This is a genomic window from Cyanobacteria bacterium FACHB-DQ100 (assembly GCA_014695195.1).
Lineage (GTDB): Bacteria > Cyanobacteriota > Cyanobacteriia > Leptolyngbyales > Leptolyngbyaceae > Leptolyngbya.
In genome coordinates this window covers 1-115,343 of record JACJNW010000044.1, presented here as the reverse complement: position 1 = coordinate 115,343, position 115,343 = coordinate 1, and the positions used below count along the sequence as shown (strand labels likewise).

At 48.4% G+C, this 115,343-nt stretch carries 100 protein-coding genes; 58 read left to right on the top strand and 42 right to left on the bottom strand.

Features of this window, described 5'->3' with window-relative positions:
• Positions 1 to 47: 47 nt before the first annotated feature.
• The 5 genes from H6F51_25485 (at position 48) to H6F51_25465 (ending at position 4,562) form a co-directional block, all read left to right on the top strand.
• Positions 48 to 461 carry a hypothetical protein gene (locus tag H6F51_25485; GenBank protein ID MBD1825828.1) on the top strand — a complete coding sequence of 138 codons (414 nt, stop codon included), beginning with the start codon at positions 48 to 50 and terminating at the stop codon, positions 459 to 461.
• On the top strand, positions 458 to 2,080 hold the full coding sequence (locus H6F51_25480) for a DUF2079 domain-containing protein (protein ID MBD1825827.1): 1,623 nt from the start codon (positions 458 to 460) through the stop codon (positions 2,078 to 2,080). Before H6F51_25485 ends, H6F51_25480 begins: the two co-directional genes overlap by 4 nt.
• A gap of 101 nt (positions 2,081 to 2,181) precedes the next feature.
• Positions 2,182 to 3,117 (top strand): ornithine carbamoyltransferase, encoded by a 936-nt coding sequence (argF, locus tag H6F51_25475; GenBank protein ID MBD1825826.1) that lies wholly within the window; start codon positions 2,182 to 2,184, stop codon positions 3,115 to 3,117.
• 60 nt (positions 3,118 to 3,177) lie between these two features.
• Positions 3,178 to 3,621: a hypothetical protein gene (locus tag H6F51_25470; GenBank protein ID MBD1825825.1), complete on the top strand. Its 444-nt coding sequence runs from the start codon at positions 3,178 to 3,180 to the stop codon at positions 3,619 to 3,621.
• Positions 3,622 to 4,037: 416 nt separating this feature from the next.
• Entirely contained in the window at positions 4,038 to 4,562 is a 525-nt protein-coding gene (locus tag H6F51_25465; GenBank protein MBD1825824.1) for a vitamin K epoxide reductase family protein, read from the top strand.
• On the opposite strand, the gene H6F51_25460 is transcribed toward H6F51_25465, so the two are convergent.
• Positions 4,553 to 5,731 (bottom strand): peptidoglycan DD-metalloendopeptidase family protein, encoded by a 1,179-nt coding sequence (locus H6F51_25460; GenBank protein MBD1825823.1) that lies wholly within the window; start codon positions 5,729 to 5,731, stop codon positions 4,553 to 4,555. The genes H6F51_25465 and H6F51_25460 overlap by 10 nt on opposite strands.
• Positions 5,732 to 6,163: 432 nt before the next feature.
• Here H6F51_25460 and H6F51_25455 point away from each other — a divergent pair, with 432 nt between their 5' ends.
• Entirely contained in the window at positions 6,164 to 7,228 is a 1,065-nt protein-coding gene (locus tag H6F51_25455) for a cistern family PEP-CTERM protein (protein ID MBD1825822.1), read from the top strand.
• A 61-nt stretch (positions 7,229 to 7,289) separates the two neighbouring features.
• On the opposite strand, the gene H6F51_25450 is transcribed toward H6F51_25455, so the two are convergent.
• Entirely contained in the window at positions 7,290 to 9,713 is a 2,424-nt protein-coding gene (locus H6F51_25450) for a sucrose synthase (protein ID MBD1825821.1), read from the bottom strand.
• Positions 9,714 to 9,855: 142 nt separating this feature from the next.
• Between H6F51_25450 and minC the strand changes: the two genes are divergently transcribed.
• The 5 genes from minC to H6F51_25425 all read left to right on the top strand — a co-directional run bounded on the left by minC (position 9,856) and on the right by H6F51_25425 (position 13,637).
• Positions 9,856 to 10,719: a septum site-determining protein MinC gene (gene minC, locus H6F51_25445; GenBank protein ID MBD1825820.1), complete on the top strand. Its 864-nt coding sequence runs from the start codon at positions 9,856 to 9,858 to the stop codon at positions 10,717 to 10,719.
• A gap of 247 nt (positions 10,720 to 10,966) precedes the next feature.
• Positions 10,967 to 11,770 (top strand): septum site-determining protein MinD, encoded by an 804-nt coding sequence (gene minD / locus H6F51_25440; protein MBD1825819.1) that lies wholly within the window; start codon positions 10,967 to 10,969, stop codon positions 11,768 to 11,770.
• 43 nt (positions 11,771 to 11,813) lie between these two features.
• Positions 11,814 to 12,224, top strand: a complete 411-nt coding sequence (gene minE / locus H6F51_25435; GenBank protein ID MBD1825818.1) for a cell division topological specificity factor MinE — start codon at positions 11,814 to 11,816, stop codon at positions 12,222 to 12,224.
• Entirely contained in the window at positions 12,205 to 13,056 is an 852-nt protein-coding gene (locus tag H6F51_25430) for a shikimate dehydrogenase (protein MBD1825817.1), read from the top strand. Before minE ends, H6F51_25430 begins: the two co-directional genes overlap by 20 nt.
• A gap of 32 nt (positions 13,057 to 13,088) precedes the next feature.
• The gene (locus tag H6F51_25425; GenBank protein MBD1825816.1) at positions 13,089 to 13,637 is read left to right on the top strand and encodes an MOSC domain-containing protein; all 549 of its coding nucleotides are present in this window, start codon (positions 13,089 to 13,091) and stop codon (positions 13,635 to 13,637) included.
• Between the two features lie 8 nt (positions 13,638 to 13,645).
• Here the strand turns inward: H6F51_25425 and H6F51_25420 are convergent, their stop codons facing one another.
• The 3 genes from H6F51_25420 to H6F51_25410 are packed head-to-tail and all read right to left on the bottom strand — an operon-like array spanning position 13,646 to position 17,022.
• Positions 13,646 to 15,094: an insulinase family protein gene (locus H6F51_25420; protein MBD1825815.1), complete on the bottom strand. Its 1,449-nt coding sequence runs from the start codon at positions 15,092 to 15,094 to the stop codon at positions 13,646 to 13,648.
• 34 nt (positions 15,095 to 15,128) lie between these two features.
• Complete coding sequence (locus H6F51_25415; GenBank protein MBD1825814.1) at positions 15,129 to 16,652, bottom strand: insulinase family protein; 1,524 nt, start codon at positions 16,650 to 16,652, stop codon at positions 15,129 to 15,131.
• Between the two features lie 55 nt (positions 16,653 to 16,707).
• On the bottom strand, positions 16,708 to 17,022 hold the full coding sequence (locus H6F51_25410) for a hypothetical protein (protein MBD1825813.1): 315 nt from the start codon (positions 17,020 to 17,022) through the stop codon (positions 16,708 to 16,710).
• 297 nt (positions 17,023 to 17,319) lie between these two features.
• Between H6F51_25410 and H6F51_25405 the strand changes: the two genes are divergently transcribed.
• A complete protein-coding gene (locus tag H6F51_25405; GenBank protein ID MBD1825812.1) occupies positions 17,320 to 17,844 on the top strand; it encodes a photosystem I reaction center subunit XI in 525 nt (174 codons plus the stop codon).
• A 99-nt stretch (positions 17,845 to 17,943) separates the two neighbouring features.
• Here H6F51_25405 and gmk read toward each other — a convergent pair whose 3' ends face one another.
• Both gmk and H6F51_25395 read right to left on the bottom strand, forming a co-directional pair.
• Positions 17,944 to 18,513, bottom strand: coding sequence for a guanylate kinase (gene gmk, locus H6F51_25400; GenBank protein ID MBD1825811.1), 570 nt, complete (start codon positions 18,511 to 18,513; stop codon positions 17,944 to 17,946).
• Between the two features lie 117 nt (positions 18,514 to 18,630).
• Entirely contained in the window at positions 18,631 to 18,894 is a 264-nt protein-coding gene (locus H6F51_25395; GenBank protein MBD1825810.1) for a DUF370 domain-containing protein, read from the bottom strand.
• A gap of 340 nt (positions 18,895 to 19,234) precedes the next feature.
• Here H6F51_25395 and H6F51_25390 point away from each other — a divergent pair, with 340 nt between their 5' ends.
• The 4 genes from H6F51_25390 to rfbB all read left to right on the top strand — a co-directional run bounded on the left by H6F51_25390 (position 19,235) and on the right by rfbB (position 26,314).
• Positions 19,235 to 20,335, top strand: a complete 1,101-nt coding sequence (locus H6F51_25390; protein ID MBD1825809.1) for an EAL domain-containing protein — start codon at positions 19,235 to 19,237, stop codon at positions 20,333 to 20,335.
• Positions 20,336 to 20,833: 498 nt separating this feature from the next.
• On the top strand, positions 20,834 to 24,712 hold the full coding sequence (locus tag H6F51_25385) for a patatin-like protein (GenBank protein ID MBD1825808.1): 3,879 nt from the start codon (positions 20,834 to 20,836) through the stop codon (positions 24,710 to 24,712).
• An 80-nt stretch (positions 24,713 to 24,792) separates the two neighbouring features.
• A complete protein-coding gene (locus tag H6F51_25380) occupies positions 24,793 to 24,951 on the top strand; it encodes a hypothetical protein (protein ID MBD1825807.1) in 159 nt (52 codons plus the stop codon).
• Between the two features lie 268 nt (positions 24,952 to 25,219).
• Positions 25,220 to 26,314: a dTDP-glucose 4,6-dehydratase gene (rfbB, locus tag H6F51_25375; GenBank protein ID MBD1825806.1), complete on the top strand. Its 1,095-nt coding sequence runs from the start codon at positions 25,220 to 25,222 to the stop codon at positions 26,312 to 26,314.
• A 96-nt stretch (positions 26,315 to 26,410) separates the two neighbouring features.
• Here the strand turns inward: rfbB and H6F51_25370 are convergent, their stop codons facing one another.
• The 10 genes from H6F51_25370 to H6F51_25325 all read right to left on the bottom strand — a co-directional run bounded on the left by H6F51_25370 (position 26,411) and on the right by H6F51_25325 (position 36,614).
• Positions 26,411 to 27,436 (bottom strand): pentapeptide repeat-containing protein, encoded by a 1,026-nt coding sequence (locus H6F51_25370; protein MBD1825805.1) that lies wholly within the window; start codon positions 27,434 to 27,436, stop codon positions 26,411 to 26,413.
• Positions 27,437 to 27,682: 246 nt separating this feature from the next.
• Positions 27,683 to 29,065: an SLBB domain-containing protein gene (locus H6F51_25365; protein ID MBD1825804.1), complete on the bottom strand. Its 1,383-nt coding sequence runs from the start codon at positions 29,063 to 29,065 to the stop codon at positions 27,683 to 27,685.
• Positions 29,066 to 29,156: 91 nt separating this feature from the next.
• Entirely contained in the window at positions 29,157 to 30,239 is a 1,083-nt protein-coding gene (locus H6F51_25360) for a glycosyltransferase family 4 protein (GenBank protein ID MBD1825803.1), read from the bottom strand.
• A gap of 5 nt (positions 30,240 to 30,244) precedes the next feature.
• Positions 30,245 to 31,381, bottom strand: a complete 1,137-nt coding sequence (locus H6F51_25355; GenBank protein ID MBD1825802.1) for a glycosyltransferase — start codon at positions 31,379 to 31,381, stop codon at positions 30,245 to 30,247.
• 92 nt (positions 31,382 to 31,473) lie between these two features.
• Positions 31,474 to 32,637 (bottom strand): glycosyltransferase, encoded by a 1,164-nt coding sequence (locus tag H6F51_25350; protein ID MBD1825801.1) that lies wholly within the window; start codon positions 32,635 to 32,637, stop codon positions 31,474 to 31,476.
• A gap of 63 nt (positions 32,638 to 32,700) precedes the next feature.
• Positions 32,701 to 32,898: a DUF2949 domain-containing protein gene (locus tag H6F51_25345; GenBank protein MBD1825800.1), complete on the bottom strand. Its 198-nt coding sequence runs from the start codon at positions 32,896 to 32,898 to the stop codon at positions 32,701 to 32,703.
• A 476-nt stretch (positions 32,899 to 33,374) separates the two neighbouring features.
• Entirely contained in the window at positions 33,375 to 33,908 is a 534-nt protein-coding gene (locus H6F51_25340) for a DUF192 domain-containing protein (GenBank protein MBD1825799.1), read from the bottom strand.
• Positions 33,905 to 34,594, bottom strand: coding sequence for a response regulator transcription factor (locus H6F51_25335; GenBank protein ID MBD1825798.1), 690 nt, complete (start codon positions 34,592 to 34,594; stop codon positions 33,905 to 33,907). The genes H6F51_25340 and H6F51_25335 overlap by 4 nt, the downstream gene beginning before the upstream one ends.
• 81 nt (positions 34,595 to 34,675) lie before the next feature.
• Positions 34,676 to 35,590 (bottom strand): NAD(+) kinase, encoded by a 915-nt coding sequence (locus H6F51_25330; protein ID MBD1825797.1) that lies wholly within the window; start codon positions 35,588 to 35,590, stop codon positions 34,676 to 34,678.
• A 40-nt stretch (positions 35,591 to 35,630) separates the two neighbouring features.
• Entirely contained in the window at positions 35,631 to 36,614 is a 984-nt protein-coding gene (locus H6F51_25325) for an SDR family oxidoreductase (GenBank protein ID MBD1825796.1), read from the bottom strand.
• A 237-nt stretch (positions 36,615 to 36,851) separates the two neighbouring features.
• On the opposite strand from H6F51_25325, the gene H6F51_25320 reads away from it, so the two are divergent.
• Positions 36,852 to 37,235: a helix-turn-helix transcriptional regulator gene (locus H6F51_25320; protein MBD1825795.1), complete on the top strand. Its 384-nt coding sequence runs from the start codon at positions 36,852 to 36,854 to the stop codon at positions 37,233 to 37,235.
• 33 nt (positions 37,236 to 37,268) lie between these two features.
• On the opposite strand, the gene H6F51_25315 is transcribed toward H6F51_25320, so the two are convergent.
• Positions 37,269 to 37,373: a cytochrome B6 gene (locus H6F51_25315; protein MBD1825794.1), complete on the bottom strand. Its 105-nt coding sequence runs from the start codon at positions 37,371 to 37,373 to the stop codon at positions 37,269 to 37,271.
• Positions 37,374 to 37,493: 120 nt separating this feature from the next.
• Between H6F51_25315 and pdxA the strand changes: the two genes are divergently transcribed.
• The gene (gene pdxA / locus H6F51_25310) at positions 37,494 to 38,525 is read left to right on the top strand and encodes a 4-hydroxythreonine-4-phosphate dehydrogenase PdxA (GenBank protein MBD1825793.1); all 1,032 of its coding nucleotides are present in this window, start codon (positions 37,494 to 37,496) and stop codon (positions 38,523 to 38,525) included.
• A 293-nt stretch (positions 38,526 to 38,818) separates the two neighbouring features.
• On the top strand, positions 38,819 to 39,040 hold the full coding sequence (locus H6F51_25305; protein ID MBD1825792.1) for a DUF4327 family protein: 222 nt from the start codon (positions 38,819 to 38,821) through the stop codon (positions 39,038 to 39,040).
• Positions 39,041 to 39,088: 48 nt separating this feature from the next.
• Here H6F51_25305 and H6F51_25300 read toward each other — a convergent pair whose 3' ends face one another.
• Entirely contained in the window at positions 39,089 to 39,934 is an 846-nt protein-coding gene (locus tag H6F51_25300) for a diaminopimelate epimerase (GenBank protein ID MBD1825791.1), read from the bottom strand.
• Positions 39,935 to 40,019: 85 nt separating this feature from the next.
• Here H6F51_25300 and H6F51_25295 point away from each other — a divergent pair, with 85 nt between their 5' ends.
• Complete coding sequence (locus tag H6F51_25295) at positions 40,020 to 40,235, top strand: RNA-binding protein hfq (GenBank protein ID MBD1825790.1); 216 nt, start codon at positions 40,020 to 40,022, stop codon at positions 40,233 to 40,235.
• 42 nt (positions 40,236 to 40,277) lie between these two features.
• On the opposite strand, the gene H6F51_25290 is transcribed toward H6F51_25295, so the two are convergent.
• Positions 40,278 to 41,213 (bottom strand): alpha/beta hydrolase, encoded by a 936-nt coding sequence (locus H6F51_25290; protein MBD1825789.1) that lies wholly within the window; start codon positions 41,211 to 41,213, stop codon positions 40,278 to 40,280.
• A 138-nt stretch (positions 41,214 to 41,351) separates the two neighbouring features.
• Between H6F51_25290 and H6F51_25285 the strand changes: the two genes are divergently transcribed.
• The 7 genes from H6F51_25285 to H6F51_25255 all read left to right on the top strand — a co-directional run bounded on the left by H6F51_25285 (position 41,352) and on the right by H6F51_25255 (position 49,343).
• Positions 41,352 to 42,311 (top strand): 3'(2'),5'-bisphosphate nucleotidase, encoded by a 960-nt coding sequence (locus H6F51_25285; GenBank protein ID MBD1825788.1) that lies wholly within the window; start codon positions 41,352 to 41,354, stop codon positions 42,309 to 42,311.
• 375 nt (positions 42,312 to 42,686) lie between these two features.
• Complete coding sequence (locus H6F51_25280) at positions 42,687 to 43,919, top strand: class I SAM-dependent methyltransferase (GenBank protein MBD1825787.1); 1,233 nt, start codon at positions 42,687 to 42,689, stop codon at positions 43,917 to 43,919.
• A gap of 114 nt (positions 43,920 to 44,033) precedes the next feature.
• Positions 44,034 to 45,179 (top strand): NAD-dependent epimerase/dehydratase family protein, encoded by a 1,146-nt coding sequence (locus H6F51_25275; GenBank protein ID MBD1825786.1) that lies wholly within the window; start codon positions 44,034 to 44,036, stop codon positions 45,177 to 45,179.
• Positions 45,179 to 46,516, top strand: a complete 1,338-nt coding sequence (locus H6F51_25270) for a UDP-glucose/GDP-mannose dehydrogenase family protein (GenBank protein MBD1825785.1) — start codon at positions 45,179 to 45,181, stop codon at positions 46,514 to 46,516. Before H6F51_25275 ends, H6F51_25270 begins: the two co-directional genes overlap by 1 nt.
• Before the next feature lie 3 nt (positions 46,517 to 46,519).
• The gene (locus H6F51_25265; protein MBD1825784.1) at positions 46,520 to 47,836 is read left to right on the top strand and encodes a DUF4910 domain-containing protein; all 1,317 of its coding nucleotides are present in this window, start codon (positions 46,520 to 46,522) and stop codon (positions 47,834 to 47,836) included.
• 42 nt (positions 47,837 to 47,878) lie between these two features.
• A complete protein-coding gene (locus H6F51_25260) occupies positions 47,879 to 48,667 on the top strand; it encodes a glucose-1-phosphate cytidylyltransferase (protein ID MBD1825783.1) in 789 nt (262 codons plus the stop codon).
• Between the two features lie 22 nt (positions 48,668 to 48,689).
• Positions 48,690 to 49,343 carry a PIG-L family deacetylase gene (locus H6F51_25255; protein MBD1825782.1) on the top strand — a complete coding sequence of 218 codons (654 nt, stop codon included), beginning with the start codon at positions 48,690 to 48,692 and terminating at the stop codon, positions 49,341 to 49,343.
• A 59-nt stretch (positions 49,344 to 49,402) separates the two neighbouring features.
• Here the strand turns inward: H6F51_25255 and H6F51_25250 are convergent, their stop codons facing one another.
• A complete protein-coding gene (locus H6F51_25250) occupies positions 49,403 to 51,052 on the bottom strand; it encodes a Ppx/GppA family phosphatase (protein MBD1825781.1) in 1,650 nt (549 codons plus the stop codon).
• Between the two features lie 182 nt (positions 51,053 to 51,234).
• Between H6F51_25250 and H6F51_25245 the strand changes: the two genes are divergently transcribed.
• Entirely contained in the window at positions 51,235 to 52,134 is a 900-nt protein-coding gene (locus tag H6F51_25245; protein MBD1825780.1) for a 4-hydroxybenzoate solanesyltransferase, read from the top strand.
• Here H6F51_25245 and H6F51_25240 read toward each other — a convergent pair.
• The 4 genes from H6F51_25240 to H6F51_25225 all read right to left on the bottom strand — a co-directional run bounded on the left by H6F51_25240 (position 52,131) and on the right by H6F51_25225 (position 55,801).
• Complete coding sequence (locus H6F51_25240; GenBank protein MBD1825779.1) at positions 52,131 to 52,757, bottom strand: hypothetical protein; 627 nt, start codon at positions 52,755 to 52,757, stop codon at positions 52,131 to 52,133. The genes H6F51_25245 and H6F51_25240 overlap by 4 nt on opposite strands.
• Before the next feature lie 112 nt (positions 52,758 to 52,869).
• Positions 52,870 to 53,643, bottom strand: a complete 774-nt coding sequence (locus H6F51_25235) for a hypothetical protein (protein MBD1825778.1) — start codon at positions 53,641 to 53,643, stop codon at positions 52,870 to 52,872.
• 164 nt (positions 53,644 to 53,807) lie between these two features.
• Entirely contained in the window at positions 53,808 to 54,581 is a 774-nt protein-coding gene (locus H6F51_25230) for an RNA polymerase sigma factor SigF (protein MBD1825777.1), read from the bottom strand.
• 392 nt (positions 54,582 to 54,973) lie between these two features.
• A complete protein-coding gene (locus tag H6F51_25225) occupies positions 54,974 to 55,801 on the bottom strand; it encodes a photosystem II manganese-stabilizing polypeptide (GenBank protein ID MBD1825776.1) in 828 nt (275 codons plus the stop codon).
• A 294-nt stretch (positions 55,802 to 56,095) separates the two neighbouring features.
• On the opposite strand from H6F51_25225, the gene H6F51_25220 reads away from it, so the two are divergent.
• On the top strand, positions 56,096 to 56,437 hold the full coding sequence (locus tag H6F51_25220) for a hypothetical protein (protein MBD1825775.1): 342 nt from the start codon (positions 56,096 to 56,098) through the stop codon (positions 56,435 to 56,437).
• A gap of 59 nt (positions 56,438 to 56,496) precedes the next feature.
• On the opposite strand, the gene H6F51_25215 is transcribed toward H6F51_25220, so the two are convergent.
• Positions 56,497 to 56,613 (bottom strand): photosystem II reaction center protein M, encoded by a 117-nt coding sequence (locus H6F51_25215; protein MBD1825774.1) that lies wholly within the window; start codon positions 56,611 to 56,613, stop codon positions 56,497 to 56,499.
• 48 nt (positions 56,614 to 56,661) lie between these two features.
• Entirely contained in the window at positions 56,662 to 57,033 is a 372-nt protein-coding gene (locus tag H6F51_25210) for a (2Fe-2S)-binding protein (protein ID MBD1825773.1), read from the bottom strand.
• Positions 57,034 to 57,394: 361 nt separating this feature from the next.
• Here H6F51_25210 and psbB point away from each other — a divergent pair, with 361 nt between their 5' ends.
• From psbB to H6F51_25170, 8 genes are all read left to right on the top strand, one after another.
• Positions 57,395 to 58,927, top strand: coding sequence for a photosystem II chlorophyll-binding protein CP47 (gene psbB, locus H6F51_25205; protein MBD1825772.1), 1,533 nt, complete (start codon positions 57,395 to 57,397; stop codon positions 58,925 to 58,927).
• A gap of 64 nt (positions 58,928 to 58,991) precedes the next feature.
• On the top strand, positions 58,992 to 59,087 hold the full coding sequence (locus H6F51_25200) for a photosystem II reaction center protein T (protein ID MBD1825771.1): 96 nt from the start codon (positions 58,992 to 58,994) through the stop codon (positions 59,085 to 59,087).
• A gap of 106 nt (positions 59,088 to 59,193) precedes the next feature.
• Positions 59,194 to 59,784, top strand: coding sequence for a GNAT family N-acetyltransferase (locus H6F51_25195; protein ID MBD1825770.1), 591 nt, complete (start codon positions 59,194 to 59,196; stop codon positions 59,782 to 59,784).
• Between the two features lie 225 nt (positions 59,785 to 60,009).
• Complete coding sequence (locus H6F51_25190) at positions 60,010 to 61,581, top strand: bifunctional pantoate--beta-alanine ligase/(d)CMP kinase (GenBank protein ID MBD1825769.1); 1,572 nt, start codon at positions 60,010 to 60,012, stop codon at positions 61,579 to 61,581.
• A 182-nt stretch (positions 61,582 to 61,763) separates the two neighbouring features.
• A complete protein-coding gene (locus H6F51_25185) occupies positions 61,764 to 63,941 on the top strand; it encodes a M48 family metalloprotease (protein MBD1825768.1) in 2,178 nt (725 codons plus the stop codon).
• Positions 63,942 to 64,520: 579 nt separating this feature from the next.
• Entirely contained in the window at positions 64,521 to 64,973 is a 453-nt protein-coding gene (locus H6F51_25180; GenBank protein MBD1825767.1) for an RNA-binding protein, read from the top strand.
• A gap of 79 nt (positions 64,974 to 65,052) precedes the next feature.
• Entirely contained in the window at positions 65,053 to 65,457 is a 405-nt protein-coding gene (locus tag H6F51_25175) for a hypothetical protein (GenBank protein MBD1825766.1), read from the top strand.
• Complete coding sequence (locus H6F51_25170) at positions 65,396 to 66,385, top strand: hypothetical protein (protein MBD1825765.1); 990 nt, start codon at positions 65,396 to 65,398, stop codon at positions 66,383 to 66,385. The genes H6F51_25175 and H6F51_25170 overlap by 62 nt, the downstream gene beginning before the upstream one ends.
• A gap of 101 nt (positions 66,386 to 66,486) precedes the next feature.
• On the opposite strand, the gene H6F51_25165 is transcribed toward H6F51_25170, so the two are convergent.
• From H6F51_25165 to H6F51_25120, 10 genes are all read right to left on the bottom strand, one after another.
• Complete coding sequence (locus tag H6F51_25165; GenBank protein MBD1825764.1) at positions 66,487 to 67,701, bottom strand: PQQ-dependent sugar dehydrogenase; 1,215 nt, start codon at positions 67,699 to 67,701, stop codon at positions 66,487 to 66,489.
• A 53-nt stretch (positions 67,702 to 67,754) separates the two neighbouring features.
• Complete coding sequence (locus H6F51_25160) at positions 67,755 to 70,553, bottom strand: PAS domain-containing protein (protein ID MBD1825763.1); 2,799 nt, start codon at positions 70,551 to 70,553, stop codon at positions 67,755 to 67,757.
• A 74-nt stretch (positions 70,554 to 70,627) separates the two neighbouring features.
• Positions 70,628 to 73,528, bottom strand: a complete 2,901-nt coding sequence (locus H6F51_25155; GenBank protein ID MBD1825762.1) for a PAS domain-containing protein — start codon at positions 73,526 to 73,528, stop codon at positions 70,628 to 70,630.
• A 296-nt stretch (positions 73,529 to 73,824) separates the two neighbouring features.
• Complete coding sequence (locus tag H6F51_25150; protein ID MBD1825761.1) at positions 73,825 to 74,838, bottom strand: aromatic ring-hydroxylating dioxygenase subunit alpha; 1,014 nt, start codon at positions 74,836 to 74,838, stop codon at positions 73,825 to 73,827.
• Positions 74,839 to 74,853: 15 nt separating this feature from the next.
• The gene (locus H6F51_25145) at positions 74,854 to 75,816 is read right to left on the bottom strand and encodes an ABC transporter permease (protein MBD1825760.1); all 963 of its coding nucleotides are present in this window, start codon (positions 75,814 to 75,816) and stop codon (positions 74,854 to 74,856) included.
• A 5-nt stretch (positions 75,817 to 75,821) separates the two neighbouring features.
• A complete protein-coding gene (locus H6F51_25140; GenBank protein MBD1825759.1) occupies positions 75,822 to 76,805 on the bottom strand; it encodes an ABC transporter permease in 984 nt (327 codons plus the stop codon).
• A 47-nt stretch (positions 76,806 to 76,852) separates the two neighbouring features.
• The gene (locus tag H6F51_25135; GenBank protein ID MBD1825758.1) at positions 76,853 to 78,301 is read right to left on the bottom strand and encodes an ABC transporter ATP-binding protein; all 1,449 of its coding nucleotides are present in this window, start codon (positions 78,299 to 78,301) and stop codon (positions 76,853 to 76,855) included.
• A gap of 62 nt (positions 78,302 to 78,363) precedes the next feature.
• A complete protein-coding gene (locus H6F51_25130) occupies positions 78,364 to 79,416 on the bottom strand; it encodes a BMP family protein (GenBank protein ID MBD1825757.1) in 1,053 nt (350 codons plus the stop codon).
• Positions 79,417 to 79,443: 27 nt separating this feature from the next.
• Positions 79,444 to 80,169, bottom strand: a complete 726-nt coding sequence (locus H6F51_25125) for a 4'-phosphopantetheinyl transferase superfamily protein (GenBank protein MBD1825756.1) — start codon at positions 80,167 to 80,169, stop codon at positions 79,444 to 79,446.
• Positions 80,166 to 80,837, bottom strand: coding sequence for a DUF2834 domain-containing protein (locus tag H6F51_25120; GenBank protein MBD1825755.1), 672 nt, complete (start codon positions 80,835 to 80,837; stop codon positions 80,166 to 80,168). The genes H6F51_25125 and H6F51_25120 overlap by 4 nt, the downstream gene beginning before the upstream one ends.
• A 47-nt stretch (positions 80,838 to 80,884) precedes the next feature.
• Between H6F51_25120 and H6F51_25115 the strand changes: the two genes are divergently transcribed.
• Both H6F51_25115 and H6F51_25110 read left to right on the top strand, forming a co-directional pair.
• Complete coding sequence (locus H6F51_25115) at positions 80,885 to 81,211, top strand: divalent-cation tolerance protein CutA (protein ID MBD1825754.1); 327 nt, start codon at positions 80,885 to 80,887, stop codon at positions 81,209 to 81,211.
• Complete coding sequence (locus tag H6F51_25110) at positions 81,208 to 81,690, top strand: N-acetyltransferase (protein MBD1825753.1); 483 nt, start codon at positions 81,208 to 81,210, stop codon at positions 81,688 to 81,690. Before H6F51_25115 ends, H6F51_25110 begins: the two co-directional genes overlap by 4 nt.
• A gap of 371 nt (positions 81,691 to 82,061) precedes the next feature.
• Here the strand turns inward: H6F51_25110 and H6F51_25105 are convergent, their stop codons facing one another.
• A complete protein-coding gene (locus H6F51_25105) occupies positions 82,062 to 82,262 on the bottom strand; it encodes a high light inducible protein (protein ID MBD1825752.1) in 201 nt (66 codons plus the stop codon).
• Between the two features lie 292 nt (positions 82,263 to 82,554).
• Here H6F51_25105 and H6F51_25100 point away from each other — a divergent pair, with 292 nt between their 5' ends.
• Positions 82,555 to 82,854 (top strand): RNA-binding protein, encoded by a 300-nt coding sequence (locus tag H6F51_25100; GenBank protein ID MBD1825751.1) that lies wholly within the window; start codon positions 82,555 to 82,557, stop codon positions 82,852 to 82,854.
• 135 nt (positions 82,855 to 82,989) lie between these two features.
• Complete coding sequence (locus H6F51_25095; protein ID MBD1825750.1) at positions 82,990 to 83,352, top strand: pentapeptide repeat-containing protein; 363 nt, start codon at positions 82,990 to 82,992, stop codon at positions 83,350 to 83,352.
• Between the two features lie 181 nt (positions 83,353 to 83,533).
• On the opposite strand, the gene H6F51_25090 is transcribed toward H6F51_25095, so the two are convergent.
• Positions 83,534 to 83,842: a transposase family protein gene (locus tag H6F51_25090; GenBank protein MBD1825749.1), complete on the bottom strand. Its 309-nt coding sequence runs from the start codon at positions 83,840 to 83,842 to the stop codon at positions 83,534 to 83,536.
• Positions 83,843 to 83,897: 55 nt separating this feature from the next.
• Positions 83,898 to 85,571 (bottom strand): TolC family protein, encoded by a 1,674-nt coding sequence (locus tag H6F51_25085; protein MBD1825748.1) that lies wholly within the window; start codon positions 85,569 to 85,571, stop codon positions 83,898 to 83,900.
• A 362-nt stretch (positions 85,572 to 85,933) separates the two neighbouring features.
• Here H6F51_25085 and H6F51_25080 point away from each other — a divergent pair, with 362 nt between their 5' ends.
• The 13 genes from H6F51_25080 (at position 85,934) to H6F51_25020 (ending at position 103,588) form a co-directional block, all read left to right on the top strand.
• On the top strand, positions 85,934 to 87,373 hold the full coding sequence (locus tag H6F51_25080; protein ID MBD1825747.1) for an NHLP bacteriocin system secretion protein: 1,440 nt from the start codon (positions 85,934 to 85,936) through the stop codon (positions 87,371 to 87,373).
• Between the two features lie 37 nt (positions 87,374 to 87,410).
• Positions 87,411 to 89,567 (top strand): NHLP family bacteriocin export ABC transporter peptidase/permease/ATPase subunit, encoded by a 2,157-nt coding sequence (locus H6F51_25075; protein MBD1825746.1) that lies wholly within the window; start codon positions 87,411 to 87,413, stop codon positions 89,565 to 89,567.
• Positions 89,568 to 89,607: 40 nt separating this feature from the next.
• Positions 89,608 to 92,499: an NHLP bacteriocin export ABC transporter permease/ATPase subunit gene (locus tag H6F51_25070; GenBank protein ID MBD1825745.1), complete on the top strand. Its 2,892-nt coding sequence runs from the start codon at positions 89,608 to 89,610 to the stop codon at positions 92,497 to 92,499.
• Between the two features lie 4 nt (positions 92,500 to 92,503).
• A complete protein-coding gene (locus H6F51_25065; GenBank protein ID MBD1825744.1) occupies positions 92,504 to 93,304 on the top strand; it encodes a helix-turn-helix domain-containing protein in 801 nt (266 codons plus the stop codon).
• 77 nt (positions 93,305 to 93,381) lie between these two features.
• The gene (locus H6F51_25060) at positions 93,382 to 94,044 is read left to right on the top strand and encodes an NHLP leader peptide family natural product precursor (GenBank protein MBD1825743.1); all 663 of its coding nucleotides are present in this window, start codon (positions 93,382 to 93,384) and stop codon (positions 94,042 to 94,044) included.
• Between the two features lie 134 nt (positions 94,045 to 94,178).
• A complete protein-coding gene (locus H6F51_25055) occupies positions 94,179 to 95,372 on the top strand; it encodes a radical SAM family RiPP maturation amino acid epimerase (protein MBD1825742.1) in 1,194 nt (397 codons plus the stop codon).
• Positions 95,373 to 95,378: 6 nt separating this feature from the next.
• Entirely contained in the window at positions 95,379 to 98,693 is a 3,315-nt protein-coding gene (lanM, locus tag H6F51_25050) for a type 2 lantipeptide synthetase LanM (protein MBD1825741.1), read from the top strand.
• On the top strand, positions 98,690 to 99,409 hold the full coding sequence (locus H6F51_25045) for a hypothetical protein (GenBank protein MBD1825740.1): 720 nt from the start codon (positions 98,690 to 98,692) through the stop codon (positions 99,407 to 99,409). Before lanM ends, H6F51_25045 begins: the two co-directional genes overlap by 4 nt.
• A 19-nt stretch (positions 99,410 to 99,428) precedes the next feature.
• Positions 99,429 to 99,974, top strand: a complete 546-nt coding sequence (locus tag H6F51_25040) for an aspartyl/asparaginyl beta-hydroxylase domain-containing protein (protein ID MBD1825739.1) — start codon at positions 99,429 to 99,431, stop codon at positions 99,972 to 99,974.
• Positions 99,975 to 99,982: 8 nt separating this feature from the next.
• The gene (locus H6F51_25035; protein ID MBD1825738.1) at positions 99,983 to 100,864 is read left to right on the top strand and encodes a GNAT family N-acetyltransferase; all 882 of its coding nucleotides are present in this window, start codon (positions 99,983 to 99,985) and stop codon (positions 100,862 to 100,864) included.
• The gene (locus H6F51_25030) at positions 100,861 to 101,637 is read left to right on the top strand and encodes a hypothetical protein (protein MBD1825737.1); all 777 of its coding nucleotides are present in this window, start codon (positions 100,861 to 100,863) and stop codon (positions 101,635 to 101,637) included. The genes H6F51_25035 and H6F51_25030 overlap by 4 nt, the downstream gene beginning before the upstream one ends.
• 5 nt (positions 101,638 to 101,642) lie before the next feature.
• Positions 101,643 to 102,530, top strand: coding sequence for a GNAT family N-acetyltransferase (locus H6F51_25025; protein ID MBD1825736.1), 888 nt, complete (start codon positions 101,643 to 101,645; stop codon positions 102,528 to 102,530).
• Entirely contained in the window at positions 102,527 to 103,588 is a 1,062-nt protein-coding gene (locus H6F51_25020; GenBank protein MBD1825735.1) for a cupin-like domain-containing protein, read from the top strand. The genes H6F51_25025 and H6F51_25020 overlap by 4 nt, the downstream gene beginning before the upstream one ends.
• A 68-nt stretch (positions 103,589 to 103,656) precedes the next feature.
• Here H6F51_25020 and H6F51_25015 read toward each other — a convergent pair whose 3' ends face one another.
• Positions 103,657 to 104,646 carry a cyclic nucleotide-binding domain-containing protein gene (locus tag H6F51_25015; protein MBD1825734.1) on the bottom strand — a complete coding sequence of 330 codons (990 nt, stop codon included), beginning with the start codon at positions 104,644 to 104,646 and terminating at the stop codon, positions 103,657 to 103,659.
• 337 nt (positions 104,647 to 104,983) lie between these two features.
• A complete protein-coding gene (locus H6F51_25010) occupies positions 104,984 to 106,669 on the bottom strand; it encodes a ShlB/FhaC/HecB family hemolysin secretion/activation protein (protein ID MBD1825733.1) in 1,686 nt (561 codons plus the stop codon).
• Between the two features lie 403 nt (positions 106,670 to 107,072).
• On the opposite strand from H6F51_25010, the gene H6F51_25005 reads away from it, so the two are divergent.
• The 4 genes from H6F51_25005 to H6F51_24990 all read left to right on the top strand — a co-directional run bounded on the left by H6F51_25005 (position 107,073) and on the right by H6F51_24990 (position 115,093).
• Positions 107,073 to 110,969 (top strand): CHAT domain-containing protein, encoded by a 3,897-nt coding sequence (locus H6F51_25005; GenBank protein MBD1825732.1) that lies wholly within the window; start codon positions 107,073 to 107,075, stop codon positions 110,967 to 110,969.
• Positions 110,970 to 111,134: 165 nt separating this feature from the next.
• Entirely contained in the window at positions 111,135 to 111,905 is a 771-nt protein-coding gene (locus H6F51_25000) for a DUF928 domain-containing protein (protein MBD1825731.1), read from the top strand.
• Between the two features lie 106 nt (positions 111,906 to 112,011).
• Complete coding sequence (locus H6F51_24995) at positions 112,012 to 112,791, top strand: MBL fold metallo-hydrolase (GenBank protein ID MBD1825730.1); 780 nt, start codon at positions 112,012 to 112,014, stop codon at positions 112,789 to 112,791.
• A gap of 28 nt (positions 112,792 to 112,819) precedes the next feature.
• Complete coding sequence (locus H6F51_24990) at positions 112,820 to 115,093, top strand: adenylate/guanylate cyclase domain-containing protein (GenBank protein MBD1825729.1); 2,274 nt, start codon at positions 112,820 to 112,822, stop codon at positions 115,091 to 115,093.
• Positions 115,094 to 115,343: the final 250 nt, after the last annotated feature.

Below are 115,343 nucleotides of genomic sequence, written 5' to 3'. Positions count from 1 at the left end.
TAAAGCTATGGCACGATGGAAACTGTCGATCGTGCGCCTTCAAAATTATGATTCACGGGTTGTTATGGTTGCCGTTATTGGCAGCATTTATTGGATTAGCGTATGCAGGCTGGAATGAATATCAAACCTTAGAAACCTACCGCCGTTGGGCAGAACCGTTTGGACGAGCGAAATACGATATTTACTCAGTTTTGGGACAAAAAGAAGATACACTAACGGTCGGCAAAGCAACCCGCAAAGCAGTGACCGAAACCGATACTTTTTCATTAGAATCTGTGCAAAATATTCGATTGCTGGTAAACGGTGAAGCCGTTGATCTCAATGCGCCACCCACTAAGGGAAAAACGATCGCACTTGCATTTGATTTGGGCGATCAATCCATCGAAGTGCCCTTTACTCAAGTCAGTTTGGCAGCACGATGGGGCGAAGTATTGACCAAGGACTGGCAGGCGTTGAAATGAGGATTTTGAAGCGAATCGTCCCGGATCGCCATCAAGTAGGATTGCGACGAGCGTTCATGCTTGCGATCGTATTTTTTACGATCGTCCTAGCAATTTCGCTCAACCGTTATTTCTCGTTTTATACCTCTTACGATCAAGGACTTTTCAATCAACTATTTTGGAATAACTTACACGGGCGTTGGTTTCAGAGTTCACTCACGTCTGCAAATTCCATTGCTTCACTCGAAGACGGTGTGACTCCAATTGTATCTTTTATTCATCTAGGGCAGCATTTCGTTCCAGATTTCTTGCTCTGGCTTCCGTTGTATGCCCTCTTTCCTCATCCGATTACATTAATTGTGTTGCAAGTGGGATTGATGACCGTAGGCGGATTGGTGCTATATGCACTAGCACGACAGCGATTATCAGAACAGTTATCAGTCTGGATTACTGCCAGTTATTACACAGCGATTCCCGTCGTGGGTTCAACCGTTGCGAACTTCTACGAACACTGCCAGATTCCATTGTTTACGTTTGGAACACTTCTGGCACTGGAGAAAAAAAACTGGCTTTGGTTTTGGATCTGTGCGGTCTTGGTGCTGGGCGTCCGGGAAGATGCAGGGATTATCCTGTTTGGTATTGGCGTGTATTTGATGCTGAGTCGGCGGTATCCGGGGATTGGCATTGCGCTCTGCATTCTCAGTTTTGGCTATGTCGCGTTCGTGACGAATGTGATTCAACCGCAGTTTTCATCGGATGTTTCACGATTGTATTTAGCCAATCGATTTAGACAGTTTGTAGATACGGATCAGCCCACGACCTTGCAAGTGCTTTGGGGCATGGTCACGCATCCGCTCCGGCTGGCGCAATATTTGCTGCTGCCGATCGATCGCCGCATTAACTATCTTGCGGGCCAGTGGGCGGCGTTAGCGCTTGTGCCTGCGGTATCGGGAGCGGCTTGGATTCTCTCAGCGTTTCCGTTGATTGCGATCTTTGCTCAAACCGGACAGACTGCGCTCTCGGTGACGCTGCGATATGCCGTTGCTGTGGTTCCGGGTGTGTTTTATGGTGCGATTCTGTGGTGGGAGCGCCATCCACACTGGTTTACCGCCAAGTTCCGTCGATGGTGGAAAGTGTGCATTGTGCTATCGCTGTTATTTATGGTGAGCGGAAATCCGCATCGAGCGTTTTCGTTTATGATTCCAGATTCGGTGCGCCCTTGGGTGTTTGTGCCACTGCCGCGCCAATGGGAACACGCAAGCCATATCTATAACGTGATTCGCAATGTTCCAGACAATGTGAGTGTTAGCACGACGACCTATCTTGTGCCGCAGCTTTCGACCCGTCGGATCATCGTCCGCCTTCCAACGTTGGAGATCTATGACGATCGCCGACAAAAGGTTCGGGTCGATTATGCGATCGCAGATCTCTGGCAACTGAAGGAATACAGCAAAGCGTTCAAAGATAGTCAAGCATACCTCGCCAGAACCTTACCGCTACTGGAGAAGCTGGTCAACGAGAATCAGTACGGTGTTCGCCAAGTTGAAGATGGCGTGGTGATGATGGTGCAGGGTCAGCCTTCTGATCCAGCGATGTTGGCGCAATGGCAGAAATTAGTCCTGCAACTGAAACAGGGATAAAGCATTGATTATTTGCTCGATCGGATAGATTTGCTACGCTGGGTAAAACAACGCTCCTTTACGCTTGAGTAGGGAGCGATTTTTATTTTTTGGAGAAGCACATGGGATCACTAAAAGGACGAGATTTATTGAAATTGTCAGATCTCAGCACGGATGAAGTGATGGAACTGTTAGACATCGCCGCGCAGTTAAAATCAGGAAAATTAAACCCGCGTGTGACCGTCAACGGACATCCCCCTGTGCTGGGTTTGTTGTTTTATAAAGCCTCTACTCGAACCCGTGTCAGCTTCTCAAGTGCGATGTATCACTTAGGCGGACAGGTACTCGATTTACCACTGAACGCCACTCAAGTCAGCCGGGGAGAACCGATCGCAGATACCGCCAGAGTCCTCGATCGCTATCTTGATATCCTCGCGATTCGCACCTTCGAGCAATCCGACCTCGAAACCTTTGCAAAAGAAATGGAAATCCCCGTGATTAATGCTCTGACGGATCTAGAGCATCCGTGTCAAATCCTGGCAGATCTCCAAACTATTCAAGAAACCTTTTCGACGCTTTCTGGCTTGACCCTAACCTATGTCGGTGACGGAAACAACGTCGCGCACTCGCTGATGATTGGGTGTGCGCTGGTGGGAATGAATGTCCGAGTTGCAACTCCCAAGGACTACCAACCCTTGAGCGAAATTGTCGAACTGACCGAAAAGATTGCCAATGGTCAATCCGAAGTGCTGTTAACTGAAGATCCGATCGTTGCCGCCAAAGGCGCTCATGTGATTTATACCGATGTGTGGGCAAGCATGGGACAAGAAGATCTCGCAGCCAGTCGAATTCCGATTTTTCAGCCCTATCAGGTAAACGATCAACTGATGAGCTATGCCGACAAAGACGCGATCGTGCTGCACTGTCTCCCGGCGCACCGAGGCGAGGAAATCACCCATGAAGCGATCGAAGGCAAGCAATCGAAAGTCTGGGATCAGGCGGAAAACCGGATGCACGCTCAGAAAGCACTGATGGCAAGCCTACTTGGTGCAGTCTGATCCCCATTCATTCTTAAAATGTCGTAAACTTTTGTTAATAGACATTTCTGCACTGCGATTATGACAAGCTCTCCTGGATTCGGTAAAAAGGTTCACAAAGAAAAGAAAAAGTCTACTGGAACCGACAAACGCGCTCAAGCCTCGAAGCAGTTTGATAATTTCAAATCGCAAGGGTTACCAGAGTATGAAATTTACCTCCGTGTCCAGGGGAAAAAGAAGCTTCAGTGGTTCCCGATCGGCGCGATCGCGGTCAAACGATCGTCTCAAATTGATGCGGCTATTTTTGCGAACGAAGAAGACCTGCTCAAAGGCGCATTCCGATTATTTCCCGCGCTCCGCAAAGAGCGAGATTCGCTGGAATATGGCTATCGGCTAAAAGAATTCAAAGACGAAGAGATTCAATTAGCGGTGCGTCCGGCTCCGGGTGTTGCGAATGCGGTGCAAAGCGCGATCGCATCTGTGGGTGAAAAACTCGGCGGATTGTTCAAGCCTAAATCTGTATAGATTCAAACTGAGTCTACGGTAAAGCGCTCGATCAACTGGATCGGGCGCTTTTTTTATTGTCTTGATCAGATGCCTTCCGATGGTTAGACGACCCCGATTTTGATTGTGAATACCGTTGTGAAATACGAGCATTTACGCTCACCCCGATCGCAATCATTTAGCGTTAGTTTGACGGAGCTTCTTGCTTCGGTTTGAGCGGCTTCTTGCCCCCTAAATTCCCCATAAATGGGGGACTTCGAGACAGGAATTTCAACCTTCAAAGTCCCCCACTTGTGGGGGATTTAGGGAGCTACCCGAAGCCGTAACCGAAGCCAATTTTTGCTGTTGAACTCACGCAATTTATCCCAACCTAACCGCGCCATTGAATCCAATACGTTGATTCAAGGCATTCTTACAAACTAAGGAGAATCTTTGAGATGGAACCGAGAGAACTGAGCCTTGAATTGCGTAGAGGCGACAATCCTGACCTATCCCGCCGTCGATTGATCACTGGACTATCTGTACTCGGTGCAACGATGGCAGAAGCTGTTTCGCTCTATCAAATCGGTGCAGTCAAGGAACTACCAGACTTGCCGCTTCCAGGGATTGATTCTAATAAAGTCGATGCCTCCGATTATGCTTACAGCGTTTTGGATACGCCCGATGGCTTCTTTATGCTGGTGAACTATTCCATCACCGCATTGTTAGCTGGGGCAGGCACCGCCAATCGAGCAAAGGATGCCCCTTGGTTGCCGATCGCAATGTCAGGCAAAACCTTGATGGATTCGATCTTTGCACTACGCTTAGCTCGGATTGAATGGCGTGATAACGAAGCCTTCTGCGCCTACTGTCAAGTCGCGACGCTGTGTTCGATCGCATCGTTCCTGCTCTCGATTCCCGAAGCGAGTCGCGCCTTCCAGTTTCTCATGGGCAAGGGCGACGTGGATATCGCTCAGAGATAGTTCATCGGATCGACAGGTTCTCCATCTTTTCGCACCTCAAAATGCAGGTGAGGGCCTGTCGATAGTCCGGTCGAGCCAGTTGTAGCGATCGCTTTTCCACGTTCTACGGTTTGCCCGTCTGATACATAGAGTTCCTGAGCATGGGCATACATCGTTGTAATTCCGTTTCCGTGATCCAGAATCACCGAGTTTCCATACCCGCCATACCAGCCCGCAAAGATGACTACGCCACGATCGGCAGCTAAGATCGGCGCACCATAATCCGCTCCAAAGTCCAATCCTGCATGAAAGCGCTGATAGCCCAAAATTGGGTGCATTCGATAGCCAAATGGGCTAGTAATCGGGCCTTCACTCGGTAAGTTAAATTGCCCTGTTCCTAAAATCACAATTCCATTTCTGGCGCGTTCTTCGGCAATGCGTCTTTGAATCAATTCTCCAATGCTTTTCGAGTCTTGTTCAAGTTGGGCTTCTGCGGCTTCGAGAGCGCGGCGATTGGTTCTGAGCCGGTCGACGACTTGCTTCTGAGAGTCTGCCTGCTGCTCAAACTCGGACTTTTGCGCCATCAATTGTTGGCTAATTATCACGATGTTGTTCTTTTGCTGTTCAACTTGTTGACGCTGACGATCGACTTTTTCGGCTGCGGTTTGCAGATCGGCTAGAGTTTTGCGATCGTTCTTGTAAATCTGCTTGAGACGAAATCGGCGATCGAGAAAATCATTGAGATTTTCACTTTGCAGCAAAACTGCCCAACCGCTACTCCTCTGCTGGCGTTGCAGAAATCGCAGCCGTGAAACGGTGGCAGATTGTCTCTGCTGATAGCTATTTTCCGCTTTACTCAAATCGGCTTCTAATTTTTTCAGCACTCGATTGGCGTTGCTGAGTTGTGCTTCAGTCGTTTGGATCTGAGCGGTCGTCACTTGGATGTTTCGACGAATGCCTGTGAGATTCTTTTGCGCCGATCGCTCTTGGCGCTGCAATTTTTCGCGTTCTTTCTGGATGTACGATCGCTGCTGGTCGAGTTGCTGCTGCTGCTGCTTGAGTTGGTTAATTTCTGGTGGGGTTTGCGCGGCAAGCGGTAATCCCACGAAAATTAAGGCGATGCAGCATACACCGATCAGGAACGTTCTTATCGGCTTGAGAGCGGTTATAGATTGGACGATCGCCAGCATATCCTCGACCTACGGCATCAGAACAAGCAACCATTATGTCGAGAACCAAAACTTCGGCAATGCTGAAATTACGGGAGCGTTTTGAAGTGCATTCGGGCAAAATGGATCGCTACACTTCTGCAAACCGCCCTCAGTAAAATTCCGGTACTCTTGATACTTGAATCGATCCCCGTATCTCTTCTCAATTCCATTCCTGCCTTCCGCGGAAATACGGAGATACACAAAATAATTTCATCTATTTCTATTTATGTTTACTAACAATCCAGCAAATTCTGTCCTGCTTAATCACAAACTGAATTAGCCTTATACAAAATTCACCGTAATAATACTGACTTAACTGACTCTTTAAAGAGTTTCTTAAGTCCGCAGAAGTATCATGCTCTTCTGGCAGTCCGATGCAATAGCTTATACATATCGTCTAAAACCACGCAGATGTTTAAAAACTTGTCTTTTGCAATTTTGACGCTCTGTTCTGGGGTTGCGAGTTTAGGCTTGTTGCTTGCTGCTGATCCAGCATTCGCAAGAAACGGCAATGGTAACGGTAACGGCAACGGTGCCTCAACTCCCCCAACTCAGACCACACCGCCTACAACTTCCACTCAGACCACAACGTCTACAACTTCCACTCAGACCACAGCACCTACCCAAAGCGCAACTCCAGCCACCAGTTCTTTTGCAGTTGGACTTGCAGATTTGGGTAAAATCTTCCGCGTCAACTTTGACGGCAACGTTGCGACTGAAACAGTGAACGGGATGTCCTCGTTTGCCGACTTCACCTTCAAGGGATTCACATCTCAGGGTGGAAACACGATCGCAACATTCGACGTTTTGCTTGATAACACCACTGGCGGTGATATCTTCTCTCGCGTTTCAGCGCTGGGCTTCAACACCTCAGCAACGCTTACAGGTGCTAGCACCAGTGGTTTGTTTAGCAACGCTCATCTCGACGGCGCTTTCCCGAATCAGTTTGGTAATATCGGAGTTTGCTTCACGAATGGTAATGCCTGTCAAGGTGGAACCAGTGGTGGTGTGAACAACAGCACTTCGCTGCCTGGAACCTTCGATAAGGGCACATTTAGCTTTTCGCTTGCGTTGAGCGGTAATGTGGACACGCTGAGTCTGAGCAATTTTGGCGTTCGCTATCAGAGCATTGATAGCAAATCTCTAGGCTTTAATGGTGAGAGTGGTACAGGTCGCGGAACGTCAGTTACGACTGTAACACCACCAACCACAGTCACCCCCCCACCGCCGACGACTGTGACACCTCCACCACCAACCACGGTCACACCTCCGCCTCCACTGTTTGACAAGCCGATCGACGGAACCCCACCAGGTGATCAACCGACTATGCCCCCAGTCAGCCCACCCACGTCGCCTAAACCTCCTACACCAAAGCCTACGAAAGTCCCAGAACCCGGCACGATCGCAGCTTTGGCTCTCGTGAGTGCGATCGCACTCAAATACCGCAAGCAGCAAGAAGCCGACGCTGAAGCGTAAAACCAAGCAAAAGAGGGTCGAGTTTAATCTCACCCTCTTTTTGGTCTATATTCGCTTTGGTTTATGATCGCTGCATTTGCTCTTGTAGTAATTGCTTTGCTCTAGGCTTGTAGAGCAGGTAAAACAGCGATTCGATATATCTCAGCATATCCTCGCGATTTTCTTGCGATGTGTAGTTCCAGAAGCCGTAGATTTTTGCGAGGGACAGTAATCGAGTCGTGTGAATTTTCCAGGTGTAGGTGCTGAAGACGCGATCGATCCCACGTTGGGAAATTTCGCTCCAGTAGTTTGGATTGAGATCGCACTTCTCCAGAAACTGCAGAACCACGGCTGCAACTTCTTCATGATTGGTCGGATTGATGTAAAACCCGTTCACTTTGTCCTGAATGATTTCAAGCGGGCCACCGAACCGAGTTGCAAACGTGGGTAGACCTGTCACCATCGATTCGAGAATCGTCAATCCAAACGCTTCAAATAAAGCAGGCTGTACGAAGATGCCTTGACGATCGGCAATCACGCGATAGACTTCTCCGGTGTCGCTTTTCGGCAATCGCACACCCAACCAGCGAATTTTGCCTTTGAGATCGTAGCGATTGATGATTTCGTAAAGCTTCTCGATTTCGCTGATTTCCTCGTAATCGCTAGAGTCATCAATCCGAAGCTTACCCGCGACTAGAATCAAATTACAACGCTCTTGCAGGGCTTCGCTCTTACCGTAGGCTTCTGCCAATCCCGTGAGATTTTTAATGCGATCGAGCCGTGCCATTGAAAAGAGTGGGCGTTTAGTGGGGTCGTCGAGCTTGCCGTAAATCAGATCGGGGTCTTCATCAGTAAACAGAAGATTTTCGAGGCGTTCTCGATCGTTCAGCAATCGGTCTTCGGTGCGCGTAAATGGGAAAAAAACGACTTCATTCACACCCGGCGGAACGACGTTAAACTTCGGGCTAAATAACTCAATGCCATTCACAACATGGTACAAATCTGGCATCGTAAATGATTTATAAGATTCATACTGTCCAACGCTTTCTGGAGTTCCGACAATCTCCTGATAGGTGCTGCTGATAATGAAATTTGCCGCGTTCATGGCAATCAAATCTGCGGTAAATTGCAGCGAAAAATGATACTTATCTTCGGATTCTTGCCAGTAAAGGTTACTGAACAAGTATTTTGATTTCTCAAGGGCGTGAGCAATAATGCAATATGTCACTTTCAAGCGTCTTGAAAGCAGGAACGCAACTAAATTTCCGTCTGTATAGTTGCCAATAATTAAATCAGGCCTGCCTTGAAATTCGGCTCGAAGCTCGTGTTCGGCATCGATCGCAAACGTTTCCAAATAAGACCAAATCTCAAATCGAGAGATCCAATTTTGAGTAAGATTCAGATTAAATTCGCGGAACGGAACGCGCAAAACCCAAGCATCTGTTGTACCGTGAATTTTCTCAAGTCGCTGATTGCAAAGCGTCCCATCACTATTTGGAATTAACCGCGTTAACACAATTACTTTTGGACTCACACCCAGCCCACCTAATCCCGCTAGAGTAATATCCTCCTGCAATTGCTTTTCTAAACTTTTGACCTGATCCAGAATGTAAACAACTTGTCCACCTGTATCTGGTCTGCCTAATACGCCTTCTTGCCCAAACCAGCCATGCGGCGAAATAATTGCTACTCTAAAAATCATCGGAATCCGCGATACCAGCGCTTCTAAGGCTTGGTGATCGGGTGAATCAATTAACTGATCCAAAATCTCTAACGTTTCTCTGACTCGCCCTGCTGTGTTTCCCCACCCTGGCTCAAATCCAAGATCTTGTAGGTCAAACTGAAATGTTTCATACGCCTCATTCGGATCACGATCGCTGACTAAATTCAGCGCTTGTTTCACTCGATCGCTCAATTGATTTGGAGATTGAATCCGCTTATTAATTAATAATTGAATCCCGTTATATTGATGTAGCTGCAAAAAATTAAATAGCGGATTTTGTCCCTGCTTTGGATCTTGGAAGAGCTGACTTGATAAATAGCGATTGAGAAAATCTACACCCTTCCCAATATTTTTTGGGTCGCGCAATACAGGTGAATAATCATAAAACGGCGCAAAATCAATCTCGAATACATCCCCTTCTTGCGGATGATAATGATTAACAAAGCGATCGCGCACGTCTAAAAGTTCCTGAATCGTCATCGGCTCGATCGTCAAGTCTTCGAGCAAACGATACGCTTCCTGCCGCGCAATTCTAGGACGAATAATCAGACATAAACTCTCATCTTCTAAAATAATTTCCTGCACATATCGAATTAATTTTCCTAATTGAGACGAATCCTGAAAATTATCTGGCTTTTTGTACTGTTCGCAATACTCATCAAACACCTGCAAAATTTCGTTTCTCAGGAAATAGCGTTTGTCATAAGCTCTCAACACGCTTGCAAACTGCCGCAAACAGGTTTTCTCATCGCTATCTAGAACGGCTTGAATTAGGTCTGACATTTTAACTCCTAATTGTTCTCTGTCAGAAAATCGCCATCACACAATAATGAAAAAACTCAGGCTTTACGTCTGTCGATCGAAACAATGTTGCCAACATCCGAATGTGTGAATATGATCTATCCGTTGCAGCCCCACATTAGGCATGACTTCTGATACCTCTGTTTCGCCAATCTCGAACGACTCTAGCCCCATTTCCCCAGAATCCGTTTCTAGCCCAAATCTCGAACCGGATTTACCAGAACTGCCGCCGCTCGAAACCCCGGACACGCCCAGAATTGCGATCGAAGATCTGCAAGTCCGCCTCAAAACCAAAGACGGTGCGCTGCATTTAATTCTGCCGCCTGAATCTGAATCTGTTTCCAAAGTCGCTTTAGCATGGAGTGAACTCTGGCAGCAGTTCAAACAGCTTTTAGCCGGACGAGAACGCCACTGGCAGCCCAACACTGTTGTGCATCTGATCGCAGACGATCGCCTCCTCGATACCCGCCAGCTCAGCGCGATCGCCCAAGCCCTCGCAGAAGCGCAACTGCAACTCAAATGCGTTCACACCCGTCGCCGTCAAACGGCTGTCGTCGCCGCTACCGCAGGCTACTCCGTTGAGCAAATCACTGCCGCTTCACCGCTGATCGCCAAGCCTGGAACGGCAACCGCGATGGAGGAGCCGCTTTATATTCAAATGACGCTGCGCTCCGGCACGGAAATCCGCCATAACGGAACCGTGATTGTGATGGGTGATCTCAATCCAGGAGGATCGATTATCGCAGAAGGCGATATTCTCGTTTGGGGTCGCCTGCGCGGTGTGGCTCATGCCGGATGCAAAGGCAACTCGAAATGTCTGATCATGGCGCTGCAATTAGAGCCGACCCAGATTCGGATTGCCGATTACGTCGCCCGCGCCCCCGAAACCCCGCCCGCTCAGTATTTCCCAGAAGTAGCGTATGTTTCACCGCAAGGCAATATTCGGATTGCGAGAGCCGCAGATTTTGTGATTCGGAAACAGGACTAAATTAGTCTGAGTCCAAAAATCAGAATTGCTCATGGTGATTTCCAACGTGCGGTAAAGCTTTGTAGAGCCAGCCTTGCGCGACTTGCTGCTTGCGGTATGCTAATCAGCGATCGACCCCAAATTTGAAAGTTTCTCGATCTAGTTCTTAAATCATGCTAGATTCCGAACACTTCAAATTCCGAATTCTGATATCCTATAAAACCTGTAATCGGCATACTCCGTTCCTCTCGAAAGCGGATTTTTATTAATGGCGCGTATCATCGTTATCACTTCGGGTAAAGGTGGAGTCGGAAAGACGACCACTACCGCAAATCTCGGTATGGCATTGGCAAAACGGCGACGTAAAGTTGCTGTGATCGATGCGGATTTCGGATTGAGAAATTTAGATTTATTACTAGGGCTGGAAAATCGCGTGGTGTACACCGCCGTTGAAGTGCTCGCGGGTCAATGTCGATTGGAACAAGCACTGGTGAAAGATAAGCGGTTCCAGAACTTAGTGCTGCTTCCTGCGGCTCAAAATCGCACCAAAGAAGCAGTGACCCCCGATCAAATGCGGCAATTAGTGAATGCTTTGGCGCGAGTGTATGAGTATATTTTGATTGATTGCCCGGCTGGGATCGAGCTTGGATTCCAAAACGCGATCGCGGCTGCACGAGAAGCGATTATCGTCACGACTCCTGAAATTGCGGCGGTTCGAGATGGCGATCGGGTGATCGGACTGCTCGAAGCGAACAACATTAAACGCATCAGTCTGATTGTGAATCGCATTCGACCGAATATGGTGCAGGCGAACGATATGATGTCCGTCGAAGATGTGCAAGAAATTTTGGCGGTGCAATTATTGGGAGTCGTTCCTGACGATGAAAAAGTGATTGTTTCCACGAATAAAGGTGAACCCTTGGTATTATCAGAAACACCTTCAATGGCGGCAACCGCTTTTGATAATATTGTGCGCCGTTTGGAAGGAGAGCGAGTACCCTTAATGAGCTTAGAACCGCCAAATGAAGGATTTTTTGCTCGCTTGTTTGGTCGATTTTCTAAGAAGAATTAACCCGATCGCTGCACGTTTTATTTAACCGTTCGCATCTCTGCTCATGATCACCGAATTTCTAGAACGCTTATTTCCGCGTGGCGCAGATAATAGCCGCAGCGATGTCAAACGACGGCTGAAGCTAGTCCTAGCACACGATCGCGCAGATTTACCGCCCCACCTGGTTGAGGAATTGCGAAAAGAAATTCTAGAAGTGGTGTCGCGTTATGTCGAGCTGGATGAAGGCATGGAGTTTGTGCTGGAAAACCACCAGCGATCGACCGCGTTAATTGCCAATTTACCGATCCGTCGAATTCGCTCGATGCCAGAACCCAGCCCGGAAGAAATGGCAAAGATTGTGCCGGATTTGACGCTGACTGAAGCGACTTTGACCGAAGACCCGCCCAAAGCTCAACCTGATCAATCTGAGCCGTCCGAACCCCCAAAGCCGAAGAATGAATCGAATCACGGGTAAAACAAAGCTGCTGGGTGTGATTGGCGATCCGATCGAACACTCGCTCTCTCCGATCATGCACAATGCTGCGATCTCCGAGATGCAGATCGACTTTGCGTATGTTCCGTTTCGCATTCGCCCAGGAGATCTCAGAACTGCGATCGCTGGATTCGAGGCGATCGATCTGCAAGGATTCAGCGTAACGATTCCTCACAAGCAAGCGATTATGCCGCTCTTGACTGAGATTACCGATGTGGCAAAAGCGATCGGAGCCGTCAATACGGTTTGGAGAACTAATCGCGGCTGGAGCGGCACAAATACCGATATTGTTGGCTTTATTGCACCGTTAAAGCATCGAACTTGGAATCAATCGATCGCGCTGATTCTTGGTAATGGTGGCGCTGCAAGAGCCGTTGTTGCGGGATGCGTAGAGCTAGGATTTGCAGAAATTCACGTCGTTGGACGTAATCCTGACAAGCTTCAAGAGTTTGCACAATCTTGGTCGTTAGATTCTCTATCAGTTCACACCTGGGAGCAGCTTTCTGGACTTCTACCGCAAGCAAACCTGATTGTGAATACCACACCGATCGGAATGTCGCCGCACGTTGATCAATCGCCTCTAACCGAGGAACAAGCAGATCAAATCCGATCGAGCGCGATCGCTTACGACTTAATCTATGTGCCGAATCCGACTCGATTTTTGCAGCAGGCGCAACAGCGAGGAGCAGACGCGATCGACGGATTAGAAATGCTGGTTCAACAAGGTGCGGCGGCTCTAGAAATCTGGACAGGACAAACTGCTCCGGATGATGTCATGCGGCGATCGCTGCGGACTCATTTAGGTTTGAATTAAGAAAGTTTTTACCGTTTGGAGTGAGTCAAGTGGTGCAACTCAGTGGAGCCGTCGTTGCCGTTAGCCGCAGCGCAACTCATAGCTTCAGCAAGCAGAATCAGGAGCGCATTCGGCTTTTGGGCGGTCTTGGGGTTGAGGGTGATGCTCACTTAGGCGAGACGGTCAAACACCGATCGCACGCGGCAAAAAATCCAACCCAGCCGAATTTGCGGCAGGTACATCTCATCCACGCTGAATTGCACGACGAGTTGCAAGCGGCTGGTTTCTCAGTTTCAGCGGGACAAATGGGTGAAAACATTACCACACGCGGAATCGATCTTCTGAATCTGCCGACTGGAACACGGCTACATCTAGGCAACAGTGCGATCGTTGAACTCACAGGTCTACGGAATCCTTGCGCTCAACTCGATCGATTTCAGCCTGGTTTGATGTCAGCAGTGCTCGATCACGATGAACAAGGAAAGCTGATTCGCAAGTCTGGAGTGATGAGTATTGTTGTGGCGGATGGCGAGGTGCGCCCTGGCGATGTGATTCAAGTTGAACTACCACCAGTTCCCCACCAACCGCTTGATCGGGTCTGAACTTGGAACTATTGCAGCTTTGGAATCGTGATATCAATAGGGGTTACAGGCTGCCCCAAGCTCGATAGCGGCGGCTGAATTTCTTTGTCATTGCCGACAACCAAAGTAACAATCTTTTCAGGCTGAAGATATTTCTGAGCGACTCGCTGAACATCGGGAATTGTTGTTGCTTCTACCGCTTTGCGATATTGGAAGATGAAATCTTTGGGATATCCATAGTATTCATATCGCAGCAAACGCGAAAGAGTTTGACCCGGATCTTGGAAGTTGAAGATAAAAGAATTCAACACGGTATCTTTCGCGAATCCTAATTCATCGGCTGAAATCGGCTCTTTGCGAATGCGATCGATCTCATTCATCACCGAGCGAATAAACGGAACGGTTGCATCCGATCTCGTTTCTCCACTAGCAATAAACACACCTGGATAATCAAACTGAGCGCTCCAGCTTGCCCCAACCGAGTAAGCCAATCCTTGGCGCGATCGCACTTCGTTAAACAATCGTCGCCCGAAGCCACTTAATACATCTTCCATCACGCTTAATGCTGGGTAATCCGGGCTGTTTAACTGTCCGCCTAGATGCCCCATTTGTAGATAGCTTTGATTCAGTTGCGGCTGATTGACGAAGAAGATTCCACCTTGTTTTGCTTGGGAAACCGATGGAAGCTGTGATGGGATAGCCTGTTCTGCGGGTTTCCAAGCTCCGAACTTCGATTCGATCGCTGATCGCATTTGCTTCGAGTCAAAATCTCCCACGATTCCGAGCAGCATTTGATCCGGACGGAACGATCGGCTATAAAACTGAATCAAATCATTGCGAGAAATGTTCGTGATCGTCGAATACTCCACAGTACGCGCATAAGGGCTATCGCTGCCGTAAATGAGCTTCTGAAATTCTCGCCCGACAATGCCGTTAGGATCGTCATTCCGTCGAGCAATGCCGCCTTGCAGTTGAACTTTGGCGATTGCTAACTGATCGGGTGCGAATGCAGGCTGCTGGATGACTTCGGCAAACAGATCAAACACTTCCGGTAAATCTTCGGTGAGCGTGTTAAAGCTGGCGCTTCCCGCAGTAGTGGAAATTCCAGTTTCAACCACTGCCGCTCGTTGCTCAAGTAATTGATTCAGTTGATTAGCAGTGCGTTTTTGAGTTCCCCCCGATCGCATCACCGTTCCCGTGAGTTCTGCAAGTCCAACTTGATTTGCAGGCTCGAAGCGATCTCCCGTTTTAACAAGCGCCGTTCCGCTCACTAAAGGCAATTCGTGGTCTTCCATCAGATAAACGATCATGCCGTTCTGAAGCTGAAACCGCGTGTACTCCGGGACTCTAATTTCTGGGGGCGGTGTGAATTTTAGATCGGTATAGTGTTTCGGTGTCTCTGCGATCGCCGGATGTACAAACAACAACACAGCTAGAAACGCCAAAACAAATAGAGTTGAGATTCGGAAAGTTTTCATTTGAGTTAACAACGCATCACATCAATAGAGTGGTTTATCCTTGCGACAAAATTCGTCCAATCGTGCGATTGGAATCGGTAAACGTGGCGTTTGCAACTCGCTGGATATCAGCAGGCGTAATCTTGGCGATCGCGTCAATTTGCTGGAATAAGTTGCGCCAGTTTCCGGTTTTGACTTCGTACTCTAATAGCGACTGAGCCATGCCCATATTGGAATCGAGCGATCGTAATAATCCGGCTCTCGCTTGAGTTTTGACGCGATCGAGTTCTTGCGCCGAAACAGGCTGAGTTTTCAGGCGATCGATTTCGGCTCTCAGAGCAGGCGCGACTTCTTCAATCGATCGACCCGGAGCGGTCAGCGCATAAAACAGCATCAAATTCGGAAACTTATCGCCCGGAAAGCCGTTAATTCCTTGAGCGGCTAATGCGACCTTCTGCTCTTCAACTAACGATCGGTACAGCCGAGAAGTGCGCCCATCGCTCAAAATTGACGCGATCGCTTCATACACAACGTTATCCGGATGATTTAACGCAGGACGGTGGTAGCCTTCTACGTACCAGGGTTGAGATTGTAGCTTCAAACTGACTTCACGCTGCTGGGTTTGTGGCGGCTCAACGGCAACCACTTCCGGCGGCGCGGGCTTCGTTTTGTAGCGACCAAAATAGGTTTGAGCGAGACGCTTCACTTCGGTTGGATTGACATCGCCCACGATCGCGATCGTCAAATTATTCGGGACATAATGCGTGTCGAAGAAGGTCTGCACATCTTGTCGGGTGAGATTGGCTAAATCAGTTGGATAACCAATCACCGGACGGCGATAGGGATGAACCTTAAAGGCAGTACCCGTAAACGCTTCGATCAATTGCCCGATCGGTGAATTCTCCGTCCGCAATCGCCGCTCTTCTAGAATCACCGCTTTCTCTTTGTAGAACTCTCGAAATACCGGATCGAGAAAGCGTTCTGACTCCAACGACATCCAAAGCTCTAATTTGTTAGACGGAAAACTATAGAAATAGCGCGTGGCATCTGCCGAAGTATTGGCATTCAGCCCCACGCCACCTGCTTGCTCCACGATGCGTCCTAATTCATTTTGCCGTCCCAATTTCGTGGCTTCGGCTTCAACGCGATCGAACTCCGCTTGCAAGGTGCGAACATCTTTCTTTTGCTCTCTTGCCGTTTTAATCTGTGCTGCAAGCTGATCTAGCTGGTTTAATAACGGCTTTTCCGCTTGAAAATTCTGTGTGCCGATCCGAGTGGTACCCTTAAACGCTAAATGTTCTAGGAAGTGTGCGACTCCGGTTCTTCCTTCCGGTTCATCCGCTCCACCCACATCTGCATAAGTTACAAACGAAACCACTGGAGCTTGATGACGCTCTAAAACAATAAACTTCAGACCATTTTCTAACTTAAACTCGGTCACGTTTTGGATCACTCGATCCAGATAAGGCTGAATCGACTGTGAAGGCAGCGTCCGCGCTACGCTAATTCCAGGAACGCTACCCCAACCCAACAGAAACACTAAAACAAAGATTACGATCGTCCGACTTATTCTCACCATGTCAACGAACTCTTAAGGCATGTTCTCTAGCATAGGGAGTTTTGTCGGCAATGGCTTATTTCGAGAGCGGCTTGCTCAAGGTCAGCGAGTGAGTCACCGTAAAAATATAGGTATCAAATAGAGCACCGACGACACCGCAGGTACAGCCGATCACGATCGCTCCTTCCCAAGCGCTACCATTTCCAAACGTTTCAAGAAACGACAGGATTTGAGCCGCACAAGCTTGTCCAAAAGGCATCAATCCCGGTACAACGCCAAGCAACAGCAGCAGCGCGATTGTTCCCCCGATCAAGGCGATCGGTGCAAGAAAGCTCAGCAAGCTGGCTAACAAGAGCGATCGTAGATAATTTGGGGTGGGGCTAAACGACATACTTCACCTTTCCATCGCAAATGAATAACAGGCTGGAACTTTCCTAAAGATAGGGGGGATTCCTCAGTTTGGGGCACGATGTTGCAAAATCTTAAATCTTTATAAAGAAACTTGGTTAAGTCGTGGGATGACTTTGTGATTATCTAAGCTCAGGCGTTTAATCGATCGCACCGTTCATAAACTCTTACATTCTTCGAGAACGGGTTATTCAGGTTGTGTCTTGAGAGTGATGAAGCCGCAAAAACGAACCCCCTACAATACGCTTCCAGCACCCTTGTAAAACAGGACATTTCATTTATGCAAATTCTTAGACATCCAGAAGCGACCGATCGTCCTGACGATCCTCGTAATAAAGAGGTTATCTATCCTGCCTTTGATATTCAAAATGGCAACCTCGCAACACCAATTAATGCGTCCCCGCTCGTTCGGACTTATATCAACGCCCTCCCCGCTTATCGCGAAGGTCTCTCCCCGCTGCGCCGTGGATTAGAAGTGGGACTCGCTCATGGCTATTGGATTATTGGCCCTTTTGCAAAATTGGGCCCTCTGCGTGACACCGACTTGGCAAACTTAGCCGGATTGCTCAGCACGATCGGACTCCTGATTATCTCTACGCTGGCAATTTCGCTCTACGGCGCAAGCAATCCGCCGGCACCCATGACCACAATCACCACTCCGAACCCACCCTCGGAACTCAAAACCGGACATGGTTGGAACGAATATGCTGCTGGCTTCTTAGTGGGCGGTGTTGGCGGTGCAGCCTTGGCGTACTTCCTGCTCACCAATCTAGCGCTGTTCAAAAACTTCACAAGCGGACTGTAAAACTGCTACACAGCAAAACGAGTGGGTATCCAAACAGATCGCCCACTCGTTTTGCTGTGTAGTGAAATTAACCGCACACCTCTGCGTGTCGTAATGCGATTAACACACTGCGGCAACTGGCTTAAACAGCGTGCGCTCAATTTCTCCTACCGCACGCTCTAAATCGTCGTTGACCACCTGAAGGTCGAATTCTCCAGCCGCATCAACTTCCTCCCAAGCTCTCTCCAGCCGACGCACGATCGCGGCTTCAGAGTCTTGGCCGCGTCCTCGAATGCGGGATTCGAGTTCCACCATCGAAGGGGGTGCAATGAAAATTTGGAGCGCGCTTGGAAATGACTTGCGGATTTGGCGAGCGCCATCAAGCTCGATTTCCAGAATGACCCACTTGCCTTCGCGAATTTTCTCTTCCACAGTGCGTCGGGGTGTACCGTAGCAATTTCCCGCAAATTCTGCCCATTCTAAAAATTCTCCCTGTGCCACCATTCGCTCAAATTGAGGGCGAGTGGCGTAGTAATAGTTTTTGCCCTCGACTTCTCCAGGACGGGGAGATCGGGTGGTGACGGAGACTGAGAGATAAAGCTGCTCGTGGCGCTGAAGAAGCGATCGAAGCAAGGTTCCTTTGCCGACGCCGCTTGGCCCTGTTAAAACAATGAGTCTACCCTTGCTCATAGCTACGTAATAATTTTGTGCGCTAGTGTTCCCAGTTTTCTGATTCTGTGAGTATAGCTTGCAACTCGACTGAATTAGTTAATAAAAGGGTGAAGGATTGGGATGATTTTTCAAATTCTAGATATCCGTACTGTCTTTGGTGAATAGAAATCGATTAGCAACTGTCTCAGGTTGAATCGCCGAAAGAATAATGTGACCGGAATCCATGACGATGACTGCACGGGTACGTCTCCCATAGGTGGCATCAATGAGCTTTTCGTGTTCGCGGGCATCATGAATAATGCGCTTAATCGGGGCGGATTCTGGAGCGACGATCGCAATCACCCGATGAGCCGAGACGATATTGCCAAATCCAATATTGATCAATCTGATTTCACTCATCGATTGCAAAATTGACGTTGAAATCGATCGTGACATAGATAGCGCCAACGGGAACTTTATAGCTATCAAGATTTAATTCTCAATTCGGGATCTACGGTTGATTTTGCCAAGAGCCTTTATAGTTTTTTGCCTCTAACCTCTCGTAACTCGATTGCAACAAAAGATAGAGTATTGTTTTTTTTTAATTAAGTTTTTGTGCTGATGCAAATTATCAATAGAGATGTTGTAATCTGTTTCATCCCCATATGAGTAGGATTCAATCTACTCCTTTAGAGGTATTTATCCAGTGAGAGAGTGCGGAAACACTAGATTAAATAAAGTAAGTTTGAAAGCTATTCCGATGAGCCAGCCTCTACCAGTCGCTAAAACCTGTGTTTGTCATAATCCTAGAGTTGGCTGCCCCTCCGGTGCAGGACAGCTTTTCATCTGGTTTCCAGTTCCCCACGCCTTGATCAAAGTCATTCCTTTTCTCAAGCAAGCTGCCTTTGACTATGAACTTATGCAAGCACGATCGGGGCTGAGGGTGACTTGCAAAACTGGACAGGTTCAGGAAGTTGCTGCCAAGATTGCTCACCTACTTGCGCCTAGAGAGCTAGGAGAGACGCGGGTTTTGTTTTTACAGGGTATGGCTCAACCCCAACTGCACGACTTTAGCGATATCACCTCACTACAGCACTTTGTTGGACGGAACGAAAGCGACTGGCTGGTCGAGATGCTTACAGCCGAACGGTTTACAACCTATTTTCAACCGATTGTCTCGACTCAGGATACTTCTCAAATTTATGCGTATGAATCTCTCCTGCGGGGTCTAGATGCCGACGGTAATTTAGTGATGCCGGGATTAATCTTAGAGCAAGCCACGAAAGCAAATTTGCTCCCACAACTTGATCGAGTCGCTCGTCTCAGCGCGATCGCTCACGCCAGCCAACATCAATTGAACAGCCACATTTTTATCAACTTCATGCCCACGGCTCTTTATGATCCCGTGTCTTGCTTACGGAGTACCGTAGAAGCGATCGACAGAGCAGGCATTGCTCATGAGCGTATTGTGTTTGAAGTGGTAGAGACAGATACACCGCAAGACCTCAATCATCTCAAAACCGTGCTGAAATACTATCGAGACGCGGGTTTTTTAGTGGCGCTTGATGATTTGGGTGCGGGATATTCGAGCTTAAACCTACTACATCAGTTACGCCCTGACTTTATTAAGTTAGATATGGCGTTGATTCGGAATGTTGATCAAGACCCTTATAAAGCTTCAATCACTGCAAAGCTATTAGAGATTGCTCAGGCGCTCGGTGTGCCAACAATAGCAGAAGGCATTGAATCGATCGCAGAGTTACACTGGTTGCAAAAGCATGGTGCAACTTTTGCACAAGGCTATCTGTTTGCAAAGCCTAGTGCTATCCCTGCAAGCGAAACGCCACGCTACCCACGCTAGTTATTACAAAATGTGGCTTTCGGCGGAAGAGTGCAGCAATTTTAGGTAGAAAGTTAGGTATCCAAACATTGTCTTTGTAGATTCATGGTTTGTAGATTCATGGAGAGATTCTAGTCGCTAGACAAAATCTGTTACCGCTTCAAAGTTAGTCTATGCACCTACTGCTCAAACGCTAATGCAGCCACGCTTAAAACCGCTGCAATGAAGCTGTCTGAGTGCTAAGGTATCTTTGCTTGAGTTAGCTCTTAAGCTTAAAGTTGCTGTCTAGCTACACAAAACAGATGCGATAGAGCGTTAGCCATCAAAGGTTAGCATAACAGGATTGTGGAATCGTCGTTCACTAACGTTTGTTCAAATAAAGCGAAGCGTTGCTCGGCGTACTTGCAACGCTAACCCTGCTTTGAAACTTAGCAAAAGGCAAGCTCAGCGATCGGAACAGTCTTTCAAAGATGACAAGTTCATCTGTAATTCTTTTTAACCTAAAACTGTGTAATTCCTATGTCTTCACATCCACCACTTCTAGAAAAGATCGAATTTCAGCAAGAATTTCGTTTGGGTTTAGTCGTCTATGGCGGTGTGTCTCTGGCAATTTATATGAATGGGGTTTGTCGAGAGTTCTACAATGCAGTGCGAGGTCGAGGTATTTATAAGCTGATCAAAGCATTGACCGACTCTGACATTATTGTGGATGTCGTTTCAGGAACATCAGCCGGAGGCATTAATGGCGTACTGTTGAGCTATGCCTTAACCAACAGCGATCGAGACACTGTTGTTGATTTTAAGAATTTTGCTGATATTTGGCGAGAAGATGGAGACATTAGTAAACTTCTACGAAACCTAAAGCAAAAAGACATAGATTCGCTCTTAGATGGTGAAGAATACTATCAAAATCAATTGGAAGCTGCCTTTCAAAAAGCTTTTGCTCAGAAGCCTCCTGCGGAACCAGGAGAGTGGTTTTCTGAATCTAAAGAACTGGATTTATTTGTTACGGGTACAGATACTTTAGGTAAAGTGTATCAAGCATTCGATAACACGGGCTGCATTATTGAAGTTAAAGATCATCGCGCTGTGTTTCTGCTGAAACATCGCGAGGGACGTAAACACCCCTTTCAACCTTCCCCAGTCACCCATCAAGCCCTTGCTAAGCTCTGCCGAATTACCTCTTGCTTCCCGGTTGCTTTTCCCGTTGTCAGCGTCGAACTGCCTCCTCCCCCCAGCACAAAGACAACTAAAACGAAGCAAGCTGATTGGACAGCCATTCATACAGAAGCAGAAGAAGTATCGAAAATAGATCCAATCGATCAGCGACTTGTGCGCTGGGGAGCATTAGCCGATCGAGCATTACCGGAGAAAAAACCGGAGAAGGAGGGGTATCAACTCCATTTTGTAGATGGGGGTGTACTAGACAATCGCCCGTTTAGCTATACGATCGACCAAATTTATCGACGCACTGCCTATCGTCCTGTCAATCGAAAATTATTTTACATTGATCCCAGTCCTGATCAATTTTTGGGAAGTCTTAAGTTTAATCAAATGAGCAAGCCAAGCATCTGGGAGGCTGCCTTAGATTCGCTTGTTGGTATGCCGCGATATGAGAGCATTGCTAATGATTTAAACGAGATTCAAAATCGCAATGAAAAGGTTCGCCGCTACAAATTTTTGCGCGGTACTGCAGAGAGGAGTGCTGAGAGGGCAGAAGAGCAACAAAAGCCCTCAGAGATGCAACCTCGATCGAGCGGTGAACCTACAGCAGAAGAAGTTTATTTGCGCTGTCGATTGGTGGGTCTGCGCGATCGAATTCTGCCGCTCATGCTTAAAGCTCAACAAGTTGACCGTTCAGACCCCAAGAATGATAGTCCACACAATCAACAAAGATTACTAGAAAAGACAGCCGAATTTATTACACAGTATAGTGCTAACCCAAAAGAGCAAATCGATCGTGATCAGCTCTTGCATGAGTTAGGCTATGAAATTCGAAATCTTGAGGTTGATTATGCTCGAAGAAAGCATTTCTTCCTGTTGGAGAAGCTTTGTCAATGGATGGAAGATCCAGCTTATGAAAGAGCGCATCAAAAGCTGCGGCAGCTAGCTTTTAAGATTAAATCTCAGATGGAACTGCTAATTGTGATTCAAGCAGGACTGGAGGAGATGCTGTCTTTTCCTGCCGTCAGCGATAGGTTTCTCGAAATCATTCGGAATGCTGGAAACCGTGACCAGGCGCGCAAGCCTATCTATGACTACTTGCTGCGACTGCATCGTTTTCTGCTGGATGCTAACTGCCTGCCAGAGTTTGATCCAGAGAGCGATCAAAGGTTTCTCAACACTTCAGAAGTGGATCGCCCTGAGCAAGCTCAACCTTCTGCCAAGACTGCACCTAACTTTTTCAAAACTCTTCCGGGTTCTCTTTTCTCTGGAGCGGAAACAGAGAGTGAGTGGAGTACTGATTTGATTTCATCCCGCATTTCCGGCGTACTCGCTCAACTGAGAAAAAGAAGTTGGGAATTGCTAAGTTCTCCGGATAAACTTGATTCAGCTCACTCTGATTCGATCTGGAACAGCCAGTACAATTTCGATCGGCAGGAAAATCAAAGTTTAAGCATTCTGTTTTTAGTAGAAGAAGCAACAGCGCAACTGATTCAAGAGAGCGACCTTGAAGAACCTGAACGCAAAAGATTATTAAGGCTGTTTAAGTGCTTCAGAAATATCGATCAGTCGGTTTATGCTTATGAGTACCTATCAGGGCTGCAAGCTAAGGAACAGCTTGAGATTTTTCGCATTAGTCCGAACGATGCTCAACTCGGTTTTAGTCGTCGTCTACCCGAAAATAAACTGGCTGGAGATCAACTGAGAGCATTCGGCGGCTTCTTCAAAAAAAATTGGCGATCGAATGATATTCTCTGGGGTCGTTTAGACGGCTTAAATCGAATTGTAGAAGCAACGCTTACACCAGAGTCTCTCATGGCACCAGATTCTCGATCTCGCTTCTCTCATTTTCTGAATCGTCAATGTGATACAAAAGAAGCCAGAGCCGATTACATTGATCAATTAGTGGAGGAAACACTACCGGAGGCAACGCCAACCGAAAAAAAGGAGATTAAGAAAACGCTACAGCAGATGGCTCTTGGTGAAATCCTACAGGATCAGGATGGGACCAATCATCCGCTCAAAGATTTCTGGGAAACGCTCGTTACAGCCGCTCATCGATCGATTCTGAAGTCTGACCTAGGCTGCGTTCTAGAAGATGCGATCGCCGATCAACTTGCTTGGAGTCAACAAGCGATTCCCTCCAAGGCGGGAGATGTAAGCTACCAATGCATCAAAATTCCGAGTTCGTCTGATCCGCAATTAAAAGCCTTGCAAATCATCAACCAACTGCTCGATCAATTGCTTCATTCTAGAACACGTCAAAACATTGCCAGGTACCTATCAAATCAGTCTAAATCACAGTCTCCTAAGGAATGCAAGAAATATTTTGACAGGATACTTAAAGCTAGCTTTCCAGCCTCTGAAGCATCTAATCGCCAAATAGTAACTCAATACCTCCAGGAGTTTATCAAGAGCCCTGATGTCTCGATTCATAGCCTCTATGGCTTCTTAGAGAAGCTTTTAGAGATAGGTAAAGCAGAAATGCAATCAAAAAATGCTTCTCCTACATCGACGACCATCATTGGCTCTATGAATGAGCAGGTGGACAAAGCACTTAAATGTTTGAGGGAATCGATCAAGCCGAAATTCTGTGCAACAGATGGCTATTTGGATCAAGCTGTGACTCCGTTTGCAGTCAAGGAATTAGTTAAGGCTCCGCTTGAGGAACTGCTGAATGACCAGGAGAAACTGGAACATTATTTCCGCAATCAATATCAGGTTGGTGCTGAAAAAGCAGAGGAAAATATTCCACGTATTATTCTTGCAGGGACTTTAGCACGAGTGGGACTGGTTTTACGAAATATCCTAGAATCGCCTCCCGCGGCTCAATATGTGAGAAATAACCCTATTTTCCAAGTTTTGAGTCGATTAATCCAAGCGTTCTACTGGTGGGTGCAAGCGGGTAACCCTAAAACATCCCTAATTCCTGTAAGTTTTCGCTCTTTGGTAGCCTTTCTTTTACCAATTCTTGCGATCGCGGGTGTAGCATTCTTTGTGAGCCAATTACCCGTACAAGTGCTGGTTCTCGGTGTTACCCTTATTCTTTTGCAATTAATCAATCGCTTTACAGGTAGATTCGGTTTACCTCAATGGGCTTCCTGGCTGCTCATAGTAGTCGCTGTGATTTCGCTGATTGCGCTCCCCTATTTCGCCCCTAACGGCGCGATCAATTGGGCAGCTCCCTTTACCTGGCTGCGCGAAAGGCTCCATCTCCTACAAATGCAGGACTAGCATCTATTGCTTCAGGACAAGCAGCAATCCGATAGGCGTACTGTCCAGCTAAACACAGTGCTCACGTCTTCAAGACGATCGTGAGCACTGTGTTTGCAAGCAAAGATGAATTGAACTCGACCCATACGATTAAAGGTTCTGATCGTGGCAAGTATTTTGCATCATTGCTGTTTGCTGATGGAGTTTCAGTCCCGTTGCTGGGATTAAAAGGAATGGGCGATCGCTATGAACTGCGCTAGTTGAACTAGCTTGTGCTGGGCTTTGTCTGAGCGCTACTTATACTTTCTAAACGAGGTTCATCTATCCCCGTTGAAATCGACATTTTCAGTAATTAATTTTTATTCGGGTAGACTGGTCTTACTCAATTGCAAGACCCTCTTACTGAGTGAAGAAAACCGAAGTTACGGGGAATGTCCTCATCAAAACTTGGCTTCTAAAGTACGTGATTCCGTATTGAGATCGGGCGCTTAAATTCGCCTGCGATTCATTTCATAACTTACTCATCGTATGCAAACTCTAGTGACTGGTGGGATGGGCTTTATCGGCTCAAACTACATCTTGAAAGCGCGGCACCAACATTGGAGCAGCATTGTCAACCTGGACAAGTTGACCTACGCAAGTAACCCTCAAACCTTATCGACCCTATCAGAAGATTCGGGCTACAAATTCTATCAAGGTGACATTGGGGATGCCGAACTCGTCAATCAACTGCTGGAGCAGCATCAACCCGATGCCATTCTCAACTTCGCGGCAGAAAGCCATGTGGATCGATCGATTTCCAGCCCAGATGATTTTATTACCACAAACATTGTAGGAACCTTCAAACTCTTAGAGGCAGCTAGAGACTATTGGCAGCGTCTTTCCGCAGACAAACAAGAAAAATTTCGCTTCCTGCACGTCTCAACTGATGAAGTGTATGGATCACTTGGTCTAGATGATTTGCCATTCTGTGAGGACAGCCCCTATGCTCCCAACAGTCCTTATGCCGCCTCAAAAGCTAGTTCAGATCATTTAGTCCGGGCATTTCACCATACCTACGGACTGCCAACACTCACGACCAACTGTTCTAACAACTATGGTTCTCGGCAGTTTCCTGAAAAGCTAATTCCACTAATGATTCTGAACGCGCTAGAGGGTCAAGCGCTTCCCATTTATGGAGATGGTCAAAATATTCGAGATTGGATTTATGTGGAAGATCATTGCGACGCACTCCAACTCGTTCTCCAAAAAGGAAAAGTGGGTGAAACCTACAACATTGGGGGAAATAGCGAACGCAGAAACATCACGGTGGTTGAGCAAATTTGTGCAATTCTTCAAGAGCTAGTCCCTAAACCAGATTTTCATTACACCTCGCTGATTACGTTTGTGAAAGATCGACCGGGGCACGATCGACGATACGCTATTAATAGCAGCAAGATTCTGGCTGAACTCGATTGGCAACCGCAGGAAAGTTTTGAAAGCGGATTACGCAAAACGATCCACTGGTATTTAGAGAACCCAGACTGGATTGAGCAAGTGCGCTCTGGCTCCTACTTGTCCTGGATCAAACAGCACTACGGCACTCCTTTTTCAGCAGATTCGGTGCCTCCGTCACGCTCTTGAACATGAAAGGAATTATTTTGGCGGGTGGTTGACGCTGATTGGATCAGTTCATTAACCCTAAAGTTCTACAAACTATAGGCTGGAGCTTCTGCAACGCTAGGAAGACTGCACTCCGTGAACCTTACCGTTGGGCATGATTGCGCCTTGAAGATTGGCTCCGGTGAGTTTTACCATCACCCGATCTTCAAACCCAACTTTTGCTCCGCGCAAATCTGCCCCGCGTAAATCCGCTCCACTCAAATCTGCGCCAATCAAATTCGCCTCGCGCAAATCTGCCCCACACAAATTCGCTTCTAGCAAGTTCGCCCGAAACAAGTTTGCTTTCTCCAATTTCGCCCCTTCAAGATTTGCCTTGTGCATAAATGTGTCGCTTAGGTCAGCATGAGAGAGATTGGCGCGACTGAGGTTATAGCCAGAAAGATCTTTCTCCTTCAAGTTCTGTCCGCTCAAGTCCTTTCCGGTCATGTCCGGCATTTGAGGGCGTGCCGGAGACTTCGGTGGATGGTGATACTCTGCGCGGTAATGCGACTGACGATAGTAATTTTGCGTATTGTCTGGGGATTTGGGCGGTTCAGCTTTTCGACTCGCATCCGTCGATCGCGTCTGATCCGATCGACCATTCGCGGAATAGTTCGGACGAGGATAAGGTTGGTAGGTTTGGTGACCCGGACGGGGGGTATGTCCGTTTGACGAGTGCCCATTGGACGAATGCCCGTTTGAGTGACCATTCGCTGAATGTCCGTTCGTCGAGTGCCCCTGGGAATGTCCATTGGTCGAATGCCCCTGAGCCTGTCCGGTTTGTCGCCCGTTCGTTTGAGCGTTCGTCGAGTGAGTCGGTGGGCGGTAATAGTAGGACTGGTAGTAGGTTTGCGATGCCGGTTTTGGCTGTGCCGCAGTGGGTTTCGCAGCCGTCCCGTTTTTCAGATGCGATCGCAACATATCCCGCGCATGGTTTAGCTCTTTGATTTTCGCTTCTGCTTTTTGAACCAAACGCGGATTATCCTTGGGGACGCGATCCGGATGCCAAATAAACACAAGATCTTTGTAAGCTTGGTTCACTTCTTCAAGCGAGGCTCCAAGCTCTAATCCTAATAATTGATAGCAGCGTTCTAGCTCGCCCATCTACTTCACCATCCTACGCGATCGACCAAGTACGACTGTGATTACTCACTCATTCATTCTCCTGGAATGAAGTAGAAAGTTTGCTTTGATTCAGTCTACTGGTTTCTTTGGCTTTCTGCCTCAGAATAAAGAGTGATTTAATCTCCTTAACTGAACGATTGGCTTTACAAATCAATAGAATAAGGGAACAAGGCTGCTTCTATGGTAGTCAAGCCTCGTTCCCTTTGGATCGAACTGAGTTGAAATTTAACGGAAAATCCCAAAAATTCCAAGCGCTGGACTCAAGACTTGACCCAAGCCTTCGGTAAAGGTTTGGAATCCGGTCTTGCGAACTACGATCGTATCGCCTGCTTGCAGCGGTGGATTCTTCGCTTGGTCAATGCCTCGTGAAAAATCAATATCAACGCTGCGGCGATCGACCGCTCCATTCGGCTGAAGTCGGATGAACTCAACGCGATCACGCTTCGCACCTCGCGCAAATCCACCTGCCGCAAGTAACGCCTGGTTCATTGTCGTATAGGGCGCAACTTGAACGGCACCGGGTCGCTCGACCTGCCCCACAACGTTAACGGTAATCAGTTCAGGCGAAATGACTCCGCGACCCATAATTGCGGCATCTTCTGGCGTAACTGCCACCGTTGCCATGGGCACGATCACGCGATCGCCTTCTTGGAGGATGAGGTCTTGTTTGGCATCGCCTTCGCGCAGCAGGCTCATCAAATTGACTTTGAGCACTTGCTCAGCTCCATCTGAGACAGTACGGCGCACCTGAATATCGCGAATATTCGCCCGTTGCGTAATGCCGCCTGCTTGCTGGAGCGCTCTGGTTACCGTCGGAGCTTGGAGTCGCTGCCGCGTCGTTGCGGGCTGTCCGGGCGTGACGGTTGCACCCGCATCGGAGACGGCGATCGTTTCACCCCGGACGGTTTGCGGCCCTGGGCGGTTCACCTCACCTGCGATAATCACGCTGATGGGGCGATCGGAACTTGCGCCTAAACTTGAATTTGCCAAGTCGCTTGAAGCCGCGAAATTTAACGCGGTTGCGGCGGGAACGATCACGCTATCACCATCTCGTAGCTGCACATCTTGCGACAAATCGCCCGATCGCAGCAGCTTGCCCAAGTCCACATTAAACGTCTGCATCCCGCTTCCGCCCGGACGGCGACGACTCACCTGAACTTGCTTGAGATCGGCGGATTGCTTGATGCCGCCTGCCATTTGTATCATGCGACTCAAGGTAGGAATGCCCGTGTCGTTTAGGGTGGTCGTATAGGTTCCAGGGCGCGAGACTTCGCCGGAAACGGCAACTTGAATCGGGCGGGCGGCGAGGAGGCTAATGGTAATGACTGGGCGGGTGAGATACTCACTGTAGCGTTTTGCGACAGTCGCAGAGGCTTGGCGCAGCGTCAGTCCTTGCACGGACACGCTCCCGGCAAGCGGGAAGTTAACCGAGCCGTCTGCCATGACTTGATATTCGCCGCTGTATTCTGGTACACCAAAGATGTCAACTCGGAGGCGATCGCCTGAGCCGAGCAAGTAGCCTTCATCGACCCGCACGGCAGCAGGAGCCGATTGAGTCTGGCTGCCTGAACTTTGCGCCAGGGCAGGAGTCGCTTGCGCCAGAGGCATCGCTGTCAATCCAAGTAGTGTCACTATCATCAGCGGGTTAGGCTGAACCTTTCTAACTGCTGAATTCAAATCCATAAATCTTTTAAGTCTCCTAAGCACAAACAGTCCGAGTCATTTCTGCGATCGCAGCCTGGTACACTTCTAGCGTTTCTTGATGCACTCGTTCCACTCGCAGCCAGTCGAGATTCGTCTGGGCGCGGTGTTTCCAAGATTCGAGGTCTTTGCGACATCGAAGCAGCCCTAAGAGTGCTTGGGAGAGCGCTTTCACGTCTCCGGATCGAACGAGTTGACCTGCGTTTCCACCCTCTAGGACTTCGGGAATCCCGTCCACGTTGCTTGCTACGATCGCACATCCCGCTTCTCGCGCCTCAGAGAGTGCCAGTCCAAACGGTTCTTGACGCGAGGCAAGCACGAAGATGTCGGTCGAGAGCAGGTAGCGTTGTGGCTCAGTTTGAAATCCTTCAAAGTGAATCCGCCCTGAGTGAGCGCTTTGCTGAGCTTGCCGCTCAAACGCTGCCCGATGAGGTCCGTTTCCTACTAAATATAGATGGGCGGCTGGAGATTCGTCAGCTACCTGCACAAAGGCTTCAAGTAAGTCGCGAATTCCTTTACGGGGATAGAGTCCAGCAACGGTCGTAATCGCAGGATGCTGAAGTGGTAAGGGTTTGACGTGATCGAGCGGTGGGCGGCGCGGGCTTCCGATCGTGCCGTTGGCGACGATGTGGAGCTTCTGTAAGGGAATGCCGCGATGTTGCATCGATCGTGCAACCGATCGACTGACGGCAATCACTCGATCGGCGATCCCCATCAAAGAGGCGTGGAATTGCCATTCGTTATGCACGGTCGAAACCAAGACATAATCGGAGTTTCCGCGTAATGCCTTTGCGGAAATTACGCCCCTCACCATATGGGTATGTACTACATCGGGTAAAAAAATCTGCGTAATTTCTCGGAAGTCGCGAGCAAATTTAATAACATCCAGAGGCGATCGAGGAATTTTGAGCGTGAAATGCCGGATTCGATATTGCTTCATCAAAGATTCATATTCCCCACCGCTGGATATGATCGCAACTTCCAATCCCGCCTGTGCTTGCCAACAGGCAAGATCGATCGCGGCGTTCACGATGCCGTTACCGACATCCTGAGCGTGATTGAGAACATGAAGAATTCGCATCTTAGCTATAGCAAGCGTTCTATAAGTGCCACATACTGATCGACGATGCGATCTCGCTCGAATAATTGCGATCGACGTTTTAGCGCAGCACGATCGGCTGGAGCCTCTAACAGGGTTAGAATTGCGGTAGTCATGGCGGCTGCGTCACCGACTGGACTTAGCCTACCGTATTTTCCGTAATCTAGAATTTCAGCAGGACCACTAGGGCAATCTGTAGACACAACAGGGACACCACAAGCTAAAGCTTCTGCAACCACATTGCCAAATCCCTCAAACCGCGATGACAGCGCAAATATTGCTGCTCTTGATAAGTAGGCATAGGGATTCTCTGTAAATCCAGGTAGCGCCACCTCTGCATCGAGTCCAAGGGTGTGAATCAAAGCTTCTAGCGACGATCGCTTTTCCCCTTCGCCTAAAATCATCAATCGAGCTGGGCGCTGTTCTCGCACTTTCGCAAACGCTGCAATCAGAGTCGGGAAATCTTTTTGGCTAACCAATCGCCCAATTCCTAAGATCACGGGCGGCTCGCCGGGCTGAAACCAGGGATGCTCTAGCGGTTCTTCGCTTTTTTGAAACACTTCTTCAGTAATTACAGGATTGTAAATCACCTGAATCTGCTCTAACGGGAGGTGTGTCAACTCTGACACGTCTTTCGCGGTTCCCCAGGAAGCGGCAACGATCGCATCGCATTTGGGATAAAGCCATTGCACCATGCGCGATCGCAGTTTGCCGAAGGTTGGTCTTTGATCATCTTTAAACTGTTCTGATAAATATGTTTGAACGCACATTACAAGGCGAGTCGCAACATTTGTGCCCAATCGCGCCCAATACGCCGAACTCAGGATGTCTAAAGCTGAAAATAGAATGGCAGGTTGTGCCTGTTGGAGATAGTGACGGAGGGCGAGCGTTTTAGACAAAATTACAGGAAATCTTGCCTTCAAATCGACTAGCTGAACATCAGGCGGAACGCGATCGAGATAAGCGCCTTTTGCCTCTGCCACAATTAAATTGACTCGCCAACCCCGCTCCGCTAGTCCGACAGCAAGGTACAACATGGCGCGTTCGGCTCCTCCTCCCGCCAAAGCGGGCAGAAAGACGCTGATCAGTGGTTTATCAGTGATCAAAAGTGGGCGAACAGCCATATTTTTAGACGAAGATAAAATCTTAGAGTGAGGTAATTCTAGAGAAAATTCGTCCCCCTGTAGTTTGGAATACAGGTTAGCGCTAATGAAGTTCAGTTAGCTTTCTCGACATAGTTCACTGGAGAGAGCCGATTTTGCAAATGCTGGTGAATTTGAGCATTAGTCTGAGTAAGTTGGAAATTTTGACAAGCTTGCTGTTGAGCAAAAGCAGCAATTTGAGCCGCTTCGGTTGGGAATTTGCGGCAGGATTCGATCGCTCCTGCTAGGGCTTTTGCATCCCCAGATTGAGTCAGCCATCCTGTTACACCCGGATCGATTAGCTCTACTGCCGCACCAGACGCGGCTGCGATCGTCGGTCTACCGCAGAGCATCGACTCCACAATCACCCGTCCGAAAGGTTCAGCTGCGATCGAGGTATGCGCTACGACATCACACAGTTTCATCAGTGGAATCACATCCTCGCGAAACCCCAAAAACTTCACGCGATCGCGCAGTCCTAGCTGCTGAACCTGCTGCTGTAGCTGCTGAACATAGGCTTGCTCTCCGAACAGTGCATCTCCAACAAAGACTGCACTAACGGTTTCGTCACAATATTGCAATGCTTCGATGAGAACGTGCTGTCCTTTCCAGGGCGATAGGCGGCTGAAGTGACCCACGATAAATCGTCCAGTCAAGCCGAGCGACGATCGCAACTCATTCGTCTCTACTTCAACTGCGTAGGCTTCCGGCTCAAATCCGTTGTAAACCACTTCGACTAACGCTGGATTGCCGCCTGCTTCAATAAATGCGGCTCGACTTGCCTTGGAATTTGCGATCACCAATCTGGCTTGATTTGCCATCCATACCGCGATGCGGCGATTAGCGCGGCTGAAGTGATCGGGCGAAAGAATGTCATGCAAATGATAAATCAAGGGTCGGCGGGACAGCGTACTCGCAATCGCGCCGACGACTAACGCTTTCTGTGTATTGGCGTAGATTGCATCGTATTCACGACTCAAGCCTGCAACCCGGTGGATTAACGGAAGCAATTGACCCAGACTCAATAAGCCCGCGATCGCTCCGCTCGACTTGCGAACCGCAATCGCTTTTTCAGCTAAAACCTGGACTGGAATTTTTCGCTGTTCTAATCGCTGCCGAAAGTCCCCATCTTCAAATAGACCGACTAGGCAGGAGTTCTGGTAAGCAGTTGCAATATCAAGCAAGCAGAGTTCTGCACCACCAGATTTGCCCGTCTGGTCTAGAAATAGAAGTTTCACTCCACCAACCCTCAAGCTTTAACCATCAGACCATTAGGGGAAGTTCTTTGATCGTAGAAGAATTTAGCGATCGGAGGATTCTAACCAGCTATAGATTCTGTCAAGCTGTTCTATTGTAACTAATCCATACTGCCAGAGAATCATCGGCAAGGGGCCAGGGTTCTGTTCTCGATATCGTAATGCGAGGGCGATCGAAGACGTTGAAAGTGAAAGCTCTTCCTGGAGAAAGCGAATAAATTTAGAGTGAGTAGCAGACAACATTCGGATAGCACCTCTGGAGCAATAAGGATTAGATTTTGCCCAATAATGGGCAAGTTAGATGGGAGTGGGCTTCATAGCCTACGTTTACCTGCTATAAAGCTAAAACTTGTTGTAACGAAACGAGTAGAGAATGTAAGTCAAAGGATACAAGTCGTTTGAATCCACTCTGGTATCGGCCGAGGAGCGCAACAGCTAGACTAATTCACAATCCGTTCATTCTGTTCTCAAAGCTTGTAGCTTAATGATTGCAGCTAGTTGCGAGACCCCAAGTGTAAAGATTGCCTTTTTAAACCGTCTCTATCTACGGAGTGATTGTGTCGTGTCATAGAACTTCAGAACTATTGTTTTAATGCAACATTTTATGACAAATGTTGATAAACATAGAGTGTAAGCGACGATACAAGTATAGGGGAATTTTTTCCGAAAAAGTTAAGAATTAGAAGCTGAGTCTATTTCCTGAAAAATTATTATTTGTATTATTTAATTGTCTGAATCGTGATGCGATCGCCTGCTTTTAGGTTAAGTTCTGCGGCTCTACCTGCTCTCAGTTCGATTACTTGATCAATTTCTTCAGTGGGAGAACCGTAAGTTGGGCAGGGATTTGCTTGGCAAGGTGGCACGTTTGCAGAGATCGATCGAATAATTCCGTTCCGTAAAAACAGCATATCTAGAGGAATCAGCGTGTTCTTCATCCAAAACTGGGTGGGACGGGGTGGATTGAACGGAAAGAGCATTCCCCGATCGTCTGCCAAGCTTGTACGATACATCAAGCCTGTTGCTTGCTCGTCTGGAGTTCTTGCCACTTCTAACTTGATTACTTGATCTGCAACTTTAAAGGATGCTGAAAGCGGCAGAATTTGACCCATTGATGAGTTGGAAACTATGGGGGCTGTGGGAGAAGGTGCAGGTTTTTCCCCAGTTACAATTCCATCAGGTACCGACGGCATCGTAGAGCAACTGACCAATAGCAATCCCAAACTCGCGCAGATCATTTGATGCGTTGATTTCATGACTCTCTTAAAACGTAACCAACACCGCGTACCGTTTGAATCAGGCGCTTTTCGCCCTCGTCTTCGATCTTTAAGCGGAGGTATCGAATATAAACTTCAATCACATTCGACTCCCCAACAAAATCATATCCCCAGACATTCTCTAGAATTTGCTCTCGTGTCAGCACCTCGCGGGGATGCTCCATCAGGTATTTGAGCAATTCAAACTCCTTCATCGTGAGATCGATCGCTCGACCATTGCGAAACGCCTGACGAGTTGCCAAATCTAGCACCAAGTCCCCGAACCGCAATTGTTCAGAAACCGAAATGTCCGGCTTGAGATACAACCGGACAAGCTTGAGAAATTCCTCACTGCGGTAAGGCTTGAGGAAATAATCATCCGCTCCCGCTTCGATACAGGCAACTCGATCGTCCACCGTATCTCGCGCCATCAGGAGTAACACGGGGGTTCGAGTTCCGGTCGTGCGAAGATCGTGGCAGAACGTCAGACCGGAATCTCCATCTAATAAACGATCAACCACGATGAGAGCCGGATGTTTCTCGATCGCCTGTCGCAATCCAGCACGGGCATCATGGACAACGATCGTGTCATACCCCGATTCTTGCAAATCAATGCTAACGTGATGGGCTAATGCTGGATCAGTTTCGATAATCAGGACACAGGGGGGAGCATCTGCAAGACTCATACTCGACTCGCTTACAATTCACGCCGCCATTTTAACCATAGACGCAGTAATCTGCGAAAGTGCCTCAATTACACAAAGTTGTCAGCATTGTCCAGACGAAGGTTTAGCCACATGCGGTAAGCCCCAGCCTAACTTCTCTCTGAGAACATGAAAAAATTCGGGTGGGCGTAATCGCACAAATCGAGCCGGATACGGCGCTTTTTGCACACAGACTCGATCGTTTGGCAAGACATAGCAGCCCGCATTGCCATCAGCCGTCAACACTAGCCGATTCGGATTAGCGGGGTAAATCGTGACCGGTTCGCTATTGGTAAACACCAGCGCTCGTGAGGCTAATGAGTGCGGACAAATAGGCACTAAAATCATCACCGGAACCCCCGGAACGATCACAGGGCCACCTGCGGATAAAGAATAGGCAGTTGAACCTGTCGGAGTCGAGACGATAATTCCATCCGCAGCAATATCGACGCGGGTATGCCGTCCGACCTCAATCTCAAAATGACACATGCTGGTGAGTGGTTCTCGATAGAGCACCATTTCGTTGAGGCAGAGCGCCTCCCACAGCATGACATCCTCGCGAACAATCTGCACCCGCAGCATTGTGCGTTCTTCGATCTCGTACTCATCTGCCAAGATGGCTTCGATCGCATTTGGCAATTGGTCGAGGAGGATTTCAGTCAAGAAGCCCAAATGACCCGTATTTACGGCGAGCAAAGGAATATGACAAGGGGCAACCTGGCGGAATGCAGAAAGAACGGTGCCATCGCCGCCAAGCACGATCGCAAATTTCATCTCTGCATCAAACCCTGGTGGAACTAATCGATCGATCGGCGTATGGCAGATCGGACTTTCCGGCGAGGCATAGCCCAAAATTCCACCCGCACCGGGTGCAAGTGCCACTTCCCAGCCCAGCGAAATCAGCTTGTCTTTGAGTTGCGTAGCAACCTGACAAGCAATTTCTTTGCCATCGTTGTAGATAATGCCAGCTTTCGGCACAAGCAAAAACCTATCCTAAACAATCAGGAAACATCTAATTCTAAAATCGAGGATACGCTTTCTTGGTGCGTTCTTTCTTTTTCTTGGCTTGCTCTTGGGCATATTCGACTTCCTTGAGCTTCTTCAGGATGCGGCTGAAATACTCCTGCATATAGGATTCCAGCGTTGTCATCTCTTGCGGATTGAGATTCAAGATTTGATAAGTTTCATCCATCGGAGCCACGAGCGGTCTTCCGGTTGCGACCACTTCAGTAAATGCCAGCCGATCGGCAATATTCCAAGTCCACTGGAAGAATTGAGCAATGCGACGGGTGGCTCTAACGACTCCAATCGGCGTTTTTGTCACTCGCGCTTCTTTACCGGAGAGACGTTCACAAAGCTTAATAATTTCGTCGGCGCTCCAAGCTTTTGAACCAACGACGGGAAGAGTTTTGCTGATCGACTCCGGCACTTTGAGGCATTGCACAGCGAATTTGGCAATATCGATCGTGTCCATGTAAGCAGTTGGGGCGGTACTGCCCATGACCCAAACGCCTTGCCCTTCTAGAATTGGGATGGCGTATTGTCCGATTAATCCCTGTAAGAATCCACAAGGGCGCAAAATTGTATAGTCTAATCCTGACTCTGCTAAAAACTTTTCAGTGCAGGTCTTAATTTCCATTAAGGGAACGTTGGGAAATTTTTCAGCATCCAAAATAGAAAGAAAAATATAGCGATCGACCCCTGCTGCTTTCGTCGCTTGAATTAAGTTAACTTTGCCTATCCAGTCGATTTGCCTGATGCTAAGCGAATCGGTTGCGCGAGCCGTTGCAGCATCAATCACTGCTGTCACTCCTTCTAGCGCCGCAGGTAAGGTTTCTGGATAGCACAAGTTCCCGGTGACAAGCTCGGCTCCCCATTCCTTGAGAAAGGCCGCTCTTCTGGGACTACGGACGAGACAGCGTACCTTATATCCCTCATCCAAGGCGCGACGAGTAATCTGTCTTCCCAAGGTACCCGTGGCACCTACAATCAATACGCTCATGAGGAGTTTGTGACAAAATGTTAACTTTTCGATAAATTCTATCAGAAATCTCGCATTGAAAGCACGATAAGGGCGATCGAGTTTTGAGATCCAGAATCGAGCATTCCTTATCGTAGCGTAGGTAAAGGAATGTATCGGTTTTCTTTGAGCGGGTTAAAACTCTCATTTATTCTAGAGAGCTAAGTACGCTACTCTGAAAGTATCTACGATCGTAGCAGGCTACGTTCTCGAATTTCTATGGCAAATCCTAATCTTGTGACACCTGCGGCTGACCAATGCAGTGATCAGCATCCGGTGAACTTAGACCATATTCGCTCTCTGCACCGCGACCTTTTGAGTGTGGAAAAGTCTCAGCGAATGGCAGAATTCTTTAGCTTACTGGGGGATGCCAATCGATTGAGGATTCTCTCAGCGCTATCCATTCAAGAAATTTGCGTCTGTGATCTTGCTGCTGCGGTGAAGATGTCAGAATCTGCGGTTTCGCATCAATTAAGGGCGTTACGATCGATGCGGTTAGTGGGATATCGGAAACAGGGTCGTAATGTCTATTACTCGCTCAAAGATCATCATGTGTTTAATCTTTACCGCGAGGTTGCCGAGCATTTAGATGAAGAAGAGTGAGGGAAACGGCTCCATCACTCTCGCTTCGTGTGATTACTCTTCGCCGCCCTGAAGTCTGAGAAGCAAAAAGCCCAGCGACAACCCAACCAAAATCAGGGTAAACGCCAGGATTGCGGTGTTAAAAATCTCTCCAGCCATTGTGTCAATTCTCCTGTTAAACAGCGATCGAGTTCGGTTGTCGAAGTTCGTTTTTGAAATTTGAAACCGTTCATAAGTATTGTAAAGCAGTTCAGTCACGGGTTTTTCATCACGTTTTCTATGACTCGTTTAATTATTCCAATCGGCGACCCTGCGGGAATCGGTGCAGAAGTTATTCTTAAGGCACTGGCTGATCCGACGATCGCTGAAAGTGCCGATCTTACCATCGTTGGAAATCGCAATTATCTCCATGAAATCCACGATTGCCTCAGTGCCTTATGTTCTGACTTAGCGAACCCAAAAGACCTCAAAATTCTGCACCTTGATAGTCCAGGAACGATCACACTCGGCACAGGGGATGCCTATAGTGGCGAAGCCAGTTTTCGGTGTTTAGAAACCGCAATTGATCGAACCTTGGCGGGTGAGTTTGACGGCATCGTTACGGCTCCGATCGCCAAATCTGCCTGGAAAGCCGCAGGTCACGTTTACCCCGGACAGACCGAATTGCTTGCCGAAAAAGCAGGAGTCGATCGCTACGGCATGATGTTTGTGGCTCGATCTCCTTACACCGATTGGACATTACGTACTCTTTTGGCAACCACGCACATTCCACTGCGGCAGGTTGCGGATGCCCTTACACCGAATGGATTAACGCGCAAATTGGAACTTTTGATCGAATGTCTTGAACACGCATTTGGAATTGCCCAGCCGCGAATTGCGATCGCTGGACTAAATCCCCACAGTGGCGAACAAGGACAACTTGGACGCGAAGAAATCGATTGGATCTTGACTTGGCTGGACGAGATGCGCGATCGATTTCCTCACGTTCAACTGGATGGATTGCTGCCGCCGGATACGATGTGGGTCAAACCGGGGCAGGCTTGGTTTGGGAGCGCTCCGGTGACAGCTCATGATGCGTATCTGGCGCTGTATCACGATCAAGGCTTAATTCCCGTGAAGTTAATGGCGTTCGATCGTGCCGTCAACACGTCGATCGGATTGCCGTTTGTACGAACTTCACCCGATCATGGGACTGCGTTTGATATTGCGGGTAAAGGAATTGCTGATGCAACTAGCATGAAAGCCGCGATCAAACTTGCGGTTGAACTGGTGCAGCGTCGAGCATATTTCACTTCAGCCGAAATAATATAATCTATGAATGATTTTCATAGGTTGTAAGCACTCAGGTCTGGCCGAAAAGCCAGGTTTTCGTTTCAAAGAGCAGATTTAGTGCAGAAGCAAATGTCATAAATTACTGACATTAGTAACAGTTCTTACATTTTTGACTCAGAAATGAGGTAGAAAATAATTCAGTATATCTCACTACAAAGTACGCTGTTTGAAGGAGACAGATAGCGCTAAACTTTGGATATCTTTTTAGTTAGTCCCTATACGCTAGTTAGGTTGATATCTTCGACACCCAGATTTCTCAGGAAGGTAGACCCATGCTTCAGACCGTACAGTATTCGCTTGAAATGATTCAAGACGAAGTACGCCAATTGATCGATCGCGGCGTTATTAGCAAACAACAGCCGATTTACACCCTTTGTAAGCATATTCCAGCTCGTGAGTGGATGCGCTTTGAAGCCGAGTTAGAGCGTTATGATTTTCTGCTGCGCGATCGCATTAGCGATCTAATCTGTCAGGAATGCTGGGATAACGATTAGGAGGAGCGGGGAGAAAATTCATTCAGCCTTCTCCCCACTCTCCGCTCCCTACTGCCGGATTCCAGTAAAGACCTTCTCAGCGCTGCCCGTCATATACAGCCTGTTATCGACTGCCCACTCAATTTGCAAACAACCGCCGGGCAACTCAATCGTGACGCGACGATCGCATTTTTGATTCAGTACAGCCGCAACCAGCGAGGCACAAGCTCCGGTTCCGCAAGCTAAGGTAATTCCGGCTCCGCGCTCCCAGACTCGCATTTTAAGGTAGTCCGATCGCACCACTTCAATAAACTCGGTATTGGTACGCTGCGGGAAAACAGGATGGTTTTCAAACAGGGTGCCAATTTCTTCAAGCCCGATTGCGGCAACATCGTCCACGAATGTAATACAGTGGGGGTTTCCCATACTGACACAAGTGACATTCCAAACTTGCCCTGCCACTTCGAGCGGTTGATTAATTACTTTTTGATCTGGAGCCGCGATCGTCGTCGGAATTTCTCCTGCCAATAAACGCGGTTCTCCCATATCCACCGTAACTTGACCATCGGCTTCAAACTTCGGAGTCATTACCCCTGCTAAAGTGTGAATGCGGTATTGGGGTTGAGATTTTCCGGTTTCTGCAACTTCCAAATCTGCCAGAAACCGTCCCAAACAGCGGATGCCATTTCCACACATCTCTGGCTCTGAACCATCGGAATTAAAGATTCGCATCGTGTAATCGGTGCCATCTTGACCCGGAAGCGCGAAAATCACGCCGTCTGCTCCGATGCCAAAATGTCGATCGCACCACCTTACCGCATCTTCAGGAGTCAGTTTCGGCTGATCGGACGTGCGATTGTCGATCAAAATAAAATCGTTGCCCAGCCCGTGATATTTCGTAAATTCAATCGTCATGATGATCGGTTACAAGAATGTGTAGGATTTGGTGAATTAAGGCACTCTAGTAGGTTAGAACGGTTTCGATCGAGGACTTCCCCCAATGAGTATTGAACTAGATACCGGATTGCCAAGCACTCGTCAGATTCAGACGATTATCCGCGAAGAAAAAGAGATCGAAATGAAACTTTCGACTGGAGATTTGCTCACCGGAAAGGTACGTTGGCAAGACCCCCATTGTATCTGCATCATCGATCACTATGATCAGCCGACAATCGTCTGGAGACAGTCGATCGTGTTTATCAAGCCTAAACTCTAAAAATCACGCCGAGCCAGGGGCAATCCGGCTCCTGGTTTTTGCTTAGAATCTGCGTTTTCGCGATCGATATTTCTCAAGAAACGACAGAATTCCTGCTGCTAACTGCTCCGGATATTCCTCATGCAGCCCAAGCGATCCCGGCATTCGATACACTTGCACCCCAGAGAAATGCGCCAATATCTCAACCTCTTGCCGGGATTTTGGGGGCATCTCTTCACCGATCACCATCATCGCGGGCACCGGAAGCGGCTGAAACCAATTCAACCAATCTTGGCGTGATCGTACTCGATCCAGTCCCCCCGTCACGAATGCAGCAGAGGCAAACCGCGCTCCTTTTTGCTGGGTCGTCTTCCACTTGCGATCGATCAAGTCAGGGGTGATATTTTCCTTCTTTGCGAAAACGTGCCGCCCATACATCCAGCTTAAAAAGCCGCGAGTCGTATTTAAAGAATAAAGAAATTGCCCAATCAGCGGCAATCCAATCAGCCGTTGCAGCAGGCGATACGCCCAACGGTGCTCCCCCATCGCGGTCGGTAAAGGGCCGCGCCAAGTCGGACAGACCAACACAACCCATTCCCAAGGCGGTTGCCGCTGAGCTAACTCCATCACATATCCCGCTGCATGTCCCGCTGCGATCACAACCACAGGCTCGGAAAACATCGTCTGCACAAAACTCCGTAAACAGGTTTCATACAAAGCAGGGGTGTATTGTATTGCAGGACGCGACGAATCGCCAAATCCGATCCAATCGATCGCATACACCTGATATTCGTCTGCCAACTGCTTTGCTAAACCCCGCATTTCCGATCGACTAGACACTGAACTCAGCGCCGGAAGTAATAAGATCGGCTTACCTTCCCCCAGCACTTCGTACACCAGCGTCAGCGGCTTGCCTTTCCAACTCCATTTATGTTCTCGAATCGAGCCGCCAATTCCATCTAGCAGCTCGATCGTAGAAATAGGAGAATCTTGGCTCATGTGAACTTCCTCGGCCTGGGCATCAGTTTTATCCAGTCCCTCATTGTGCAACAAAACCTTATCCTGCAACAAAAAAGGTAGTCTATGGTATCCGCGAACTACGGATTTTACGGTCAGGAATACGGAGCATGACGGCAAATGACATATGAACACGAATCTAACGTTGCGATCGCTGCTGCAAAACAAGCTGCTGTTCTTTGTGAGTCAGTGCGCCGATCAGTGAATTTTGTAAGTCTAGATAAGCCGGATCGCTCTCCGGTAACGATCGCGGATTTTGCGGCTCAAGCAATTATTTGCCACCAACTTCATCAAGCCTTTCCACAAGACTCGATCGTTGCAGAAGAGAGCGCTGCGCTTCTCTACCAATCAGCCTCACAGTTAACAAAGGTGACTGAAGCTGTGCAAGCGTTAATTCCAGATGCAATGCCTGAACAGGTTGCAGCCTGGATTGACTTAGGTCAAGGAAAAGTCGGAGAACGATTTTGGACGCTTGACCCGATCGATGGCACGAAAGGGTTTCTCAGAGGAGATCAGTATGCGATTGCGATCGCGCTAATTGAATCTGGAGAAGTGAAACTGGGCGCGATCGCTTGTCCTGCTTTTGAAGAAGGCTGCATCTTTACAGCAATCCGGGGGCAAGGAGCACAAAGACTTTCACTCCAGACTAGACAGTCACAAGCGCTCAAGGTTTTGAACGATCAAACCTCTTTCCAATTTCGTTTAGCCGAAAGTGTAGAAACGAGTCACGGCGATCCAGAACGGCAGCGATCGATTGCTCAAGCTGTCGGGCTAACTGCACCTTCTTTGCAAATGGACAGTCAAGCCAAATATGGTGCGATCGCTTCGGGTCATGCCGCACTTTATTTACGATTGCCTTGGTCACAAAATCCAGACTATCGCGAAAACATTTGGGATCATGCAGCAGGCGCAATCATTGTAGAAGAAGCAGGGGGGCGCGTCAGTGATATGCACGGTAAACCGTTGAATTTTTCAACCGATGCTCAGTTGATTGAGAATCGTGGCATCGTGGCGAGTCAAGGAGAAATTCATGATGCGGTGTTGGCAGCGATCGCAGCAAATGCCGCAGCAGATATATAGCTCACATTATGATTATGAATTGCTAAGACCAAGAAATAATATGTTGATGAAAGGTGGTTAATCAGTAATATTCAATTTCTCTAAGTATAGAGATCCGATCAATATTTCCGTAAAATTTTCAACCGCCAAACAGCAATTTTTGCATCTCTATTTTGTTTAAGTAAAGATGCTGAGGTTTCGATAAAGATTAGGTGGAAACACTGGAAAATTATGCAGAGATGGTAGAGACTTGTCTCAGCTAACTTTCAGAAGAGACTTGATATGAGCTAGGAGTGATGTCAGTCTCCGATCGTAGCTGTTCTCTAACTAGAAACCTGATTTAAAGCTTGCCGTGCTGTTGTTGTAGCGCCCTAATGCTGTGAGGTGCATGATTTTATGAGTAGTTCAAATTGTCGGTTTTGTGGCTCTGCGCTGCATCACACGTTCGTCGATTTGGGAATGTCACCGCTCTGTCAAACCCATATCACTCCAGAGCAATTAAACGAGATGGAACCCTTCTATCCACTGCATACTTATGTTTGTGACAATTGCTTTCTGGTTCAACTACAAGAGTTTGTCAGCCCCCAAGACATCTTTACTGAGTACGCTTATTTCTCATCCTATGTTGATGCGCTGTTAAAAAATGCCAGCAATTACAGCGATTTAATGGTAGAGCGGTTTGGCTTAAATTCCCAAAGTAAAGTGGTTGAAATCGCCAGCAACGATGGTTATCTCCTGCAATACTTTGTGAAAAAGGGCATCTCAGTGTTGGGAGTTGAGCCTGCGGTGAATGTCTCCCAAGTTGCAAAAGACAAGGGAATTCCGGTTGTTAACAAGTTCTTTGGAGTACAAACTGCAACCGAGCTTGCAGCTGATGGTAAAGCAGATTTGCTGTTGGGTAACAATGTTTTAGCGCACGTTCCCGACATCAATGATTTTGTGGGCGGGATGAAGCTCATGCTGAAGCCCGACGGTGTGATCACGATGGAGTTTCCCCATCTGATGCGCCTGATGGAAGAGAACCAGTTTGATACAATCTACCACGAACATTTCTCGTATCTATCGTTCATGGCAGTGCAGCGCATTTTTGCCCATCACGGTCTGACATTGTTCGATGTGCAGGAGATTCCGATTCACGGTGGATCTCTCCGGATTTACGCTCGACACACCGAAGACAACTCGAAGCCTGTGGGCGATCGCGTCATCGAACTGCTAGAGCGGGAGAAAGCAGCAGGATTTGACAAGCTTGAGACCTATGCTCACTTCACAGAACAAGTCAAAGAAACCAAGCGGAGGCTGCTAGAGTTCCTGATTACGGCAAAGCAAAAAGGGAAAACGATCGCAGGCTACGGTGCGCCCGGAAAAGGCAACACCTTGCTCAACTACTGTGGCATTCGCACCGATTTTCTCGATTACACAGTCGATCGCAATCCTTACAAGCAGAACAAGTTCACTCCTGGAACTCACATTCCTATCTACTCTCCAGAGAAGATTCGAGAAACCAAGCCAGACTATCTGTTGATTCTGCCTTGGAACGTCAAAGACGAGATTATGGAGCAAGTCTCCTACATTCGTGAATGGGGCGGTCAGTTCGTGGTTCCTATCCCTGAAGTTAAAATCTACGCCTAGTCATGGCGCTGCCAGTCTTGTGTTCTCGATGATGTAACTTGCTGCTAATGTTGCGGAGACTGATGTATGAGTGGAATAAGTAGTGTAGGCGCGAGCCTTAATCAAGAGCGATTAATGAGTAATCAAACTAAGATCCAGCCCAAAACTCAACTTCGAGCAAAAGACATCATTGCTGAAGACCTAGACTATATCTGTGGCAACCTTACTGAAGAGTTTGGCACGATGGCAGGCAAAAACTTGCTGATCACAGGCGGTGCGGGTTTTCTAGGCTATTACTTTGTGCAATCGGTTCTGCACTGGAATCAAAAGCACGAGCCAGACCAACAGATTCCTTTGACCGTTTATGACAACTATTCGCGAGGCGTACCTGCTTGGCTAACGGATCTCAAAGATGATCCAACTCTAACGCTGCTCAAGCACGATATGACGCAGCCATTACCCTCGGATATGGGTGATTTTCAATACATTATTCATGCGGCTTCGATCGCATCTCCTACGTTCTACCGTAGAGACCCGATCGGCACAATGGATGCCAATGTGAATGGACTCCGCAACCTGCTGGAATACTTTAAAAATCAACGAGATCAAGGCAAAGAAGTCGGTGGCTTTTTGTTCTTCTCTAGTAGCGAGATCTACGGCGATCCCACACCAGAGAACATTCCCACACCCGAAGACTATCGCGGCAATGTGTCCTGTACTGGGCCTCGCGCCTGCTATGACGAGGCGAAGCGCTACGGTGAAACGCTGTGTGTGAACTTCGCTCAGCAATATAATCTACCGATTAAATCAGCCCGCCCATTTAACAACTACGGCCCTGGATTAAAGATTACCGATCGTCGCTTGCTCCCCGACTTTGCGCGTGACATCTTCAGCGGTCGGGACATTACAATGCTGTCTGATGGTTCACCAAAGCGCACATTCTGCTATTCTGCAGACTCGATCACAGGCTACTACAAGGTCTTAGTCAAAGGTCATGCGGGTGAAGCGTATAACATCGGAATCGAAACGCCTGAGATTTCTGTTGCAGAACTTGCAGAAAAAGTGGTTGCAATCTCCAAAGAATTGTTTGGGTACGAAGGTAAAGTCGTTCGTAAGATTAGTGAAGACAAAGACTATTTGGTAGACAATCCGAATCGTCGCTGTCCGGTGGTTGAAAAAGCTCGAACTCATCTGGGTTACAATCCGACCATTTCGATCGATGAAGGACTTCGACGATCGCTGATCTGGTATCAAGACAACCAAGAAGCGGAGGACGCATAATGCAAGTTTCGATCATTGGAACGGGTTATGTTGGCTTGGTTTCGGGCGTTTGCTTTGCTGAGAAAGGGCATCAAGTGTACTGTGTTGATGTGGATCAATCCAAGGTTGATTTGATTAATCAGGGCATTTCTCCTTTCTATGAGCCTGGACTGAACGAACTGTTAGAGCGCAACATTAACACTCGCCTCAAAGCAACCACTGATTTTCGGCAAGCGATTCTTGAAACGGAGCTTTCTTTGATCGCAGTTGGAACTCCTTTCGACGGCAAAGAAGTTGATCTCACTTACGTAAAGCAAGTCGCACAGCAGATTGGTGAAGCGCTGAAAGAGAAGTCTTCCTATCATTTAGTTGTGGTTAAAAGCACGGTTGTTCCAGGAACGACTGATCAAGTGGTGCTACCAATTCTCGAAGCGGCTTCGGGTAAGAAAGCAGGTGTTGATTTTGGAGTGGGGATGAATCCAGAATTTCTCACCGAAGGAGAAGCGATCGATGACTTTATGTATCCCGATCGCATTGTTCTGGGTGGGATTGATGAGCGCAGCATCGATCAATTAGATGCTCTCTACACCGGATTTGAAGGAGTCGATCGCTTACGCACGAACAATTCAACCGCTGAGATGATCAAGTACACCTCCAACTCATTGTTGGCACTGCTAATTTCATTCTCAAACGAGGTTGGCAATCTCTGTTCTGCGATCGGCAACACTGATATTGTAGAGGTGATGAAGGGTGTACATAACAGTCGCTACTTGACCACGGTACTCCCGAACGGAGAGCGAATTGTTCCACCGATTACCAGCTTTCTCGCCGCAGGTTGCGGATTTGGTGGAAGCTGCCTACCCAAAGATGTTAAGGCTTTGATTGCTCATGGCGAGAAATATCAAAGTCCAATGCCCTTGTTAGACGCTGTTATTCAGATCAATCAGGCGCAACCTCAGCAAGTGATCGCGAGACTCAACAAACATTTCCCGTCACTTGATGGCGTGAAAATTGCAATCTTGGGACTCTCCTTCAGACCCAATACGAATGACATGCGCGAAACGCCAGCAATCCCATTGATCAAGGCACTCAAAGCGCAAAATGCAGCACTCAAAGCTTACGACCCGGTTGCAATTCCCGAAGCTGCAAAACTACTCAAACCAGAGGATGTAGAACTCTGTGATAGCTTACCGTCGGTGCTTGAAGGCGTTGACGCGATCGTGCTAGTCACACGCTGGGATGAATTCCGCGCTGTTCCTGAACTGATTGCTGAATTCGACCCGCAGCCTGTCTTTGTGGATGGTCGTCGGATGTTAGACAAGCACTCGATTCAGCGCTACGAAGGCATTGGGCTTTAAGCAATGAACATTACTGATCTCAAAACAGTTCTCGACTCTCAGGCGATCGGTGAAGATCTCCATCGCTTTGCTGCTGAATTGTACCCCATTTGTCGCAGCATCACAGGCGACGGCTTTCGGGAAACCCTGCGTCAAATCGAACGCTTTATCCCCCTAAAGCGATTTGAAATCCCAACCGGGACACAGGTCTTTGATTGGACAGTTCCACGGGAATGGAATATTCGCGATGCTTATGTGAAAAACTCACGCGGCGATCGCGTCATCGATTTCCAACAGTGCAATCTACATGTGGTTAACTACAGCATTCCAGTGCATCAAACAATGTCATTGGAAGAACTAAAGCCGCATCTGTTCAGCCTGCCCGATCGCCCGGATTGGATTCCCTATCGCACGTCTTACTACAAAGATACCTGGGGGTTCTGCCTCACTCACAAGCAGTTACTTGAACTACCAGAGGATCAGTATGAAGTTTTCATTGATTCGACCCTAGAAGCGGGAAATTTGACTTATGGTGAGTATTATCTACCTGGGGAAATTGAAGATGAAGTTCTGATTTCCTGTCATGTTTGCCATCCGTCCTTGGCAAATGACAATCTATCGGGAATTGCAATCGCCGTCCATCTTGCAAAGTCCCTAAGTGAGATTAGGCATCGCTATTCCTACCGCTTCATCTTCATTCCAGCGACGATCGGATCAATCACCTGGCTCAGTCAAAACGAAGACCAGGTGCAGCGGATCAAACATGGTTTAGTTTTAAGCTGTTTGGGCGATCCGGGTAAGTCAACCTACAAGAAAAGTCGGCGGGGAGATGCAGAAATCGATCGCATTGTCAGTCATGTTTTGAAGCATTCTGAGCAAGACTACAACATGATTGACTTCTTCCCCTACGGCTATGATGAGCGGCAGTTTTGCTCACCCGGGTTTAACTTACCTGTTGGATGCTTGATGCGATCGCCAAATAGTAAGTTCCCTGAATATCACACCTCGGCTGACAACCTCGACTTCATTCGACCTGAATCTCTCACTGATTCTTTTTTGAAATGTTTGAGTGTGTTGAGTGTGTTGGAGCATAACAAGGTCTATCTCAACCAGAATCCGAAGTGTGAACCACAGCTAGGGCGACGAGGATTGTATCGATCGATCGGCGGCGCTTCTGGAACAGGACTGAATGAGCTTGCCCTGTTATGGACATTGAATCTATCTGATGGACAGCATTCATTGTTAGACATTGCAGAGCGATCGGGCTATGAGTTTGACACCATTAGGCAGGTTGCAGAGGCATTGATTGAAACCGAGCTGTTGAAAGAAGTGGCTATCTGACGGGATTGATTTGTAAAAGCAAAAATAGAGAGGGAAATCTGCATGAAAGTTGTTTTGTTTTGTGGCGGTCTAGGCACTCGACTGAGAGACTACTCGGAAAAGATTCCGAAACCCATGGTCAACATTGGGTATCGTCCGATTCTGTGGCACTTGATGAAGTATTACGCTCACTATGGTCACAAAGATTTCATCCTCTGTCTTGGCTACAAAGCGGACTACATCAAAGAGTATTTCCTGAACTATAACGAATGCCTCTCGAATGACTTTGTTCTGTCGGCGGGGGGTAAGCAAGTTCAGATGATCGGCAGCGACATTCACGATTGGAGAATCACCTTCGTTGACACCGGACTCAATTCCAACATCGGACAGCGTCTCAAAGCAGTTGAGAAGTACCTAGAAGGCGAAGAAATGTTTCTGGCGAACTACAGCGACGGTTTAAGTAATCTGCCGCTCGATGACTTTGTTAACCATTTCATGCGCCATGACAAAGTTGCAAGCTTTCTATCAGTAAAGCCGACTCAGACCTTCCATGTGGTTTCAACAGAAGAAGATGGATTGGTAAAAAGCATTGAGCATGTGAACAACGCAGATTTACGAATCAATGGTGGCTTCTTTGCGCTTAAAACTGAGATTTTCAGATATATGCAACCCGGTGAAGAATTGGTGATTGAACCCTTCCAACGCCTGATTGAAAAAGAACAATTGGTCGCCTACAAGTACGATGGCTTCTGGACTTGCATGGACACCTTCCGCGACAAGCAGAATCTTGATGACTTATACACTCAGGGCAATCCACCTTGGGAAGTTTGGAAGACTCGTAAAGTGATGTAGTCATTAATCTGGGAAGATGAAAATGCTGAAACTGATGTTCGATCGCGGCAAAGATGCTGAATACCGTATTCTTTGTCTTGGCGCTCATTGTGATGATATTGAGATCGGCTGTGGAGGAACTATTCTGAAGCTGATCGAAGAGTATCCAAATGCTGTGTTCTACTGGGTTGTGTTTAGCTCTAGTGAGATTCGCTCGAAAGAAGCATTTGCGAGTGCCGATCGATTTCTAGCAGGTGCGAAAGTTGAGAACATTGTGGTGAAAAACTTCCGCAACAGCTTCTTTCCCTATGTGGGAACCGAAATCAAAGACTACTTCAACGAACTCAGCCAAGCATTTTCACCGGATCTAATTCTGACGCACTACAAGCATGATGCTCACCAGGATCATCGGGTCATTTCGGATTTAACCTGGAATAGCTATCGGAATCACCTAGTCCTGGAGTACGAAATTCCGAAATACGATGGCGACATTGGTAATCCAAATTTCTATGTTCCCTTGAGCGAAGCAGTTTGCCAGCGTAAAATTCAAACGCTGATGGAGGTGTTTGAAACTCAAAAACAGCGACAGTGGTTTACTGAAGATACGTTCCAAGCAATCTTACGGTTGCGAGGTATTGAAGCCAATTCCTCCAGTAAGTTTGCGGAAGCGTTTTATAGCCGAAAGTTAGTGTTTTAAACATTCTTGTTTTGAGAGATAGAGGCGATCGTGAGTAAACTCGATCGCCTCTATATAATTTATGCACTCACCTGCAACACAGGCGTAAGCTTCACACCATATTCCGTCTCAAAGCTTCCCTTCTTGCCTGCTAAGCTCCAAAGTTCCAACTCACAAGGATCATCGAAATGCGATGGTTTAACTAACAATCGCATTTCTCTTTGGTCTAAATTGAACTGGCATTGAATGGATTGAATTGCTCCAATTTGACGACGATCGAGCGCCACCGCCAATCGTAACAGTGGATATAACTGCTCGACAACGCGCCGATGTCGCTTACTGGTGAGATTGCGATAAGTTTCGTGACGTTTTTTCGGGCTATTTTTGCGGTGGTAGCGAGCGAGATTCGCGATCGTTTCGATCTCCATCTCTGTAAATCCTAGCAACTCCGCATGGCGAATTAGATAATAAGAATGCTTGTGATGCGAAGAATGCGAGATGTGATGCCCACAGTTATGTAAGATCGCCGCCGCCCAAAGCAGCATTCGCTCCTCATCTCCCCAAAAATGCAGTTTCTCCTGCGTTTGATCAAACAGACTCAGCGCCAATTCTGCGACTCGCTGACTATGCTCTAGGTTGACTTGATATTTCTGAGTTGCTTTGAAGATACTGCGCTCGCGGACAGATCCCTGATAGCGCAAACGATCTTCAATCAGCCCATGCGCGACCATCCAATCGACGATGACTCCTTCTCGTAGCGATCGCTCACAAATGACGATCGATTCTGCTTTCAACTGAGTCATTACTTCCTGCAAAATCATCGCTCCAGGCAGGATAATTTCAGAGCGTCGCTCTGATAATCCTGGAATTGCCAAGCGCTCTGCCAAGGTCATTTTTCGCAAGCGGTTGATCCAATCTTTCAAATCTTTCAGCGATAATTCACAACCATTGAGCGGCACTGGAACCGCGCCAAACTTCTCGCGAGCATTTAACGCCACCAGTGTCTCGATCGTTCCCGATGTCCCCACAAGGCGCGGACGTTCTCCAGGATTGAGATGCGCTTGTAGATCTTCAATCGATCGTTCCAGCATTCCGCGAATATAAGCTTGCAGCCCAGCAAACTCAGTCACACTGATCGGGTCAGTTTTAACCTGCTCAGCCGTAAGCCGAACCGCGCCAACCTTGGTACTACTAAGCGTTCTTGGCTCATGGCCATCGCCCAAAATTAACTCAGTCGAACCGCCGCCGATGTCCACAATCACGTGCGGCTGATTGTTGAAACTCATCGCTGACAGCACACCGAGATAGATTCGCCGCGCTTCCTCGGCTCCGGAGATTAAATTAATCCACAGCCCTAGCTCGTTCTCGATGCGCTGTAAAAATTCTTGTCCATTTGGCGCTTCTCGTACCGCACTGGTCGCCACTGCAATCACCTGCTCAGCGTTCAAGCTCTTCGCAACTTCCTGACAGCGCTTCAGCGCAACAAACGCCCGATCCATCGCTTCGGCTGACAGTTCGCCCGTTTTCTTACAAAAATCGCCCAGACGCACCGTCGCCTTTTCCCGACCTACGATCGTAAAGGTCGGAATGTCTGACTGAATCCGGGCAATTACCATGTGAATTGAATTCGTTCCGACATCAATTGCTGCCAGAACGCGATCGCGATCCGATGGAACTGTAGGCAGTGTCACCGGATTCTCTTGAGGAGGGTTCGAGATGGAATTAACCATGAGCATTAAAGCGTACTGCGACCTAATGTTTCTACGAGCGAGAGCACCGAATATTCAAACCGCGATCAGACAAGTCAAACCATTTCTCAGATTAAGGTTTTATCGCAACTCCTAAGTCAGTCAACCGATTTTTTAGGCAAAAACCACGCTAAGGTCTTTTTATAGACTTGCGATCGAACTTTATGTGGACTCAGCCAAAACCCTCTTCAGAACCAACCTGGCTCACCATTGCACGACTCCTGCGCTGGCACAAACCCGAAGGGCGTTTGATCTTAATGATTCCGGCACTGTGGGCGGTGTTTCTCGCAGGACGAGGAACGCCACCCTGGTTATTAGTAGTCATCATTATTTTAGGCACTTTGGCAACCAGTGCGGCAGGTTGTGTGGCAAATGATCTCTGGGATCGCAATATTGATCCACACGTTGAACGCACCCGCGATCGTCCCTTGGCTTCACGAGCGCTCTCCGTAAAGGTCGGGATCGTCGTCGGCTTGATTTCGCTGCTGTGTGCCGCAGGATTAGCGATATTTCTCAACCCGTTCACATTCTGGCTTTGTGTCGCTGCCGTTCCCGTGATTCTCCTTTATCCTGCTGCTAAGCGAGTGTTTCCTGTGCCGCAACTGGTGTTATCGATCGCGTGGGGCTTTGCCGTTTTGATTAGCTGGAGTGCGGTGAGTTGTAGCGCGACTTCAAACACGGCTTGCCTCACCCAACCGATGTGGTTACTCTGGGGCGCAACGGTGCTTTGGACGTTGGGATTTGATACGGTGTACGCCATGTCCGACCGCGAGGACGATCGCCGCATCGGAGTCAAGTCCAGCGCTTTATTTTTTGGACGGTATGCTCCTTATGCGATCACTGCCTTCTATATAGGAACGGTGGTCATTTTGGCAAAACTGGGAGCCGTGATGCAGTTGAATCTGTGGTATTGGAGCGCATTAGGACTCAGCACGATCGCGTGGGCATGGCAATCGTACAAACTGATCCAACTCTCAATTCCCCATTCATTCTATGCGTTTAGCTTCAAGCAAAATGTTTGGATTGGTTTTCTCTTATTAGCTGGAATGATTGTTGGAAGTTAATCGATCCACTCTGTCCGAACAAAATGAGCGGGGCGACCCCAACCATCTTGAACGACAGAGACTTCGCGCACTCTCAGGTTAAACGGAATTGCAGTGGTAACATACTGCTGCACAAACCGCCCTAATTCCGGTGCAATCTGCGAAGCGGTTGTTGCTGCGACTCCTAAGCCCAATAGCTGCTCGATCGGGTTGCGCGGTAAGAGCAAGTGAATTCCGAGCGCGATCGAGGCGGTGAGCAGCATTCCCACTGAAAGATTTGTCCCACAACGCGGGTGAACCGCCAAGTTCCATTCCCCATGGGTAATGCGCTCTAGCGCTTGATTCACCGATCGTTTAACCTCAACCGTATCCGCCTGACCATATAAATAAAATCCTTCCTCAGTCGATAATCCGCCTAGCCCACTATTATCTGTCCAGTCAGGTGGCGCAATTCGCCGATCGGGCAAACCACTTAAAATCCAGACCGTTGCGTGTTCAAGCGCATGAACCTGCCGCACCATCAGCGTTTCTCGCAGTCCAGGAATAAATCCAATCTGCTGAAGCAACTCCGTATCTTGAGACGCTTGGGGAGTTGGGAGCAACGAACTCAAAAATTGATCCAATTCAGAAACATGTGCAGTCATAACCCAACAACTTCGGAAGCCCGCGCTAGAGAATCAGTGCTTCAACTTTAGCGCTTGTCTCCCGAAGTTGACTGCAAGCTGTTGCAAATTGTAGCGAGTCACTGCTAAATAATTAACCAAACAATCGAACAGTCAGCAAGGCCGCAGTGGGTTGAGTCCCAGAACCCCCAACAGAGCGCGCCACCTCGACACCATTTTGCTCCAGAATCACAATGGGTTCAGATCCGCTATTCATTTCGACCCGCTTGATCAAGACCTGCCCGTTTGCAATGCGCTGTCCCACTTGAACATAGCGACTGGTTGCTTCATTCGGAGCCTGCACGATCACCTGCGGTACACCACCAACGACCACGACACCCGTAATTTGCACTCCCTTTGCTAAGCTCGAATCAGGCAGCGGCGGAAGCGGACGAATCGGCGATTGCGGCTTTGGTTTCGGTAAAGTCACAGTTGGTCGATTCCTTGGCTCGGATTTCACTGGCGGCTGTGGAGTGGGAGTAGATCCCGTTGGCTGTGCTGTAGATGGCGGTGCCACCGGAACCTTGAACGAAACAAGGGGCGGGACACTCGAAAACGGATCTTTCCCGCTACTGATGCCGCGCTGAACTTGTTTCGCTCGCTCTAATGGATCAGTCGATTGCAGTAGACCCGCAATTTTGTTTCCTGATTGTGCACCTTCCAATTTTGCTGCGTCTTTAGCAGGGACGGTTGGCTTGGCAAACGCCTGAGCAGGCGTGGATGGGTTAGCTGCGGGCGAAGGATTAACCGTCGCAGTTTCCTCGCCCGTCGTGCAGCCGCTCAGCCAAAGCGTAAACGCACCCACACAAAGAATCAGCATTCTGCTTGGAAGATTCCCCGTAACTTGCTTTGTGAACCGCTTGCTCATGATCACTCCCAAAATTCGACTTAGAATTAGCCTCGATCACGGTTCACAGCCCAAACTTAAATGACCCGCAATGGAGAACGATTCGTGTGATGACAGTGTGCCCCGATTTCGCTCAAGAGCCGACTCGCAAAAAAAAATTGCGTGAATTTTCGTAGCTTTCTTGCTTAAGCCTCAGTACAAACCATGATGGCTTGTAACTTTTGTAGCCCTTTTTTCACTTGGCGAGAGACGGTGACGGCGCTAATTCCCAGGCGTTCTGCGGTTTCTTTCTGAGTTAAATCGTAGAGAAAAACGAACTCCAAAACTTCACGGGTTCGCTGTTCTAACTGCACCAAGGCTTGCTGAAGCCGAAGGCGGTCTTCCTGAACGAGTTGAAAACTGCGATAACGGGTATCGGGAACCAGATCTCCTAGGGATGCAGTCCCCTCTTCGTCACCGATGGGGGTATCTAGGCTAAGCAGGGCGCGATTTTGACCCGCTAATCGAATTTCCTGCCACTCTTCGATCGCAATATCCAACGCCGCCGCGATTTCAGTATCAGTCGGGGGTCTGCGATGTTGTGCCTGAAATTCTCGAATGATCCAGACCGCTTGGCGTTGCAGCGCTTGCCAACGGCGCGGAATTCGCACCGAGGGGCTTTTGTCGCGCAAATAATGTTGAATCTCGCCCCGGATGTAGGGAATTGCAAACGAGCTAAAAGCGTGTCCTTTCGACATATCAAATCGCTCGATCGCCCGAATTAATCCAATCGATCCAACCTGAAGCAGATCGTCGTAGCTTTCCGTACACTGATTCACCCAATGGTGCGCTTCTTTCCTCACCAGCCCAATATTCAGTTCAACTAGTTGATTGCGGATAGAAGCCGATGCCGACTTCTGATACTCACGGAGCAGTTGTAACGTTTCGTTTCTTAAATCGGTAGAGACAAGATTAGGCATGACGAATTTCAGTGATGAGCTTACGCTTAAGAAGGTGTCAAACCCGATTTTTTGCTGCTTCTGCTGAGAGCTGTGATGGTAGAAATCACACCCAGAATGCGATCGGAGAGATGAGAACAAAAGCTTTAAGCAAGTCGTTGAAACTGCTAGATTTTTGCTCTTCTCTTGGTGACAAATCAAACTTATTTCTTTGATCGAATTGCGTACAACTGCATTTCCACGGAACGTTAGCCCACCGTGATTTGAATCACTTTATGAATAGATTCTGAACAAACGTGAGAATTGGATTTTACAAAATTAAAATACGCAAAAAAATGGGGCAGCTTGCCCCAAGACGTGAATGGCTCTGAAAAAGAGCGCGTTAAATTGGCAATTCCTAGACTAGCGGGAATCTAAGCAGCAGGCGCAACTCGTGCGTAGAACAAGCCGCGAATCTTCACTTCGCTGGCTTCACGGGATCCCATGTCGGTCTCAGATGGCTGTTCACTCTCGAACGTTCCGGCAATCTCGCCAGTTGCGCTGTCGATTTTTGCCACTTGTAGCGAAATTGCACCCTTGTCAAGCTGGAAGCGTTTGACGTTCTCTTTTCTCAACTCTTCTGAGTCTGCTGAAGCTGGAAGCGCAACTGCATTATCGTAACCGGTGGTCAAACCGCGACCTTTCGGGTCGAGGAAGTTAGAAGTCCGGTAAGACGGAACGCGGAAGTTTCCAGTAAAGTCGGTTGAAGTGTTGATCGTGGACGAACCCGGCGCAGTCGTTGCCACCAATCCTTTAATGGTGAACAAGAAGGGAACCCGTTCGCCACCTGGTAGCTGAACAGTAATCGCCTGAAAGTCTAGACCATCTTCTTCTACAAAAGTCAAGCTACCATCTGTGTTTGCCGTCAATGTTCCTGACACCGCATCGATCGACGAGGTGTAGCGGGTCATCACTTTCGCGGGAACAAACTCAGCTTCACGGCGCTTGTTGCCCAACTCTTCTTTGACAAAGTAAGTGGTGGGCTGGAGGCACAATCCGGTGATGCTGTAGGATTTGCCGTTTTCGATCGCGATCGAGCCGCGGGATGTTTCCTCAATTTGGGGGCAGCTATTGGCTAAGCCTGTGCCGCGAATTTGCTCGTAGGTCAATCCTTCCGTACTGGTAGCAGTAGCGTCACTACAAGCCGTTAGAACACTCAGGCAGAATGCCAGCAGTGTCACAATCAATGCGCGATACCTCATGGTCAACCTCAAAGTAATGTAAAAATTCTGTCAGGGTGTTTTGGCACTGCTGTCAGATCTCATCGAGTTTCTATAAATTCTGGTGTGGTTCAATCGAACCTCTCATAGCATTTTACAGATATTCGTAAACATTTTAAGAATCGAAGACGATCGCAGATTGCACGGAAGGAATTACAGTGCTGGGGGCAGCAGTCTCGATCGCCAAAAAGCGGTACGGTATTAATGCCTTTTTCCGGTTATCAGGTTATCAGTAGACGCGCCTGAGGAGCGACCCGTATGGATCACGATGCGATGATGAGAGATTACGCCAAGAGTAAAGCTGATGAGATTACTGCGAGGTCGTTAGAACTTGACGAGCTAGCGCGGACGGTTCGCTCGATCTCGGAGCGTTCAGCCGGAGACGGACTCGCGCTTCTCGCTTTGCTGAGGGTGCTTGAAATCCTCCATCGCGAAATCCGAGAAGGCTTGTTTCAGGAGGCACTGCCTAGTAATCGTCAGGCACTCTATAGTTTATTGAAAGATATTGAAGCGACGGGGGGATGGCCCTATATCAATCGCATGCCGCTTCAAGAGTTTCTGCGAAATCTGATTGTCGAAATTGTCGAAGAGGACACCTGCTCTGAAACCGAAAGATAGGCAAAAAGCGCCAAAGATGCTTAATCTTCAGCGCTTTTTCTGAGTGAAACTGTAAAGTTTTATTGCTCGTCTTTGGGCTGGCGGCTGGCGGTTTGGATATAGAGAATCAGCAGAAACACGCTCGGCACAAGCACAAACAGAATCGACGCAATAAATCCCAAATCATTAACTTGCATAAAGCACGACCCCTTTTAAACTTGGCATCAACACTTTCTAGAATACCACTAAGGCTTGGTCTTAACGCTGACTGCCCCGTTGACTAGGGCTTGACAAGCCAGGCGATAAGAAGCGGGTTTTTTCTTTAATTTGCGCTCCTCGAATGCGGTGCGCGGCGAGAGATTTTCCATACCTTCAATCACTTCGACAATGCAAGTGCCACATTGACCGCTGCCGCCACAGTTCATTAACTTGCCGCCAAAGGTGTAGAGATCGACTTGATTTTCGATCGCTTTAATCCGCAGATTCGCGCCTTGAGCCGCGACCACTTCTTTACCTTCTTTGACAAAATTGATGCTGGCAGACTGGAATGCGGGTTTCGGTGACTCCTGAACGACAGCTTCTTCAACGGGTTGGAGATCGGTGTCTGCTGGTTGCATAGTCTTCCTCTTGAAGAGAATTTGTAGATTGATTGGCACTCAAAATGCTTTCTTTAGTTGTACCTCATTTCATTCAAAAATTAAGAAATATTAATAAGTGAAAAGCAAGAATTGGAAGGAATTTCAGACGATCGCGATTCGCTTGCAATCGCTTCTAACACTGGTTACACTTCTTTATACACTTTCATTTTTTATCAATCCCTTGTCATGGTCGCGATTCAACGTTCTTGTGAACGGCTGGAGCGCAGAAACGGCGGGGTTACGGGATGCCTTGTCTGGTAAAGTTACCAATATTAGGCACTTTAACAAAAGGCTGAAAGAAGCGTTGCAGTAGACGTAATTTAGAGGAGGAGAGTAGTCAATGGGACTACCCTGGTACCGCGTACACACAGTTCTGGTGAATGATCCGGGACGGTTGATTGCGACTCACCTGATGCACACCGCACTGGTAGCAGGTTGGGCAGGATCAATGGCGCTCTATGAGCTTGCCATTTTTGATCCGAGCGATCCAGTTCTGAACCCCATGTGGAGACAAGGTATGTTCGTGCTGCCGTTTATGGCAAGACTCGGCGTAACCTCTTCCTGGGGCGGTTGGAGCATTACGGGTGAAACCGTCACCGATCCAGGCTTCTGGTCGTTTGAGGGCGTTGCGGCTGCCCACATCGTTTTATCGGGCTTGCTGTTCTTGGCAGCTTGCTGGCATTGGGTTTATTGGGATTTGGAGCTTTTCCGCGATCCGCGCACAGGTGAACCTGCGCTCGACTTGCCGAAAATGTTCGGAATTCATTTGTTCTTGTCGGGATTACTTTGTTTTGGTTTCGGTGCGTTCCACTTGACGGGCTTATTTGGTCCCGGAATGTGGGTGTCTGATGCCTATGGTGTAACGGGTCACGTTCAGGCTGTCGCGCCTGAATGGGGTCCGGCTGGATTTAACCCGTTTAATCCGGGTGGAGTTGTGGCGCACCATATTGCAGCGGGCATTGTCGGCATTATTGCAGGCTTATTCCACCTCAGCGTTCGTCCGCCTGAGCGTCTCTATCGCGCTCTAAGAATGGGGAACATCGAAACGGTGTTGTCGAGCAGTATTGCAGCCGTGTTCTTTGCGGCATTTGTGGTTGCAGGAACCATGTGGTACGGCAACGCAACCACTCCGATCGAGCTTTTTGGCCCAACGCGCTATCAGTGGGATAGCAGCTACTTCCGCCAAGAAATCGATCGTCGCGTTCAAAATGCGGTTGCAGATGGCGCAAGTCTGTCTGAAGCTTACAACCAAATTCCTGAAAAACTGGCGTTCTACGATTACGTCGGTAACAGCCCCGCGAAAGGTGGCTTGTTCCGTACCGGTCAGATGAACAAAGGGGATGGAATCGCTCAGACTTGGGTCGGACATCCGGTATTCAAGGATGGCGAAGGTCGTGAATTGTTTGTCCGTCGCTTGCCGAACTTCTTCGAGAACTTCCCTGTGATTCTCCAAGATAGCGATGGCGTGATTCGTGCGGACATTCCGTTCCGTAAGGCTGAGTCGAAGTACAGCTTTGAGCAAGCTGGCGTAACTGTTAGCTTCTATGGCGGTAAGCTGGATGGGCAGACCATCAGCGACCCGGCACAGGTTAAGCGTTATGCGCGTGCTGCTCAGTTAGGCGAACCGTTTGAATTCGATCGTGAAACACTGAACTCGGATGGTGTATTCCGCACCAGCCCGCGTGGATGGTTTACGTTTGGTCATGCTGTGTTTGCGCTGTTGTTCTTCTTCGGTCACATTTGGCACGGATCTCGGACGATCTTCCGGGATGTGTTTGCTGGAGTTGACCCCGATCTGTCGGAAGAACAAGTTGAATGGGGACGTTTTGCGAAAGTGGGTGACAAAACCACTCTTCAGAGAACAGAAGCTTAATTGGCTTCACGGGTCTAGGCGATTCGCTTAGACCCGACACAGCTCTTTATCTTGGGACACCATCATGGAAAGTGTTGCATATATTTTGATTTTGGCTTTGGCGATCGGCGTTCTGTTCTTTGCGATCGCCTTTCGGGAACCACCGAGAATTGGTAAGTAATTTCACGATGACGAGAAGAACCCGCTTCAGACCGAGGCGGGTTCTTTTTTGCGACGGTTTCGGACAAGCTGATTTAGGATGTGAATGTTGGGTTTACTCGGTGCTTGTGAGCGTTTCTTCGCGACAAACAGATTTTTCCAGTCCGACTCGCTATTGCGTTCGGGCGGTACAGCCTTCGGATTTGTATGAGATTGCGGGAGTTTTGGTGGATAGTTTTCCGCTGTATCCGTCGTTTTTACCGTGGCTGGCTCCAGTGATTCGAGTTGGGATTCATGAGGATCTAAGGAGCCGAACGCGATTTCCGGCACCGAATTATGTTTGCTTGGTGGCGATCGATACGAGCGATCAAGCAGAGCGATTGGTTGGAACGGTCGAGATTGGATTACGTGGAACGAATCCTTGGCAGCCGCGTACTAATCAGTATATGTATTTGTCGAATCTGGCGGTACGGGAAGACGCGCGACGGCAAGGAGTGGCGCAGCAGTTGTTATTGGCATGTGAGCCGTATGTCCGAGAGTGGGGCTATCGCAATATTTATTTGCATGTGCTGGAAACGAATGAGGCGGCAAAGCGGCTTTATTTTAAGTTGGGGTATCAGCTAGAAGAGATTCAGCCGAGTTGGGATTGGTTCTTGGGAAAACCGAGACGGATGTTTTTGCGGAAGGAATTGCGATCGCCTGAAGTCAGAGAGCTTTAATTCAGAGATCGGATGCAGGGCCACAATACGCTAGTCGAAATTACCCCACTTCAACTTGAATCTCCAACGAAGGCGTACCAGCGGGAAAGGCGAAAGAAACGAAGCCGAGCGAAAGATTGGATAAGTATTCCGTTTTCGCCTCCGAATTCACTTGGATATACGCAAAAAATTCTGGAGATTCACTAAACTTAGAAAGATCTGTATGAAACAGAGTTAGGAGGGCTTGTGCGCCTGTTTACGACCGTCGCAGGATTGCGGTGCTACTTGAACTTGGCTCAGGGAAAACAACCGATCGCGACGGGTTCCACCGAATCGACGATCGCACGATCAACGATCGGGTTTGTTCCCACGATGGGCGCACTCCACGCTGGACATTTGAGCCTGATTCAACGAGCGCGACAAGAAAATCAAATCGTTGTCGTCAGCATTTTTGTCAATCCGCTGCAGTTTGGAGCAAACGAAGATTTGAGCCGCTACCCCCGCACTTTGGAGCGCGATCGATCGCTGTGTGAAGCGGTTGGGGTTGATGTGATCTTTACGCCTGATGCCGCAGAAATGGGAGTCAGTCCGCCTACTCCGACGAGAGTGCAGCCGTCGATCGAGCTAACTTCTGGGCTGTGTGGGGCGTTTCGTCCTGGGCATTTTGAAGGCGTGGCAACCATTGTGACGAAACTCTTAAATTTGGTGCAGCCCGATCGAGCTTATTTTGGGCAGAAAGATGCTCAGCAACTCGCGGTGATTCAGCAAATGGTGAAAGATTTGAATTTGCCTGTTGAGGTTGTGCCGTGCGCGATCGTGCGGGAATCCAGCGGTTTAGCGCTTTCGTCCCGAAATCAATACTTAACAGATGAAGAAAAAATAAAGGCAACTGCACTTTATCGAGGATTGTCACAAGCTGAAAAACTGTTTCGATCCGGAGAGCGTGTAAGTGCTACCTTAGTTCAGGCAGTGAAACAGGAACTCGAAAAAGTTTCCGAACTGCGACCAGAATATATCGAACTTGTTGATCCGATGACGCTGAAATCTTTAGACTCTGTGACCGATGAGGGTTTGTTAGCGCTGGCTGCGCGTTTGGGTTCGACCCGCCTGATTGACAACTGCGTGCTGCGCGATCGTCGCCCGATGATTGCGATCGATGGTCCTGCGGGAGCGGGAAAATCGACAGTGGCACGGGCAGTAGCGGCTAAGCTGGGCTTGTTTTATCTGGATACGGGCGCGATGTATCGGGCGCTGACTTGGTTTGTGCTGCAATCAGGCTTAGATTTGAACGATGAACCGGCAGTTGCAGAATTGGCGCATCAGTGCGAGATCGATTTTCAAACTGACACGGCAACCCCGATCGTGTTTGTCAACGGCCAAGATGTGACGCAGGCGATTCGGACTCCAGAAGTAACGGCGCATGTTTCGACGATCGCGGCACAGGCGGCGGTGCGGGAAGCGTTAGTGAAGCAGCAGCAGAATTACGGTCGGCGCGGGGGCATCGTGGTTGATGGCCGCGACATCGGAACGCACGTTTTTCCGGATGCAGAAGTAAAAATCTATTTAACTGCTTCGATTCAAGAAAGAGCGCGGCGCAGACAGCACGATCTGAAGACTCTGGGACAGCCAGAGGTGAGTTTGGCAGAGTTAGAAGCCGCAATTTTTGAGCGCGATCGTAAGGACAGCACTCGTGTCATCTCACCGTTGCGGAAGGCGGAGGATGCGATCGAGATTCAATCCGACAATCTGACGGTGGCGGAAGTGCTGCAACGGATTGTCAGTCTATATCAGGAAAAAACGGCACCGGTTTCGATTTGACAATATTATGGGTCGCTGCGGGATTTGGGGTCGTCATAGAGACACGATTAATCGCGTCTCTATGACGACGGATACAACGAGTGGGCGATTTGCCGCATTTGTTTTTTGAATTGGAATTCACACCGACCATTCTTTAAAGATTTCGTTGGGTACTCTAGAAGCGCTGTCGTTCAGGGAACCCTATGTCTTCTTTTTCGGAGTCTGCTTCTTGTCAGAATCAGCTAGAAGCAGGGCTAATGGCGCTTCAAAGCGGGCAGACCGAAAGCGCGATCGTACAACTTAACCGGTGTCTCACCTCTCCCGATCTCAATTCCTCAGATGCTGTCAAAGCCAAAATGGGATTAGTGCAGGCATACGCGCAAAGTGGAGAAATTCAGTCAGCGATCGCACTTTGCCAAGAGCTTCACCAGAGCCACCACGAAAAGGTGCGGGCGTGGGCGACGCAAATGATGACAAAGCTTGCGCCTATTGATCCGGGATTCGTGCCGCTTGATGCCACAGTTCAACCCGTTCGACGCAAACGAGCAACGCCATCTCAGCAAAATGCCGCCACAATTCAAACAGAACCCCTATCAGAGCCAGCTCGACCTGAAACCATCTCAGCTATAACGCCGCACGCCTGGAAAAACGCCGATCGTGCTCAGCGCTGGCATCCCCTTCCTCCGCTCAATCCGATGCGGTTGCGGTGTGCAGAAGTTGGAAGCGCGATCTCGCTCTTTATGACACTGTGCTTGCTCTGGCAAGTAGTAGGTTTCACTTTCTCGCTGCCCCATACAGCAGTGACACGGCTCTTGCGCTGGAGTATTGCTGCTCCTGATCAAACCATTCCGATCCTGCAATTCGGATTGAGCTTGATGCTCCTATTTTTTGCATCTCCGTGGATTTTGGATGCAGTGCTGAAAGGACTGCATGGACTCAAGCCGCTTTCCACGGCCGCGATCGCTCGTCATAGCGTAGAGGCGCATCGCCTGATTCAAAGATTTGCTCAGCAGCAGAAAATTCCCATTCCCAAGCTCGGAATTTTGCCGGCTTCGGTTCCGATCGCGTTTACTTACGGTTGTCTACCTAAATTTGCTCGAATTGTGGTGAGTCAAGGGCTTTTAGATCAGTTAACCGATGAAGAAATTGCAGCAATTTATGCCGGAGAAGTGAGCCATATTGCTCATTGGGATTTTGCTTGGATGTCACTTGTTGCTGTCGTGTTGCAGATTCCTTACTCCATTTATCAATTGAGCGCGATCTCCAGCGATCGGCTCCGAGCCTTGCAGTTAAATCAGGCTTTTGTTTCCAAACTCATTCAAATTGCTGCTGATGTAACAGGGCTAATTTCTGCGATCGCCTATGGATTTTTCTGGGTATTTCGCTGGTCAGGATTATGGCTTTCAAGAGAGCGTATTATCTATAGCGATCGTCAGGCTTGCAGTCTCACAGGCAATCCAAACGGACTAGCACGAACCTTGATTAAATTAACGATCGTGACGACTAAAACAATCAAACACGAAAAGCGAACTTCTTATCTATTAGAGGGTTTTGAGCTGCTTAATCCTGTGAGTTATCGCAGCGCAATTTTATTTGAAGGGCTATTCGATCGAGTCTCTTTATCGACTTTATTTCAGTGGGATTTTGCTAACTGCGATCGTAGTTTATCCCTGTTGGATAGCCCTCATGCTCTCATGGGAACCCGACTGCAAAAACTGATGAATTGCTGTCAGCAATGGCACCTCAAACCTGAACTCGATCTCGAAACCCTCACCCCCACTAACCGTAAGCAACCCTTACTGCAATTCGCACCCCTGTTTGGTGGTTTAGGCGGCATTGCGATCGCAGCATTACTCTGGCTAATTGCTCACGCTCTCTTTGCCATTGGTAACTTCCGCCTCAATTGGTTAGCCAGCGATTACAGCTTGTTTCCAAGTTTTGGGTGCATTGGATTTGGCGTTGGGATGATCATTCGATTTAATCGCTTCTTTCCTGACTCTCAGGACGCACACACTGATCTCGTCCAGCTCCTGACGCAACCCCAGCTCACCCCCCTCGATAGTCCCAGAATTCGACTCGAAGGAACGCTTATCGGGCGCACTGGAGCCAGCAACCGACTTGCTCAAGACCTCCTCCTGCAAACCGAGACCGGATTAATTAAGCTGCACTACTGCTCTCAGCTAGGCGCGATCGGGAATCTACTCTGTTCGCTCCCGCTTGGGCAGCCTGCGATCGTCACTGGATGGCTCCGACGTAGCGCAACTCCCTGGATTGATGTAGACACGATTAGAACGAGATCGTTAATCCGGGCTGGGCATCCCGTCTGGTCGTTACTGGTTGCGATCTCGGCAATTCTATTTGGCATCGCTCAGATTCTGTAAAGAATAGTTGCGTTCTCTCTAGACATAGTGTTACATTTCGTTACAAGGAGTCCAGTCCTGAAGTGGCTCAGTCGGTCGTGCATCGACTTACAGAACTTTCAGTATTCGGTATTTCTCCTCCCAACACAGCAAGCTGAACCAGCCGATCGTAGGATCGGCTGGTTTTTGTCTCACAACGGAAGCAAAATTTTGCAGACTCTAACAATTTTCCAGGCTCTAACAATCGAAATAGCACTCAGGAGGGAAATTGTTCAGGTGGCTCGAATCTGAGAGACGAGCATGATACCTTTAAGAGTGGCGCATATCCTTGGGACACAGTGACCAAGTTGCTTAACCTCAAATCCCGCGATCATCGCCCAGCGACAAGAATCGAACCCTATGGAGATTTTCCGGGTTTGGTTTGAAATCTCCGGAGGAAGGGTCAGCAGTGCGATCGTGCTGCTTCATGTAGTCCTGACGAAAGGTGGCAGAAATGTCTGTATCGTCTAACCTGAGCCAAGAAAACGAAAGGTGTAGCTGAGGGATGTGTGGTAAGCGTCCGTACCATGTATTAGGATCAAAGTCTGGAGGTGTCTCGATATGTCAATTCGTCTATATGTGGGCAATTTGCCCGAAGATTTAAGTCGGCAAGACCTCGAAGCTGCATTTGCGGATGCAGGAGAAGGAGTCTCCGCCAAGCTGATCACCGATCGCAAAACCGGTAAATGCCGCGGTTTTGGCTTCGTCACCGTCAAATCTGATGAATTGGCGGATCAATTCATTGAGAAATACAACGGAGTCAGCATCAAGGACAACGCGATCAAAATTGAAAAAGCGTTGCCTCGATCGAAAGACAAAGCTGATGAACCCGCAGCAGCACCCGTCGCGTCGGCCGGTGGAAAGCGCAAAGGCGGCAACACGAACAACAACAACAAATCGCGCCGCACCACCACTTCTACTGCTGATCCTGACTCGGTTCAACCCGATCCGCGCTGGGCACAAGAACTGGAAAAACTCAAACAAATGCTGGCAACTCAAACGACTAATTCATAGAATTTGCGATTCTCCGCCGCATTTCGGTTTGAGTGACGGGAACCCTAATAACATTGCGTTGTGATAGGGTTTCGTTTGAATGAAGCGTTTGAACAATCAAGCATTTTACATCCTCCAGACTGAGGTTCGACGATGTCTTGGTTCGTGTAAGATTGGGCAAGTTCAGTTTGAGCTTGCCCTTCGTCGTTTGGAGAGATTACGCCTCCGGTCGGGAACACCTGCAACCGAGGCAGAATTACGAGACGCGATCGGCGATTTGATTCCAGATTTTGATTCAAAAATTCTCCGCAAGGCGGCAACAGTAAATCGCCCCTCGTCGCCGCTGTGGATCAGTTTAAAGCTTGGAACGGTTGCGAGCGTTCTTTCAGCGGGTGGAATTTGGCTCGTCAATCGCCCGATTCCGTGGATTCGTTATCCGGTCCATGGAGGCTGCTCCATTTCTGCTTACACCGAGCTACATGGCGATGGATCACAACTACCGTAGGGCGATCGCGCTGGTTGAGCAATCCGATCAATTCGTGAACGAAGCAACCGCGTTTGAAGACTTAGATCTTGGAACACAAAAAGTCAAAGCGGCGCAAAAGCATTTGGACGAACTGCCTGCCTGGTTTTTAGGACATTACCCAGGGAGTTACTGCCGATGGGCTAAATGCTATTGGCGATTCACGATCGATGAGTTCAAATCTGCCCGTGAGCAAGTTGCTCGGCTGGATGCAAAGCTCTTTCAGGAGAAGAACGCTCAAACTCGATTTGAGCAAGCTGAACAGTCATTGGGCGAAGCCATTCGCATCATTCGCGATGGTGCAACCGGAGAAAATCGTAACGCTGCGATCGCGGACTGGCGCTCGGCGATCGATACCCTGAGTCAACTTCCGGGTTCAACCCTCGCCGGACGACTTGCCCGCAATAAATTAAGCGCGGCAGAACGTGACTTTCGCGCCATGGTTGGAACTCAAACAGAGAGCGATCGCAACCGTCGATTAATCGAAGTCGCTCAAATCAGCGCGAACGCTGCAAAACAACAAACGCAAGATGCGCCAATGTCGCTAATCCAACTGGGGCAGGTGCAGGAGAACTGGGAGCGCGCGATCGCCAAATTACAGCAAATTCAGCCCACTGATCCAGATTATGTAGAAGCGAGCCGCAGAATGACCCATTATCAACAGAGTCGCAATGCGATTAAAGAGAGAATTCAGCATGAGGAAGACTCTGTTGTCGCTTACAAATCCGCGCAGCGAATGACTCAGAGCTTGATTTCAAATGCTGATCCAAACCGAGTCGATCGTTCCTACATTCTTGGACAGCTACGCGCCATCCTTGATCGGCTTGATCAAGTGAAACCCAATACAACGGTTTACGAGAAAGCAGCAGAAATGAGGGCTTCGGCTGAAAAACGAATGCTCAACCGGTGAAGATGTGACGTAAAGACGCGATTCATCGCGTCTTTACCCAGTCTGTAGCGAGTATTTAGAGATTTGGTATAAGGAGGTCATACCCATCGAACTTACGTTTTTTAGCTCCCTGGCGGCTCTAGTCGAATTAAGCGCCCGTCTCCTGATCCATCCGTAAGAACATACAGCAATCCATCGGGACTCTGCCGCACATCGCGTACTCGCTGCCCGATCGCAAGCCTCTGCTGCCCTCGCACATTTCCCGTTTCATCAAGATCAATGCGCCGTACATCTTGAGACACCAATCCGCCCGCAAACAGATCACCTTTCCAAGCCGGAATGCGATCGCTCGTATAAAACGCCAATCCCGAAGGAGCCGTTGCCGGAGTCCAAACGACTTTCGGACTCACCATACCGGAGCGCGATCGCGCTGTCGAAATCTCCCCGCCAAAATATTCTCGGCTATAAGTCACAACGGGCCAGCCGTAATTCTTACCTGCTTGCGCTAGATTCAGCTCATCACCGCCCCGCGCCCCATGTTCAGTTGCCCAAACTCGCTGCTTGAGCGGGTCAAACGCCAACCCTTGAATATTGCGATGTCCATAGCTCCAGATCGCTGGATCTGCGGTTTGATTCGTTGCAAAGGGGTTATCACGTGGCGCTGAGCCATCGTCATTTAGCCGCACAATCTTACCGAGGCGACTGCGTAAATTTTGCGCCTGCTTGCGAATCAACTCACCCTCTAGCTGAACGGGCGGATTACCACCATCGCCGATCGCGACCAGCATTGTGCCATCCGGTAGCCAAAGAATCCGCGACCCGAAATGCTGTCCGCCGGATTTCGCTTGCTTCACTTCAAAAATCACGCGCAAATCCCGCAGCGCTTTGCCATCAAACGTGGCTCTCGCTACACGAGTCCGATTTGCGCTCTGAGTTCCATGCGAATAAGTTAAATACACCCAGCGGTTTTGGGCAAATCGGGGATGAATCGAGACATCCAGCAGACCGCCCTGACCTGCTGACATCACTTCTGGAACTCCCGCGATCGGAGTCGAATCTAACACGCCATTTCGCACCAGCCGTAGCCGTCCGGCTTTCTCGGTAATCAGCATCGCGCCATCGGGAAGCCATGCCATACTCCACGGGCGTTCTAATCCTGACACGATCGTTGTTTGCTGAAATCCTTGAGGCGTTTGGGCAGAAGATATCTGAGCAGCATCTGAGGGGCTTTGAGCGGGCGCAACCGTATTCGCGGCAGTTAGGGAGCAAGCGGTCATCGCAAATCCTAGCAAACTGATTCCTGCGCTGCGCCTTAGTTGCTCGGTCGAAAACTTCATAGCCGTATTCCTTATGCGTCGGTAGTCGTTGCTGCCATTCTAGTCTGGGAGTTTTAACTCTGGGAATCGCGAGCAGCGCTTTGCTGAACTAGCTCCAGCACGGCTGCAACGAGCGCTTCTGGCTGGATTGGCTTTGCAAGATGCTGCTGAAATCCAGATTCAAGGGCTTGTTGGCGATCGAACTCCTTCGCATAAGCGGTCAGCGCGATCGCAGGAATTGCAATCTTCGCGGCGCGAACGGCTCGAATGAACTCATAACCCGTCATTTCTGGCATTCCAATATCACTCAGGAGAATGTCAGGTGGAGCTTGCTTAACCAAAATCAACGCTTCAAGGGCTGAGTCAACCGTGATTACGGTCGCGCCGTTTGTTTCTAATAAGAAGGTGAGAAATTCTCGTGTGTCAGCGTTATCATCGACGATCACTGCTCGAATCCCGCCCAAGGGTATATCCACCGTAGGAGGCGTGACAGGTGTAGAAGCAACCGCTTCCTCTGGAACTTGCGGAAGTAATGGCAATTGCACCGTAAACGTTGCGCCTTGATTTTCTCCCTGGCTTTCGGCGGAAATCGTGCCGCTGTGTAATTCCATGATTTGACGAGCGATTGCTAACCCCAATCCTAAGCCGCCAAACTTGCGAGTAATTGAGCCGTCCTCTTGCCGAAAGTGTTCAAACAGATGAGGCAAAAAGTCTGGGCGAATTCCAATTCCTGTATCCGTAATTTGCACCTGAGCCTGATGCTCGATTTGCGTCAGATGAATCGTCACTCTTCCCGCTTCTGGGGTGAATTTCACAGCGTTGGAGAGCAAATTCCAAAACACTTGCTGCAATCGTCCCGCATCCCCAAACACAAAGTAATCTTGGCGATCAGATTGCAAGTCAAAGGTGATTTGTTTGGCTTCGGCGGTGAGTCGAATCGTCTCTGCAGCGGCTTGAATCACTGAGGCAACATTGACAGGGTAGCGGTTGAGGCTGAGCTTACCGCGCATAATGCGAGAAATATCGAGCAGATCATCGATCAGTTGGGTTTGAAGTTTGGCGTTGCGCTCGATCGTATTCAGTGCCTCTGCGGTTCTTGCAGGATCTAAGCGCCCGTTTTGTAACAGTCTAATCCAGCCCAAAATGGGATTCAGGGGCGTTCTTAGTTCGTGAGAGAGAACTGCGAGAAATTCGTCTTTGAGGCGGTTGGCTTGCTCTGCGGCTTCGCGGGCAGCTTGCTCTTGCTGAAATAGGCGTTCTCGTTCGCGCTCGAATTGTACTCGTTCGGTGATGTCATTCGAGATGCCAATTAAGCCAATCACTTCTCCTGTTTCATTGCGATAAGGCGTTTTCGTTCCCAAAAAAGTGCGAATGCCATCGGGAGACTCTTCGACGACTTCGGTTTGTCCGGTGGTCATGATGCGCTGGTCGTTTTCTGAGACGATCTCACCGAGTTCGGGTGGAGAGTAGATTTCAGAGTCGCGATATCCGATCACCTGATCTGCCGTCTTACCTAACGTTTCTAGCGTGGCAGGATTGGCATAGATAATTCGTCCGGCTCGGTCTTTGACAAAAATCGGCGTTGGAGCGGCGGCGTTAATCACATTCAAAATGGCGTTCTTCTGGCGCAGTTCCTTCTCGGTGCGCTTGCGATCGGTGACATCTCTAAACAAAATCGCGACTTTGCGCTTTTCGGGTTCCTCGACGCGAAACGCATAGACATCAAACCAGCGGTTCATTGATTCAGAACCATTTTCAAACCGAACGGGTTCTCCAGTTAGCGCCACTCTGCCATAAATCTCAAACCAATGACTCTCAAGATCAGGAACGAACTCACGTATTGTTTTTCCGACTGCATTCTTGAGTCCGGCTTGTTGCTCAAAGATTGGATTGACTTCGAGAAAGCGATAATCGATCGCTTTGTCAGCGTCGTCGAACAGGAGTTCAATGACGGCAAAACCTTCATCGATCGAGTTAAACAGCGATCGATAGCGTTCTTCGGATTGTCGTAGGGCTTCCTCTGCTTGTTTGCGTTCGGTTTCTCGCTGCTTGAGTGCGGTGATTTCCTGCACCACGACATTTACGCCCAAAACGTGATCGTCCTCGCTTTTAAGGGGGTAAAAGCTCGATAGCCAAGTTCGCAGCACTCCAGGCTGAGCCGGATTCATGCCGCTCACTTCCAGATTAAGAATGGGTTTCTCAGTCTCGATCACTTGTCGGTAGATTGGTTCTAGCTGATCTGCAAGTTCTGGAAGCACCTCGCGCACCGTTCGTCCGAGGTGCTGCTGGATTGGAACGCCATTAATTTCTGCTAATTGTTGATTGATCCGCACATAGCGCAAGTCGGTATCGTTAAAGCATAGTCCTACAGGCGCAGTGGCGTAAATTGCCTCAATTTCGGCGCGTCGGCGCTGAGCCGTTTGCCGCTGCTGAAGCTGAGCGGCTTCTGCTGATTTTTGTGCGGTCACATCTTGAAAGTACACCGCAAGCCCGGAGACGATCGGATAGGCGCGGACTGTAAACCAAGCATTCAAGGGTGGATAAAAAGCCTCCAGGCTCACCGTGATTCGTTCAGCCACAGCCCGCCGGTATTCTTGTCCAAATACACTGTCTTCCGCTTCAGGGAATACTTCCCAAATGCTTTTACCAATGAGGTCTGCTTTTGAGCGATTCAGAACCTGTGTGGCTTGAGAATTGACATAGGTAAAGCGCCATTGTTGGTCAAGCGAGAAGAACGCATCGGAAATGCTTTCGAGAATGTCGAGAATCTGCTGTTGGGGGGGCTGAGACTGACGATCGAGCGAAATTAATCCGAGGCGCTGCCGAATTCGACGAATGATAGCGAAAAAGACAGAGGACGGGCGAATCGTCATAACACAGGCACAAGAGTCGCTCAGTGTAGATATACACCAAAGATAAAGCGGTCTCGTCGCCTTAAAGAAAGATTTTATGAAGCAGGATACAAGCAGGTAGTGATGGCAGTAATCAGTAAAGCTGGATCAAGCGGTTTCGAGAGATGCTGCTGAAATCCTGCCTGATGCGATTTCGCTTGATTGAGTTCTCCTGCGTAAGCAGAAAGCGCGATCGCAGGAAATTGATGCCCACGAGAGCGAATGGCTTTGAGTAGTTGATAGCCATTACAGTCGGGCATTCCAATATCACTTATCAGTAGATCAACAGTCGCTCCTTGCAGAATTTGTAGCGCCACAGTTGCCGATGCTGTACTCAAGACGATCGCGCCCGCTTGCTGCAAAATAAACTGTGCGAGCTCTCGTGCATCCGTTTCATCATCGACCAGTAAGACTCGGACTCCTGCGAGAGAGCCTGAAGTTGGTGAGTTTGGAGCGGTGAACCCTCCGGGGCACGACGCGATCGCAAACGCTGAAGCCAGCGGCAGGCAAACGGTGAAGGTTGCGCCTTGTTCTTCTCCGGGACTTGCGGCTGCGATCGTGCCGCCATGCAGTTCGACCAATTGACGAGCGATCGCCAGCCCCAAGCCTAGCCCTCCAAATCGGCGCGTGGTGGAAGAATCCGCTTGTCGAAATTGCTCAAAAACCTGTGGTAAAAATCCAGGAGCAATGCCCTTCCCGGTATCGATGACCTGGATTTGAGCCTGAGTTACGGTTGCTGTCAGTTCGACTTTGACTCGTCCGTGCGGCGGGGTAAATTTCACCGCATTGGTTAGCAGGTTCCAGACGACTTGCTGTAATCGCCCCGAATCGCCGAGAACTATACCAATCCCATCGAATGCAGTTTTGATCTGAATTGATTTGGCTTCGGCGGCGAGGCGAACGGTTTCGATCGCCGCTTCGAGCACGGTTTTTAGGTTCACGGGCTGAGCATTTAAAGTCAGTTTGCCGCGCAAAATCCGCGAGACATCGAGCAAATCATCGATCAGTTGGGTTTGCAGTTGAGCATTGCGCTCGATCGTGACGAGAGCTTGCCGGGTTCGATCTGCATCGAGTTTTCCGGTTTGCAACAGTTTGCTCCAGCCGAGAATCGGATTCAGCGGGGTTCTGAGTTCGTGAGAGAGGACAGCGAGAAATTCGTCTTTGATGCGGTTTGCGCGTTCGGCTTCTTCTCTGGCAGCTTGTTCTCTCAGTAGAAGCTGTTCGCGTTCGGCTTCGGCAGCTTTGCGATCGTCGATATCCGTATGCGTTCCCAGCATTCGCAGGGGTCGTCCATCGGCATCCCAAGCGACAATTTTGCCGAGCGATAGAATCCACTTCCAATTGCCCGATCGTGTCCGTTGGCGAAATTCAACGCGATAGTCGCTGCGTTGACCAGAGAGATAGTCTTCGTAATTTCGGCTCACGGCTTCCCAATCGTCCGGGTGCAGCCGTTCTCGCCACGCCGCATTCGTTTCGCAGAACGTTTCTAGATCGTAACCAAGCATCTGAGCATATTCGGGAGAGACGATCGTTTCTCCGGTCTGCACGTTCAGATCATACAGACCTTGATTAGCAGCCACCAGCGCCATACGTAGGCGTTCTTCACTTTCACTCAGCTTTGCTTCGGACTGCTTACGGCTGGTGATTTCCTGCACGACTGCATTGATGCCAATACTCTCACCGTTTGAATCACGCAGCAGAAACCAGCTTCCCAGCCAGACGCGCTGCTGTCCGGGTTGCGAGGGAGTTTCGCCGCTAATTTCGAGATTTAACACCGTCTCTCCGGTCGCTAAGAGCTGCTGAAAGATGGATTCTAATTGGTCGGCAATGGCAGGCACAATTTCGCGTATCGATCGACCTAAATGATCTTCCACAGACCGTCCGTCAATTTCCGCCAACTTCGGGTTGAGGCGCACAAAGCGATAGTTAAGATCTAGAACCGCCAAGCCGATCGGAGCCGTGTTGTAAATCGCTTCAATTTCGGCATATTGTTGGCTTAAAAGCAGTTCCGCTCGTTTGCGTTCCACTTCGCGGTGCTTTGCATCGCTGATGTTGCGAAAGAATAGATTGAGACCGTCGATCGAGGGATAAGCATGAATCTCTAACCACATCTCCAGGGGTTCATACAGCACCTCAAAGTGCGCCGGAGTTTGAGTTGCAACCGCTTGACGATAGTTGTGTTCGACAATAGTTCCAGCCGACCAAGACCACATTTCCCAGTGCGTCTTCCCGATCATCTCAGCCGGGGAGAGCGCATTGAGTTTTGCGGTGGCTTGATTCACATAGGTAATGCGCCAATCGTGATCGAGGGACACAAAGCAATCCGTTGTGCTTTCGAGAATGTCGATCGCTCGATTTGCAGCTTTGTTAAAGGCTTGTTCGCGCTGAAGGAGTTCCTCAGCGGTTTGTCTAACTCTTAGGTTCGCTAACGCTGCACTGATAAAGCCAGAGAGATTGGTCAAAATGCGCAGGTCTTCGAGGTCGAAATGACGATCAAGATCATGGGTAACCGTCCAAATAGTGCCAAGGACTTGCTGATCGGCAAACAAAGGAATCAACAGCACTTCAGCCAGTGGACGATCGAGATGACATAGGTCGGAGAAATAGATTTCCGGGCAGGTATACAACTGCGGTTGCCGAGTTCGGACGGTTGTGCCACAGGGACTCAAATCGACGGCGACAGTTTGAGCCTCCCAATGGCTGAGGGTTCCTGAAATCGACACCCATCGAAACATAGTGTCTTCGAGCAGGCTGATTCCAACGGCATCGGCTTGACAGAGTTCGATCGCCAGATGGGTCAGGGTTTTGAGCAGCGATCGAGCATCTCCTGCAAGTTGTTGCGCCAGGATTTGCAGTGCCCGATTTTCTGCTTGAAAATTTGGTGTTCTTGAGGAGCGCTGTGCTAGGCTCTCGGTAATGCGAACGAAGGCTTTACTGATGTCAGGCGAATGCAGCACTTAATTTATCCTGGTCTTCTCGCATCAATAATCGACGAGCGATCGCCTTTAAGGTTAGCAAATTTGATCGCTAAGGAACGGGGACTCAATAAGAGAGCGCTCATGACAAGACTAATTCGTCCTTACCCCCAAGTGAGAGAAGGAGTTAGGGGATGAGGGCAAAGATTCTAGCATGAATAAATCTGCGTTCCTAAGACGCAAGATCACATGTATTTCCCATAGCGCGATTCTCCGTATTTGACTATCTATCGAAAAGGGCATTACTGTCTTGTATCTGTGGATAGATTTAACTCAAATTAGCGCACGGTTCCATAAGTGACACCGCTCTGTTTCAACCACTTGCGGTACGCCAAAGAAGCACGATCGCTCGGCAGATGAAATTCCATCTGCGGATCAAGCGGGAGCCGCTTTGGGTTGTGGGATTCCAGGTTCGCGACATCTTGCAAGATTACAGTGTCTTGAAATGCCACAAGGTCTGCTTCTGGAATGTGATGAGCATAGTTCAAAGCGCCCCACATCCATCCGACACACTCTTCTTCGGAAATCGGAGCGACACAGTAAAGCAGCACCATTGTTTGCCCACTCGCTCTTTCTTTCTTCAGAGCAACCATTAACGGTCGAAGCGTCCAATAGTCGTAGGTCGCAATCCCGTCTTTGCCTGTGCCATCGGGATCAGGTTGCCAGATTTGAATGTTTCTCATGTAAATGCCGGTGTCGATCGTCTGAACTTCGTAGTCTTCGATCACAGGCTGTTCGGGCACACCTAAGATCCCCGCATGAACAAACGGCAAATGTGCCACATCCAGAAAGTTTTCGATCGCTCTTAATCCACTACAGCGAAATCGGTGTCCGCCGCTTAGATAAGTGCGATAGTCTGGATCATCCCATTCTGCAAAAGGGACAACATCGGCAGGCGGATCGCCCAATGAAACAAAAATTACGCCATATCGCTCCAGTACCGGGAAGGTTGTGGTGCAGGCTTGCTTGGGCGGGGGATAGTTCGGATGCGCTGGAACTTTGACACATTGCCCTTGAGCATCAAAGGCGAGTCCATGATAAGGACATACTAAAGTATCTGCTTCGACCGTTCCGGGAGAGAGCTTAACGCTGCGATGGGGACAACGATCGAGCCATGCCACGACCCCAGTATTTTCACCGCGCCATAGTACCAAGTCCGTCTCAAACAGTTGCACCGATCGCGCTGTTCCGGGCTGAATTTCGCTCGATCGCGCGACGGGATACCATTCATCTAGCAACACCGACTCAATCGAGCGATTGTTCTTTTGAGGTGCAGCGATCAATCCAACCATTTGAGCTTCTCCAGCTTACCGTTTACCTTTAAAGTACGGGACACCTAACGCAGCAGGCGTATCGCTGCGAACAGTTCCGCGTAACAAGACGAGCAGCGTCAACACATACGGTAGCATCAATAGAAATTCATAGGGAAGATCCCTTAACCCGAATGCCTGAATTCGATATTGCAGCGCATCGGCAACCCCGAACAACACCGCCCCGACTAATCCCCAAATCGGTTGCCAGCGCGAGAAAAAGACGAGCGCGATCGCAATCCAGCCCCGCCCCGCAATGATGCCTTCGGTAAAGATATTGAGCTGCACCACCGTCAGCACAGCTCCCCCGAACCCGGCAAAGGCTGACCCAACCATCACCGCAAGAGTACGAATGCGATTGACGTTCAATCCAGAGGTTTCTGCGGCTGCGGGATTTTCTCCCACTGCACGTAACGCCAGTCCCCAATTGGTGCGAAAGAGAAAAACCGAGCAGAGAATCACTAAGATCACCGTGAGATAGACGATCGCGTTGTGATTAAACAGAATATCTCCGATCACTGGAATCTTTGAGAGTCCCGGAATTGCCCAAGCTTCTAAGCCTTTCACCCGCGTCCCAGATAGAGCGCTAAATTTGCGAAATACAAATGAAGTTAAGCCTTGTCCAAGCAATACGAGTGTTACCCCTGTCACCACTTGATCCGTCTTAAATCGAACCGCTAAAACCGCCATCAGCAACCCCATGATTGCTCCTCCAGATAGCCCTGCGAACAATCCAAACCAGTCCGCGCCGCTAATCCCGGCTTGCTCTAATTGATAGGCAACAATGAATCCCGATAATCCTCCGACCAGCATCACACCTTCGAGTCCGAGATTCATCACGCCCGATCGCTCTGAGATAATTTCTCCAAGCACCGCTAACAATACAGGCACTGCTAATCGAATGCCTGCGGTCAGCAAACCGACGACAAAACTCCAGGTTAAAATCTGTTCCCACGGCATTGCTCTTACTCCGATTCAGATTGTCGCGAAATAGCATGACCCGCCAGCACAAACAGCACCACTAATGCTTGAATCACTTCTGCCACCGAAGCGGGAATTTGCAATACAACATTGAGCGACTGTGCCCCAACCATTAATGCTGAAAATAACACCGCAGCAATCAAAACGCCGATCGGGTGCAGTTGACCCAACAATGCAACGAGAATGCCACTAAATCCATAGCTATCTGAAATATCTCCTTTTAGCCGCGTGTAGGTGTAGCTCACTTCGAGGATGCCTGCCAGTCCTGAGAGCGCGCCACTCAGTAACAATGCTGTGAGAATGCTACGATCGACCTTCATTCCCGCGCAACGTGCCACACTTAGGCGTGATCCGACTGCCCGAAGCTGAAACCCAAGCGGAGTCCGCCACAGCAGCAGGTAAACCCCACCCACCAGCAACACCGCCAGAACCATTCCCAAATGCAATCGGGTTCCAAACAAGGTTGGAATCTGAGCTGCAACACTAAACTGAGCCGATTCGGGCAAAAATCCATCCGGTTGCTGTAAAGGAACCCGCGCTGCATATTGCACCAGCAGAATTCCGACATAGTTCAGCATTAAGGTGCAAATAATCAAATTCATGCCGCGCTTTAGGTGTAGGAGTCCGGCGATCGCGCTCCAAATCACACCACCCAGCATTCCAGCCATTAGCATCAATGGAATTAGAATAACAGCATTCAAGCCCGGCAATTTCAGGGCAACAATGCTTCCCAACAATGCCCCAATGTAATACTGTCCTTCTGCACCAATGTTCCACACGCGACAGCGAAACGCGATCGTCATTCCCAACCCAATGATTAACAGTGGCGTTGCTTTTAACAATGTTTCAGTGAGCTGCCGAAAGCCACCAAATGCACCCGCAAGCATAACCCCGTAGGCTTGGAGCGGATTCGCACCGCTTAATTGAATCAACACAGCGCCCAGTAACAGTGCAATCAATCCACCCATCCAAGGAGCAAAGGCTCTCAGTTGAACTGATCGGGAAAGCGTGAGATTCAAGCGTGGTTCCTCCCTGCCATTAATAGTCCAAGTCGATCGAGATTTGCTTGTGCAACATCCAGAACTTCGACAATTTTGCCTTCGTACAGCACGGCAATCCGATCGCTTAATCGCATAACTTCATCAAGCTCAGTCGAGATCAATAAAACAGCCGTTCCTGCATCACGCCGGGCGATCAATTGACTATGTACAAATTCCGTTGCACCAATGTCCAATCCGCGTGTGGGTTGTGCTGCTAATAGCACTTGATGATCGCGAGATAGTTCTCTTGCAAACACTACTTTTTGGGCATTGCCGCCGGACAATTTTCCAGCAGGAACATTCGGAGAAGGGGTACGAATGAGAAACCGTTGAATGAGGTCGATCGCATTCTTAAAGATCAACTGTGGGCGGAGTAAACCTTTCCAGCTAAACGGCGGATGCTGGATATCTTTAAGAACGAAGTTTTCTGCGATCGAAAACTCGGTTAACAATCCCATCGAATAGCGATCCGAGGGAATGTGAGCTAACTTGCCGTCTAACTTAATTTCACCTTGTACCGTTCGTAAGCCGACGATCGCTTCTTCTAGTTCTCGTTGTCCGTTCCCATCCACACCAGCAATCCCCAAGATCTCACCTGCATGAACTGTTAGATTGATGCCTCGCAATGCTGGAAGACTTCGATCGCCCATCACCCAAACATCTTTTAGCGTTAATGCTGGTGTGGTTGCTTTGGACGACCTTTGTGACTTACGTGATAAATCAACCTCGCGTCCGACCATCATTTGCGCTAACGCTTTTTCTGTACAGTCCTTGATCACAACAGTTCCAACAGTCTGCCCATCGCGCAGAACCGTGACTCGATCGCACAGGGACATCACTTCCTTGAGCTTGTGTGAGATAAAAATAATCGTAGTTCCTTGAGCAGAGAGCGATCGTAATGTTGCACTCAAATCTTCGGCTTCTTGTGGAGTCAACACTGCGGTTGGCTCATCCAAGATCAGAATTCGAGCATTGTGATAAAGCGCTTTGAGAATTTCGATGCGCTGTTGTTCCCCCACGGACAACTGCCACACTTTCGCCGCCGGATCAAGCTTCAAGCCATACTGAGCCGCTAAACCTTGAATTCTGGTGTGAAGGCGTTGAGGTGGTTCTCGCATTAGCGATCGAGTCGTTCCCAAGACAATGTTCTCAGCCACAGTAAACGACTCAACCAGCATAAAGTGTTGATGCACCATGCCAATTCCAGCACGAATCGCAGCTTTGGGAGAGCGAAACTGCACCGACTGACCAAACAATCGAATTTCTCCCAGATCTGGCGTGTAGAGTCCACAGAGAATGTTCATCAATGTAGTTTTACCCGCACCGTTTTCACCCAAGAGCGCGTGAATCTCACCTGCTCTTACCGTAAAGTCGATCGCTTGGTTCGCGATCGTTCCCGGAAATCGCTTAGTGATGCCGCGCATCTCGATTGCGATCGCGTCTGATTTGGAAGTCATAGTCTGCACCTTAGAACAACAGTTACCGTCTATTTCTTCGGCACAAATGGAACTTTCAGCTCATTAGACGCAATCTTGGCGCGAGCCGCTTCTAACGCCTTGAGTTGATCAGCCGGCACTTTATCTTTCACGGCTGGATTCACTTCAACGCTGACCACATTGTCAGCAACGCCCATTTTGTAATACTGGTTGGCAAACTTCTTCGCTTTGGTGTCTTCGAGCATCCGGCTGAACAGTGGCTCTAAGTTCCAAATCAAATTCGTTGCAACGACTTTTTCGCCCATTGAAGACATATCGCCGACGTAGCTTGTGACATAGCCCCCCTTTTGTTTTGCGGCTTCGATTTGCCCGATCGTCGGCCCTTGTCCACAGCCGATCCAATAATCTACCCCAGTTTCTGCCTGTGATAATGCGGCTTCTTTGGCTTTTGCCACATCGTACCAATCTCCCACTGCAGCACTGGTCAATGTCACATCCGGACGAACGGTTTTTGCCCCCGCTAACATCGCTTCACCCATGGCATGACACACGGGAATATCAAACCCAGAAAGCGCTCCCAGCTTCCCGGTCTTGCTGAGTTTTGCTGCCACGATGCCCACTAAGTAAGCGCCTTGATAAAATGGCTGGTCATAGTCTGCAACATTAGTCGCAGTTTTGTTAATCCCACCTGCCCAAGCAAAGTTCACATTCGGAAACTCTTTTGCCACCTTAAAGACAGCATCGCCATAGTTAAAAGAATGCGCGACGATCGTCGTAAATCCCGCTTCTGCATATTGCCTTAGCACTCGTTCGACATCCGAGTTAGAGACTGACTCCGACACTGCCACTTCGACTCCTTTGGCTTTGAGTGCTTGGGTAGCTTCAAAGGCTTTTTGGTTCCAGGATTTGTCTGTTGGCGGAGCGCTCAAAATTAAAGCAAACTTTGCAGGTTTGTTCTCGTTTGTTGCGGCGACCGGGGAAGCAGGGCTAGAAGTCGTGGTCGAAGTTTGAGGCGCGGTCGAGCAAGCCGTTAACCAAACAGGCACAGAAAGTAAGAAGCAAAGCGCCGAGTGTTTCAGCGATCGTTGAGCAGATAAAGTCATAATCCGGGCTAGAGAAAGAATGCCCCATTATTCCCTGTAATCCTGAATTCGTAAAGCGTGTAAATCTGTTGAACTCGCTTCAATGTGAAAGTAGCGCAGGTCTAACTGAGAACAATTTTGCTCAATCACGATCGCGCCTGCAAATTGATCACTGATTGTAATGGGATGCAGTTGCCATTGTTGCGATCGAGCTTCAGGCGGAATGCTTCTTAGCTGAAAGCGATCAATTTCTATCTCTTTCAGCCCTGAAAGCCCGATGCCTGTTGCTTTGAGAAACGCTTCTTTGCACGTCCAATACTGAAAAAATAAATCAGGCTGTGTCTGAACTGCTTCGGCTTCTGAGGGTAGAAAAAACCGTTGCGCTAATCTCTCAACCTGATCGATCACTCGAATCTGTTCAATATCAATGCCAACTGCACGATCGTAAGTGACAGCATGAAGCGCTAAATGCTGTGAATGTGCCAGATTAAACTGAAGGGTTGAATGCTTGAGAAACGGCTTTCCGTGGGCGCCATAGTCAAATTCTAAAGTTGCGGGATCAGTGTTGAGATAGCAACCGAGGAGCGATCGCAGAAATCCCCGCCCTGCAATAAATCGCTGTCGATGCTGCTCGAACTTAAAGCGATCGGCTCTCGATCGTTCACCGATCGAGAGCATCTCAAATGAGGGTGAGATCGCATCTAAGTTCGTCAGCCAGATGTGAACCTCTGAATCGCCCAGCCTCAATTCGTCCGGTGGAGTTTGCCAGTTCATGCCGGGACTTTTTCAGGGGACACAGAAGTGGATGGTTCGATCGTCGGTGGACGCAGTACCAAATACATCAACGCTCCAAAGAACGGCAGAAATGACAGAATCCTAAACGCTTGGGAATTTTCTAAACCCCGTCGTTTAATGTCATCTTGCAATAACACGGGAAATAGTCCACACAATAAACAAAAATCTAAACTCATCACATGAATGAATCGATCGGTTTGCCACTGCTGCACAAAATTACTCCAATCGCCATTTGTCACACCATAGAGAAATAATCCAATCGCACCCAGCGCGATCGCGCCGCCTGTAATCCGCGAATCCATCAGCTTCAGAAACCAGTTCTTCTGTCCGGTAAACGTCGGATTGGATTTGCGAAAGATCAGATATGGCAACAGCGAAAACGCACCCACTCCAAAGGATGCTGCTGTAAACAGCCACGCTGGAATCTTTTGCGATCGACCGTCTAAAAACGTAATGCAAGCATACGCCAATGGCAAAAAGCCCATGATATTAAACAGCGCGACGATCAAGGGATTAATTCCCGCGACATTCGCCATTGAAAGATTTTTGATCAACTCAAACGTATCCGGCTGATTGGGAGGCGCAAGCGTAAACGCATACCCAACAAACCCCACCCAAATTAGCGCTAACAGAATTTTCCCACTCATCCCGACTCACCTAAACTGAAAACAAGCATATTTATTGTAGAGAACTCATGGCAGAAGCAACGTATGGAGTCGTATTCGTCACGGCTGCATCGAAATCCGAAGCAGAAACCCTCGCCCGATCGCTCGTTTCGGCAAAGTTAGCAGCCTGTGTCACACTTTTCCCGGTGCAATCGATTTACACTTGGCAAGACGAACTCGAACACGCAGAAGAATGGCAACTAATGATCAAAGCGGATCTCGATCGCTTCGCTGCGCTCGAAGCCAAAATTCGTGAACTTCACTCCTACGAAATACCCGAAATTATTGCCCTTCCGATTGTGGCAGGTTCGCATCCTTATCTTCAGTGGATTTCTCAGCAGGTTACGTCCCGATGATCCGAAATGCCGTTGAGTCTGATTTAAGCGCGATCGTGACAATCTACAATCACGCGATCGCCGCTCATACGATCACCGCCGACATTGAACCTGTAACCGTGGAAAGTCGCTTGGATTGGTTTCATAGCTATTCGAGCCGATATCCACTCTGGGTACTAGAGCGAGACAATGCGATCGCGGGATGGCTTGGACTCAAAATGTACTATGGTAGAGCCGCTTATCAATCGACCGCTGAGTTTAGCTTGTATGTTGCACCCGAATTTCAGCGTCAGAGAGTCGGACAAACGTTACTCAGTTATGCGATCGGGCAGGCTCCAAAGCTAGAGATCAACACCTTGATTGCAGTGGTGTTTGCTGAGAATCAACCGAGTGTAACTTTGCTGAAAAAATTCGGTTTTGAGCAATGGGGATATTTGCCGCAGGTGGCGCGATCGTGGGGTATGGATCACGATGTCATTCTCTTAGGGCTGAAAGTTTAACTCGTTGTTTAGAAACGTAGGATTACTGTGAGCGATCGCAGGAGATTTTGACACAAACTAGGGCGTTATTGTTTCCTCGAACTGTCCTGACCACAGTATCAGTTCCAATCCTACGGCTTCGAGCCAAACGAATTGTTCAACTTCGCAGATTCCAGCCGATGGAGCCGATTCTTGAGAACGTTCGACCGAGTTCGACCATACCCGAAGTTGCGTTCATTTCGGATTGAATTTGGCGCTGCCTTTGCTGGAGAAGACTTAAAACTTCAAAGCCCCCGAACTAGAGCGGCGAATCGCTTCAAATTTGGGGGCTAGATTATTTAATGCTTACTCCTGAGTCAACAGTTTGCAGCTCAGAGAAAGCATTCTCAAATCTACTTAATCAAGTGCAAAACGTTTCGCAGAACACTAAAGCCCGCTAAGTCCCACAATAAGTAAGCAGCAAATCCAATCATTGCTAGCCGACCGTTCCAGAGTTCTGCTTGAGGATTAAAGCCGAAAAGAAAAGCATTGCGATCGACACCATTGTATTCTGTGGCAACAGGAGGTAAGTTAGTCGCTTTGTTCGATTGCATTGTTACACTTCTTAATAAACTTCTACCCCTCATCATATAAGCGGAGTTCAGATCGGCTCTATACCTTTAGAAGTGTCTCTAGCGGTTTCGATTAAAGGCGCGATCAGCAACAATTGACTGACAATCCCCAATTTGTCGTTTCTCTATTGCTCTATACGATCGTCGCACTCTTTGAAGCTGTGTTAGGCTGGAGACTAAAGCGATATTTTCGGCTATGTAATGCCTTATTATGTAAATATAAGTGTTGCTCCGAACCTAAATCTCTCTACATTGTGATTCTGGAGCCATTTTTATGTCTATCTATGTTGGTAATCTTTCTTACGAAGTGATGCAAGACAGTCTCAGCGAAGTCTTTGCAGAATATGGAACAGTCAAGCGGGTTCAGTTACCGACCGATCGGGAGACGGGACGAGTTCGGGGCTTTGCATTTGTCGAAATGGCAACTGAAGCAGAAGAAGAGGCTGCGATCGGTGCGCTCGATGGAGCCGAGTGGATGGGGCGCGATTTGACCGTCAATAAGGCGAAGCCACGTGAGGAGAAAGGTTCTTCAGGGGGAAGTTGGGATCGCAGAGGTGGCTCTTCTCGACGTTAGTTCTCAACGGGTTTTAAGTGCAACTCTATATTTATAAGCAGCTCTTGTAAATATATAGAGTTTGCCTTGTTTGCGATCGCTGATCCTGCTTTTCGATTCAGCGATCTATTGTTCTTTACTTAGGCTAAAACACAAATGAATACCAAAGAAATTCTGAGCCGATATGCTGCGGGACAACGGGACTTCCGAAATCTGAATTTAATGGCAGTCAACTTCAGAAATGTAAACCTTATGGGTATCAATCTAAGTGGTGCGAACTTAACAAAGGCAAATCTAACTCGAACTAACTTAAGTTGCGCCAATCTTACAGGTGCAATTCTGACTGGGGCAACATTAACTGAAGCGAACCTCACTAGAGCAAATCTTACTGAGGCGAATTTAAGCGATACCAGCTTAAGTGAAGCTACTCTGAACCAGACCTATCTCAGAGGTGCAATTCTACCTACCGGAGTTAGTGTCAGTACGCTCTCGAAGCATCTGAGAGTGCCACGGGTGTGACATATCCTACTAGCTTGCCTACCCGGACGCTGAATTGGAGAGTACAGCGTCCGGGTAGGCAAGCGTTCGGCTACTCGTTTCATCGGCTGGGCAGCCCCTATCGCCTCCACGAGCGTTATTTAGACTCCGCGTGATGCCCCACCGCAGGGTGATAATTGTTTGATGCAGCATCGCCTTTCAGCTATCCGTCTCGCGCTACTCCGCCCAATTGGATGGGTCTCGTACTCTTGGGGAATGCACTCGTCAGCGACGCATATGAAACACGCTCAACTGCTTTGCAAATCGCCGAGTACGAGGGCAAGCGAGCATAAGACAGTTCCAGCAATTTCAGCAATGCTTTTTGACGCCGTGTCACAAATTCTTCTAACGCTCGATAGCTCGTACAGCCACTCAGCATGCCCATCACGACCCGCAATCGGATCACCCATAGCTCATACTGAGAATGAGTGCGGAAGTCGCGCACTTGATTGAGATGCTCAATCAGGCTCACGGGCTATTCACGGCAGGAACAACGCTTTCATTCTGCTTTTTCTTTCTCCAATAAACTAGCCCTGCTCATTCGGGCTACTTTCTACCCAACTCACGGCTCGCTTCAGTGCAGCTAGCGCTCGATTATATCCCAGAGTCGCCTGAACTAAATTGCCTTCTGCCTGGGTCAATCGACTTTCTGCATCTAGCACATCATTTTGAAGTCCAACCCCGGCTCCAAACCGGACCCTAGCTGCACGTAACGCTTCTTTGGCTCGATTCAGGGAAGCAGTCGCAGTCTGAACATTCTTCAGGTTCGACTGTAAGTTAAAGTAGCTTTGCTCCACATCCAACCGGATTTGCTGCCCAGTTTCCGCGAATCGGGTTTCTGCGATCGCAATGTTTTCCGTTTCTTGCGCTGCTCTAGCTCTGGCTGCACCTCCATCGTATAACTTCCATTGGACGCGCATTCCGACGCTATAGCCATCTCCCCAGCCTCGGCTAACTGCCTCCCCTGGCGCATCATTGCCTAATGCCAATACGTTATAGTTTGCGAACACCCCCACTAGCGGACGGAGTGCTGCCTCTGCTGCCTTGCGTTGATTGATACTAATATTGCGTTGTGCGAGTTGCTGCTGCAATTCGACCCGCTTTTTCAGAGCTTGAACAATACTTTCCTCTAATGATAGTGTCCAAGGTTCAGCCAGTTTGACCGGCTCTGCGGCGGTTACAGTAATCGTTGCTGAACTGTTGAGCAACCGAGAAAGCCGTCTACGGCTCACCTGCTGCTGTGTTTGTGCCACGACGAGTTGCTGTGAGGCATTATCTAATTGAACTTGTGTGTTTAAAACATCCAAGCGGGTTGCTAATCCATTTTTCGACAGCGCTTCTGTGTTGTCCAAACTGCGTGTTGCTTCGGTAACGGCTGCGGTCTCAATCCGAACTTGCTCGTTGGCAGATTGCACATCATAGTAAGCATTGGTGATATCTAGTTGCAGTTGTTCCAGAATGCGTTCTACTTCCAATTGATTTTGTCGAACCTGTTCTGCAAACACTTGAATTAATGCGGGTCTTTGTCCGCCCGTGTAGAGTGCGTACTCAAGTAGAAAAGAACCATTGAAGCTGGTGGTGCCATAGTTCTTGAGCGCGTCGAGCGAAGCTTGTCCTTGGGCAAGTTGGGCTTGCGTCTGCAAGAGGCTATTCCGTTGTAAGAAAGCACTTAATGGATCAGTTGGTGACGGAGATGCAAGTAGACCACGGAGCGCTGCTTCTCCTTGAGTAATCTGTTGACGGGTTTGACGCTCCGTTGCTTGGACTGCAATATCACCGCTTGCAGACAGATCACGACTGAGACTGGCTTGAAAGCTGAAGGTTGGATAGAGCGCGGCTTCTGCTTCGCGCAATGCTGCCTGCGATCGCCGCAGTTGTGCCTGAGCAACCTGCAAAGTAAGACTGTTGCGCTGAGCGGTTTCGATCGCTTGCTTCAGGGTAATCGCAACTGTTTTTTGTACTTCAACTTGATTGGTCTCAGTAGGAAGCTGAAGCCGATTTGGATTGGGCGTTAGATCGGCGGCAGACGGAGTTGCGGGAGCTTCAACCACCGAAGTTTTAGGTTGAACACTGGGTTGTAATGTGGGAAGCGGTGCTGATGGAACTGGAGGCGGGGATTGAGCCTGAACTGGGTAGATGCCAAATTGCAGCGCGATCGCAGCATTCAGTCCTGCAATAATACCGAAATTTAAACATTTCATCTGTTTCTTATTTCCAGCACAAGTAAATACTCTGTACTCCTAGAATTAGGACTCAGAAGCAAATCAGTTCGCTTGCTAACAGCGTTTGCAAAGTTGCAGAGTTCAGTTTACTCTGATTTCTGAATTTAGATACTCAATTTAATCAGTAAAGTTTTAGCAAAATCTACGTAATACCTAAGTAGTTTCACTAATTATCTCAATAAAAATCCGTGAATTCTCTGTTTATCCCTAAAGAGGATTGCCATCTAATCTTAGGTGTCATTCGCAGTTTATTAGAGAACATCGGCTTATCGATACGATCAGAACTTGTTGAATTGATCCGCAAGAGGAAGTTAAGTCATTAGTGAATTGAAGCTCTTTGTATGTTTAATCCCAATCGAAATGTTTTTCGTAAGGAATCACTAGAGCGGCTGTCTTCGCCGGAACGATTGGATCAATTGATGCAAGTCGTTCGCCCGAAAACCTGGATACCGCTTGCAGCATTAGGCGGATTGTTAACCATTGGGCTAGGCTGGAGCATTTTTGGGCGAATTCCGATGACCGTTGCAGGACAAGGAGTGCTAATCTATCCTCGTCGAGTGACCTCGCTACAATCTCCGAGCGCTGGGCAACTGCAAAATCTTAGGATCAAAGTTGGAGATGTGGTGAAAAAAGGAGATGTGATTGCCACGATCGACCAACCCGAACTAAAAAAACAGCTTCAGCAACAACAAGCCAAACTCACCGAACTCTTAGCTCAGGGTGAAGACGCAAATCAGTTGCAACAGCAGCGAATTGCGAGTGAAACCACTTCGATCGAGCAGCAACGGCGCAACCTAACTCAGCGCATTGCGAATGCAGAAGAACTAACTCCAGTGCTGAAAGATAAAGGACTGACTTCGCTGGAGGTACAACGACAGAATTTGCAGCAGCGTCTTAGGGATGCTCAAGCGCTTAAACCTGTACTCAAAGAACGATTAGACAATCGACGACAACTATACAAAGATCAATATGTCACCGAAGATCTGGTTCTGCAAGCCGAGCAACAGTATCTCGATCAAAATGCTCAGATTGCGAACATTCAAGCACAGCTTAAAGAACTCGATACTCGTGAAGCTGAGGCACAGCGATCGTATCTAGAGAACCTCAGCTTGATTGCGGAGTTGCGATCGCAGCTTCGTGAGCTTGACTCAAGACAAACTTCAGTCGCACAACAGACCTTTGAAGCGAACTTAAGTCGTAAAAATCAGATCAACGAACTGCAACGAGCGATCGCGCAACTCACTCTGCAACTGAAGAACCAAAGTCAGATTGTTAGTCCTTACAGTGGTCGAGTGCTGGAAGTTTCAGCAGTCGATGGTCAGCTTGTCTCAATGGGACTGCGGGTGGGCGTGATTGCTGCCGAGAATGAGTCTGGCTCACTCGAAGGCATTACTTACTTCAGCATTGGAGACGGTAAAAAAGTCAAACCCGGAATGCAAATCCAAATCACACCGCAAACGGTAAAGCGTGAGCGGTTTGGCGGCATTATTGCCAAGGTTAAAAGTGTATCGCCGTTTCCAGTGACCCAAGCTGGGGCAGTGGCGCTACTGGGAAATGAAGAACTGGTAAAAGGATTGTCTGCTCAAGGACCGATGCTTGAAATCACAGCAGAACTACAGCCCGGTGCTGGAAATTTTAGCGGCTATGAATGGTCTTCATCGAAAGGACCAGACCTAAAAATCACGCCAGGAACAACAACGATCGCCCGTGTGGTGGTGGAAGAACGTGCGCCGATTACATTTTTGCTCCCGATTTTGAGGTCGTACACTGGTGTTTATTAAGCTCAAGCTCCCCCAATCTTCCCAATCCTCAAGCCGTGTGAAAACGCCCACAGTGCTACAAATGGAAGCAGTAGAATGTGGAGCCGCCGCTTTAGGAATTATTTTGGCGTACTACGGGCGGATTGTGCCGCTTGCTGAACTGCGTCGAGAATGCAGCGTTTCCCGCGATGGCAGTAAGGCTTCAAATGTGCTGAAGGCAGCGCGAAACTATGGAATGAGCGCGAAAGGGTTCAAGAAAAGTATTGAAGCCGTGCGTGAGTTAACGCCTCCATACATTGTGTTCTGGAATTTCAACCACTTTCTCGTCGTTGAGGGCATTCAGGAACAGCGAGTTTATCTCAACGATCCGGCAACAGGACCTAGAACCGTTTCGCTGCAAGAGTTTGATGAGTCATTCACGGGAGTTGCGCTCGTGATTCGACCGACTGATGAATTTAAGCGCGGCGGACGAAAGCCAAGTTTAATGCTAGCACTGGTCGATCGCTTGTCGAGTTCGACGGGTGCACTTTTGTATTGTGTGATCGCTGGTTTCTTTTTGGTGTTACCACGACTAGCAATTCCTGTATTCAGCCAGGTTTTTGTCGATAATGTGCTGATTGAAGGTCGGTATGAATGGTTACGACCATTAATCTTAGGAATGCTGATTACGGGCTTACTCCAAGCTTTACTCACGTTACTGCAACTGCGCTATCTGAGAAAGCTGAGAGTTAAGCTATCAGTGAAACTGTCGAGTGAATTTCTCTGGCACATTCTGAGATTACCAGTTAGTTTCTATGCACAACGATTTGCAGGCGAAATTAGTAACCGAGTGAGATTAAACGACAATGTTTCAGATGTTTTGTCTGGAAGGTTAGCGAGTACCGTAATTGAAGTCGTGATGCTAATTTTTTACCTGGGGGTCATGATTCAGTATGACTTGGTTTTAACTAGCATTGGTGTGTTTTTTGCGATCGTCAATGTATCTGCGTTGCAGTGGATTTCGCGGCGGCGGATTGATACAAATATGCGGCTGGTACAAGAACATGGCAAAGTTGCAGGAGCATCGATCGCGGGACTGCAAAGCATGGAGACTTTGAAAGCATCGGGGTTAGAATCAGAGTTTTTCTCGCGCTGGGCGGGTTACTATGCCAAAGCCATCAACGCTCAACAAGAATTAGATACGGTCGGACAAGTTTTGGAAGCTTTACCTTCATTGCTTTCATCATTGACTACGATGTTGCTGTTAGTCGTCGGTGGCTTTCGAGTGATGGATGGCAATTTGAGTATTGGAATGCTGATTGCGTTCCAATCATTGATGGGAAGCTTTCAAGGACCTGTCAATAGTTTAGTGAGCTTTGGAAGCAGCTTGCAGGAATTGGAAGGAAGCCTGAATCGGCTTGATGATGTGCTTCAGAATGAAACTGATCCCCAGGTTGAACCCAGACAACAGCCTGTAGTCTTTCAAACACCAAAGCTACAAGGGCATGTAGAGCTAAAAAACATCACTTATGGCTATAGTCGAGCGTCGGATGCTTTGATTGAAAATTTCAATCTCTCGGTCAAACCAGGGCAACGAGTTGCCTTAGTTGGCGGTAGCGGTTCTGGCAAATCTACGATCGCGAAATTGATCACGGGACTGTACGAACCTTGGTCGGGTGAAGTGTTGTTTGATGGAAAGCCACGATCGCAGATCCCTCGGAGTGTGTTAACTCACTCGGTTGCCATGGTCGAGCAGGAGATTTTCTTGTTTGCGGGAACTGTGCGAGATAATTTGACGCTTTGGGATGCGACTGTACCGGATAGCTATCTAATTCATGCTTGCCAGGATGCTGCGATTCATGACACGGTGCTATCGATTCCAGGTGGATATGATGCTTTGTTGTTAGAAGGAGCCGTGAATTTAAGCGGGGGACAGCGACAGCGATTGGAACTTGCTCGATCGCTCGTTTACAATCCCAGTGTTTTGGTGATGGATGAAGCGACGAGTGCATTAGATACTGAAACCGAGAAAATCATTGATCAAAATTTGCGTCGTCGGGGTTGTACCTGCGTGATTGTGGCGCATCGATTGAGTACGATTCGCGATTGTGATGAAATCATTGTTCTAGAGCGAGGGCGAGTGGTACAGCGTGGAACTCATGAGCAATTGCGCGATCGAGATGGGGTTTATGCTCGGTTGATTAAGACTGAGGGCGAAGCATTACAGGGAGAGTAGTCACCTGTGTTTGATTAAAGTTCTATCTGCGATTTGATTCATGCTGAACTCATTTTTTGCCAAAGCGACTGGACGCGTTAAAAACATCACTGCGAATCAGCCTTTATTTCTCACTGATTCAGACGAAACGTTTTGGTGGATTCGGTCTGGCTCTGTGGCAGTGTTTGCAGTGTCGGTCGAACAGGGAACCCCTGCGGCTCGACGCTATTTGTTTAGCTTGGAAGCGGGCGCGGCATTGTTTAATTCTGAATTGGAGGAGAGCGATCGACAGCTTTTAGTGGTGCCGATCGAACCAACTGAATTGGTACAGTACGCGATTTCAGCCGAGAAGGGCGATTCTCAGATTGATCTGGTCTCACTGCTTGAAGCCTGGATTCATCATCTCAGTGCTGCAATTCAATCTGAAAATACAATTACTTACACGAAAAACACAGCAACTCAACAATCTCTTTCATCATTGGAATTAGAAGCAGGTCAGACTTATCAATCCTCTACGATCGATTGGTTGCAAGTGCAGACCGGATGCTTCTCCTGGATGGGGATAAAGTCGCTAGATGTAGAAACAGGTAGGTTTCCCCTTAGTCATCACGCTTGGATTAAAGCAGAACAGCGATCGACTCTGACGATCAGCGCGACTCAAGATCTGAACTGGAATCAAATTTTATCCAGCCTAGCCGTGTTCCACGCGGTTGTCTTCGATGCGATTGCTTGGCTAGAACAACAAGAAGCCCAATCAGAACTTCAGCGTTTTGCGGAAAAAGAACGGCTGAATCAGCAAGTGACCGAATCTGCCTTTGGTGAGTTAGCTTCGATTCTGATCCCGAAACAGAAGCGGTCTTTTTTTGAAGGCGATGCCTTACTGATTGCGATGGGTGCAATTGGTCGATCGCTCAACATCGAGATCCGTCCCCCGGCAAAATCAGAAAATTTATCGCGGCTGAAAGATCCCTTAGAAGCGATCGTGCGATCGTCTCGAATTCGCAGCCGTCGGGTGTTGTTGCGAGGTGATTGGTGGCGGCAAGATGCGGGCGCACTGCTCGCCTATCGCAAGGCGGATCAATCTCCGGTCACTTTGTTACCGATTCGGGGAGCGCGTTACGACTTGTTTGATCCCACAGACCAATCCCGATCGCTTGTGACTCCTGAAGTGGCTGCAACTTTAGCCCCGGAAAGCGTGATGTTTTACCGCCCCCTACCCGCAACATTGCTGAATGCGGGCGATTTAATCCGATTTGCAGGCAGAGGACGCTTCAAAGACTTTGCCACTGTAATCGTGATGGGTATTGTGGGGTCGGTATTGGGCATGGTTGTACCCCAAGCGACTGGAATTTTGATGGATTCAGCAATTCCGAACAGCGATCGTAGCTTAGTGCTTCAGCTTGCATTAGGACTCGCAGCGACTGCATTTGGTTCGACGATGTTTCAGCTTACTCAAACGTTTGCAAGTTTGCGATCGGAAACCGCTTCAGATGCAACCACGCAAGCTGCGGTGTGGGATCGATTGCTTAATCTCCGCATGGGATTTTTTCGGCGGTACTCGGTTGGAGATTTGCAGTCTCGCGTCACCGCAATCAGTAGCATTCGGCAACAGTTGAGCAGTACGACTTTAAGAACCCTGTTTAGCGGATTTTTCTCGCTGCTGAATCTGGGATTGCTGATGTTCTATAGCTTTAAGCTGTCGATCGTAGCCATCGTCGTCGCGCTGATCTCGATCATTGTTACCACTGTTTCAGGCGTGCTGCTGCTTCGTAAACAGCGTCCGCTGCTAGAGCTACAAGGAACCATTTTTGGTTTGGTTGTGCAATTGATTAATGGCATCTCGAAGCTGCGGGTTGCCGGAGCTGAAGAACGAGCGTTCGCTTACTGGAGTCGTCGATATAGTCAGCAGATTAAGCTAGAGCTAAGCACTCAATTGATCGAAGATGTGGTGATATTGTTCAATACAATCATGCCGACCTTAACCTCGATCGCGCTGTACTGGTTTGTGGTAGGAATGCTGACAAAACCTGAGACTGCATTAGATGCAGAGCCAATGTCAACAGGTACATTTCTAGCATTTAGTTCTGCATTTGGAACCTTTATTAGTGGTGCTACCAGTCTGAGCAATACCACTCTCAGTATTCTGTCAGTGATTCCGCTTTGGAAACGAGCCAAGCCGATTCTCGAAGAACTTCCAGAAGTCGATCAAAGTAAAGCTGATCCAGGTAGACTCGCTGGAGGTATTAAGATTGATCATGTAGTGTTTCGCTATCGAATGGACGGAGCACTGACGCTTGATGATGTCAGTTTAGAAGCAAATCCCGGTGAATTTATTGCCTTGATCGGCCCTTCTGGAAGTGGTAAGTCAACCATTCTGCGACTTTTACTGGGGTTTGATACTCCAGAGCTAGGCAGCATTTTCTATGATGGACAAGATTTGGCAGGGTTGGATATCTATGCAGTGCGTCGTCAAATTGGTGTTGTTTTACAAAATGCCCGAATTAACTCTGCCTCAATCTTTGACAACATTGCGTCTGGCGCTCAAGTCACAATGGACGAAGCCTGGGAAGCCGCACAAATGGCGGGATTTGCCGAAGATATTCAGGCAATGCCGATGGGAATGCACACCGTCATCAGCGAAGGTGGCAGCAATCTTTCTGGTGGACAACGGCAGCGATTGATTATTGCACGAGCGCTGGTGCTGAAACCTCGGATTTTATTTTTTGATGAAGCGACCAGTGCGCTAGACAACCGGACTCAAGCGATCGTCAGTGAAAGCCTCGATCGACTGAATGTAACGCGGATTGTGATTGCTCATCGCCTCAGTACGATTCGTAATGCCGATCGCATTTATGTCTTGCAGGCAGGGAGAGTCGTGCAGGTCGGAAATTTTGATCAGTTAGCAAAGCAGAATGGCTTGTTTTCTCAGTTAATTGCTCGGCAAGTGGTGTAGGAAAATGAACAAAATCTTGGTAATTGAAACTGAGAGGAAAGCTAGAGAACAGTTAATTCAATGTCTTGAAGCTGAAGAATTTCACGCGATCGGCTGTGAAACCGCACAGATGGCAATGCAAACAGCACATCAATGGTTGCCTCATTTGATTCTCTGTGGCGTGAATTCCTCGAATCTGGACGGATTTGAGCTTTTGGCTTCGCTGCGTCAACAGACCGCAACGTTACCTATTCCTTTTATTTTTCTGAGCGCTCAAGCAACCACAGAAGACTATCGTCGGGGGATGGAACTCGGTGCAGATGACTATCTGATTCAGTTTTCGATCGCAGAATTGCTGAGAGTGATCACAGTCCGGATCGATCGCCAAGCCAAACTAAAGCAATGGTATGCCGCTCAATCGACAGTTCCATCAGATTCAACGATTTTTCCCACTGTGTCTGCCCGGCTTCAAGTTGTATTTGACTTTCTCGAAGCGCATTACACAGAAGAGATTGGGCTAAAAGATATTGCTGAGGCGGTTGGATATTCATCGACTTATCTAACTCACCTTGTCCGCAAGCAAACTGGGCAATCATTGCATAGTTGGTTGATACAGCGTCGGATGAAAGCTGCATCGGCTTTATTGATTGAAACCGATCGCTCCATTGAGGAGATTGCGCGATCGGTGGGCTATTTGAATGTTTGCAATTTCTTTCGCCAGTTTCGGCAAATCTATGGACAAACCCCTCGATCGTGGCGAAATCAACACCGAGGGACTTGCGATTTCTTAGTTCTCGAACGGGATCGAAAGAAATGCAATGTTTAACCAAGGAAACGCAACACTGGAATGAGTGCGATCGCATTTAATAGCGAAGAGCCTCAATCTATATTAGGAGCTTGACAATGCAAACAATTCAAGAAGCACTAGAGCAGGTATGGAGCGATGAAGCGCTCAAAAATCGCTTATTGAGCGATCCGAAGCCTGTCTTGTCTGAGTTTGGTTTGGACATTTCCGACCAAGTTGACGTTAAAGTGCATGAGAACACGGCAAACTGCCTCAACTTTATTTTGCCTGAGCAAGCGATTTTTGAAGGGGCTGACCCTGAAGCGCTTGATCCGGTTGCAGGGAAAGTGATGAAGCGAGCCTGGGCAGACAGTGAGTTCAAGACGCAATTGCTAGCTGCGCCGAAAGCTGCAATTCAAGATGCGACGGGCGTAACACTCCCAGAAGAGATGACCGTCAATGTCTATGAAAACACTCCAGAAGTGCGCCACATGATTTTGCCTGCGAACCCGAATGACTCAGAACTGAGCGATATGGATCTTGAAGGGGTTGCGGGTGGACTGTCTAAAGGCGCACAATGGGGCGTCGGCTGTGGATCTGCTGGTGCAGTTACAGGAGTCGCTGCCGGAGGATTCGGAATCGCTGCTGCTGCTTTAGCCTTTAGTGCAGTTGGAACAGCCGTCACTGGAATTATTGCTGGCGGTTTAGGAGTTGCAGGCGGTGTAGCATCGGGTATCTCAACAGCAGGTGGCACAGTTGCAAGTTCAAAGGGCAAGTGCTAATCCCTAACTTGCGTCAAGCAGCATTTCGATCGTCTGAATGAGTTCCTTCGAGCCAAGTCAGACATTGTGCTGAATCCTAGCTCCCTGAAATCAGTGGTTGAAATTGGGGAGCTATTTTTAATCAGATGACTTTTATGAGTGCTTCCCTTTTTTCTAGTAACATTGGCTTGATTGATGCGGTATCCCTGCGCCAGAATTTGAAGCAATGGGCAGGAACACAGACGCAATCTTGGTGTGATCTGTCGGATGCAGCGTTGCAACAACGCCTCTCGACTACGAGCCATCTCAAACGATTCTTGGAAAAATATTGCGTCGATCGTAGCTTTCGGGAAGCGCTGCAAAGCAATCCGGGTGAGGCGATTCAACAAGCTGGACTTGCCGTAGCGCTACAAGATGTTGAATCCCTCTGGACACATCAGCCTGGAACAATTTCCGAAACGCTTCAGCATTTCTTTGCGTTTGGTCAAGAGCGCTTACATTGGTCAGAACTCCAATCAATCAGTGCTCGATCGAGTCATGCCAAGTATCGAGCTTGGCGATCGCGGCAAATTGAGCGCACTCAGTGCGAGATGCCTTTGATCGCTGCCAATCTAGCGCACGTTCCTGTGTGTTTTGAACTGAGTCAAGGTTGCTCAGTTGGTTGCTCGTTTTGCGCGATCTCCGCTTCGTCGCTGCAAGGCAATTTCTACTACACACCGGAAAATGCAAAACTTTGGCGATCGATTCTTCAGGTGCTACAAGATCTACTTGGAACGGCTGTGAGTGCGGGATTTTGCTATTGGGCGACTGATCCGCTTGATAATCCTGACTATGAGCAATTTGCGGCTGAGTTTCATGATGTTTTAGGAATTTTTCCGCAAACTACCACAGCACAACCAACGAAATATCCTGAACGGTTGCGATCGCTGCTCAAGCATTCGCTCGAAAAAGGATGTAAGTTGAATCGGCTATCAATTTTGTCAGCCAAAACGCTCGATCGCGTGTATAAAGAATTCACGGCTGAAGAGTTGGCGTTTGTCGGGATTGTGCCACAAAATCCAGAAGCAGTTGTGATCACGCAGTTTCCGTTTAAAGCTGAACTTGCTCCCAAAATTAATGCAGGACGGACATTCGGGACAGTGCGAAAACAACCTGTGATCGACGGCACGATCGCTTGTGTGAGTGGATTTTTGATCAATCTCGTCACGCGATCGATTCAATTAATCAGTCCTTGTAAAGCAACACCAGAAGTTCCTCGTGGCTACATTGTCTATGACGAAGAAACCTTCACAGATAGTGCCAGTTTGCGATCAATTTGCGATCGCATGATTGATCAACATATGTCCTAACTGCCCATGATTGCCCAACCCCTGCAAATTTCCATTGCTCGATCGCTGACGGAAAAAGCCTTACTTCCCGATGAATGGTCAACGATTTGTGATACCCGTTTATCGAGCGATCGGCAGGGTTCTGAACAGTTGTTCCTTCGCTGGCAGAAACGGTTAGGGATGCGACAGGCTTATCTAAATGCGTTCGAGAAACGTTTACAGCAGTTAGGACTGGATCAAGACAGTGCGATCGCGTTTCTGACACCACGTAAGCTTCCTGCAAACGCACCTGTTCCAGACTGGGCGATCGTGTTAGAAGCCATTCTACAAGTTGACAACTTTAAGCAACCGATTGTTAGTGTTGCACAACTGCAAGCCTGGACAGAAGCAGAATTGCAGCAGTATGATATCAATCTTGACGCACTGCCATTGTTTCCACAGTTTCTACATCCTTTTGTCACATGGGCACTGCGGGAAATTCAGTCACAGCAACCAGACTTATTAAGTTGGAATGCGATCGAAACGATCGGACGATATCTAGTTTGGCGATTGTCGGAGCTATCAGCACGCACTATTGCTTATGAAGTCAAGCAACACAGCTTCAAAGGCAAACTGCTGGGTGACACTCCAGAGCTACGGTATCAATATTTTGCTGAGCAAGTTTTAGGAAATTCAGCAGGACTCACAGAGCTATTGCTGCAATATCCAGTATTAGGGCGGCTTTTAGCCGTTGCAACTCAACAAGTTGCCAGTTCAATCATCGAATTACTAACACGATTTAAGCAGGATATAGTCGATCTGGCTCAAGTCTTTGGCTGTGATCGTACTTCGTCGATCGCAGCATTGTTTCCCGGATTGTCTGATTCCCATCAAGGAGGGCGAACAGTCTGTCTTGTTCAAGTGAGCGATCAAACTAAACTAATTTATAAGCCTCGGAGCTTAGCGATCGATCATGCCTTCTATCACTTGATCGATTGGTTAAATCAAACCGGAAGCACACCGACATTTAAGACACTCAAAATTCTTGATCGTGTTGAATATGGCTGGACAGAATTTGTTGCGACTCAATCTTGTGATTCTGAAGCAGCGATCGCTCGATACTATCAACGTCAAGGCGGGCATGTTGCGCTGGCTTACTTCCTGTGTGGCGTGGATTTTCACTATGAAAACTTTATTCCATGTGGTGAATATCCAGTTCCGATCGACTTAGAAGCGCTACTGACGAGTGGAGTTCATGTTCCCGCACGTGAATGGAAACATCTGCCGAAGTATCTTTTACCTTCGAGTTTGTTTTCGATGCTATCAACCGGAATGTCAACCTATTGGCGGTCTGGAGATTTTGATCAGATTCTTTTTGCTGCCAGTGGGATCAATGGCAGTGGAGATCGCCCCTGGCATACTGCGGTTTCAGCTTGGAGCAACATCAATACCGATCGACTAACACTCAAACGCACTGCTCAACCTCTGCATTTTGATCAGAGCTTACCGCGATTGAATGATCAGCGAATTTCGGTCGATCGCTTTTTACCTGACGTTGTACAAGGGTTTGCTGCGGTTTATCGAACGTTACTTCAGCATCGCAAGTATTTACTTTCAGAAGAAAGCCCATTGCAGGCATTCTACTCGGTGCAAACTCGTGTTTTAGTGCGCGACACGAGCGATTATTCTGGATTACTAGCCTGGAGTGTAGCACCCGATCAGCTTACCAGTGGTGCAGCCTTTTTTGTGGCATTAGAGTCTTTGAGTGAACTGAGTCCGACCTGTGCCAGTCTAGCTCCGACTCAAGCGATCGTCGATGAAGAACGGCAGTGCTTACGCTGGCTCGACATTCCTAGTTTTTATGGATCGCCTGCTTCGATCGACATTTATTCTAGTGAGGGCACTCTCTATCCTGCCTTTGTTCAGCAGCCAAGCTTTCAACAGATGCAGCAGCGCCTAGAAGATGCTTCTGAAGAAGACTTAATTTGGCAAGCGGAACTTTTGCGGGTTTCATTAGCCATGGCACTGAATCTAGAAGCAGCCCCGAATCAAACCTCAAAACCCGCTTGGTTGAATCAATCATTGAATGCTGAATGGTTACAACTCAATGGTTGGGTTCCATTAAATGCTGCGGTAGCCGAAACAGAAGCCACTGATCCGATGCTGAAGTTAGAGACGCACCTAAGCGCGATCGCAGAAGTTCTGACAAATCTAGCCCTAAATCATATGGAGGGTAGTAGTTGGCTTAGTTTAGGACGAACTAACAACTCTGCAATGGTCGCTCCAGTGCATCATTATCCGTGGCACGCAGCGGGAGCAGCAGGAACAAGCTTATTGTTTGCCAATCTCGCTCGACACACCGGAAACGAACAATACGCCCGTTTAGCGCGAGGAGGAATGAAATTTACTTTCTCAATGCTAGAGCAATTCAGCCAAGCGGGATTGTGGAATGACCTTCCCGTTTCGGGATATCACGGGATTGGGTTAGGCATCTATGCTTTGACGGAAACCGGGCGATGCCTCAACGATCGCAGCTTGATTGATCAAGCTCTGTCGATCGCTCTCAAGCTAACCCCAGAGAAGCTACTGCGAGAAACTAATCCAGATATTCTGTGTGGCGCGGCTGGAGGATTGCTCACCTTGCTGCATCTACACCGACTGCATCCAGATCAAAGATTAGTCGATCGAGCCATTGATCTTGCCACTCCGATTCTCAAGTCCCAAGCTTCGGGAGCAGCAGCCGGATGGTTTATTCCTGAGTTTGAGCGTCCGTTGATGGGAATGGGACATGGTGCGGCAGGAATTAGCTATGCGTTGTTGCAGCTTTATGCAATAACAGGTGATTCACGCTTTAAGGAGTCGGCTCAGCGCGGAATCGCATTCGAGCAGCAGAACTTTGCGATCGAGCAGCAAGACTGGGCGGATTTTCGTCAGCCGATTGGACACACTCAGTTTATGACAGGCTGGTGTGCAGGCGCTCCGGGAATTGGTTTAGCTCGGCTGGGAAGCTTGGGAATGCTGGAAGATGAAGCGGAGATTTGGATTGATATTGAACGAGCGATCGCAGCAACCCAGAAGCATCTTGGCAAAGCACAACATCATTTATGCTGTGGTGAAGCGGGGCGAATTGTGTTTCTGGCAAAAGCAGCACAGCAATTAAATCGCCCGGAATTGTGGGAAACTGCAATCCAAGCCGCAGTTGCAACTACGACATTTTATGAGCGGCGCGGTTACTGGCGATTGCACGAGTTTTCAGAACGCAGAATCATTCCTGGCTTACTCGATGGCGTTGCTGGTATCGGGTTGATGTTGCTCTGGTTACTTGATCCAAAATCAACTTCTCAAGCTTGGATGTTGGCATGATGAAACCCTCGCCACAAATAGATGCCTTTCAAACGTTTCACAGCATTCCGATGTTGAGTGAATCCGAATGTCAAACGATTCGCTCAGTGATTTATGAATTGAAGCAGGATTGGACACGGCGCAATCCGTTTCTACCGTTTTACACGCTGGGAGCGGCAAGCTATCTCGATGCTGCTGAAAATGAGCAATATCTGCAATCTGCACAGCGATCGAATCCATTACTCTCTAGTCGATTTGCTGGGTTGTATCAACGCTTAGGAACTGTTCTTGCTCAACATCTAGGAGCGCCAATCAGTTATAGTCACTCGTTTGCGCTGCCTGGGCTTCATATTTATCTATCGTGTGTTCTTTTTGAGTTTCCGATCGCTTCAATTCACATTGATTTGCAGTATCAAAAATTGCAGTGGGATGCAGAGGATACGGATTTTACCAATCCAATCTCCTTCACCTTACCCATCTCACTCCCGCAGTCAGGTGGAGGGTTGAATGTTTGGAATGTTGAGCAATCAGAAATGCCCGATTCAGCAGCATTGCAGCAACTCATTCAATCTCGCGAGCAGCGCTTTTACCCGTATGAGATTGGATCATTGGTTGTGCATTCTGGATGGACATTACATCAGGCTGCACCGGGTTCTAACTTAAAACCAGATGACGATCGAATTACGTTACAAGGACACGGATTATTCAGTCGTGGATGCTGGCAACTGTATTGGTGATTCGCAAAGGTACACTGTTATGTTTTTTGACCCCGCTCACTTTCCATTTACTGCTTTGCTCGAAGCGAATTGGTTGATCATTCGTCAGGAGCTTGAGCAACTCCAATCGGCTCAGTTCATGCCGTGGGCAGAACGATTTTTGTATCAAGGGGCTTGGGATGTCTTCGGCTTTTATGCGTTCGGGCGCAGACTCGATGAGAATTGCCAGCGTTGCCCTCAAACCACAGCGATCCTTGAGCAAGTTCCCAACCTGACCACCGCAGGATTTTCTTGTTTACAGCCAGGAACCCACATTCTGCCGCATACAGGCTATACCAGTGCGGTTCTGCGCTGTCATCTGGGATTAGTGGTGCCTGAAGGCTGTTCGATGCGCGTTGGAACTGAAACTCGACAGTGGCAAGAAGGGAAATGTCTGGTTTTTGATGACACGATGGAACATGAAGTCTGGCATCGCGGCAACACAAATCGGATTGTTTTGCTGCTTGATTTTAAGAAGCCTGAGATAGTGCAACCGATTGATCTAATCGTGCCGAATAGTGTTGCTCAAATGATTCCATCTCTCTAGGTTTAACCATGATTACCTTTGAATCATTAAACTTGTTTTCTGCACCTCCGTTTCGGACGATGACTTTCCCGAAGTTCCAGGCAATGCTGCAAAGCGTCGGCTTAGGTCGTCAGATGATCGCGATCGGTGCCAGCGAGAATAATCAACCTGCTGGACTGATTCTTGCAGAGATTCAAGCACAGTCCGCAAAAATTCTTTCTCTGTTTGTCAAAGCTGAGTATCGCAATCAAGGTATTGCCACTCGATTAATCGATCGCATCGAGCAAGCCTTAATCAGCCTCGGTTGTCAGGAAACTTACTTAGTTTATGCAGCGGGTAAGCAAACGGCTAAAGCACTAGAACGAGTTTTAGAAAAATGTGGTTGGGCTGATCCTGAACCTCGAATGCTGATTTGTCGTTGTACTCCTCAAGCGATGCAGCAAGCATCTTGGGTACAACGAGCGGTTTTACCACGATCGTTTGAGATTTTTCCTTGGATGGAACTAACTTTAGCAGACCGAGCCGCATTGTTAAACGCGGATTGGTATCCCTCTAGCTTGAGTCCGTTTGAGTATGAAGCCTCAATGGAACCCCTCAATAGTTTAGGATTACGCTATCAAGGCGAAGTCGTCGGTTGGATGATCACTCAGCGGCTTTGCCTCGATACACTTTGTTATAGCTGCAGCTACATTCGTCCCGATTTGCGGCAACGCGGGCGAATCATTCCCCTCTATGCCGAAGCCATCAACCGCCATTGCACTCGACCTGATATTCCAAATGCGTCTTGGGTTGTGCCTTATATCCACCCAGGAATGGTGCAGTTTGTAAGACATCGCATGGCGGACTATATCACTTCAATGGATGAATATCGTCGATCGACAAAAACCTTCCCCGCACTCGTTGCTATATGATCACACTGAATTCCGAAGTTGTTCAATCCATCAACATTCTGACAGCATCAGACTGTGCGCGGGTGAGGCAAACGATCGTAGCACTCCGATCACATTGGATTCAACGCCATCCGGTCGCACCGTTTTATACACTTGGGGCATCCAACTATTACGACATTGCCAACAATCCAGAGTGTCCTTATGGTCGCATTGCGGCTGAAGCGAATCCTGTTTTACAGAATCATTTAGGCTGGCTCTACGACCAACTCGCCCAGACACTTTCTCAGGTGCTACAAGCCCCAGTTTGCTACCCGGAGAGCTTTGCCCTTCCAGGGTTTCACATTTTTGAATCGTTTCCTGGATTTGAGCAACCGCAAGCATTGCTGCATGACGAATGGTTTCAGCAACGATATAATCCTAATGTGATTGCTACGCCGATTCACTGTGATACGCCGCATTTATTGTTTAACTGGGGTGCGTCCTATAGTGACATTGACTTCAATCATCCGATTTCGTTTACCCTAGCGATCGCACTTCCCCAAAACGGTGCTGGAATGTATGTGTGGGATTTGCATCGCAGCGAAACGCTGGGTCTGTCTCAAGAGAAAGTTCGCAACCTTTTAGACACACGAGATAAACAGCTCTATCGGTATCAGATTGGTGATGCGGCTGTGCATTCTGGATATTACTATCACCAAGTTGCACCCTTTTGGCAGGCTCAACCGAATGATGTCAGAATCACGCTGCAAGGACACGGCTTAAAGTGTCGCGGCATTTGGCAACTGTATTGGTGATTGATATGCTGACTCTAGAGCGCCTGAATTCGATCACAGCCCTTCCTTATCAAGCCTTTACCTTTCCTGCATTCCGATCGCACCTACAATGCCTGGAAACCTCCTGCATTGCTGTCGGAGCGGCGAAAGATGGTTATCCGGTTGGGCTAATTCTGGCAGAACTTTCAGCAGACTTAAAGCGAGCAGAAGTGCGATCTATTTTTGTGACGCAATCTGCCCGAAATCAAGGCATTGGAACCGCACTGCTCGGAGCGCTGGAACAGTCTCTAGCCGATCAAGGTTGTGCTGAAGTTCAGCTTGTCTACATGACTGGGAAACCTTCGGCTTCGATTCTGGAACGATTGTTAGAGAAATTTCATTGGACAGCCCCGCAAACGCGAATGCTTGTGGGACGCTCGACGATTGATCGAATTGCTCAAGCGCCCTGGATGGCTCAATCTCATCTGCCTGCAACCTTCACAATTTTTCCCTGGGCTCAACTCACGCATGAAGAGCGATCGTACTTACAACACCAACAAACCACCGCCACTTGGATTCCCTCCGATCTTGCCCCTTTAGAACAAGAACCGATCGAATCGCTCAATAGCTTAGGAGTCCGTTATCAAGGAACTATCGTGGGCTGGGTCATCACGCATCGCTTAAACCCAGATACAATCCGCTACACCTGTAGCTTTATTCGGGCGGATTTTCAGCGTCGAGGGCGAATCATTCCGCTTTATGTTGAAGCGATTCGACGACAAGCGCAAGCAGGAATTCGCAACGGAATTTGGACAGTTCCGCTTCGTCATACTGCCATGTTTAATTTTGTGCAAAATCGGATGGCTCCTTATATGACCTCGATCGCACTAACAAAAGGAGCTACAAAATCACTCAGTTCGGAGCAGTCAGGATGAAAACGCTAGACAACATTGAACGAATTTCCGCGCTTTCAGTGCAAGTGTTTGAACAAGACTATCTTCTCAAACAGAAACCTGTCGTTCTCACCGATTTGTTTGCATCGGATGCAATGAATGAATTGAGAACGATCGAGAGTGCCAAAATCTACCTAAGCTCAATGCCGTTAGAAGTCCAGGAAGAGTTTACTTCGTCAGTTCTCAAAACCTCGATTTTGCTGGATCAGCGTGAAAAGAAGCTTTGGTCATTTCAACAGTATCTTGACTATATTGAAGCTAATCCAGACACTCGCTTAATGGCGACAGAAGGACTGACTCCGCCTGAGATCCGACAACGCTTCGATTTCCCGGACTATGCTCGAATCAATGGAGATGAGACTTTCTCTGATGTTGCATCGCTGCTGTTTCTTGGGAATGCGGGTAACTATGCTCATCTCCACTTTGACGGGGATTATCGTCAGGTGTTGCTTCATCAAGTATTTGGCACAAAGCGGGTGATTCTGATTCCTGCGAACCAAGCGCAGAAGCTTAGTCCCATCGGCAATTTTAGTAATGTTTTTCTAGAAAACTTCTCTGAATCCGACAAAACTGCTTTTGTTCACTATGCAAACGGCTATGATTTTCTACTTTATCCGGGTGAAACCGTGTTTATGCCTGCTGGCATTTGGCATTACTTAGAATACTGCGAGACGGGAATGTCGTTTAGCGTGCGCTTTGGTCGAACCGAGCAACTTCGATTTTTTGGAGATAAACTTCACGCTAATTTTTACTTACAGAACATTGCAACTCATTTCATCGCTCAACAGCATCCAGCAATCTTCGAGGAGATTCAGTCTGCTTATCACAAGATTTACCCAACGCCTGTTGCTAAAGCACAAGCCCTACAAGCCTTGTTTGAATTGATTTATAGTCGGTTGTGTTCAACGAGCATTCAAAAGATGTATGCGTTCACCAATTTCGATGCAATCAATGAAAGCCTTTTACAAGCGGAAGCACAGCGTTTGTATCCTTCCCCCGTCTCCATTCAATCTTTGCTGATGGGTTGGAGTGGTTTCTAAGCTCATTGATCGTTAACGTGAAAGAATGTGAGCATGGCGGTAGAGACGGCTCTACCATCCCTCACTTCTCACCGACGGAGTTGCTGAATAATCCAGTCAAAGCGAGTCCCTGCGATCGCAGTGCCCTCAAGAATATCCAAATCAAGTTCGTCTTCTTCGAGTTCTTCAGCATCTTGTGCGATTGCGGCAGAGGCAATGCCGCTCCGAATTAGCAGATCTTGACAGCGACTCGACAGAACTTGTGCGGTTGCCTGATAGAACCGTCCTGCAAACGCTGCATCTTCTTGAAGTTTCATGGCAAGTTGAGCCTGCGAGATCCGGAGCACCCAGGTTTCATCTACCGCTCTAACGCTCGCTGAAGCAACTCCGCCATCGACAAACGATATCTCTCCCAAAATATCGCCTTTCCCCCGCTTCGCCAGTTCTCGTGTTTGACCTGCGATCGAAATATCAATGCCAACCGTGCCATCAAGCAGTAAATACACGGCGGGCACAGGCTGACCTTGCTGAATCAAGATTGTGCCTGCTGTTGATTTTTCAGCACTGCCATTTGCCATCATCCAAGCAATATCCGCATCATTCAGCGTTGCAAAAAACATCAGAACTTTGCGGAGCGGTTCTCCTTCTCGAATCTGCCGATGTACCAAAGATGTACTCAAATCGCGCAGGTATTCAGACAAGTTGATGGCGAGGAGTTGATAAAAACGGGCAGCAAATCCACGATCGCGACTCAACTCGGTCTTAAGTCTTGCTTTTGGAATGGCTAACACCTCTGACGATTGCTCTGCAAGAATGCTGATCAGCGCAGGTTGATCGCTCAGTAAGCTTGTTGCTCCTGCAAGTTCGCCGACTGAAAATAATTCAGAATGCTCATAGTTCGCCCAAGATGCAGCGAGTTGACCTGTCAGACGCAGAAAGATGTGATCGATCGCTGTGCCGCTTTGGATCAACAGCGTGTTGGGTGCGTAAGTCGATCGATGCGAGAACTGAATCAAGGCTTCTAAATCCTGATCGTGCAGGATACGAAGCACCGGGAGAGATGAAGTGAGTTGGTTCACGATGATCTAGAGCAGTAAGTTTTTGGATGAGTAATGTTAGTTTTCAGGCTTCTGAGGTCTTCATAATACCCGGATTGATAAATTTTGAATCGCTTGATTTGGCTCAAGGCAATTCCAATGTATCTGAAGCTGATATTCCGCTTTTCTTGAATCTCGTCAATGATAAACCTACTCAATTTGGCATTGCTGAATGCAAGTATGGTTTGCCCTCATCCCCAACCCTTCTCCCTAAGGAGAAGGGAGCTAGAAACCTCTTGTTCCCTCTCCCTGGGGAGAGGGCTAGGGTGAGGGCGAATCCGAAATTCATACTCAAATTCAGCAATGCCCTCAATTTAAGTCAAAAACGATAACCCACACTAAAGGTAAATCCTTGGTCTTGAGCATTGTTTCCACGATCGCTGAGTTTGACAAAGGGCACTGCATAATCTGCTCGAATCGTTAAACGCGGAATCGGCTCCAAAATCAGCCCAATTCCGCCTGATGATAAAAAACGTTGACTTGGCAACAGATTCGGATTGTCTGAGCAATTCCAAACTGTGCCAAAATCCACAAATGGAACGAGTTGTAGAACTGGAAGTCCTGCTGCATTCCGTTGAACGGTGATGCGGTCTTCAACTGAAACTCGAAACCCGTTATCTCCCGATCGCGCATTCTGACGAAAGCCGCGAATCGTTTGTCCGCCCCCGATGATAAATTGCTGTGAAGGCAGCAAACTATCCGGTGATAGTTGAATTGCTGCTTGAGCAATCAAAAGATGATCATTGCTCAATCGCTGAACGCGTTGAACTTGTCCGAGCCAGCTAAAAAATCGCCCGTCTGGAATCGGGGAGTCGTTTACGGTCGCGTTAAAAACATTTAGACCGAAGTTGAATTGCGATCGCAGTACCCAAGCCCCTCGCGGATCGCGGCGCACATAGTCCTGCCCGAACTGCAAAACTCTAGTCCGACTGTTGCCTTCTGCATCCGCACCAATCCCAAATGGAAAAGGCGTATCTTGAAACAAGAAGGTTTGCCCATCCTGAACAGTGAAGCCGAGCGAGAGCGCTAGTTCCTCACGCGGCGATCGGATCAAGGGCTGTCGATAGCTAATTTCATGGAGAGCCGTGTTGCTGCGAATCCCAAATGCAGAAAAGTTGGGAGCAATAATCTTGCCTCGACTTGGTGCAATTCTTAACTGAACTACACCATTCATTGCATTTACAGGCAGTTGATAGCTAAAGTCGAACGAATTTGAGCCGCCTTGTGCTGTGCGATAGTAAGATGCACTCAATTCGTCACCAGAGCGAGCTAAGTTTCGATAGCTTACAGTCGTACTGAATCGTTCAGATCCGACGCTTGCTGGAGAAAAGTTGTCTGCACCAATAAAGGCTTGAAGTTGTGCTGCTTCTTTGATTTGTATTGTTAAGATGCTTTGTCCAAGGTTCTCGTCAGGTTTGAGGCTCGCTTCTACGGTTTCAAATAATGGATCAGCTTTGAGTAATTGCAGTTGATCTTCTAAATGATTTTTGTTGAATGGCGGCTTTGTTCCAATTTGTAAGCGATCGCGGACATACTGTTCACGTAAATGCTGTAAACCTCGAACCTCAATGGTCTCGATCGATCCTTCAATGACTCGAATCTGAACAACGCCTTCTTTGATGGTCTGATCAACAAGAATTGCTCTAGAGGTAATGAATCCACGCTCTAGATAAAGCTGTGTGATCCCATCTGCAACCGATTGCAAGTCTTCTACGGTGGCGGATTTGCCTTCGATCGACTGAGTAATGCGCTGTATCTCCTCAGGCTTAAGCACTGTGCTACCTTGCACTTCAATTCGACGCACCAGAACTTTAGACGATTCTGGAGTTGTTTCGTTCGTTGGAGTGGGTGCGGGTTGCTGATTGTTAGGTAAAGCCTGTGGTAACGGGTTTGTTGCTGGTAGCGCCTGTGCTAGAAGATAACTTGAGATAGATTCTGCTGAAGCAGGACGAATCGACCATAAGCTCAACAGCGTACTAAACAAGAAAAGCTGACACCGTACCATAGAAGCCTCATATATAATCCAGAGAAACACACCGGGATTGTTGGATTCGGCTTTCAAGATACTCGGAAAACTGATAATTGGCGCACTTTTCCTTGATTCTCAGGAGAGGCAGCGATCGACTGCAATTTCAAGGGCATTCAACAGTAAAATATCCAGAATTCCTTTAACTCTGCGTCTTAGTTCTAAGCGTTTCTACGGTTGCTCTCCCATCTGCTAACCCTCCTTAATATCTGTCATTATGGCTCTCGCTACACACGAAAGCTGTATCTAGCTTCGCTGTGAAACAACTCTAGCTCTACAGGAACACTGAGCGACAGTTGCGATCGCAGTTTGGTTGCCTGCCCAGAGTCGCTTGTCCTGATTATCGATAAAGCCGATGATTGCTTATTACTCCAGCTTCCTGATGACTGTCCTGAAAAAACTTCCGTTCGCGATCGCACTCATTGGTGTAGCGGGTCTAAGCCAGACTGCAACGGCTCAAATTGTTCCAACCGGAGGAACAATTTCAACACTCAACGGCAATCGATTTGATATTACTGGGGGAGCGCGATCGACGGATGGCGCGAACCTGTTTCACAGTTTCACCCAGTTTGGGTTGAATCAGAACCAGATTGCCAACTTTCTCTCTGATCCCACGATTCAGAATATTTTGGCGGGTGTGAACGGGAGCAATCCATCCATCATTAATGGATGGATTCAAGTGACAGGCGGCAACTCTAATCTCTTTTTGATGAATCCGTCTGGTATTCTCTTTGGCAATACGGCTTCGCTCAATGTTCCGGGTTCTTTTACTGCGACGACTGCTCCGGGAATCGGTTTTGGGGGAAACTGGCTCAGTGCAACCACCACGAACTATTCAGCCTTAAACGGCAATCCTGATGCTTTTGCCTTTCCCTTTGCGTTGAGTGGCGCGATCGTCAACACCGGAAATCTCACGGTTCCCAATGGAAATCTGACGCTGCTTGGGGGAACTGTCATTAGCACTGGCACGCTCGCGGCTCCGAATGGACAATTGTTAGCCGCCGCAGTTCCAGAACGATCGCTGGTTCGCCTCAATCCAACTGGAAGTTCTCTCAGCTTGGAAGTTGCTCCACCGCTTGTCTTTGCTGCTCCATCGGTTGCCACGCTTCCGCAACTGCTAACTGGCGGAACGGGCACGAATGCAACCCAATTGTTAGTCAATCAAAATGGAGAAGTTGAACTAACCGGATCAGGATTACGGATTGGAAATGGTGATGTTGCTGCGAGAACTCTTACTGCTAAAACTGCAACTCTATCTGCTGATCAAACGCTTACCTTGTTTGAAAGCCAGTTTCAAACGACTGGAAATCTCAACCTCTTTGCGAATGATACTGTCAGAGTGCGAGACAGTGTGACCAATCCGGTACTGATCCGATCGCAAGGTGATCTCTGGGTTCGCGGCAACCAAGGAATTGATATTCTGGCACTCAATCATCTTCAACAAACGCCCTTTGTCAGTGGTGGCAACCTGACTCTGATGAGTGATGGCATCATCTCTGGAGATGCTCATTTTGCCGGTCGAGGGAACTTCACACTGCAAACTCTCAGCGGTAATCCGGGAACATTCCTGAGCTTGTACGATCCGATCATTAGTGCAAATGGAGATGTCTCTTTCGGAGATTACACCGGAGCCTCTCTCAAAGTCGAAGCGACAGGCAGCATTAGAGGCGGCAACATTACAATCGCTCAGCCCGATGTGGGGCTTACTGGATCTGATCCAGATATTGAAATTCTTAGCACTCGTCCTGCTGTCATTCTTCGAGCAGGCTTAAGCACACTTGCGAATCCGGTTAGTAGTTTCCCGGTGACAGCGGAAACCTCAACTTTCGAGCAGAACGCGCCAACCACTCCTGCGAATGTCAGCGTTGGCAATATTAGAACAGGACTGTTTTTTAGCTCTACTTCTCTAGATACGGTAATCATTCAAGCTCCCGGCACGGTCACTACAGGGGCGATCGATACCTCTGCAAATACCACGATCGATGCACTTGGTGGCGGGGTGAATATTAGTGCAGGCGGAGATATTGTGACAGGTGCGATCGACACTTCTGCGGTGAGTGCTTTCTATACCAACATTACGGTCGGTGGAGCCGTGAGCTTGACCTCCACTAACGGAAACATCACCTTTGAAAGTATTAACACTCGCGCAATATCCGGAGGTGGTTTTTTTGGAGGCGGGGAGCGACCACCGATAGAAGGGGAACTACCAACAGAAGGGGAACTACCGATAGAAGGGGAACTACCAATAGAAGGGGAACTACCAATAGAAGGGGAACCACCGACATCAGGAATTGGAGGCAGTGTTCAACTCTTTGCGCTAAATGGTACTGTTCGAGGAACTAAATTCGTGCCCCTGTTTCCAGGAGACACAATTCATACACAGTCCAATGCGTCGAGTGGAATCGTCGAAATTCGTCATGATGGTGGCATTTCCAATGCTCCGTTTGTGGTTGGAGATGCTGCAACAAATGGAACCGCAGGCGCAATCACAACCGATACTACAATCTCGCCGACAACTGCCTTCGGAACAGTTGGATCAGTCACTCAAGGTAATGTGACATTCACGTTTAAAAATGATGCACCGACTCTCAGCGCAAACACAACACTGTTCCCGGTTGAATCAGGACAGTCAATTACTTTTACAACTCGCGATCTCGCTCCCCTAGTCACAGATGTCGATCGTGATGCAACAACATTGTTTCTGAACCTTCCGCCCGGAGCAACTTTGAGAATCAATGGCGTTCCAGTCCAAGGGTCAACCGTGCAAATCTCCGCAGATCCTCAAACTCCTCAAACCTTTGAATACACTCCTCCGTCTGGAACAACAGGCAGCTTTTCAGCCTTTACGCTTACTGCATCCGATGCTGTCGCGACCTCTAACCCTGTGACTGTGCAAGCGACGGTTACAGCCGCACCAATTCCTCAACCGGATACTCCAACTGAGCCGAGCAATCCACCACAAGAAGCCCCAAAACCCAATATTGACCCGGATGAGTTTGAACAGGAATCAGAGGAGAGTTTAGATGAAATTCCCACGGTGAGTAGTTCAGACTCGTTAGAAGTTGCTCCCTTCATGAGTGAAATTGATGAGGAGGTTTCACAAGGGTTTGAGGATTATTTAGAACTCGATGAAGTTGAACCGAAAGAGCTACCAGATGTCCGATCGGATCTTTCAGATGTAGAAACCAATACTGGCATTAAGCCTGCATTAGTTTACGCCTTGTTTGTACCCAGCGATATTTCTCAAGCGGAATCAACAAGCCGCTCTCAGGCTGATCGCGATCGCGACCAGCTAGAACTGTTTATTGTCACCGCAAAGGGCGCTCCGATTCGCAAGCGAATTCCTGGAGCAACGCGCAGCACAGTGGTCAAACTCGCCCGACAGTTTCAAAAAGAAGTCTCCGATCGCAATCGAGTCCGCACGACAACTTACCTTGCTCCAGCACAACAACTTTACCAATGGTTGATTGCACCACTAGAAGCTGAGTTTAAGCGCCGCGACATTCAAAGCTTAGTGTTCATCACCGATGCAGGACTGCGATCGCTGCCCTTTGCTGCCTTGCATGATGGCACGGGCTTCTTGATCGAGCGTTACAGTTTGGGATTGATGCCGAGTATCAGTCTCACCGACACTCGCTATAGCGACATTAGAAAATCTGAAATTTTGGCGATGGGGGCATCGCAGTTTCCTCAAACCGATCAAGCTCCTTTGCCTGCTGTCCCGCTCGAAATTAACACCGTAACGATGCTGTGGCGCGGAAGAGGCTTTTTGAACACTGCATTCACGCTAGAAAACCTGAAATCTCAACGAAACAGCAATCCTTATGGAATTATTCATCTTGCAACTCATGCCGAATTTCAACCCGGCACACTAAAAAATTCTTATATCCAACTCTCGGACACAAAGCTCCGGCTCGATCAAATCCGACAACTCGGTTGGAACAAGCCACCCGTTGAACTGCTGGTCTTGAGTGCTTGCCAAACGGCGTTAGGCGATGAAGACGCAGAACTGGGTTTCGCAGGTCTCGCTGTTAAATCTGGGGTCAAAACAGCAATGGCAAGTCTTTGGTCGGTCGATGATCAAGGAACATTAGAGTTAATGACAAAGTTTTACCAAGCTTTAAAGACCTCACCGATCAAAGCAGAAGCACTCCGACAAGCACAGCTTCAACTTCTAAAAGAAAAAGACAGCTTACGTTCTGATGAGTCGGCAACGAAACAAACATTCTCTCATCCCTACTACTGGTCGAGTTTTACGATGATTGGAAGTCCTTGGTGAAGGATGCCATAGCTCACGATCGCTTCGATCGTCCTGCGAGATTTCCACAGTCTTGGGCTTGCTGAAGTTCTAACCTGGGTAGCCTTCGCGATGACCTTTAATTGCAGTCCTTTCTAGGATGACAGCAGCGCTCTACTTGTTCGCAATTCGTCACAAAATTAACCTATGAAACTGTTTCGATCTTTCTTCATGATTCCATTGGCGCTTGGAGCATTCTCGGTTCCAACCGTTGCTGCTCCAACTCAGACGCGATCGTCGCAACTGTCCACTCCGACTCTGATTGCCCAAGCATTTAAACCACCAAAGCGCGGTGCGCCGAAGACTACAGCAGGTGGAGCGACGCGAGGACAGTGTGATGCAAGCCGCAAGAGCCTGACTCCCTTACTGCCCAAAGATAAGTTTGGCTTGACTATCTCAGACCGTCCCACGCTGTTTTGGTCACTACCTCAAGCGGTGAGCGGCACTGCTCAACTCACGATTCTGGGTGACAAAGAAAGTCGTGTGGTGTATGAAACGACGATCGCACTCCCAAAAACGGCAGGCATTTTTCAGTTCACTTTGCCGCCGGATGCTCCCGCGCTCGAAGTGGGTCAGCAGTATCGCTGGTTTCTGAGTATCAACTGTAAGGTAGACGGCACAGGCAACGAAATCAGCGTCGATGGTTGGATTGAGCGAATTGCAGCCAATCCAGAACTCACCAAAGCACTGAAAACAGCAACTCCGAGAGAACAGGTCAGGCTCTACGCAGAAGCAGGAATCTGGCACGAAGCCGTAACGATACTCGCTGCATTACGCTTGAGGCAACCGAGCGATCTTAGGCTGAACATGAGTTGGAGAGAGTTGCTGCGATCGGTCGACCTTTCTGCTGTGATGTCTGAACCCTTGGTTAATACTTGTCAATCTATGGTTAACAGTCATCAATCTACCCAACGTTAGTGTAGCTTTTTAGCGCTTGAACGTTGTTCTAGTGAAGACTAGCAACATTCAAGTCTTGCAATGCTGATTGCTGCCTGAATTTTAGATGCCCCATGTTGCTTTTACTATGCCAAACCTACTATTTCTCGGATCAGGATCAGCATTCACGGTTGGCGGAGATAACTTTCACTCCAATATGCTCTTAACGAGCGATCGCGGACGAAAACTTTTGATTGACTGCGGCTCTGATATTCGCTTTTCACTCTATGCGGCGGGACTGTCTTATCTAGAGATTACTGATATTTTTATTAGCCATCTGCACGCTGATCACGCAGGCGGACTAGAGTTTATCGGCATGACGCGGCGATTTGATCCACGCTGCGATCGTGCCAATCTTTATCTCAGCAAAGATATCGCGAGTGAACTTTGGGACAGAACCTTATCCGGTGGAATGCGATCGATTGATCAAGATATTGCAACACTGGACACTTACTTTACAGTTCATCGCATTGGTAAAGGAGAAGGGTTCATGTGGGAAGGAATTCGATTTGAACTCGTACGCATGATTCATGTCGATACAGGATTTTATGTCATGCCGAGCTACGGTTTATTCTTTGAAGTTCAGGGCGTAAAAGTCTTTATCTCAGGAGATTCACAGCTTTGTTTACAGCAGAACTATCCGTTTTATGAGCAAGCTGACCTGATTTTTCATGATTGTGAAACTGCGATCGCTCGAACTCCGGTTCATGCTCATTACAGCGACCTGATCGCATTACCAGAACGTCTTCGCCGCAAGATCTGGCTATATGGTTATCAACCTGGACTTTTGCCTGATGCTCAAAAAGATGGATTTTTAGGGTTTGTTCGACGAGGACAACGATTTGAGTTATCTCTAATTACGGCTTAACATTAAAGCACTAGGATCAAACGCGATGATTTGGACGAGATTAAAACGACAACTCTGGCATTGGCGCGGTGTAGTGATTGCAGTCCCCAGCGTAACGACTCTAGTGCTTGGATTGCGGTTTCTGGGGGCACTGCAAATGTTAGAACTTGCAATGCTCGATCAGTTCTTCTTGTTGCGTCCGTCCGAGTCGAGAGAGTCTCGGATTGTAATTGTCGAAATCACAGAGCAGGATCTACGCAACATCAAGCGGACGCAACTCTCAGATGCAATGCTCGCTCAGGTCTTGACGAACATTCGGAATCAGAAGCCGCGAGCGATCGGCTTAGATATCTATCGGGATCTGCCTGTTGAACAAGGGCTACAGAAGCTCAATCAAGTGTTCTTAACCACTCCAAATCTAGTTGGAGTTCAGAAGGTTGCTGAAAGCGTCGATAGTTCTGCGGTGGCACCACCGCCGATTCTGAAGCAGCGCGATCAAGTCGGCGCGAATGACTTACCGATCGATGGAGATGGCAAGATTCGCCGCAGTTTGCTTTATTTGGATGATCCAGCAGGCAATACGGTGTTTAGTTTTAGCTTTAAGCTGGCTTTGCTCTATTTGGAAAATCAAGGTATCCAGCCCGAACTGACTCCAGATGAGAAAGTCAAGCTAGGTCAGGCAATTTTTCCCAGTTTCGCTTCAGATGATGGTGGATATCAACGAGCAGAAGCGGGAGGATATCAAGTTTTGCTCAACTATCGCGGGCAGATTCAGCAGTTTCCAACGATTTCGTTGACTGAGGTATTACGGAATCGCATCCCGACTAAGTTGATGCACGATCGCATTGTATTAATCGGCAGTACGGCTGAGAGTCTCAAGGATTTGTTCTACACGCCTTATAGTAGCAGTTTGCTCACTGCGCCCAAACGCACGCCAGGTGTGGTGATTCATGCTAACGCAATTAGCCAAATTCTGAGTGCTGCACTGGAAAAGCGATCGCTGATTCACACTTGGAACGAGCTACTTGAGATCGCTTGGATCATTAGTTGGGCGGGTCTAGGGGCGCTTTTGATCTGGTGCAATCGATCGACCAATCAATCCTCTAAACTGAGCGATCGATATCGTTTAAGTTTGATTATCGCAAGCATTCTCACGGCTGGAGGCGGGTTAGTGTTTGTGGGCTATGCTGCATTTTTACAGGGACTCTGGATTCCAGTGGTACCGCCTTTGATAGCTTTGACGGGTTCAGCAATGTTTGTGACTTCTTATATTGCTAGAACTGCGGCAGAGATTCGTAAAACCTTTGGTCGCTACTTAACTGATCAAGTTGTCGCCAGTTTGCTCGAAAATCCGGAGGGGCTGAAAATTGGCGGAGAACGGCGAAAGATTACGATTTTGACCTCGGACTTACGCGGCTTCACCGCAACTGCCGAACAACTTCCACCCGAAGAGGTCGTGAAGATTCTAAACATTTATCTCGCTGCAATGACCGATGTGATCACAGCTTATCAAGGCACGATCGATGAATTCATGGGGGATGGCATCTTAGTCTTGTTTGGTGCGCCAACGCTCCGAGCTGATGATAGCGAAAGAGCGATCGCTTGTGCCATTGCGATGCAGCAAGCCTTGATCCCGGTGAACGAAAAACTTCAACAACTGGGCTGGTCAGCTTTAGAAATGGGCATTGGGATTCATACCGGGGAGGTTGTGGTTGGTAATATCGGCTCAGAAAAGCGCACGAAGTACAGCGTGATTGGGAGCCATGTGAATTTAACCTATCGGATTGAATCTTTTACGATCGGCGGACAGATTCTGATTTCAGAATCAACTGCACAGGAAGTCAGCGATGCTCTCGTGTTTCGAGAAGTGCAGCAGGTGCAAGCGAAAGGCATTAAGCATCCGATTACAGTTTATGATGTGAGTGCAATTCGGGGAACTTACAACTTAGCTCTGCCAGAACGCCAAGAGTCCCTAGTTTCACTGCCCCGATCGATTCCGCTTCAATATGCCGTTTTAGACGGTAAACAGATTAATGGCACTTGGTTTAAGGGAGCTTTGATCCAGCTTTCTGAACGGGGTGGAGAAATTCAGATCGCCGACCTCAATCCGGAGACATTTCCCGCAGTGCAAACCAATCTCAAGCTTAATCTTTTTCTACCAGATGAACCAGCTTTTGCTGAGGAAGATATTTATGTGAAAGTCCTGAAAGTTTCATTGGACACAGGACTAATTCAGGTTTATTTCACAGCAAGGAGTCCTCACGTGAAGCTTCATCTAGAACAATTCTTTACTCTGAGTCTGCAACAAAGCCACACCTGTTAACCGTCGCGATTGCTATAGCAATCCTAATTGACTCGTGAAAAAATGCCATACAGTTGAAGCTTGGGGAAACTAAACACCTGTTGATGCAGGACAAACTCAAATAATTACTTGATCAGTGCAAAGGAAGTGGGGAGGAAAATCCGATAGTGTGTCAGTCTGATGTGGGATGATATCTTGAGAGTGGTTTCAGGTGAGAATTGCTCTATGGACTGTCCGCTCTGTGGTCACATCAAACCTCATAAGCATGGCA

What these genes read in the sequence shown, in the direction of transcription:
- H6F51_25405 (MBD1825812.1), top strand. Translation starts at nt 17,320, where the DNA reads ATGCAAATTCTTAGACATCCAGAAGCGACCGATCGTCCTGACGATCCT.
- H6F51_25325 (MBD1825796.1), bottom strand. Translation starts at nt 36,614, where the DNA reads ATGAGCGTATTGATTGTAGGTGCCACGGGTACCTTGGGAAGACAGATT.
- H6F51_25225 (MBD1825776.1), bottom strand. Translation starts at nt 55,801, where the DNA reads ATGAGGTATCGCGCATTGATTGTGACACTGCTGGCATTCTGCCTGAGT.
- H6F51_25125 (MBD1825756.1), bottom strand. Translation starts at nt 80,169, where the DNA reads ATGAACTGGCAAACTCCACCGGACGAATTGAGGCTGGGCGATTCAGAG.
- rfbB (MBD1825806.1), top strand. Translation starts at nt 25,220, where the DNA reads ATGCAAACTCTAGTGACTGGTGGGATGGGCTTTATCGGCTCAAACTAC.
- H6F51_25220 (MBD1825775.1), top strand. Translation starts at nt 56,096, where the DNA reads ATGAGAGATTACGCCAAGAGTAAAGCTGATGAGATTACTGCGAGGTCG.
- H6F51_25020 (MBD1825735.1), top strand. Translation starts at nt 102,527, where the DNA reads ATGAAAACGCTAGACAACATTGAACGAATTTCCGCGCTTTCAGTGCAA.
- H6F51_25340 (MBD1825799.1), bottom strand. Translation starts at nt 33,908, where the DNA reads ATGAAATCAACGCATCAAATGATCTGCGCGAGTTTGGGATTGCTATTG.
- H6F51_25100 (MBD1825751.1), top strand. Translation starts at nt 82,555, where the DNA reads ATGTCTATCTATGTTGGTAATCTTTCTTACGAAGTGATGCAAGACAGT.
- H6F51_25455 (MBD1825822.1), top strand. Translation starts at nt 6,164, where the DNA reads ATGTTTAAAAACTTGTCTTTTGCAATTTTGACGCTCTGTTCTGGGGTT.
- pdxA (MBD1825793.1), top strand. Translation starts at nt 37,494, where the DNA reads ATGACTCGTTTAATTATTCCAATCGGCGACCCTGCGGGAATCGGTGCA.
- H6F51_25275 (MBD1825786.1), top strand. Translation starts at nt 44,034, where the DNA reads ATGAGTAATCAAACTAAGATCCAGCCCAAAACTCAACTTCGAGCAAAA.
- argF (MBD1825826.1), top strand. Translation starts at nt 2,182, where the DNA reads ATGGGATCACTAAAAGGACGAGATTTATTGAAATTGTCAGATCTCAGC.
- H6F51_25245 (MBD1825780.1), top strand. Translation starts at nt 51,235, where the DNA reads ATGTGGACTCAGCCAAAACCCTCTTCAGAACCAACCTGGCTCACCATT.
- H6F51_25465 (MBD1825824.1), top strand. Translation starts at nt 4,038, where the DNA reads ATGGAACCGAGAGAACTGAGCCTTGAATTGCGTAGAGGCGACAATCCT.
- minD (MBD1825819.1), top strand. Translation starts at nt 10,967, where the DNA reads ATGGCGCGTATCATCGTTATCACTTCGGGTAAAGGTGGAGTCGGAAAG.
- H6F51_25210 (MBD1825773.1), bottom strand. Translation starts at nt 57,033, where the DNA reads ATGCAACCAGCAGACACCGATCTCCAACCCGTTGAAGAAGCTGTCGTT.
- H6F51_25395 (MBD1825810.1), bottom strand. Translation starts at nt 18,894, where the DNA reads ATGAGTGAAATCAGATTGATCAATATTGGATTTGGCAATATCGTCTCG.
- H6F51_25040 (MBD1825739.1), top strand. Translation starts at nt 99,429, where the DNA reads ATGTTTTTTGACCCCGCTCACTTTCCATTTACTGCTTTGCTCGAAGCG.
- H6F51_25460 (MBD1825823.1), bottom strand. Translation starts at nt 5,731, where the DNA reads ATGCTGGCGATCGTCCAATCTATAACCGCTCTCAAGCCGATAAGAACG.
- H6F51_25150 (MBD1825761.1), bottom strand. Translation starts at nt 74,838, where the DNA reads ATGGTTGGATTGATCGCTGCACCTCAAAAGAACAATCGCTCGATTGAG.
- H6F51_25025 (MBD1825736.1), top strand. Translation starts at nt 101,643, where the DNA reads ATGCTGACTCTAGAGCGCCTGAATTCGATCACAGCCCTTCCTTATCAA.
- H6F51_25010 (MBD1825733.1), bottom strand. Translation starts at nt 106,669, where the DNA reads ATGGTACGGTGTCAGCTTTTCTTGTTTAGTACGCTGTTGAGCTTATGG.
- H6F51_25085 (MBD1825748.1), bottom strand. Translation starts at nt 85,571, where the DNA reads ATGAAATGTTTAAATTTCGGTATTATTGCAGGACTGAATGCTGCGATC.
- H6F51_25035 (MBD1825738.1), top strand. Translation starts at nt 99,983, where the DNA reads ATGATTACCTTTGAATCATTAAACTTGTTTTCTGCACCTCCGTTTCGG.
- H6F51_25265 (MBD1825784.1), top strand. Translation starts at nt 46,520, where the DNA reads ATGAACATTACTGATCTCAAAACAGTTCTCGACTCTCAGGCGATCGGT.
- H6F51_25335 (MBD1825798.1), bottom strand. Translation starts at nt 34,594, where the DNA reads ATGAGTCTTGCAGATGCTCCCCCCTGTGTCCTGATTATCGAAACTGAT.
- H6F51_25060 (MBD1825743.1), top strand. Translation starts at nt 93,382, where the DNA reads ATGCAAACAATTCAAGAAGCACTAGAGCAGGTATGGAGCGATGAAGCG.
- H6F51_25095 (MBD1825750.1), top strand. Translation starts at nt 82,990, where the DNA reads ATGAATACCAAAGAAATTCTGAGCCGATATGCTGCGGGACAACGGGAC.
- H6F51_25185 (MBD1825768.1), top strand. Translation starts at nt 61,764, where the DNA reads ATGTCTTCTTTTTCGGAGTCTGCTTCTTGTCAGAATCAGCTAGAAGCA.
- H6F51_25000 (MBD1825731.1), top strand. Translation starts at nt 111,135, where the DNA reads ATGAAACTGTTTCGATCTTTCTTCATGATTCCATTGGCGCTTGGAGCA.
- H6F51_25240 (MBD1825779.1), bottom strand. Translation starts at nt 52,757, where the DNA reads ATGACTGCACATGTTTCTGAATTGGATCAATTTTTGAGTTCGTTGCTC.
- H6F51_25355 (MBD1825802.1), bottom strand. Translation starts at nt 31,381, where the DNA reads ATGGCTGTTCGCCCACTTTTGATCACTGATAAACCACTGATCAGCGTC.
- minE (MBD1825818.1), top strand. Translation starts at nt 11,814, where the DNA reads ATGATCACCGAATTTCTAGAACGCTTATTTCCGCGTGGCGCAGATAAT.
- H6F51_25045 (MBD1825740.1), top strand. Translation starts at nt 98,690, where the DNA reads ATGATGAAACCCTCGCCACAAATAGATGCCTTTCAAACGTTTCACAGC.
- H6F51_25005 (MBD1825732.1), top strand. Translation starts at nt 107,073, where the DNA reads ATGACTGTCCTGAAAAAACTTCCGTTCGCGATCGCACTCATTGGTGTA.
- H6F51_25320 (MBD1825795.1), top strand. Translation starts at nt 36,852, where the DNA reads ATGGCAAATCCTAATCTTGTGACACCTGCGGCTGACCAATGCAGTGAT.
- H6F51_25485 (MBD1825828.1), top strand. Translation starts at nt 48, where the DNA reads ATGATTCACGGGTTGTTATGGTTGCCGTTATTGGCAGCATTTATTGGA.
- H6F51_25110 (MBD1825753.1), top strand. Translation starts at nt 81,208, where the DNA reads ATGATCCGAAATGCCGTTGAGTCTGATTTAAGCGCGATCGTGACAATC.
- H6F51_25135 (MBD1825758.1), bottom strand. Translation starts at nt 78,301, where the DNA reads ATGCGCGGCATCACTAAGCGATTTCCGGGAACGATCGCGAACCAAGCG.
- H6F51_25030 (MBD1825737.1), top strand. Translation starts at nt 100,861, where the DNA reads ATGATCACACTGAATTCCGAAGTTGTTCAATCCATCAACATTCTGACA.
- H6F51_25230 (MBD1825777.1), bottom strand. Translation starts at nt 54,581, where the DNA reads ATGCCTAATCTTGTCTCTACCGATTTAAGAAACGAAACGTTACAACTG.
- H6F51_25215 (MBD1825774.1), bottom strand. Translation starts at nt 56,613, where the DNA reads ATGCAAGTTAATGATTTGGGATTTATTGCGTCGATTCTGTTTGTGCTT.
- H6F51_25390 (MBD1825809.1), top strand. Translation starts at nt 19,235, where the DNA reads ATGAGCCAGCCTCTACCAGTCGCTAAAACCTGTGTTTGTCATAATCCT.
- H6F51_25120 (MBD1825755.1), bottom strand. Translation starts at nt 80,837, where the DNA reads ATGAGTGGGAAAATTCTGTTAGCGCTAATTTGGGTGGGGTTTGTTGGG.
- H6F51_25290 (MBD1825789.1), bottom strand. Translation starts at nt 41,213, where the DNA reads ATGAGCCAAGATTCTCCTATTTCTACGATCGAGCTGCTAGATGGAATT.
- H6F51_25105 (MBD1825752.1), bottom strand. Translation starts at nt 82,262, where the DNA reads ATGCAATCGAACAAAGCGACTAACTTACCTCCTGTTGCCACAGAATAC.
- H6F51_25285 (MBD1825788.1), top strand. Translation starts at nt 41,352, where the DNA reads ATGACATATGAACACGAATCTAACGTTGCGATCGCTGCTGCAAAACAA.
- H6F51_25080 (MBD1825747.1), top strand. Translation starts at nt 85,934, where the DNA reads ATGTTTAATCCCAATCGAAATGTTTTTCGTAAGGAATCACTAGAGCGG.
- H6F51_25170 (MBD1825765.1), top strand. Translation starts at nt 65,396, where the DNA reads ATGGAGGCTGCTCCATTTCTGCTTACACCGAGCTACATGGCGATGGAT.
- H6F51_25140 (MBD1825759.1), bottom strand. Translation starts at nt 76,805, where the DNA reads ATGGGTGGATTGATTGCACTGTTACTGGGCGCTGTGTTGATTCAATTA.
- H6F51_25430 (MBD1825817.1), top strand. Translation starts at nt 12,205, where the DNA reads ATGAATCGAATCACGGGTAAAACAAAGCTGCTGGGTGTGATTGGCGAT.
- H6F51_25300 (MBD1825791.1), bottom strand. Translation starts at nt 39,934, where the DNA reads ATGACGATTGAATTTACGAAATATCACGGGCTGGGCAACGATTTTATT.
- H6F51_25480 (MBD1825827.1), top strand. Translation starts at nt 458, where the DNA reads ATGAGGATTTTGAAGCGAATCGTCCCGGATCGCCATCAAGTAGGATTG.
- H6F51_25360 (MBD1825803.1), bottom strand. Translation starts at nt 30,239, where the DNA reads ATGCGAATTCTTCATGTTCTCAATCACGCTCAGGATGTCGGTAACGGC.
- H6F51_25315 (MBD1825794.1), bottom strand. Translation starts at nt 37,373, where the DNA reads ATGGCTGGAGAGATTTTTAACACCGCAATCCTGGCGTTTACCCTGATT.
- H6F51_25235 (MBD1825778.1), bottom strand. Translation starts at nt 53,643, where the DNA reads ATGAGCAAGCGGTTCACAAAGCAAGTTACGGGGAATCTTCCAAGCAGA.
- H6F51_25200 (MBD1825771.1), top strand. Translation starts at nt 58,992, where the DNA reads ATGGAAAGTGTTGCATATATTTTGATTTTGGCTTTGGCGATCGGCGTT.
- H6F51_25130 (MBD1825757.1), bottom strand. Translation starts at nt 79,416, where the DNA reads ATGACTTTATCTGCTCAACGATCGCTGAAACACTCGGCGCTTTGCTTC.
- H6F51_25165 (MBD1825764.1), bottom strand. Translation starts at nt 67,701, where the DNA reads ATGAAGTTTTCGACCGAGCAACTAAGGCGCAGCGCAGGAATCAGTTTG.
- lanM (MBD1825741.1), top strand. Translation starts at nt 95,379, where the DNA reads ATGATTGCCCAACCCCTGCAAATTTCCATTGCTCGATCGCTGACGGAA.
- H6F51_25055 (MBD1825742.1), top strand. Translation starts at nt 94,179, where the DNA reads ATGAGTGCTTCCCTTTTTTCTAGTAACATTGGCTTGATTGATGCGGTA.
- H6F51_25420 (MBD1825815.1), bottom strand. Translation starts at nt 15,094, where the DNA reads ATGAAAACTTTCCGAATCTCAACTCTATTTGTTTTGGCGTTTCTAGCT.
- H6F51_25295 (MBD1825790.1), top strand. Translation starts at nt 40,020, where the DNA reads ATGAGTATTGAACTAGATACCGGATTGCCAAGCACTCGTCAGATTCAG.
- H6F51_25160 (MBD1825763.1), bottom strand. Translation starts at nt 70,553, where the DNA reads ATGACGATTCGCCCGTCCTCTGTCTTTTTCGCTATCATTCGTCGAATT.
- psbB (MBD1825772.1), top strand. Translation starts at nt 57,395, where the DNA reads ATGGGACTACCCTGGTACCGCGTACACACAGTTCTGGTGAATGATCCG.
- H6F51_25365 (MBD1825804.1), bottom strand. Translation starts at nt 29,065, where the DNA reads ATGCCTCTGGCGCAAGCGACTCCTGCCCTGGCGCAAAGTTCAGGCAGC.
- H6F51_25415 (MBD1825814.1), bottom strand. Translation starts at nt 16,652, where the DNA reads ATGGTGAGAATAAGTCGGACGATCGTAATCTTTGTTTTAGTGTTTCTG.
- gmk (MBD1825811.1), bottom strand. Translation starts at nt 18,513, where the DNA reads ATGAGCAAGGGTAGACTCATTGTTTTAACAGGGCCAAGCGGCGTCGGC.
- H6F51_25175 (MBD1825766.1), top strand. Translation starts at nt 65,053, where the DNA reads ATGAAGCGTTTGAACAATCAAGCATTTTACATCCTCCAGACTGAGGTT.
- H6F51_25280 (MBD1825787.1), top strand. Translation starts at nt 42,687, where the DNA reads ATGAGTAGTTCAAATTGTCGGTTTTGTGGCTCTGCGCTGCATCACACG.
- H6F51_25410 (MBD1825813.1), bottom strand. Translation starts at nt 17,022, where the DNA reads ATGTCGTTTAGCCCCACCCCAAATTATCTACGATCGCTCTTGTTAGCC.
- H6F51_25345 (MBD1825800.1), bottom strand. Translation starts at nt 32,898, where the DNA reads ATGTTGTCTGCTACTCACTCTAAATTTATTCGCTTTCTCCAGGAAGAG.
- H6F51_25370 (MBD1825805.1), bottom strand. Translation starts at nt 27,436, where the DNA reads ATGGGCGAGCTAGAACGCTGCTATCAATTATTAGGATTAGAGCTTGGA.
- H6F51_25470 (MBD1825825.1), top strand. Translation starts at nt 3,178, where the DNA reads ATGACAAGCTCTCCTGGATTCGGTAAAAAGGTTCACAAAGAAAAGAAA.
- H6F51_25250 (MBD1825781.1), bottom strand. Translation starts at nt 51,052, where the DNA reads ATGGTTAATTCCATCTCGAACCCTCCTCAAGAGAATCCGGTGACACTG.
- H6F51_25145 (MBD1825760.1), bottom strand. Translation starts at nt 75,816, where the DNA reads ATGCCGTGGGAACAGATTTTAACCTGGAGTTTTGTCGTCGGTTTGCTG.
- H6F51_25115 (MBD1825754.1), top strand. Translation starts at nt 80,885, where the DNA reads ATGGCAGAAGCAACGTATGGAGTCGTATTCGTCACGGCTGCATCGAAA.
- H6F51_25270 (MBD1825785.1), top strand. Translation starts at nt 45,179, where the DNA reads ATGCAAGTTTCGATCATTGGAACGGGTTATGTTGGCTTGGTTTCGGGC.
- H6F51_25255 (MBD1825782.1), top strand. Translation starts at nt 48,690, where the DNA reads ATGCTGAAACTGATGTTCGATCGCGGCAAAGATGCTGAATACCGTATT.
- H6F51_25180 (MBD1825767.1), top strand. Translation starts at nt 64,521, where the DNA reads ATGTCAATTCGTCTATATGTGGGCAATTTGCCCGAAGATTTAAGTCGG.
- H6F51_25385 (MBD1825808.1), top strand. Translation starts at nt 20,834, where the DNA reads ATGTCTTCACATCCACCACTTCTAGAAAAGATCGAATTTCAGCAAGAA.
- H6F51_25450 (MBD1825821.1), bottom strand. Translation starts at nt 9,713, where the DNA reads ATGTCAGACCTAATTCAAGCCGTTCTAGATAGCGATGAGAAAACCTGT.
- H6F51_25305 (MBD1825792.1), top strand. Translation starts at nt 38,819, where the DNA reads ATGCTTCAGACCGTACAGTATTCGCTTGAAATGATTCAAGACGAAGTA.
- minC (MBD1825820.1), top strand. Translation starts at nt 9,856, where the DNA reads ATGACTTCTGATACCTCTGTTTCGCCAATCTCGAACGACTCTAGCCCC.
- H6F51_25065 (MBD1825744.1), top strand. Translation starts at nt 92,504, where the DNA reads ATGAACAAAATCTTGGTAATTGAAACTGAGAGGAAAGCTAGAGAACAG.
- H6F51_25070 (MBD1825745.1), top strand. Translation starts at nt 89,608, where the DNA reads ATGCTGAACTCATTTTTTGCCAAAGCGACTGGACGCGTTAAAAACATC.
- H6F51_24995 (MBD1825730.1), top strand. Translation starts at nt 112,012, where the DNA reads ATGCCAAACCTACTATTTCTCGGATCAGGATCAGCATTCACGGTTGGC.
- H6F51_25260 (MBD1825783.1), top strand. Translation starts at nt 47,879, where the DNA reads ATGAAAGTTGTTTTGTTTTGTGGCGGTCTAGGCACTCGACTGAGAGAC.